General features: G+C 65.6%; 104 protein-coding genes, 5 tRNA genes and 1 pseudogene (2 of these 110 running past the window's edge). 50 read left to right on the top strand and 60 right to left on the bottom strand.

Annotation, left to right across the window (positions count from 1 at the left end):
• From ILT42_RS07300 to thpR, 8 genes are all read right to left on the bottom strand, one after another.
• On the bottom strand, positions 1–281 hold the start of the coding sequence (locus tag ILT42_RS07300) for an invasion associated locus B family protein (RefSeq protein WP_204214773.1). 397 nt of this gene lie to the left of the window's left edge; only the first 281 of its 678 coding nucleotides appear in the window; it begins with the start codon at positions 279–281; the stop codon falls past the left edge of the window.
• A gap of 170 nt (positions 282–451) precedes the next feature.
• Positions 452–1,198, bottom strand: a complete 747-nt coding sequence (locus tag ILT42_RS07295; RefSeq protein WP_204214772.1) for a calcium-binding protein — start codon at positions 1,196–1,198, stop codon at positions 452–454.
• A 234-nt stretch (positions 1,199–1,432) separates the two neighbouring features.
• A complete protein-coding gene (locus ILT42_RS07290; protein WP_204214771.1) occupies positions 1,433–2,032 on the bottom strand; it encodes a calcium-binding protein in 600 nt (199 codons plus the stop codon).
• 207 nt (positions 2,033–2,239) lie between these two features.
• Positions 2,240–2,689: a YkvA family protein gene (locus ILT42_RS07285; RefSeq protein WP_204214770.1), complete on the bottom strand. Its 450-nt coding sequence runs from the start codon at positions 2,687–2,689 to the stop codon at positions 2,240–2,242.
• Between the two features lie 113 nt (positions 2,690–2,802).
• Positions 2,803–3,216, bottom strand: a complete 414-nt coding sequence (locus ILT42_RS07280) for a GFA family protein (RefSeq protein WP_204214769.1) — start codon at positions 3,214–3,216, stop codon at positions 2,803–2,805.
• On the bottom strand, positions 3,213–3,515 hold the full coding sequence (locus ILT42_RS07275; protein ID WP_204214768.1) for a 4a-hydroxytetrahydrobiopterin dehydratase: 303 nt from the start codon (positions 3,513–3,515) through the stop codon (positions 3,213–3,215). The genes ILT42_RS07280 and ILT42_RS07275 overlap by 4 nt, the downstream gene beginning before the upstream one ends.
• Positions 3,516–3,582: 67 nt before the next feature.
• On the bottom strand, positions 3,583–4,185 hold the full coding sequence (locus ILT42_RS07270) for a histidine phosphatase family protein (protein ID WP_204214767.1): 603 nt from the start codon (positions 4,183–4,185) through the stop codon (positions 3,583–3,585).
• A 74-nt stretch (positions 4,186–4,259) separates the two neighbouring features.
• Positions 4,260–4,811, bottom strand: coding sequence for an RNA 2',3'-cyclic phosphodiesterase (gene thpR / locus ILT42_RS07265; protein ID WP_204214766.1), 552 nt, complete (start codon positions 4,809–4,811; stop codon positions 4,260–4,262).
• 248 nt (positions 4,812–5,059) lie between these two features.
• Here thpR and ILT42_RS07260 point away from each other — a divergent pair, with 248 nt between their 5' ends.
• Both ILT42_RS07260 and ILT42_RS07255 read left to right on the top strand, forming a co-directional pair.
• Positions 5,060–5,329, top strand: a complete 270-nt coding sequence (locus ILT42_RS07260; RefSeq protein WP_204214765.1) for a DUF6356 family protein — start codon at positions 5,060–5,062, stop codon at positions 5,327–5,329.
• A 105-nt stretch (positions 5,330–5,434) separates the two neighbouring features.
• Entirely contained in the window at positions 5,435–5,962 is a 528-nt protein-coding gene (locus tag ILT42_RS07255; RefSeq protein WP_204214764.1) for a L,D-transpeptidase, read from the top strand.
• A gap of 167 nt (positions 5,963–6,129) precedes the next feature.
• On the opposite strand, the gene ILT42_RS07250 is transcribed toward ILT42_RS07255, so the two are convergent.
• The 3 genes from ILT42_RS07250 to ILT42_RS07240 form a co-directional block, all read right to left on the bottom strand.
• On the bottom strand, positions 6,130–7,434 hold the full coding sequence (locus ILT42_RS07250; protein ID WP_204214763.1) for a class I SAM-dependent methyltransferase: 1,305 nt from the start codon (positions 7,432–7,434) through the stop codon (positions 6,130–6,132).
• Between the two features lie 68 nt (positions 7,435–7,502).
• Positions 7,503–8,387, bottom strand: coding sequence for a sigma-70 family RNA polymerase sigma factor (locus tag ILT42_RS07245; protein WP_204214762.1), 885 nt, complete (start codon positions 8,385–8,387; stop codon positions 7,503–7,505).
• A complete protein-coding gene (locus tag ILT42_RS07240) occupies positions 8,374–8,835 on the bottom strand; it encodes a carboxymuconolactone decarboxylase family protein (RefSeq protein WP_204214761.1) in 462 nt (153 codons plus the stop codon). Before ILT42_RS07240 ends, ILT42_RS07245 begins: the two co-directional genes overlap by 14 nt.
• Before the next feature lie 131 nt (positions 8,836–8,966).
• Here ILT42_RS07240 and ILT42_RS07235 point away from each other — a divergent pair, with 131 nt between their 5' ends.
• Positions 8,967–9,563, top strand: a complete 597-nt coding sequence (locus tag ILT42_RS07235; RefSeq protein ID WP_229428518.1) for a class I SAM-dependent methyltransferase — start codon at positions 8,967–8,969, stop codon at positions 9,561–9,563.
• 4 nt (positions 9,564–9,567) lie between these two features.
• On the opposite strand, the gene ILT42_RS07230 is transcribed toward ILT42_RS07235, so the two are convergent.
• On the bottom strand, positions 9,568–9,780 hold the full coding sequence (locus tag ILT42_RS07230; RefSeq protein WP_204215123.1) for a DUF1674 domain-containing protein: 213 nt from the start codon (positions 9,778–9,780) through the stop codon (positions 9,568–9,570).
• Between the two features lie 178 nt (positions 9,781–9,958).
• On the opposite strand from ILT42_RS07230, the gene ILT42_RS07225 reads away from it, so the two are divergent.
• The 6 genes from ILT42_RS07225 (at position 9,959) to ILT42_RS07200 (ending at position 17,544) form a co-directional block, all read left to right on the top strand.
• On the top strand, positions 9,959–10,972 hold the full coding sequence (locus ILT42_RS07225) for a GGDEF domain-containing protein (RefSeq protein ID WP_324617721.1): 1,014 nt from the start codon (positions 9,959–9,961) through the stop codon (positions 10,970–10,972).
• Between the two features lie 110 nt (positions 10,973–11,082).
• A complete protein-coding gene (gene htpX, locus ILT42_RS07220; RefSeq protein ID WP_204214758.1) occupies positions 11,083–12,036 on the top strand; it encodes a zinc metalloprotease HtpX in 954 nt (317 codons plus the stop codon).
• Between the two features lie 16 nt (positions 12,037–12,052).
• Entirely contained in the window at positions 12,053–13,372 is a 1,320-nt protein-coding gene (locus tag ILT42_RS07215; RefSeq protein WP_204214757.1) for an RsmB/NOP family class I SAM-dependent RNA methyltransferase, read from the top strand.
• An 86-nt stretch (positions 13,373–13,458) separates the two neighbouring features.
• Positions 13,459–15,216, top strand: coding sequence for a heparinase II/III family protein (locus ILT42_RS07210; protein ID WP_407664503.1), 1,758 nt, complete (start codon positions 13,459–13,461; stop codon positions 15,214–15,216).
• Positions 15,217–15,402: 186 nt separating this feature from the next.
• Entirely contained in the window at positions 15,403–16,995 is a 1,593-nt protein-coding gene (purH, locus tag ILT42_RS07205; protein WP_204214755.1) for a bifunctional phosphoribosylaminoimidazolecarboxamide formyltransferase/IMP cyclohydrolase, read from the top strand.
• Positions 16,996–17,223: 228 nt separating this feature from the next.
• Positions 17,224–17,544, top strand: coding sequence for a heavy metal-binding domain-containing protein (locus ILT42_RS07200; protein WP_204214754.1), 321 nt, complete (start codon positions 17,224–17,226; stop codon positions 17,542–17,544).
• Here ILT42_RS07200 and ILT42_RS07195 read toward each other — a convergent pair whose 3' ends face one another.
• The 3 genes from ILT42_RS07195 to ILT42_RS07185 all read right to left on the bottom strand — a co-directional run bounded on the left by ILT42_RS07195 (position 17,545) and on the right by ILT42_RS07185 (position 24,388).
• On the bottom strand, positions 17,545–18,939 hold the full coding sequence (locus tag ILT42_RS07195; protein ID WP_204214753.1) for an MFS transporter: 1,395 nt from the start codon (positions 18,937–18,939) through the stop codon (positions 17,545–17,547).
• 84 nt (positions 18,940–19,023) lie between these two features.
• Positions 19,024–23,835 carry an NAD-glutamate dehydrogenase gene (locus tag ILT42_RS07190; RefSeq protein WP_204214752.1) on the bottom strand — a complete coding sequence of 1,604 codons (4,812 nt, stop codon included), beginning with the start codon at positions 23,833–23,835 and terminating at the stop codon, positions 19,024–19,026.
• A 184-nt stretch (positions 23,836–24,019) separates the two neighbouring features.
• Positions 24,020–24,388, bottom strand: a complete 369-nt coding sequence (locus ILT42_RS07185; protein WP_204214751.1) for a winged helix-turn-helix transcriptional regulator — start codon at positions 24,386–24,388, stop codon at positions 24,020–24,022.
• Between the two features lie 156 nt (positions 24,389–24,544).
• Between ILT42_RS07185 and ILT42_RS07180 the strand changes: the two genes are divergently transcribed.
• The 4 genes from ILT42_RS07180 (at position 24,545) to ILT42_RS07165 (ending at position 26,892) form a co-directional block, all read left to right on the top strand.
• Complete coding sequence (locus tag ILT42_RS07180) at positions 24,545–25,558, top strand: zinc-binding alcohol dehydrogenase family protein (protein ID WP_204214750.1); 1,014 nt, start codon at positions 24,545–24,547, stop codon at positions 25,556–25,558.
• Positions 25,559–25,888: 330 nt separating this feature from the next.
• The gene (locus ILT42_RS07175; protein ID WP_204214749.1) at positions 25,889–26,269 is read left to right on the top strand and encodes a DUF2794 domain-containing protein; all 381 of its coding nucleotides are present in this window, start codon (positions 25,889–25,891) and stop codon (positions 26,267–26,269) included.
• A gap of 84 nt (positions 26,270–26,353) precedes the next feature.
• Positions 26,354–26,572: an antitoxin MazE family protein gene (locus ILT42_RS07170; RefSeq protein WP_204214748.1), complete on the top strand. Its 219-nt coding sequence runs from the start codon at positions 26,354–26,356 to the stop codon at positions 26,570–26,572.
• Positions 26,569–26,892, top strand: a complete 324-nt coding sequence (locus ILT42_RS07165; protein WP_204214747.1) for a type II toxin-antitoxin system PemK/MazF family toxin — start codon at positions 26,569–26,571, stop codon at positions 26,890–26,892. Before ILT42_RS07170 ends, ILT42_RS07165 begins: the two co-directional genes overlap by 4 nt.
• A 3-nt stretch (positions 26,893–26,895) precedes the next feature.
• Here the strand turns inward: ILT42_RS07165 and ILT42_RS07160 are convergent, their stop codons facing one another.
• From ILT42_RS07160 to ILT42_RS07140, 5 genes are all read right to left on the bottom strand, one after another.
• On the bottom strand, positions 26,896–28,137 hold the full coding sequence (locus ILT42_RS07160) for an MFS transporter (RefSeq protein ID WP_204214746.1): 1,242 nt from the start codon (positions 28,135–28,137) through the stop codon (positions 26,896–26,898).
• A 10-nt stretch (positions 28,138–28,147) separates the two neighbouring features.
• On the bottom strand, positions 28,148–28,684 hold the full coding sequence (locus tag ILT42_RS07155) for a GNAT family N-acetyltransferase (RefSeq protein WP_204214745.1): 537 nt from the start codon (positions 28,682–28,684) through the stop codon (positions 28,148–28,150).
• Positions 28,685–28,781: 97 nt separating this feature from the next.
• Positions 28,782–29,564 (bottom strand): Bax inhibitor-1/YccA family protein, encoded by a 783-nt coding sequence (locus tag ILT42_RS07150; RefSeq protein ID WP_204214744.1) that lies wholly within the window; start codon positions 29,562–29,564, stop codon positions 28,782–28,784.
• Between the two features lie 216 nt (positions 29,565–29,780).
• Positions 29,781–32,366 (bottom strand): ABC transporter permease, encoded by a 2,586-nt coding sequence (locus tag ILT42_RS07145; RefSeq protein WP_204214743.1) that lies wholly within the window; start codon positions 32,364–32,366, stop codon positions 29,781–29,783.
• A gap of 9 nt (positions 32,367–32,375) precedes the next feature.
• On the bottom strand, positions 32,376–33,065 hold the full coding sequence (locus ILT42_RS07140; protein ID WP_204214742.1) for an ABC transporter ATP-binding protein: 690 nt from the start codon (positions 33,063–33,065) through the stop codon (positions 32,376–32,378).
• 77 nt (positions 33,066–33,142) lie between these two features.
• Here ILT42_RS07140 and ILT42_RS07135 point away from each other — a divergent pair, with 77 nt between their 5' ends.
• Both ILT42_RS07135 and ILT42_RS07130 read left to right on the top strand, forming a co-directional pair.
• Complete coding sequence (locus ILT42_RS07135; protein WP_229428358.1) at positions 33,143–33,802, top strand: arylesterase; 660 nt, start codon at positions 33,143–33,145, stop codon at positions 33,800–33,802.
• Between the two features lie 64 nt (positions 33,803–33,866).
• On the top strand, positions 33,867–34,910 hold the full coding sequence (locus ILT42_RS07130) for an aldo/keto reductase (protein ID WP_204214740.1): 1,044 nt from the start codon (positions 33,867–33,869) through the stop codon (positions 34,908–34,910).
• Positions 34,911–34,962: 52 nt separating this feature from the next.
• Here ILT42_RS07130 and acs read toward each other — a convergent pair whose 3' ends face one another.
• From acs to tsaD, 4 genes are all read right to left on the bottom strand, one after another.
• Positions 34,963–36,915: an acetate--CoA ligase gene (acs, locus tag ILT42_RS07125; protein ID WP_204214739.1), complete on the bottom strand. Its 1,953-nt coding sequence runs from the start codon at positions 36,913–36,915 to the stop codon at positions 34,963–34,965.
• Between the two features lie 269 nt (positions 36,916–37,184).
• Complete coding sequence (locus tag ILT42_RS07120) at positions 37,185–37,598, bottom strand: EVE domain-containing protein (protein WP_204214738.1); 414 nt, start codon at positions 37,596–37,598, stop codon at positions 37,185–37,187.
• A gap of 7 nt (positions 37,599–37,605) precedes the next feature.
• Entirely contained in the window at positions 37,606–38,595 is a 990-nt protein-coding gene (locus ILT42_RS07115) for an NAD(P)H-dependent glycerol-3-phosphate dehydrogenase (RefSeq protein ID WP_204214737.1), read from the bottom strand.
• Complete coding sequence (gene tsaD / locus ILT42_RS07110) at positions 38,592–39,647, bottom strand: tRNA (adenosine(37)-N6)-threonylcarbamoyltransferase complex transferase subunit TsaD (protein ID WP_204214736.1); 1,056 nt, start codon at positions 39,645–39,647, stop codon at positions 38,592–38,594. Before tsaD ends, ILT42_RS07115 begins: the two co-directional genes overlap by 4 nt.
• A 139-nt stretch (positions 39,648–39,786) precedes the next feature.
• Here tsaD and hemC point away from each other — a divergent pair, with 139 nt between their 5' ends.
• The 8 genes from hemC (at position 39,787) to ILT42_RS07070 (ending at position 46,383) form a co-directional block, all read left to right on the top strand.
• Positions 39,787–40,713, top strand: coding sequence for a hydroxymethylbilane synthase (hemC, locus tag ILT42_RS07105; RefSeq protein WP_204214735.1), 927 nt, complete (start codon positions 39,787–39,789; stop codon positions 40,711–40,713).
• Positions 40,713–41,417, top strand: coding sequence for a uroporphyrinogen-III synthase (locus tag ILT42_RS07100; protein WP_204214734.1), 705 nt, complete (start codon positions 40,713–40,715; stop codon positions 41,415–41,417). Before hemC ends, ILT42_RS07100 begins: the two co-directional genes overlap by 1 nt.
• A gap of 79 nt (positions 41,418–41,496) precedes the next feature.
• Positions 41,497–43,287, top strand: a complete 1,791-nt coding sequence (locus ILT42_RS07095; protein WP_204214733.1) for a COG4223 family protein — start codon at positions 41,497–41,499, stop codon at positions 43,285–43,287.
• 18 nt (positions 43,288–43,305) lie between these two features.
• A complete protein-coding gene (locus tag ILT42_RS07090; RefSeq protein WP_204214732.1) occupies positions 43,306–45,051 on the top strand; it encodes a heme biosynthesis protein HemY in 1,746 nt (581 codons plus the stop codon).
• A gap of 138 nt (positions 45,052–45,189) precedes the next feature.
• Positions 45,190–45,265 (top strand) — tRNA-Thr (locus ILT42_RS07085).
• A 105-nt stretch (positions 45,266–45,370) separates the two neighbouring features.
• A tRNA-Ala gene (locus ILT42_RS07080) sits at positions 45,371–45,446 on the top strand.
• Positions 45,447–45,460: 14 nt separating this feature from the next.
• Positions 45,461–45,535: transfer RNA gene (locus ILT42_RS07075), tRNA-Gly, on the top strand.
• 422 nt (positions 45,536–45,957) lie between these two features.
• A complete protein-coding gene (locus tag ILT42_RS07070; protein WP_204214731.1) occupies positions 45,958–46,383 on the top strand; it encodes a DUF6894 family protein in 426 nt (141 codons plus the stop codon).
• Positions 46,384–46,587: 204 nt separating this feature from the next.
• Here ILT42_RS07070 and ILT42_RS07065 read toward each other — a convergent pair whose 3' ends face one another.
• Positions 46,588–47,763, bottom strand: coding sequence for a GAF domain-containing sensor histidine kinase (locus ILT42_RS07065; protein ID WP_204214730.1), 1,176 nt, complete (start codon positions 47,761–47,763; stop codon positions 46,588–46,590).
• Positions 47,764–48,984: 1,221 nt separating this feature from the next.
• Here ILT42_RS07065 and ILT42_RS07060 point away from each other — a divergent pair.
• A complete protein-coding gene (locus ILT42_RS07060; protein ID WP_204214729.1) occupies positions 48,985–50,454 on the top strand; it encodes a PAS domain S-box protein in 1,470 nt (489 codons plus the stop codon).
• Positions 50,455–50,722: 268 nt separating this feature from the next.
• Positions 50,723–51,478, top strand: a complete 756-nt coding sequence (locus ILT42_RS07055) for an SDR family oxidoreductase (RefSeq protein WP_204214728.1) — start codon at positions 50,723–50,725, stop codon at positions 51,476–51,478.
• A gap of 281 nt (positions 51,479–51,759) precedes the next feature.
• On the opposite strand, the gene ILT42_RS07050 is transcribed toward ILT42_RS07055, so the two are convergent.
• Positions 51,760–52,323: a hypothetical protein gene (locus ILT42_RS07050; RefSeq protein WP_204214727.1), complete on the bottom strand. Its 564-nt coding sequence runs from the start codon at positions 52,321–52,323 to the stop codon at positions 51,760–51,762.
• Between the two features lie 170 nt (positions 52,324–52,493).
• Between ILT42_RS07050 and ILT42_RS07045 the strand changes: the two genes are divergently transcribed.
• A complete protein-coding gene (locus ILT42_RS07045) occupies positions 52,494–52,898 on the top strand; it encodes a VOC family protein (RefSeq protein WP_204214726.1) in 405 nt (134 codons plus the stop codon).
• 17 nt (positions 52,899–52,915) lie between these two features.
• Here ILT42_RS07045 and ILT42_RS07040 read toward each other — a convergent pair whose 3' ends face one another.
• The 4 genes from ILT42_RS07040 to ILT42_RS07025 all read right to left on the bottom strand — a co-directional run bounded on the left by ILT42_RS07040 (position 52,916) and on the right by ILT42_RS07025 (position 54,201).
• On the bottom strand, positions 52,916–53,245 hold the full coding sequence (locus ILT42_RS07040; protein ID WP_204214725.1) for a hypothetical protein: 330 nt from the start codon (positions 53,243–53,245) through the stop codon (positions 52,916–52,918).
• Between the two features lie 66 nt (positions 53,246–53,311).
• On the bottom strand, positions 53,312–53,767 hold the full coding sequence (locus tag ILT42_RS07035; protein WP_204214724.1) for a BLUF domain-containing protein: 456 nt from the start codon (positions 53,765–53,767) through the stop codon (positions 53,312–53,314).
• 60 nt (positions 53,768–53,827) lie between these two features.
• Positions 53,828–54,046, bottom strand: a complete 219-nt coding sequence (locus ILT42_RS07030; protein WP_204214723.1) for a hypothetical protein — start codon at positions 54,044–54,046, stop codon at positions 53,828–53,830.
• Complete coding sequence (locus ILT42_RS07025) at positions 54,043–54,201, bottom strand: ATP-binding protein (RefSeq protein WP_204214722.1); 159 nt, start codon at positions 54,199–54,201, stop codon at positions 54,043–54,045. Before ILT42_RS07025 ends, ILT42_RS07030 begins: the two co-directional genes overlap by 4 nt.
• On the opposite strand from ILT42_RS07025, the gene ILT42_RS07020 reads away from it, so the two are divergent.
• The 6 genes from ILT42_RS07020 to ILT42_RS06995 all read left to right on the top strand — a co-directional run bounded on the left by ILT42_RS07020 (position 54,200) and on the right by ILT42_RS06995 (position 57,036).
• Entirely contained in the window at positions 54,200–55,126 is a 927-nt protein-coding gene (locus tag ILT42_RS07020; RefSeq protein ID WP_204214721.1) for a DUF927 domain-containing protein, read from the top strand. The genes ILT42_RS07025 and ILT42_RS07020 overlap by 2 nt on opposite strands.
• On the top strand, positions 55,123–55,287 hold the full coding sequence (locus ILT42_RS07015; RefSeq protein WP_204214720.1) for a hypothetical protein: 165 nt from the start codon (positions 55,123–55,125) through the stop codon (positions 55,285–55,287). Before ILT42_RS07020 ends, ILT42_RS07015 begins: the two co-directional genes overlap by 4 nt.
• Positions 55,288–55,298: 11 nt before the next feature.
• Positions 55,299–55,565, top strand: coding sequence for a hypothetical protein (locus ILT42_RS07010; RefSeq protein WP_204214719.1), 267 nt, complete (start codon positions 55,299–55,301; stop codon positions 55,563–55,565).
• A gap of 211 nt (positions 55,566–55,776) precedes the next feature.
• Positions 55,777–55,971: a hypothetical protein gene (locus tag ILT42_RS07005; RefSeq protein WP_204214718.1), complete on the top strand. Its 195-nt coding sequence runs from the start codon at positions 55,777–55,779 to the stop codon at positions 55,969–55,971.
• Positions 55,968–56,198 (top strand): hypothetical protein, encoded by a 231-nt coding sequence (locus tag ILT42_RS07000; protein WP_204214717.1) that lies wholly within the window; start codon positions 55,968–55,970, stop codon positions 56,196–56,198. The genes ILT42_RS07005 and ILT42_RS07000 overlap by 4 nt, the downstream gene beginning before the upstream one ends.
• 688 nt (positions 56,199–56,886) lie before the next feature.
• Complete coding sequence (locus ILT42_RS06995) at positions 56,887–57,036, top strand: hypothetical protein (RefSeq protein ID WP_204214716.1); 150 nt, start codon at positions 56,887–56,889, stop codon at positions 57,034–57,036.
• 307 nt (positions 57,037–57,343) lie between these two features.
• Here ILT42_RS06995 and ILT42_RS06990 read toward each other — a convergent pair whose 3' ends face one another.
• Positions 57,344–57,496, bottom strand: a complete 153-nt coding sequence (locus ILT42_RS06990) for a hypothetical protein (RefSeq protein WP_204214715.1) — start codon at positions 57,494–57,496, stop codon at positions 57,344–57,346.
• A gap of 208 nt (positions 57,497–57,704) precedes the next feature.
• Here ILT42_RS06990 and ILT42_RS06985 point away from each other — a divergent pair, with 208 nt between their 5' ends.
• The gene (locus ILT42_RS06985; RefSeq protein WP_204214714.1) at positions 57,705–58,139 is read left to right on the top strand and encodes a helix-turn-helix domain-containing protein; all 435 of its coding nucleotides are present in this window, start codon (positions 57,705–57,707) and stop codon (positions 58,137–58,139) included.
• A 260-nt stretch (positions 58,140–58,399) separates the two neighbouring features.
• The gene (locus tag ILT42_RS06980; protein ID WP_204214713.1) at positions 58,400–59,131 is read left to right on the top strand and encodes a LuxR C-terminal-related transcriptional regulator; all 732 of its coding nucleotides are present in this window, start codon (positions 58,400–58,402) and stop codon (positions 59,129–59,131) included.
• Positions 59,132–59,300: 169 nt separating this feature from the next.
• On the opposite strand, the gene ILT42_RS06975 is transcribed toward ILT42_RS06980, so the two are convergent.
• Positions 59,301–59,774 carry an SRPBCC domain-containing protein gene (locus ILT42_RS06975; protein ID WP_204214712.1) on the bottom strand — a complete coding sequence of 158 codons (474 nt, stop codon included), beginning with the start codon at positions 59,772–59,774 and terminating at the stop codon, positions 59,301–59,303.
• 876 nt (positions 59,775–60,650) lie between these two features.
• On the opposite strand from ILT42_RS06975, the gene ILT42_RS06970 reads away from it, so the two are divergent.
• Complete coding sequence (locus tag ILT42_RS06970) at positions 60,651–60,842, top strand: hypothetical protein (RefSeq protein WP_204214711.1); 192 nt, start codon at positions 60,651–60,653, stop codon at positions 60,840–60,842.
• 29 nt (positions 60,843–60,871) lie between these two features.
• Here the strand turns inward: ILT42_RS06970 and ILT42_RS06965 are convergent, their stop codons facing one another.
• The gene (locus ILT42_RS06965) at positions 60,872–61,117 is read right to left on the bottom strand and encodes a ParB N-terminal domain-containing protein (RefSeq protein WP_229428515.1); all 246 of its coding nucleotides are present in this window, start codon (positions 61,115–61,117) and stop codon (positions 60,872–60,874) included.
• 67 nt (positions 61,118–61,184) lie between these two features.
• Positions 61,185–61,373 carry a NepR family anti-sigma factor gene (locus ILT42_RS23265; RefSeq protein ID WP_407664541.1) on the bottom strand — a complete coding sequence of 63 codons (189 nt, stop codon included), beginning with the start codon at positions 61,371–61,373 and terminating at the stop codon, positions 61,185–61,187.
• A 407-nt stretch (positions 61,374–61,780) separates the two neighbouring features.
• Between ILT42_RS23265 and ILT42_RS06955 the strand changes: the two genes are divergently transcribed.
• Positions 61,781–62,482 carry a sigma-70 family RNA polymerase sigma factor gene (locus ILT42_RS06955; RefSeq protein WP_204214708.1) on the top strand — a complete coding sequence of 234 codons (702 nt, stop codon included), beginning with the start codon at positions 61,781–61,783 and terminating at the stop codon, positions 62,480–62,482.
• A gap of 8 nt (positions 62,483–62,490) precedes the next feature.
• Here ILT42_RS06955 and ILT42_RS06950 read toward each other — a convergent pair whose 3' ends face one another.
• The 3 genes from ILT42_RS06950 to ILT42_RS06940 all read right to left on the bottom strand — a co-directional run bounded on the left by ILT42_RS06950 (position 62,491) and on the right by ILT42_RS06940 (position 66,184).
• Positions 62,491–62,694, bottom strand: coding sequence for a hypothetical protein (locus ILT42_RS06950; RefSeq protein WP_204214707.1), 204 nt, complete (start codon positions 62,692–62,694; stop codon positions 62,491–62,493).
• A gap of 296 nt (positions 62,695–62,990) precedes the next feature.
• Positions 62,991–63,641 (bottom strand): hypothetical protein, encoded by a 651-nt coding sequence (locus ILT42_RS06945; protein ID WP_204214706.1) that lies wholly within the window; start codon positions 63,639–63,641, stop codon positions 62,991–62,993.
• A gap of 2,336 nt (positions 63,642–65,977) precedes the next feature.
• Positions 65,978–66,184, bottom strand: coding sequence for a YegP family protein (locus ILT42_RS06940; RefSeq protein WP_407664540.1), 207 nt, complete (start codon positions 66,182–66,184; stop codon positions 65,978–65,980).
• A 219-nt stretch (positions 66,185–66,403) separates the two neighbouring features.
• On the opposite strand from ILT42_RS06940, the pseudogene ILT42_RS22805 reads away from it, so the two are divergent.
• Positions 66,404–66,613 (top strand): annotated as a pseudogene (locus tag ILT42_RS22805) (SOS response-associated peptidase family protein); the annotation flags it as partial.
• A 229-nt stretch (positions 66,614–66,842) separates the two neighbouring features.
• On the opposite strand, the gene ILT42_RS06930 reads toward ILT42_RS22805, so the two are convergent.
• Complete coding sequence (locus ILT42_RS06930; RefSeq protein WP_204214703.1) at positions 66,843–68,156, bottom strand: tyrosine-type recombinase/integrase; 1,314 nt, start codon at positions 68,154–68,156, stop codon at positions 66,843–66,845.
• Between the two features lie 291 nt (positions 68,157–68,447).
• On the opposite strand from ILT42_RS06930, the gene ILT42_RS06925 reads away from it, so the two are divergent.
• From ILT42_RS06925 to ILT42_RS06915, 3 genes are all read left to right on the top strand, one after another.
• Positions 68,448–68,523 (top strand) — tRNA-Ala (locus tag ILT42_RS06925).
• A gap of 14 nt (positions 68,524–68,537) precedes the next feature.
• Positions 68,538–68,612 (top strand) — tRNA-Gly (locus ILT42_RS06920).
• A 176-nt stretch (positions 68,613–68,788) separates the two neighbouring features.
• The gene (locus ILT42_RS06915) at positions 68,789–70,450 is read left to right on the top strand and encodes a sulfatase-like hydrolase/transferase (RefSeq protein ID WP_204214702.1); all 1,662 of its coding nucleotides are present in this window, start codon (positions 68,789–68,791) and stop codon (positions 70,448–70,450) included.
• Between the two features lie 48 nt (positions 70,451–70,498).
• Here the strand turns inward: ILT42_RS06915 and ILT42_RS06910 are convergent, their stop codons facing one another.
• On the bottom strand, positions 70,499–72,019 hold the full coding sequence (locus ILT42_RS06910; protein WP_204214701.1) for a phosphomannomutase/phosphoglucomutase: 1,521 nt from the start codon (positions 72,017–72,019) through the stop codon (positions 70,499–70,501).
• A gap of 286 nt (positions 72,020–72,305) precedes the next feature.
• On the opposite strand from ILT42_RS06910, the gene ILT42_RS06905 reads away from it, so the two are divergent.
• From ILT42_RS06905 to ILT42_RS06890, 4 genes are all read left to right on the top strand, one after another.
• Entirely contained in the window at positions 72,306–72,518 is a 213-nt protein-coding gene (locus tag ILT42_RS06905) for a hypothetical protein (RefSeq protein WP_204214700.1), read from the top strand.
• A 12-nt stretch (positions 72,519–72,530) separates the two neighbouring features.
• Positions 72,531–73,931, top strand: coding sequence for a methyltransferase domain-containing protein (locus ILT42_RS06900; protein WP_204214699.1), 1,401 nt, complete (start codon positions 72,531–72,533; stop codon positions 73,929–73,931).
• 104 nt (positions 73,932–74,035) lie between these two features.
• Complete coding sequence (locus ILT42_RS06895; RefSeq protein ID WP_204214698.1) at positions 74,036–76,561, top strand: sulfatase-like hydrolase/transferase; 2,526 nt, start codon at positions 74,036–74,038, stop codon at positions 76,559–76,561.
• 101 nt (positions 76,562–76,662) lie between these two features.
• A complete protein-coding gene (locus tag ILT42_RS06890) occupies positions 76,663–78,744 on the top strand; it encodes a sulfatase-like hydrolase/transferase (protein WP_204214697.1) in 2,082 nt (693 codons plus the stop codon).
• Positions 78,745–78,756: 12 nt separating this feature from the next.
• Here ILT42_RS06890 and ILT42_RS06885 read toward each other — a convergent pair whose 3' ends face one another.
• The 6 genes from ILT42_RS06885 to gmd form a co-directional block, all read right to left on the bottom strand.
• Complete coding sequence (locus ILT42_RS06885; protein WP_204214696.1) at positions 78,757–79,617, bottom strand: glycosyltransferase family 2 protein; 861 nt, start codon at positions 79,615–79,617, stop codon at positions 78,757–78,759.
• 5 nt (positions 79,618–79,622) lie between these two features.
• Complete coding sequence (fcl, locus tag ILT42_RS06880; protein WP_324617701.1) at positions 79,623–80,570, bottom strand: GDP-L-fucose synthase; 948 nt, start codon at positions 80,568–80,570, stop codon at positions 79,623–79,625.
• A 38-nt stretch (positions 80,571–80,608) separates the two neighbouring features.
• Positions 80,609–81,478, bottom strand: a complete 870-nt coding sequence (locus ILT42_RS06875) for a glycosyltransferase family 2 protein (RefSeq protein ID WP_204214695.1) — start codon at positions 81,476–81,478, stop codon at positions 80,609–80,611.
• Between the two features lie 3 nt (positions 81,479–81,481).
• Entirely contained in the window at positions 81,482–82,453 is a 972-nt protein-coding gene (locus tag ILT42_RS06870; protein WP_204214694.1) for a glycosyltransferase family 2 protein, read from the bottom strand.
• Between the two features lie 130 nt (positions 82,454–82,583).
• Positions 82,584–85,001, bottom strand: a complete 2,418-nt coding sequence (locus tag ILT42_RS06865) for a glycosyltransferase (RefSeq protein ID WP_204214693.1) — start codon at positions 84,999–85,001, stop codon at positions 82,584–82,586.
• Positions 85,002–85,228: 227 nt separating this feature from the next.
• Entirely contained in the window at positions 85,229–86,329 is a 1,101-nt protein-coding gene (gmd, locus tag ILT42_RS06860; protein ID WP_204214692.1) for a GDP-mannose 4,6-dehydratase, read from the bottom strand.
• Positions 86,330–86,588: 259 nt separating this feature from the next.
• Here gmd and ILT42_RS06855 point away from each other — a divergent pair, with 259 nt between their 5' ends.
• Entirely contained in the window at positions 86,589–88,007 is a 1,419-nt protein-coding gene (locus ILT42_RS06855; protein ID WP_204214691.1) for a mannose-1-phosphate guanylyltransferase/mannose-6-phosphate isomerase, read from the top strand.
• A gap of 216 nt (positions 88,008–88,223) precedes the next feature.
• Here the strand turns inward: ILT42_RS06855 and ILT42_RS06850 are convergent, their stop codons facing one another.
• The 6 genes from ILT42_RS06850 to ILT42_RS06825 form a co-directional block, all read right to left on the bottom strand.
• On the bottom strand, positions 88,224–89,132 hold the full coding sequence (locus tag ILT42_RS06850) for a glycosyltransferase family 2 protein (RefSeq protein ID WP_204214690.1): 909 nt from the start codon (positions 89,130–89,132) through the stop codon (positions 88,224–88,226).
• A gap of 82 nt (positions 89,133–89,214) precedes the next feature.
• Positions 89,215–89,556, bottom strand: a complete 342-nt coding sequence (locus tag ILT42_RS06845) for an antibiotic biosynthesis monooxygenase family protein (protein ID WP_204214689.1) — start codon at positions 89,554–89,556, stop codon at positions 89,215–89,217.
• 81 nt (positions 89,557–89,637) lie between these two features.
• Complete coding sequence (locus ILT42_RS06840; RefSeq protein ID WP_204214688.1) at positions 89,638–90,525, bottom strand: cation diffusion facilitator family transporter; 888 nt, start codon at positions 90,523–90,525, stop codon at positions 89,638–89,640.
• A 167-nt stretch (positions 90,526–90,692) separates the two neighbouring features.
• The gene (locus ILT42_RS06835; protein ID WP_204214687.1) at positions 90,693–92,690 is read right to left on the bottom strand and encodes a CHASE2 domain-containing protein; all 1,998 of its coding nucleotides are present in this window, start codon (positions 92,688–92,690) and stop codon (positions 90,693–90,695) included.
• A 114-nt stretch (positions 92,691–92,804) separates the two neighbouring features.
• On the bottom strand, positions 92,805–96,440 hold the full coding sequence (locus ILT42_RS23050) for a FecR domain-containing protein (RefSeq protein ID WP_204214686.1): 3,636 nt from the start codon (positions 96,438–96,440) through the stop codon (positions 92,805–92,807).
• Between the two features lie 169 nt (positions 96,441–96,609).
• Complete coding sequence (locus ILT42_RS06825) at positions 96,610–96,990, bottom strand: response regulator (protein ID WP_204214685.1); 381 nt, start codon at positions 96,988–96,990, stop codon at positions 96,610–96,612.
• 266 nt (positions 96,991–97,256) lie between these two features.
• Between ILT42_RS06825 and ILT42_RS06820 the strand changes: the two genes are divergently transcribed.
• From ILT42_RS06820 to ILT42_RS06810, 3 genes are all read left to right on the top strand, one after another.
• Complete coding sequence (locus ILT42_RS06820; RefSeq protein ID WP_204214684.1) at positions 97,257–98,210, top strand: glycine betaine ABC transporter substrate-binding protein; 954 nt, start codon at positions 97,257–97,259, stop codon at positions 98,208–98,210.
• Positions 98,211–98,345: 135 nt separating this feature from the next.
• On the top strand, positions 98,346–98,819 hold the full coding sequence (locus ILT42_RS06815; protein WP_204214683.1) for a tellurite resistance TerB family protein: 474 nt from the start codon (positions 98,346–98,348) through the stop codon (positions 98,817–98,819).
• Entirely contained in the window at positions 98,812–99,591 is a 780-nt protein-coding gene (locus tag ILT42_RS06810) for a glutamine amidotransferase (RefSeq protein ID WP_204214682.1), read from the top strand. Before ILT42_RS06815 ends, ILT42_RS06810 begins: the two co-directional genes overlap by 8 nt.
• Positions 99,592–99,603: 12 nt before the next feature.
• Here ILT42_RS06810 and ILT42_RS06805 read toward each other — a convergent pair whose 3' ends face one another.
• On the bottom strand, positions 99,604–101,040 hold the full coding sequence (locus tag ILT42_RS06805) for a helix-turn-helix domain-containing protein (RefSeq protein ID WP_204214681.1): 1,437 nt from the start codon (positions 101,038–101,040) through the stop codon (positions 99,604–99,606).
• Between the two features lie 185 nt (positions 101,041–101,225).
• Here ILT42_RS06805 and aceA point away from each other — a divergent pair, with 185 nt between their 5' ends.
• Both aceA and ILT42_RS06795 read left to right on the top strand, forming a co-directional pair.
• On the top strand, positions 101,226–102,542 hold the full coding sequence (aceA, locus tag ILT42_RS06800; RefSeq protein WP_204214680.1) for an isocitrate lyase: 1,317 nt from the start codon (positions 101,226–101,228) through the stop codon (positions 102,540–102,542).
• Positions 102,543–102,566: 24 nt separating this feature from the next.
• Positions 102,567–102,770, top strand: coding sequence for a DUF4170 domain-containing protein (locus ILT42_RS06795; RefSeq protein ID WP_204214679.1), 204 nt, complete (start codon positions 102,567–102,569; stop codon positions 102,768–102,770).
• Positions 102,771–102,840: 70 nt separating this feature from the next.
• Here the strand turns inward: ILT42_RS06795 and ILT42_RS06790 are convergent, their stop codons facing one another.
• The 8 genes from ILT42_RS06790 to hutI all read right to left on the bottom strand — a co-directional run.
• The gene (locus tag ILT42_RS06790; protein ID WP_204214678.1) at positions 102,841–104,574 is read right to left on the bottom strand and encodes a cadherin-like domain-containing protein; all 1,734 of its coding nucleotides are present in this window, start codon (positions 104,572–104,574) and stop codon (positions 102,841–102,843) included.
• Positions 104,575–104,799: 225 nt separating this feature from the next.
• Entirely contained in the window at positions 104,800–105,588 is a 789-nt protein-coding gene (locus ILT42_RS06785) for an ABC transporter ATP-binding protein (RefSeq protein WP_204214677.1), read from the bottom strand.
• A complete protein-coding gene (locus tag ILT42_RS06780) occupies positions 105,585–106,361 on the bottom strand; it encodes an ABC transporter permease (protein ID WP_204214676.1) in 777 nt (258 codons plus the stop codon). Before ILT42_RS06780 ends, ILT42_RS06785 begins: the two co-directional genes overlap by 4 nt.
• Before the next feature lie 70 nt (positions 106,362–106,431).
• Positions 106,432–107,373, bottom strand: a complete 942-nt coding sequence (locus tag ILT42_RS06775) for an ABC transporter substrate-binding protein (RefSeq protein WP_204214675.1) — start codon at positions 107,371–107,373, stop codon at positions 106,432–106,434.
• Between the two features lie 150 nt (positions 107,374–107,523).
• Positions 107,524–108,099 (bottom strand): HutD/Ves family protein, encoded by a 576-nt coding sequence (locus tag ILT42_RS06770; RefSeq protein WP_204214674.1) that lies wholly within the window; start codon positions 108,097–108,099, stop codon positions 107,524–107,526.
• 2 nt (positions 108,100–108,101) lie between these two features.
• The gene (gene hutU, locus ILT42_RS06765) at positions 108,102–109,766 is read right to left on the bottom strand and encodes a urocanate hydratase (RefSeq protein WP_204214673.1); all 1,665 of its coding nucleotides are present in this window, start codon (positions 109,764–109,766) and stop codon (positions 108,102–108,104) included.
• An 11-nt stretch (positions 109,767–109,777) separates the two neighbouring features.
• Complete coding sequence (gene hutH, locus ILT42_RS06760) at positions 109,778–111,313, bottom strand: histidine ammonia-lyase (protein ID WP_324617720.1); 1,536 nt, start codon at positions 111,311–111,313, stop codon at positions 109,778–109,780.
• Positions 111,313–111,398, bottom strand: the 3' portion of a protein-coding gene (gene hutI / locus ILT42_RS06755; protein WP_204214671.1) for an imidazolonepropionase. Its footprint extends 1,126 nt past the window's final position; the window shows 86 of its 1,212 coding nt (coding positions 1,127–1,212); its start codon lies beyond the right edge, outside the window; the stop codon is at positions 111,313–111,315. The genes hutH and hutI overlap by 1 nt, the downstream gene beginning before the upstream one ends.

Genomic DNA, 111,398 nt, shown 5'->3' with positions numbered 1-111,398 from the left:
TAGACGCCCCAATCCCCGAAGGAGGCCACCAGCGACGATCCGCCGGGACCCGCCGCCGGGGCCGCCGTGGCGGCTGCCGCTCCTGCGGCCGCGCCGGCCGCCGCCGGGCGAGCCGCCGAGGGCTTGGCGGGGGCGGCCCTTGCGGGTGCCGGCTTGGCGTTGGTCCGCTGGTTCGACGACTGCGCCATGCCGGGCGCGCCCGTGGCGAACACGAAGGCGGCGGAGAGGAGGCCTGCGGCCAGGCCGCGCGGGAGGGATGCGAGAGGCGATGCGAGAATCATGGGACGGGACTTTAGACCGGGATGGTTAAGAACTCTTCACCTCTCCCGTTAAGCGCAGACCGCCGCTTTGGGGATGCGGTGGGGTGCCTCGCCCCCGGGAACCGGTGGCCCGTCAAGGAAAAGGGCCGCGCAGGCGGCCCTTCTGGGATCGGTTCACAAGACGGTGAGCCCTAGATGTAGAAGTCCTTGTACGACAGGTTCGCCAGGCTCTTGGTCTTGGCCAGGGTGGCGAAGTGCTCCGCCTTCTGGCCGCCGGCGCCGTCCGCGTCGTAATAGAGTTTGCCGCTCTTGGTGTCGAAGACGATGCGGTCGTCCTTGTCCCGGCCTTCCTTGGCGCCCACGCCCTTGTAGAAATTGCTCTCCTTCAGCACGCCCTTGGTGCCGACGGCCTTCTTGAACACGGCCTTGGACAGGAGGATCTTGTCCTGCTTCACGGTGAAGTCCGTGATCGTGGCGGTGTGGGCGCCCTTCATGGGTTTGCCGATGAAGGCGAAATAATCGGCGCCCTTGCCGCCCGTGAAGACGTCCTTGCCGAAATCGTGGACCAGGAAGTCGATGCCGTCGCCGCCGTCCAGGGTGTCATTGCCCTCGCCGCCGAACAGGACGTCGTTGCCCGCGCCCCCGGAGAGCCTGTCGTTGCCGCCCGAGGCGACGAAGAAGTTGGCGTTGGCGTTGCCCGTGACGACGTCGTTGCCGTTGCCGGTGAACACCGTCGAAACGGTGGGCGCGAAGGTGTCGAAGCCGAAGCCCGTGTTCTGGGGCAGGAGGTTCGACAGGTCGATGTTGACCGGAATGCTTTCCATGTAGAGGGCGACCGCCCCCGAGATGACGTCGTCGCCGGGGCTGTTGACGGCCTTCATGATCTCGTCGGGATTGGTCGGGAAAGCCGGTGTCACCGGGATGTTGATCTTGGCCATGCTGGTTCTGCCCCTGGGTCGAAGTCTGGCGATGGAATAACGTGCGCCGGGTAGCCGGATCTTGCCGTAAGGGCAAGTCTTTTCGAAACGTTATATGCCAGACTTAGCAGGATTTTCCTGCCAGGGCGTGTTGCGGCGCACAGCTTGGCGGTATGGCCGGGTGCGGCCGGACAGGCAGGGCCACGAAAAAAGGCCGCCGGAGGCGGCCTTGTGAACTCATCGGACCCGTCGGTTTTACAGGATCAGGAAGTCCTTGTGGGTCAGCTTCGTATTGGGGTTCAGCTGGGCGAACTGCACCGCCGCTTTGGCGCCGCTCCCGTCCGGATCGTAGGACAGGGCACCGGTGGTCGGGTCGTAGACGATGCGGTCGTGCTTATCGAGGGCCTGGGGGCCTGTCACGAAGGCGTTCTTGGCCAGGTCGCCGAGCCCAGCGATCTTGCCGAAGATGGCGTGAGACAACAGGATCGTGTCGTCCTTGGCGTTGAAATCCGTGATCACGTCAACATTCGCGGGCCCCAACTTGGACTCGAAGGCGAACACGTCCTGGCCCCGTCCGCCGGTCAGGATGTCCTGACCGCGGCCACCCACCAGGATGTCATTGCCGGCGCCGCCGACGATCAGGTCGTTGCCCCGGCCGCCGTCTATGATGTCGTTGCCGGCGCCGCCATAGATCGTGTCGTGGCCCCTGTTGCCGCCGAGCAGGTCGTCGCCGCGACCGCCCGTGATGCTGTCGTTGCCGCCTCCGCCGTCGATGGCGTTGGGGCGGCCGTTGCCGTTGATGACATTGGCCTTGCCGTCGCCGGCGTAATTGTCGCCGCTTCTCCGAACGCCCATCGCATGAAACCTCGTGCTAAAGACCCTGGCGACAGACGAAATCTATCGCGCGGAAGGATTGTCATTCCGTACCGAAGCTTTGCTAGTCTTGCAATTACATTTGGAATAGCAATCCTGCGTCGCTTTAGTCGAAGCGTCAGGTTTGATCTGTGAGTTTTCTCACAGACGGCGGTTGCGTTGCTATAGTGTAACCAAGTTTCCTTTAGGTTAAGCGCGGCTGTCCTGGGGCGCATCCTGCAGCAGCGCCTCGCGCGCCTTGGCGCGGTGCGTCTCCGTGATTGAGCCCGCCACCTGGGTGACGGCGGTGGCGAGCACCGCCGCGTCGTCGGCGAAGCCCAGGAGAGGCAGGAAATCCGCCACCGCATCGGTGGGGAGCACGAAATACGCGATGGCGCCCATGAGGATGAAGCGGACCCGGTTGGGGGTGGCCGGGTCGGTGGCGCAGTAGAAGGCCGCCACGAGATCCTCCGCGAAGGGGATGCGCCCGCCCACCCGTCGGAGCTTGGCCCAGAAACTGCGCTTGATCGCGGCCTCGTCCCCGATGGTCTCGGGTCCCGTCCGGTCCCGCCCGGACGTCCCGTCCGCCGGACCGCCGCCTTCCCGGCGCATGGCGTCCATCTCGGCCTTGGTGAAGGGTTTCGTGAAACCGTCGCTCATCTGGTCCTGCTCGTTGCGTCCGTGCCTGGGCACCCGGTTCAACGGCCGGGACGCCCTTTCGTGCCCGTTACCAAACGGCGCAAGCGCGACGAATCTGTGGCATGGCCCCAGTCTCACGCCTCCCGGTTCTCGGGAAAGCTCCTCAGGTCATGGAGCTCGAGCCAGGTCTCCCGCCGCCGGGTCCAGCACTCGTAGGTGGGCGCGAACAGGTTCGGGGCGTCGAAGGCGCCCAGCAGGAGCTCGACCTCGTCCGCCGCGTCCCGGTCGAAGACCGGCGAGCCGCAGACCACGCAGGAGAAGCGTTCCGTGGCGGGCGTGTCGGACCAGCCCCGCCGCTCGCCGCTGATCGCCACCCGGTCGGCCGGATAGATCACATAGGCATTGAACGCGCTGCCGCTGATCTTTCGGCAGGTCATGCAATGGCACAGGCCCACGCGCTTCGGCTCGCCTCGGGCCTCGAAGGTGAGCTGGCCGCAGGCGCAGCCGCCCGTTCGGACGGCCCCGCTCCCCGTGCCTTGGCCGCTCATGACTTGGTGAGGCCCGCCGCGAACCCATCCATGCGCTGGGCGAGCTCGATGTCCCGGCGGGTCAGCCCATGGGCGTCGTGGGTCGACAGCGTCACGTCCACGGTCCGGTAGACGTTGGACCATTCGGGATGGTGGTTCATCTTCTCGGCCACGAGAGCCACGCGGGTCATCCACCCGAAGGCGGCGGTGAAGTCGGAGAAGACGTAGGTTTTGCGGATCGCGTCGCGGTCCGGAAGCAGCGCCCAGCCGTCCAGGGCGGGCAGAAGCTCGGCGCGTTCGGTTTCGTTCAGGGGTCTCATGACAGGGTCTCGTACGGCCACCGGACAGGTGGCGAATGCCTTGAGTCTGACGCCCGCGGGGGCGGTTTCAAGGGTTTACCCCGGGCCCGAGTCCCTGCTCCACCGTGCGCCACGGGGCCAGCAGCGCCAGCGTGTCCCGATCGAGGACGATGTGGCAGCCTCCGCCCGGATGGCTCGGCCGGTCCTCCCGGCCGATGGGGACGCCCTGGAGGTGGGCGGTCAGCAGGCAGCCCACGCCGCCATGGGACACGATCAGGATGTCGCCCCCCGTCGGCTCCTCCCGGGCGACGCGGCCCACCGCCGCCACGATCCTGGCCTGCGCGTCCACGGCGCGCTCCCAGCCCCGGACGCTCTCGTGCGGCCGCCCGAAGAACTCCTTCACGACCGCCCAGAATTCCGGGGGCGCGATATAGCCCGTGGCGGAGCGGTCGTTCTCGCCGAGGTCATGCTCGGCCCGTAAGGCTAAGCCGAGATGCCCGGCCACGATCTCGGCCCCGTCGAGGGCCTTGCGCTCCCGGCTGGCATGGACCGCCGTGACGCCGGACCCTTCGAGGGTTCGGGCGAACGCTTCCATGCGCCGCAATCCGGTCTCGCTGAGAGGCCAATCGGGCACGGGCACGGCCGGGTCGATGACGACCTCCGGATGGGTGAGGAAGATGATGCGGGCCATGATTAACCCCCGAGGCTTCCTGTCTGGAAGAGATCCCCGCCCCTAAGCCCCGGCCCGCCGGAACTCAAGCGATCTCAGGCCCAGGCGCGCTGGGCCTCCAGCGGGTAGGCGGCCTCTACCACGTAAGGCCCCCCGCCCACCGAATCGCGCGAGGAGAACAGCACAAAGCGGCTGGCCGTGAACGACAGGCGGGGGAAGTGGCCCCGCGCGGCGAAATAATCCGCCACGTCGATGGGCGAGGAATCCCGCAGGCGGGCCAGGGTGACGTGGGGGGTGAACTTGCGCTTCTCGGGCGGGATGCCCACCCGGCGCACCGCCCGTTCCTGCTCGGCCTGCAGGTCGAGGATGGCGTTGGACGCGGCCCGCGCCAGCACCACCCGGGGCCGACCGCCCCCGAAGGCGTCGAGGCCGTCGAAGGTGACCGTGATCGGCCCGCGCCGGCGCCCGTCGCCGAGCACCGCATCGACGTCCGAGGCGGTGGCGTAGTCCACGTCGCCGATGAAGCGCAGGGTGATGTGGTAGTTTTCCGGGTCGATCCAGCGGGCCCCGGGCAGGCCGCCGCGATAGGTCGAGAGCTTCAGGCCGATCTCGGCCGGGATCTCGATGCCGGTGAACAGGCGTGGCATGGGCAACCCCCTGGACAGGCTGGACTGTCTGATCGTGGAGCCGGACGGGCCACCTCCGCAACCATGTGGAGCATACGATCAACAGGTGAATTTTGTTCCGGGTTCCGGGCTGCCCAAGGCCTTCATCCACTAGACTTAAATCCGCCCAAGGTTAACGGAGCCTCCCGCCCACGGGCCCGATGGCGGCGCCCGGCTTGAGACCGGCCGGGTTTCGGCCTAACCTCCCGGCTTTCGCCCAGGAGGTTGTCATGTCCCTGAAACAGCTGTTCACGGAGCATCCCGAATCGGTCGGCGAATCCTATTTCGATCACATGCGGGTGGCCTTGAGCTTCGCGGGTCCCCTGGCCCTGGCGGCCCTTGCGGCCTTGGTCCACGCCTTCCTGCCGTTCCTGTTCGTCACCACGGCCAGCGCCACGGTGAAGCGGCTCTACGCCCGCATGGCGAACCGCGTGCCGCACCATCGCGCCACCGGACCCGTGCCGGAAAACGGCATGCCGGCCTGGGATCCGGTGATCTGACGCGCCGGACGGTCTCCCGCCAGGATCCTGTCGAGATCCGCCTGGAACCTTGAGCATAGCCACGGCGTCTCACTTCGACGGCATTCCCGACGGAGGGTTCGAGGCATGGCAGGCGGGACGGGACGGGACATCGTTCGATACGGGTTGGCGTTCGGCCTTCTCCTGGCCGCGGGCGCGTCGGTCGCGGACGCCCAGGCGCGGGAGCGCGTGCCGTTTTCGGCTGGCGTTTCACCCGGCACGGTCGTGATCCGCACGGCGGAGCGGCGGCTCTATCTCGTTGGCCCCGACGGCACGGCCCTGCGCTACCGGGTGGCGGTGGGCAAGCCCGGCAAGCAATGGCTCGGCGAGGCCCGCATCGACGGCAAATACGTCCAGCCCGCCTGGGCGCCGCCCGACGAGGTCCGCCGTGACAACCCCCGCCTGCCGGACGTGATCCCCGGCGGCTCGCCGGCCAACCCCATGGGCGTGCGGGCGCTGACGCTGGACCGGGACGAATACGCCATCCACGGCACCAACCGCCCGGGCTCCATCGGCACCTTCGCGTCCTATGGCTGCATCCGGATGCTCAACGAGGACATCGTGGATTTATACGAGCGCGTGGGCGTGGGCACGCGGGTGGTGGTGGAGCGGTAGCAAATAGCAAATGATCGACAGGCGCAGCCATTCGTTCCGAAGCCTCATCCTGAGGGAGCCGTAAGGCTCGTCTCGAAGGATGGCCCAGTTTGCACTGGAAACACTCCGCTGAAGCCCTCCGTCGAGACGCGGCTACGCCGCTCCTCAGGATGAGGGCGGAGCCGAGTTCACCGATACAGGTCCGCCCGCGACGGCGGCAGCCCAGCCGGGCCGCGGGTGCGCTTGGAGGCCAGCGTCTGGTTCACGCCCACGGCGCCGCGCTCGAAGGCGAGCGAGCAGCCCGCCAGATACAGCAGCCACAGGCGCGTCTTTTCCGGCCCCACCTCCGCCTCGGCTTCGGCGCGGCGGGCGTTGAGGTTCTCCCACCACAGGCGCGTGGTGCGCTGATAATGCTCGCGCCACGCCTCGACGTCGTGGACCTCGAACCCGAACCGTTCGAGGTTGGACACCGACATGCCCAGATGATCGAGCTCCCCGCCGGGGAAGATGTAGCGCGTGATGGCCTTGTATTCGGGCTTGAGCTTGCGGAAGGCCCGCTCGGTGCGCTTGGCGCGCCGCGCGATGGTGTGATGAAGATAGAGCCCGCGCGGCTTCAGGAGCCGATGCACGGCGCGAAAATAGGTCGGATGGTTGGCGATGCCCACATGCTCGAACATGCCGATGGACGAGATCTTGTCGAACGCGCCCTCCATCTGGGTGAAATCCTTGACCAGGACGTCGACGCGGTCCCCCAAGCCCCGCGCCGCGATCTTCTCGCGCGCCAGGGCGGCCTGCTCCTCGGCGAGCGTCACGCCGGTCGCATGCACGCCGTAATGCTCGGCCGCGTGGCAGATGAGAGCGCCCCAGCCGCAGCCGATATCGAGCAGCCGGTCGCCGGGTTTCAGGCGCAACTTGCGACAGATCATGTCGAGCTTGTCGCGTTGCGCCCGCGCGAGGTCGTCATGCCATTCGGGCTGAAAATACGCGCAGGTATAGACCATCTCCGGATCGAGAAAGAGCCGGTAGAACGCGTTCGACACGTCGTAATGGTAGGCGATGTTGCGCTTGTTGGTCTGGGGCTGCCCGTCCCGGGCGTCGGGAGCGTCCTGGACGGCATCGAGAGGGCGCGGCATGGTGGCGGGCGCGCGCAGGAATCGCAGCGCCGCCTTAGCGGCCTTGATCTTGCTCAGGCCCCGCAATTGGCGGCCCACCTTGCCCTGCGGGCGCTGGGCCGCCAGGTCGAAGATCGTGCCGTTCTTCAAATCGAGCAGGCCCGCCACATGGGCGTTGACGGCGGTGTCGAGATTGGGCCGCCGCAACAGGCTCGCGACCACGCTCTCCTGGGCGATCACGAGCCGCATGGCCTCCGTCGCGAGGTCGCGCGGGACCGTCGATCCGTCCCAGAGCTCGAACCCGAAGGTCAGGGACAGCGCCCGGTGGGCATCCCCCAACAGGTCTCGAAACGCTTCCAGGCGTGCTGCTGCCCCGGCCATCCTTCACCTCGTCTTGCGGCCGCAAAGTAGCGGCAGGGCAGGGCCGGAACAATCCCCGTCGGGCGGCCTTACGGCATCTCGGTCAGCAGGTTGGACAGATGGCGCAGCTTCTCGGGGTTGCGCACGATGTAGACCGCCACGATCCGCCCGTCCTGGATGTCGAGGGCCGTGGATTGGAGGATCCCGTCGGCCTCGCGCGTCACGAAGCCCGGCAGGCCGTTGATGGGGCCGCGATAGAGCACCGGCGGCCGGGCATGGCCGGTCTTGCGGGCGACGCTCACGAGCAGGCGCGCGACCTTGTCGAAGCCCAGGATGGGGTTGAGGGCCGCGGAGGCGAGGCCGCCGCCGTCGGAGCGCACCACCACGGAATCGGCCAGGAGCGCCCGCAGGCCACCCAAATCGCCGCTGCGCGAGGCCGCGAAGAAGGCCTCGGCGATCCGCGCCCCGGTCTCCCGGTCGACGGCGTAGCGGGGCTTGGACGCGCGCACGTTGGCGCGGGCCCGCGCGGCGAGCTGGCGGCAGGCGGCGGGCTCCCGGTCGAGGGTCGCGGCGATCTCGTCGAAGCCCATCCCGAACACGTCGTGGAGCAGGAAGGCGGCGCGCTCCAGGGGCGAAAGGCGCTCGAGCGCCATCATCAGGGTGAGCGACACGTCCTCGTCGAGGCTGTCCGAGGCCGGCTCGGCCACCGGTTCGGGCAGCCAGGGGCCGATATAGGTTTCCCGTCGCATCCGGGCGGATTTCAGGACGTCGAGGCAGAGCCGGGTCACGGTCCGGGACAGATAGGCGGCGGGCGCGCGCACCGCCGCCCGGTCCGCCTGGTGCCAGCGCAGGAAGGCGTCCTGCACCACGTCCTCCGCCTCGCTCATGGAGCCGAGCATCCGATAGGCGAGGCGGATGAGCCGGGGCCGTTGGGCCTCGAACGGGTCCGCGAGGGCGTCGTCAGGCGGCCGCACGGCTTCTCCCTGCGGGGTGGATCGACCGGAACCCGACCGAGAACCGGTTCCAGGTGTTGATCGTGCCGATCAGAAGGGTCAGCTTCACCTGCTCCTCCGGGGTGAAATGCACCGCCAGGGCCTCGTAATCGGCGTCCGGCGCGCGGGTTTCGGCGACACGGGTCAGGGCTTCGGTCCAGCCCAAAGCCGCGCGCTCGCGATCGCTATAGAGCGGTGATTCGCGCCAGCCGTCGAGAAGGTAGATCCGCTCCTCGGTCTCGCCCTTGGCCCGGGCCTCGTGGGTGTGCATGTGCAGGCAGAAGGCGCAGCCGTTGATCTGCGAGGCGCGGATCTTCACCAGCTCCTGCAGGCTCTCCTCCAGGCCGCTTTTCGCGACCGCCATGGACAGGTCGATCATGGGCTTGAGCACGTCGGGCGCGACGGCGAGGGGGTTCAGGCGGGCTTGCATGGTTCATCTCCTGTGCATGACGGGTGCGTCGACGGCAAAGACGAGACGAGCCCTGCCGGATGTGACATGGGGCGTCGAAAAATTTTCAAAAAAACCGCAAGGCCCCTATGACGTCTCTCACGGAGGCGCCCATGTCGGCCCAGGACAAGACGACCATCGATTTTTACGCGAGCGACGCGGAGGCCTATGCGAATCGCGACCGGGAGGTCGATCACGACCGGCTCGGGCGCTTTCTGGAGTCGCTTCCGAAGGGCGCCGCGATCCTCGAACTCGGCTGCGGCGGCGGGCAGGACAGCGAGGCCATGCTGGCCCGGGGCTTCGACGTGACGCCCACCGACGGCACGCCTGAGATCGCCGCCCAGGCCGAGACGCGCCTCGGGCGGCCCGTTCGCGTGCTGCTGTTCGGGGACCTGGACGAGGCCGAGCGCTATGATGGCGTCTGGGCCAATGCCTGCCTGCTTCACGTGCCGCGGGACGAGCTCGGCGGCATCGTCGGGCGCATCCACCGGGCCTTGAGAAGCGGCGGGGAGTTTCACGCCAGCTTCAAGGCCGGGGAAGCGGAGGGGCGCGACCGCTTCGAGCGCTATTTCAACTATCCGACGGCGGACTGGCTGCGGGAGGTCTATGATCCCGACCGCTGGGCGTCCCTCAACATCGAGGGCATGACCGGGTCGGGCTATGACGGCGTGCCGACGGAGTGGCTCATGGTCCGGGCCCGGAAGGCGTAAGGGCCTAAAAGTCGCTCGCCAGGCCTTTGATCTCCCAATCCTCGTAGCGGACGGGCTCCAGGCCGCCCCGGCCCTGGTGCTCCTTGTTCCGGGCGAGGTCCGCCGCGCGGCGGTCGATGGCCTCCCGGCGTTGGGCCGCCTCTTCCAGGGCGCGGCGGGCGGCGGGCGAGAGGGTTTTGGCGGGGGCTGCGCCCTCCGGGAGATCCTTCGTGCTCATGGCGTTCATATATCGCTCCGGACCGGGGTGCGCACCCCTCCAGGTCGAGATTTTCCGGCCGGGACGTCGGCTTGCCGTCACGCCCCGGGAAACACATTTGATGTTTTTGGTTTGACCCATATCCCGCCCCGGCCAATATCCGGGGCAGTCATCGTGTAAGGAGATGCCGTTGTTCCAGGTGCCTGCGCCCCCCGCCAACGAGGCCCGGCGCCTTGAATTTCTCTATGCCTGCGGAATCCTCGACACGCCCCAGGACGAGCGCTTCGATCGCGTGACGCGGCTCGCCTCGGCCTTTTACGAGGCCGACGTGTCCTATATCGGCTTCGTGGACGACCGCTATCAGTGGATGAAATCGGTCACCGGCGAGCGCATCGTTCCCTGGATCGAGCGGGACAAGAGCGTCTGCCAGATCGTCATCGCGTCCGGCCAGCCCCTGGTGGTGGGCGACATGAGGACGGATCCCCGCCTGGACGGCCTCGAACTCGTCACCCAGATCCCGTTCCGGTTCTATGCGGGCGTCCCCCTGGTGACGGAGGACGGCGAGGCCGTGGCGTCCCTCTGCATCCTGAAGCGGGAAGCCCAGGACGCAGACCGTTTCAACCTGACGCCCTTGTCCGATCTCGGCTCCATCGCCATGGACGAGGTCGAGTTGTGGCAGCGCAACCTCGACCTGGCGCGGCTCGCCGAAACCGACGGCCTGACCGGCGTCGCCAACCGGCTCGCCTTCGATTCCGCCCTCGACCGGGCCATCCGGCGCGCCCGCCGGACCCTGACGCCGCTGTCCCTGCTCCTGATGGACCTGGATCACTTCAAGCTCCTGAACGATTCGCTCGGGCATCCGGCCGGGGACGAGGTGCTCAGGCGCTTCGGCGCCATCCTGGCCGCCGCCGCGCGCAGGCCCGACGATGTCGCGGCCCGCTACGGCGGCGAGGAATTCGCCCTGATCCTGCCGGACACGAACGCCGCCGGGGCCGCCGAGGTGGCCCGGCACGTGAGCGGAATGCTCGCGGCTGCGGGCATTCCCCATCCTCGCGGCCTCGAGGGACTGGTCACGGTGAGCATCGGCATCGCGACAGCATTGCCGGATGCCCTGCCCGAGCCGTCCGCCCTGGTGGCGCAGGCGGACGCGGCGCTCTACGGGGCCAAGCGCGCCGGCCGGAACCGGTTCGCGATCCACGGCGAGGCCGCCTAAGGCTTCCTCGTTCTGACGATCCCGTCAGGCGGCTTGGGCGGATGCGGGGGCATGCCTACATGAGAGGTGATTGATCCGGCGGGCCGCGCCGGACCGATGGGGAGACGCGGATGAACACCATGAAGACCGCCATGCTGATGGCAGCCCTCACCGCCCTGTTCGGCGGGGTGGGCTATCTCCTGGGCGGTGGCACCGGCATGCTGCTGGCCCTCGGGTTCGGCGTCGTCACCAACGTCTTCGCCTACTGGAATTCCGACCGGCTGGCCCTGGCAGCCCACCATGCCGTGGAGGTCGACGACAGGACCGCGCCGGAACTGGTCGGCATGGTGCGCGACCTCGCGGCCCGGGCCGGCCTGCCCATGCCCCGGGTCTATCTCATCGACAACCCGCAGCCCAACGCCTTCGCGACCGGCCGCAACCCCCAGAACGCCGCGGTGGCGGCCACCACGGGCATCCTGCGGATCCTCACCTATGACGAGCTCGCCGGCGTGATGGCCCACGAACTCGCCCATGTGAAGAATCGCGACACCCTCATCATGACGATCAGCGCCACGGTGGCGGGCGCCATCGCGAGCCTGGCGCAGTTCGGCTTCCTGTTCGGCGGACGCGGCTCCGAGCGGCCCAACCCAATCGTCATGATCGGCACGGCCCTCATCGCGCCCCTCGCGGCGGGCGTGATTCAGATGGCCATCAGCCGCTCGCGGGAGTACGAAGCGGATCGAATCGGCGCGGAGATCTGCGGCCAGCCCCTCGCGCTGGCCTCGGCGCTCGCCAAGATCGCGGGCGGCGTGTCGCATATTCCCAACGAGGACGCGGAGCGCCATCCGGCGACCGCGCCGCTCTTCATCATCAACCCGTTGTCGGGCCGGGGCGTGGACAACCTGTTCTCGACCCACCCGGCGACGGAGAACCGCATCGCGGCCCTGCAGGCCCTGGCGCAGCAAATGGGCGCCGGTGCGCCCGTCAATGGTCACGCAGGCCGGGGATCGTTCACATCCCAGGCCACAACGAGCCCCTGGAACAAGCCCCGTCAGGGGGAGTCCCGTCAGGGACCATGGGGCTAGGATCGGACAAAAAGAATTGGCTCAAGCAGATACCCGGCCGGACGTCGACGGCGTCGCCCCCCGCCGCCTGGCCTGGAATGCCGTCCTGGAAACCCTGAAGCGGCGCGTGCCCCTGGACGACGTCCTGGACGAACTCTCCCGCGCGGCGCCGCTGCCGGACCGGGACGAGGCCCTGGCGCGGGCCATCGCGATCGTGACGTTCCGGCGCTTCGGCACCATCCGGCGCGCCATCGAGGAACGGGTCGAGAAGGGCGTTCGCGATCCCAACCTCGCCTATCTGCTGGCGATCGGGGCCGCCCAGATCCTGTTCCTGGATATTCCCGACCATGCCACCGTCGACACGGCGATCCGCCTCGCCCACGAGAACCCGCGCATGCGTCACACGGGCGGCCTCATCAACGCGATCCTGCGCCGGATCGCGCGGGAGCGCGACGCGATCCTGAGCATCGAGGACCCGCTGGCCGATGTGCCGGACTGGCTGAAGGAGCGCTGGATCGCGCAATACGGCGAAGCCGAGGCGGGCCGGATCGCCAAGGCCCACCGGGTCCCGGCCTCCCTCGACCTGACCGTGAAAGGCGACCCGGCCGAGTGGGCCGAGCGACTGGGGGCTGTCCTGCTGCCGACGGGCAGCCTTCGCGTGATTGAGCGGACGGCGGTGCGGGATCTGGCCGGATACGAGGATGGGGAATGGTGGGTGCAGGATGCCGCCGCCGCCCTTCCGGCCCGTCTCGTCAACCCGCAACCGGGCGAGCGCATCGCCGATCTGTGCGCCGCGCCCGGCGGCAAGACCGCCCAGCTCGCGGCGGCCGGGGCCGAGGTCCTGGCCGTGGACCGCTCCGCGCGGCGGCTGGTGCGCCTGAGCGAGAACCTCGAACGCTTGCAACTTACGGCCGAGACCCAGGCCATCAATGCCGAAAAGCTCGACGTGGCGCCCTTCGACGCGATCCTGCTCGATGCACCGTGCTCCGCCACCGGCACCCTGCGCCGCCACCCGGACGTCGCCTGGACCAAGGACGACGAGGATGTCCGCAAGCTGTCAGGCTTGCAGACCCGCCTTCTCGATAAGGCCGCCACCCTCCTCAAGCCCGGCGGCCGCCTCGTGTTCTGCACCTGCTCCCTGGAGGCCGAGGAAGGCGAGCGCCAGGCCGAAGCCTTCCTGGCCCGGCACCCGGATTTCGAGCGCAAGGCCATCGCCCCCGAGGAAGTCGGCGGCCTCGCCGATCTCATCTCGCCCCTGGGCGACCTGCGCTCCCTGCCGTTTCACCTGACGGTGGAGGAGGGACGGGGCGGCATGGACGGCTTCTTCGCGGCGCGGTTCGTCAGAAAGGCGCCATGACCGGCGTCCGCGCTTACCGCTTGTTAACCATTCGCACAGAACTCCTCGCCTAAGCTTGAGCTGACAAGACGAGGGGATTCGCCGAGGTGGAGTGGGGGCCGGAACGCTGGCGGTTGTACGGGCTTGGCTTCAGCGAAGCCGGTCGCGCCATGGGCGGATCGATCCGCCGGGGCCTTGCCGGCCTTACCCCCGGCACCCCGTCTCCCGGCCGCCTGCTCTTCGCCCCCCAGGACCTGCGCACCGCCGATCCGACCATCGCCACCGACATCTATTCGGGCTTCTTCGCCTTCGCGGGCCGCTCCGTCACCACGTCGGGCCGCTCGCCCTTCGAATTCGACCCGCCGAGCCGGGCCTGGGGCGAGGCGCTCTACGGCTTCGGCTGGCTGCGCCATCTGCGGGCGGCCGGCACGGCGCTCGCCCAGGCCAACGCCCGGGCGCTGGTGGACGAGTTCGTCACCTCGCGGCATGGCGACCGGCGCATCGCCGGCGAAACCCAGGTCATCGCCCGGCGGCTGATCTCGTTCATCAGCCAGTCGCCCCTGATCCTGGAAGGGGCCGACCATGCCTTCTACCAGCGGTTCCTGAAGATCGTCGGCCGCCACATGCGCGACCTGGAGCGCGACCTGCGCGGCCGCGCCACCCCCTACCGAAGGCTCATGGCCGCCATCGCGCTCTGCTATGCAGGCCTGTGCTGCGAGGGGCTGGAGCGCCACCTGCGCCGGGCCACGCGGCTTCTGGTGCGGGAGCTCGACCGGCAGATCCTCGCCGATGGCGGGCATGCCAGCCGCAATCCCCGCGTGGTGGTGGACCTGCTCTTCGACCTCCTGCCCCTGCGCCAGATGTATGCCAGCCGCGAGGTCGACACGCCGGAGCCGCTCCTCAACGCCATCGACCGGATGCTGCCCATGGTTCGCATGTTCCGGCACGGGGACGGCACGCTCTCGCATTTCAACGGCATGGGTGTCACGGCAGCCGACCATCTGGCGACGCTGCTCACCTATGACGACATGCGCAGCCAGCCCATCCTTCACGCGCCCTATTCGGGGTACGAGCGCTTGGAGGCGGGACGCTCGCTCGTGGTGGCCGACGTGGGTAAGCTGCCGCCGACGCGGCTCTCGTCGGAAGCCGGGGCCGGAACCCTGTCCTTCGAATTTTCCAGCGGCCCGCAGCGGATCGTGGTCAATTGCGGCACGCCCCGCATCGCGGGCGACACGATCCTGCAGGCCTCCCGGTCCTCGGCGGCCCATTCCACCGTGTCCGTCAATGAGGTCTCGTCGAGCCTGTTCGTGGCCGAGAAGGGGTTCTGGTTCGAGCGGATGATGGCCCGCTGGATCCTGCGCCGCATCGGCCCGGTGGCGATCCATGCGCCCGAGACGGTCCAGACCGAGCGCAACGAACGCGACCACGTCCAAAGCCTCAGCGCCAGCCACGACGCCTACAGGAAGCGCTTCGGGGTCGTGCACGAGCGCCGCTGGCAGCTCTCCGCGGACGGGCACAAGCTCGAGGGCGAGGACACCTTCCGGGGCGATGCGCCGATCTCAGGCCAAACCGAGGCGCTGATCCGCTTCCACCTCGCGCCCGGCATCCGGGCGAGCCGCGCACAGGGCGGGCGAGTCGTCATGCTGGTGTTGCCCAACCGCGAGGCCTGGCAGTTCGAGGTCAGTCCCGGCGAGGCCTTCGTGGAGGACAGCATCTTTCTCGCCACCTCCGACGGCATGCGCCGCACGGAGCAGATCGTCATCGCGGTGCGCCCCACCGAGCATTCCAGCGTGCGCTGGCGCTTCGAGCGCCTGACCCGCGCCCCGCAGGCCCGGGCCGCCGAGCCGGGGCCGGAATTGCTCTAGAGCTGTTTCCATTTGAATGGAAACAGCTCCTGTCTTAACTGTGCCGCATCTTTGACGCTGAACCGGATCCACTTCACCGAAAGATGCTCTAGCGACAGGCCGGGATTGCGCCGCGACGCGGTTTCCATCCCGGTCCCCCCATGCTATCGCGCCCGCAGATTCCTTTCGTTTCGAGGAGCGGCCGTCATGCCGAGTGCTCTGAGGCGCGTCACGCGCGCTCTTCTGTCCGTGTCCGACAAGGCCGGGCTCGTGGATTTCGCCCGCGCGCTCAGCGCTCATGGAGTGGAGCTGGTGTCCACGGGTGGGACCCACAAAGCCTTGCGGGAGGCGGGGCTCGACGTGCGCGACGTGAGCGACCTGACGGGTTTCCCCGAGATGATGGACGGGCGGGTCAAGACGCTGCATCCGGGCGTGCATGGCGGGCTGCTCGGCGTGCGCGCCAATCCGGAGCACCAGGCCGCCATGCTGGCGCACGGCATCGTGCCGGTGGATCTCCTGGTGGTGAACCTCTACCCGTTCGAGGCCACGGTGGCGGCGAACAGGCCCTATGACGACTGCATCGAGAACATCGATATCGGCGGCCCGGCCATGATCCGCGCGGCGGCCAAGAACCACGGCGACGTGGCTGTCGTGGTGGATTCCACGGATTACGCTTCCGTGCTCGACGAGTTGTCCGCCCATGACGGATCGGTGTCGCTCGAATTGCGCAAGCGCTTGGCCCAGAAGGCCTATGCACGCACGGCGGCTTACGACGCGGCGATCTCCAACTGGTTCGCCCGCGAGCTGGCCGAGGACACGCCGCCTTTCCGGGCGCTCGGCGGCACGCTCGCCGAGGTGATGCGCTACGGTGAGAACCCCCATCAGGCGGCCGCGTTCTACCGCACGCCCGACCTGCGGGTGGGCGTCGCCACCGCCCGTCAGGTACAGGGCAAGCAGCTCTCCTACAACAACATCAACGACACCGATGCGGCCTATGAGGCCGTCGCCGAGTTCGTCCCCGAGCGCTCCGCCGCCGTTGTCATCGTCAAGCACGCCAATCCGTGCGGCGTGGCGGAGGGTACCTCCTTGCGCGATGCCTACGAAAAGGCGCTGGCTTGCGATCCCGTCTCGGCCTTCGGCGGCATCGTGGCCATGAACCGGCCCCTGGATGCCGAGGCCGCTCGCGCCATCACGGAAATCTTTACCGAGGTGATCATCGCGCCCGACGCGAGCGAGGAGGCGATCGCCATCGTGGCGGCCAAGAAGAACCTGCGCCTGCTGCTGGCCGGTGGGTTGCCGGATCCCCGCGCCGAGGGCCTCACCCTGCGCACGGTGGCGGGCGGATTCCTGGCGCAGAACCGCGACAACGCGGTTGTAGAGGCCATGGACCTCAAGGTGGTGACGAAGCGCGCGCCCTCCGACCGCGAGCTCGACGACCTGCGCTTCGCCTTCCGGGTCGCCAAGCACGTGAAGTCGAACGCCATCGTGTATGCCCGGGACGGCGCCACGGTGGGCATCGGGGCGGGCCAGATGAGCCGGGTCGATTCCTCCCGCATCGCCGCCTGGAAGGCCGCCGAGGCCGCCAAGGCGGCAGGGCTGTCCGAGACCCTGGCCAAGGGCTCCGTGGTCGCCTCGGACGCGTTCTTCCCCTTCGCGGACGGCCTGCTGGCCGCCGCGGAAGCGGGCGCCACGGCGGTGATCCAGCCCGGCGGCTCCATGCGGGACGACGAGGTCATCCGCGCCGCCGACGAGGCGGGTCTCGCCATGGTGTTCACGGGCTACCGGCATTTCAGGCACTAGCACCGCCCGCCAGGGCTCCGGCCACGCAGCCTCATCCTGAGGGAATGGCGCAGCCATTCGTCTCGAAGGATGGTCCAGTTTGCACCGGATACGCTCCGCTGGAGCCCTCCTTCGAGACGCCGCTGACGCGGCCCTCAGGATGAGGGGAGTGGGGCGGCCGAGCTGGCCGATCTTCCAACCCCCGTCCCGGCGACCTACATCAGGGTCTTCCGCAACCGGGAGACCCCCATGATCGTCACCACCACGCCCACCGTCGAAGGCCGCCGCATCACCGCCTATCATGGCGTCGTGTCAGGCGAGGCCATCTTCGGCGCCAACGTGTTTCGCGATTTCTTCGCCTCGATCCGCGACGTGGTCGGCGGCCGTTCGGGCTCCTACGAGCGCGTGCTGCGCGACGGGCGCGACACGGCCCTGCAGGAGATGATGGACGAGGCGCAGCGCCTGGGCGCCAACGCGGTGGTGGGCGTGCAGCTCGATTACGGCTCGATGGGCGAGAACCAGGGCATGATGATGGTCACGGCCAACGGCACGGCGGTGACGATCGAGTAGCTACACCCGCTTCACGCCCGACAGCAGCCAGCCCCCGGTGGCGAAGAACAGGATCAGCACCGCCGGTCCGGCCGCCTGGGTCTGGAAGAGCGCGGTCGCGATGGCCACCATGAGGGGCGCCAGGAACGACGTCACCTTGCCCGAGAGCGCCAGCAGCCCGAAATAGCGCCCCGCTTCCGCGGGTGGGACCAGGCGGGCCAGCAGCGAGCGCGACGAGGCCTGGAGCGGTCCCGCCACCGCGCCGATCACGAGGCCGAGCGCCACGAAGGCCTTCTCCGGCGCCGAGTCGTACAAGCCCGCGCCGGGCAGGCTCGGCGCGGTGGGGACCGCGAAGAGGACGTGGTCCGGCCCGAGGGACAGGATCCCGAAGCAGACGACGCTCAGCACCGAGATAGCACCGAGGATCACCGGCTTAGCGCCGAACCGGTCGTCCAGCCGCCCGCCGATGAGGGCCCCGACCGTTCCCGTGACCGTGAGCAGGATGCCGAAGATCCCGAGCTCCGTGGCCCGCCAGCCGAAGACACCCGCGCCATAGATGCCCCCGAAGGCGAAAAGCGCCACGAGGGCGTCCTGATAGACCATGTTGGCGATCAGGAAGCGACCCACGCTCTCGTGGCGGCGCGCATCCGCGATGGTGGTCCGCACCTGGGCGAGGCCCCGGCGCACCGCCTCGCCGAGGCGAAGCTGCGAGCGGGCGATGTCGGGCGTGAAGGCGAAGAGCGGCAGGATGAAAACCAGGAACCAGACCGCCGAGAACGGGCCGGTGATGCGGTCGCCTTCCCGCGTGGCCGGATCCAATCCGAACAGCGGCGTGAAGCCCAGGATCGTGCGGCCCGTCTCGCCGTTGGCGGCCAGGAACCCCAGCACGATCAGCAGCGACACCAGCCCGCCGAGATAGCCGACGGCCCAGCCGGTGCCGGACAGACGCCCGTAGCGCTCCGGCGGCACGAGATGCGGGATCATGGCGTTGTTGAACACGCCCGCCACCTCGACCGCGATGGTGCCGAGAATGAAGCCCAGAAGCGCGATGGCGATCGCGCCGGGCTGGCCCGGAGCCGCGTACCACAGCGCGAAGGAAGCCCCGAACAGCACGAGGCCGCAGGCGGCGATCCACGGCTTTTTCGGTCCCGTGGCGTCCGCGATCGATCCCAGGACGGGCGACAGGACGGCCAGGATCAGGCCCGCCGTCGCGGTCGCATAACCCCACAGGCTCTGGCCCGCCACCGGGTTGGGTGCCAGCCCGGAGGCGAAATAGGGCGCGAACACGAAGGTGGTGATGAGGGTGAAGAAGGGCTGGCAGGCCCAGTCGAAGAACAGCCAGCCGACAATCGCCCGTCGCGATGCCCCTTGGACCGGACCGGACCGGAGGGCCGAGGTGTGATTGTCAAAGCTCAAACGCGCATTCCTCGGTTCCGTAGCGGGCAAAGGGTTTTGCCGCTACGGAACTACCAGGGGCCCTTCTGCCGCGCCACCCGTGAATTATCCCTTGACGAGATCGCCCAGCAGGCTGGACGCCACGGTGACTTTCGACAGGGTCAGCCCCGACGACACGATACTGTCGATGGCGCCCTTGATGCGGGCGATGTCGGCACCGCGCTTCCCGCTCCAGGCCTCCAGGGCGGCCTCCCCGGATGCGTCCTGGGAGGCGACCTCGGCCGTGAGGTTGCGGTGGGCCGTCGCGATGCCGTCGACGGCCCGGTCGAGGGCAAGGCCGTCGAAGTAGTCGTTCACGTTGATCTCGCGGGCGGCCCCGATCAGGGCGCCGAGATGGAAGGCCTGCTCCAGGGCGAAATGCGTGCGGGCGATCTCGAGGACGGGCTTGCCGGTGCGCCGGGCCGTCAGGACGATGTCGGGAGCCGCCACGAGGTCCGGCAGGGCCGCCAGGCGCCGGGCCAAGTCCTCCGGCGTTCCGTTCTCCATCAGCGTTGCGGCGCGGGCGTCCCAGGTCGCGATGGCTTCGGCCGAGAGCGTGTCGCGCAGGTGGCGCTCCACCTCGGAGATCCCTTCCGCGTAGGTGCCGATGATGTCGTCGAGGGGCGTATTGGCGAAGTCCACGTTGCGGATGAACCAGACGATGCGGCTCATGAGCAGGTCCTGCAAGCCGCCATAGAGGCGAAGCTGCAGGGGGCCCGGCACGATTCCGTCGAGGGCGTCGATGGCGGCGTTCAGGTCGCCAAGGCCGAACGAATCGCGGGTGGCCGCATAGGCCGCCGCGATGGTGGGCGCGTCCGTGCCGGTCTGGTCCACGAGGCGCGCCACCATGGTGGGACCGCCCCGGTTGATGATGGCATTGGCAAGCTGCGTGGCGATGATTTCCCGGCGCAGGCGATGGGTCGCGATGGCGTCGGGGAAGCGCTCGCGCATCTCGGCCGGGAAGTACCGCTCCAGCTCGCGGCCCAGATAGGGATCGTCCGGCACGGCGCTGTCGAGCAATTCGTCGTGCAGGGCAAGCTTGGCGTAAGCCAGCAGCACCGCGAGCTCCGGTCGCGTCATTGCCTCGCCCTTGCGGGCGCGCTCGGTGAGCGTGGCATCGTCGGGCAGGTATTCCACGGTGCGGTTGAGGCGCCCGTCATGCTCCAGCATGTGCATGAGCCGCTGCGCGAAGCCCAGATCGGCGATCCCCTTGCGCTCCGAGAGCGAGAGCGCCAGGGTCTGGAGGTAGTTGTTGCGCAGGACGAGGCGCGCGACCTCGTCGGTCATGTCGACCAGGAGAGCGTTGCGGTCGTCCTGGGACAGGCGTCCGTCGCGCTCCGGCGTGGTGAGGGCGATCTTGATGTTCACCTCCACGTCGGAGGTGTTCACGCCCGCCGAATTGTCGATGGCGTCCGTGTTGAGATGCACGCCCGCGCGCGCCGCCTCGATGCGCCCGCGCTGCGTGGCGCCCAGATTGGCGCCCTCGCCGATCACCTTGGCGCGAATCTCCTGGCCGGTGACCCGGATGGCATCGTTGGCGCGGTCGCCCACCTCGTCGTCGGTCTCGGTGGAGGCGCGGATATAGGTGCCGATGCCCCCGAACCAGAGCAGGCCCACGTCGGCGCGCAGGATCGCGCTCATCACCTCGTTCGGGGCGGCCTCCGCCTTGTCGATGCCCAGCACCGCGCGCACCTCCGGCGAGAGCGGAATCGACTTCGCGGAGCGCGGGTAGATCCCGCCGCCCTTGGACAGGAGGGCCTTGTCGTAATCCTGCCAGCTCGAGCGGGGCAGGCCGAACAGGCGCTCGCGCTCCTGGAACGAGGCCTCCGGGTCGGGGTCGGGATCGAGGAAGACGTCCCGGTGGTCGAAGGCCGCCACGAGCTTGAGGGCGCGCGACAGGAGCATGCCGTTGCCGAACACGTCCCCCGACATGTCGCCCACGCCCGCCACGGTGACGGGCTCCTTCTGGATGTCGATGTCCATCTCGCGGAAGTGCCGCTTCACGGCCTCCCAGGCGCCCCGGGCCGTGATGCCCATCTTCTTGTGGTCGTAGCCCTGGCTGCCGCCGGACGCGAAGGCGTCGCCGAGCCAGTGATGCTTCTCGGCCGAGAGTTCGTTGGCGGTGTCCGAGAAGGTCGCGGTGCCCTTGTCGGCGGCCACGACGAGATAAGGATCGTCGCCGTCATGGCGCACGGTGTCCGGCGGCGGGACGATCTGGTCGCCTTCGATGTTATCGGTGAGCTGCAGGAGCGTGCGCACGAAGATGCGGTAGCTCTCCGTCCCCTCGGCCAGCCAGGCTTGGCGGTCGCTTGCCGGCGGCAGGTGCTTGGGCACGAAGCCGCCTTTCGCACCGACAGGCACGATCACGGCGTTCTTGACCTGCTGGGCCTTCACGAGGCCGAGCACCTCCGTGCGGAAATCCTGCGGCCGGTCGGACCAGCGCAGGCCGCCGCGCGCGACGCGGCCGAAGCGCAGGTGCACGCCCTCGACCCGGGGCGAGTAGACGAAGATCTCGTAGAGTGGGCGGGGCAGGGGCATGCCCTCGACCCGGGCGCATTCGAACTTGAGCGCGATGGTCTGGCGTGGCAGGCCGTTGCTCTCGAGCTGGAAGAAATTGGTGCGGATCGCGGCCTCGATCAGGTTGACGAAGCGGCGCAGGATCCGGTCGTCGTCGAGGCTCGTGACGGCGCGCAGCGATTCCTCGATCTCGGCCCGGATGCCGGCCTCCGAGGCCGAGCGCTCGCCCGCGTCCTCGATGCGCGGGTCGAAGCGCGCATAGAACAGCCGGACGAGATTGACCGCGATCGCGCCGTGCCGGGCGAGCGTTTCGGCGAGATAATCCTGGGCGTAAGGAATACGAACCTGGCGGAGATATCGTCCGAGCGCCCGCACCATGGCGACGTCGCGCCAGCCGAGGCCCGCTTCGAGCACGAGGCGGTTGAAGGCGTCCGACTCGGCCAGGTTCCGGAACAGGGCGAGCAGGGCGGCCTCGATCAGCTCCTGAATCTCGTCGATCTCGATCTCGCCCCCGGCCGCCCGCTGCAGGGTCATGTCGTGGAGCCACACCCGCTCGGCGCCGGACAGGACCCGGTAGGTTCTCTCGTTGACGACCCGGAAGCCGAGATTCTCCAGAAGCGGCACCCGCTCGGACAGGGGCAGGGCTTGGCCGCGCGAAAACACCTTCAGGTGCACGCGGGTCTTGTCGTCGCCGTCGCGGCGGTAGAGATCCACGGCGCGGGGGCGCGCGTCGGAGAGCTGCTCCAGCAGGGCGATGTCGGCGATGGCCTGCCCGGCGTCGAAGGCCTCGCGGTAGGCGGCGCTGAACGCGTGGGCGTAACGGGCCGCGAGCGAGCGGGCGCGGGGGCCGCCCACCGTTTCGGCGAACTGGTCCCGCAGGGCGTCGCTCCAGGTGCGCACGATGGCGGCGATACCCTTCTCCAGGGTCTCGCGGGACACCTGCGGGGTGTGGCCCTCGTCGCGGCCGATGATGAAATGCGTGCGCGAGAGCGGGCCTTCCGGGTAGCTCGGATAGGCCGCCGACATGCGGCCCTCGAACACGCCCGCCAGGAACTCGCCGATGCGCCGGCGCGCATCGGTGTCGTAACGGTCCTTGGGCACGAAGACGAGCACCGACACGAAGCGGTCGAACTCGTCCGGCCGCGCCAGCACGCGAACCCGCGGGCGCTCGGACAGGTTCATGATGTCGATGGCGAAGCGGTAGAGGGTGTCCTCGTCGATCTGGAACAGCTCGTCGCGGGGATAGTTCTCGAGCACGTTGAGCAGGCCCCGGCCCGCATAGCTCGCCGGGTCGAAGCCCGCGCGGGCCACCACCCGGGCGGCCTTCAGGCGCAGATACGGCACCTCGCTGGTGGTGCTCGTATAGGCGCTCGACGTGAACAGCCCGACGATGCGCAGCTCGCCTTCGAGCCGCCCGTCGTCGTCGAAGAGCTTCACGCCCACGTAGTCGAGATGCGCCCGGCGATGCACCCGGGATTTCACGTTGGCCTTGGTGATGATGAGCGCCTGCGGACGCGCCAGGAAGGCGCGGATCTCCGGCGACATGGTGACGAGCTCGCGCCCGCGCCGGAGCACCCGCACGGACGGGTCGCGCATGAGGCCGAGCCCCGTGCCCTGCACCGGATCGGCCGCGGTGTCGCCCGCCGGGAAGCGGTATTCGCGAAGCCCCAGGAAGGTGAAGTTGTCCTGCGCCATCCAGTCCAGGAACGCGACGGCCTCGCGCACGTCGGCCTCGGGCAGGGGTGGGGGATTGATGCGATAGTTCTGGACGGTCTCGGTGACGCGGGCCCGGATCGCGGGCCAGTCGCGCACGGACACGGCCACGTCCGCATAGACCTGGCGCAGGGACGCGATCAGGTGCTCCCGGGCGGCCTCGTCGTCGAGGCGCGGCAGATGGATGTGGATGAAGCTCTCGCGCTTGACGCCCACCCGGCCCGACGCCGTGGCCTCGCCCACGAGACGAACCAGAGCCCCGGAGGGATCGCGTTCCACCGCCAGGATGGGGTGCGCGACCAGAAGGGGCTCGTAGCCTTCGTCCACGATTTCGGCCAGGGTCGAGTCGAGGAGGAACGGCATGTTGTCGTTGACGACTTCCAGGACCGTGACGTCCTTGCGCCGTCCCTCGTGCTCCACCTCGAGATCCACGAGGCGGATGTCGGCCCCCCCGGAGCGGGGCGCCTTGAGGTGCTCGTAGGCGGCCGACGCGAGGCCCGCGAGGGTGCCGGGGGTATAGGGCGCGAGATCCTCGGACGGCACGCGTCCGAACAGGTCCTGAACGAAGGTGTCCGGAACGTCGGAATCCTTCAGGGCCGCGATGGTTTCCTGGGCCAGCCTGTTGCCGGTCGGCGTCTCCACGTTCATGCGCGGGTCCTCACGTTATCGTCCTTTTGGCAGGAGCGTTGGCACAGTCGCGAGGGACTCGCAACAGCGCCGGCGAAGCGGCCAAGGGGCATCGAAATCCACTTTTGAGCCCTTTGGAAGGCGCGTTCGGCTGCTTTTGCGCCAATTTTCCGACCGAATGGGCCTCTTGGACGCGAAAATTCCCTCAGGCGGCCCTCGCCTGCGCTTGTGCACCGAAATTTGCATCGCCCCAGGCCTTCAGGGCCAGAAGAACCGGCTCCAGGCTGCGGCCCTTGGCGGACAGGCTGTACTCCACCCGGGGCGGAACCTCCGGATAGACGGTGCGGATCACGAGGCCGTCCGCTTCGAGCTCCCGCAGCTGGTTGGTGAGCATGCGCTGCGTCACCGCCGGGATCTGGCGGCGGATTTCGTTGAAGCGCAGGGTGCCGCGCAGGAGCTTGTAGAGGATGACGATCTTCCACTTGCCGTCGATGAGGCTGAGCGTGTCTTCCACGGAGCAGCCCGTGGGGCAGCCACCGGTCTTTCGGCGCGAGGCTGGCGATGGGGACGGCATGGGGAACTCCTCCTGACAGTATCCTTTTCGATACTATGTGCCCAAATTGTGCGTTCTTGCCTCCCTTGAGCATATGCACCACGTTCATCCCACTTCAACCGGGCCGGCCGCTCTTTCGATGCAGGTTTGGGCCCGAACCCCACAGGAGTGAGACCCATGCGTGCCGTCGGCTACCGCGAATCCCTGCCCATCTCGGATGAGGCGTCCCTCATCGACGTGGAGCTGCCGAAGCCTGAACCGGCGGGACGGGATCTGCTGGTGGAGGTGAAGGCCGTCTCGGTAAATCCGGTCGACACCAAGGTACGCAAGCGGGCTAAGCCCGAGGCGGGCGACGTGAAGGTCCTGGGCTACGACGCCGCCGGGATCGTGTCCGCCGTCGGACCGGACGTGACGCTGTTCCGGCCCGGCGACGCGGTGTTCTATGCCGGCAGCATCGTGCGCTCGGGCACCAATGCGGAGTATCATCTGGTCGATGAGCGGATCGTGGGCCGGAAGCCGTCGTCCCTGAGCTTTCCGGAAGCCGCGGCCCTGCCGCTCACCGCCATCACGGCCTGGGAGATGCTGTTCGACCGGCTCGAAATCCGCCGTCCGGTGGAGGGGGCCGCCAACGCGATCCTCATCATCGGCGGCGCTGGCGGCGTGGGCTCCGTGGCGATCCAGCTCGCCCGCCAGCTCACGGACGTGACGGTGATCGCCACGGCGTCGCGGCCCGAGACGCAGGCCTGGGTCAAGGCGCTCGGCGCGCATCACGTGGTCGACCATTCCAGGCCCCTGGCGCCGCAGGTCGCGGGCCTCGGGATCGGGGCGCCCGCCTTCGTGTTCTCGATCACCGAGAGCGACGCGCATCTGGCCGACGCCGTGGAGCTGATCGCCCCCCAGGGGCGCTACGGGCTGATCGACGATCCGGCGACCTTCGACGCCCTCAAGTTCAAGGGCAAGAGCGTGTCGATCCGCTGGGAATCCATGTTCACCCGCTCGGTGTTCCAGACCGCCGACATGCAGGCGCAGCACGACCTGCTGAACGAGGTCTCGCGCCTCGTGGACGGCGGCACCCTGCGCACCACGCTGGCCGATACGTTCGGAACCATCAGCGCCGCCAATCTCAGGCGTGCCCACGGGTTCATCGAGAGCGGCAAGGCACGGGGCAAGATCGTGCTGGAGGGATTCTGAGCGCGGTCCATCGCCCAAAGGAAAAGGCAGAGCCCAAAAGAAAAGGCCGCCCGGGGAGGCGGCCTCATGTCTCGACGGGGTCGTAGGCCCGGGCCCGACAACCCGGAGGGGCTGGGGGGCTGACGTGTCCGGAGAAGTCATGGCACCGGGCCGTCGAGGCAACGATGACGTTATCGTCGGACACTGGGGCTTGGGCACGGCACCAATATGGCAACAGCAAGGCTGCGTTGACGAAGCCGTGAGCCGGGGGGTGTGACAAGACGGGCGGCGGGGTTGAACCGGCTAACCTTCCGGCCCATCATGAGGAAGATGGATCGTTCAGGAGGGATTATGAACGAAGGTGACATCGCGGAGCAGCCCTACGGCGGCTCGGCACAGGGGACGGCCCGCATCCTCCCCTTTCCGGGTACGCCGAGGCAGGTTTCCTTCGACCGTCGGGAGCTTCAAACCATCCTCAATCTCTATGGACGGAAAGTATCGGACGGCGAGTGGCGCGACTACGCCATCGACTTCACCCCCGACAAGGCCGTCTTCTCCATCTACCGGCGCACCTCCGAGGTTCCGCTCTACCGCATCGAGAAGGACCCCAGGCTTGCCCGCAAGCAGGGTGCCTATGCGGTAGTGGCGGCCGCCGGCATGATCCTCAAGCGCGGCACCGAGCTCGACCGGGTCTTGCGGGTTCTCGACAAGCCGAAAGTGGTACCGGCTTGAGGTGATAGGGCCTCACACGAACGAGTTCAGGCTTGATCGACTCCGCTCGTACGTTACATGTAACGTACGAGATCGGAGCAAGCTATGCCGACGCCAATCAATCAGAGGGTCCGAAAGCGTCGTGATGCCCTGCGCGCTGCGGGCCTGCGGCCCGTGCAGATCTGGATTCCGGATGCCCGCCGTCCGGGCTTTGCCGAAGAATGCCGTCGTCAAGCCCGTGTAACAGCTTCAACGGACGCGAGTGACCGCGACCTGTCGGCCTTCATGGATGCCGCTCTCTCGGATCTGGATGATGACGCGTGAAGCGCGGTGATCTTGTGACGGTCGCCGTGCCCGGCGATTTTGGCAAGCCTCGTCCCGCTTTGATCATCCAATCGGACCTGTTCGAGGAGACCAGCACGGTTACGGTTCTGTTGATATCGGGCACGATGGTGGATGCTCCCCTGATCCGCGTGCCGGTTCAACCGTCGCCCAGCAATGGCCTGCAAAAGCCGTCGCAGGTGATGATCGACAAAGCGATGACCATGAAGCGAGAGCGGATGGGAGAGGCGTTTGGCCGTCTCGACGACGAATCCATGCTCTCGGTCACCCGATCGCTCGCGGTCTTTCTCGGCTTGGCGTGATCCCTACCCGTGGATCCGGCGCGGGAGCAGCAGGAGCCACAGGCTCGACGCCAGGGCGCCGAGGATGCCGAACCACAGCACCGGGCGGATGCCGAAGGCGTCGGCCAGGACGCCCGACAAAAGGGCCGCGACCAGGCCGAGGCCGCCGGTGAGGAGATGCAAGGTGCCGCCCTCCCGGCCGCGCAAGGAATCCGGTGTGACTTTCTGCCGGAGCGTGACCGCGTTGGTGTAGAACGCGATGTACAGCCCGTCGCAGAGAAGCTGAGAAATGCCCAGGAACGTCACCGCCATCCAGAACGAGCCCCCGGCCATCGGGATGAAGGACAGGCCTGCCGCGTAGACGATCAGCGTGACGAACAGGAGCGTGCGCGGCGGCAGCGCGAGGGCGAGGCGGCCGGCCAGGGTGGCGCCCGTCAGGGCGCTCAAGCCGCCGAGCGCCACGATCAGCCCCAGCACGCCGGGCTGGATCCCGAGGTCGCGCACGGCGAAGAGCACGTAGAGCGGCGCGAAGAAGCTCAAGAAAAACGCCAGGGACGAGAGGCAGAGCGTCATCGGGCGCAGGACCGGATGGCCGAACACGAAACGCAGGCCCTCCGCCGTCTCGCGCCAGATGTCCGGCGCGTGCTCGCCCGTCACGAGAGGCTTCTCGGGCCGCTTGATCCGGGCCAGCAGAAGCGCCGACCACAGATAGGACAAGGCGTCGACGATGATCGCGAAGGGAGCGGTCAGAACCTGGATCGTGATGCCCGCGAGCGCCGGACCGGCGATCTCGGCCGCCGCGTCGGTGGTGGCCATCTTGGCGTTGCCGTCCAGGATGTGCTCGGGCCCGACGACGGTGGGCAGGTAGGCGTTGTCGGCGGTCTGGAACAGCATGGAGAAGAACGCCACGACCGTGGCGACGCCGATCACCTGCCCGATGGTGATCGCCTCCCACCACGCCATGACGGGCAGGGTCAGGAGCGCGGCGGCGCGGGCGAGGTCGGCCAGGATCAGCACCCGGCGGCGGCGCGTCCGGTCGATCCAGGCGCCCGCGAGAGGGCTGAGGATCACGCCCGGCAGGGCGCTCAGCGCCACGAGGAAACCCAGCTCCGTGGCGGAGGCGCCCAGCAGCAGGGCCGCGATCATGGGCAGGCCCTCGCGGGTGAAGCGCGAGCCCACGGCCGAGAGGCTTTGCGCCGCCCAGAGCTTCAGGAAATCGGGATTGTGCCACAGCGCGCCGCCGGGCCTTCGGATCCAACCGGCCATGATGCGCCCGTCAGGGAATCGGCCGGGTCGGCGGCGTGGCGAGGCCCGGTCCCAGCGCGCGCTGCATCAGCACCGTGGAGAGCCAGCGCCCATGCTTGTAGCCGACACCCTTGAACACGCCCGCCGGCTCGAAACCTAAGCTGGCATGGAGCCCGATGGAGCCGTGGGAGGCCTCGTCGCCGATCACCGCCACCATCAGCCGGAAATCCTGCCGCTCCGCTTCCGCGATGAGGGCCGTCAGGAGCGCGCGTCCGACCCCCTGCCGGTGCGCGTCGGGCGCGATGTAGATCGAATCCTCGACGGTGGACCGGTAGGCGGGCCGCGCCCGGTAGGGACCCGCATAGGCGTAACCCAACAGGTGTCCGTCCCGCTCGGCCGCGATGTAGGGAAAGCCGCCGTCCAGGAGCGCCGCGCGGCGGCGGGCCATCTCGGCCTCGTCGGGCGGCGACAGCTCGAACGAGGACGTGCCGTTTTCCACCGCGTGGGCGTAGATCGCCGTGATGGCGGGCAGGTCGGCATCGCGGGAGGGGCGGACGAGGACGGACATGGGCCTTCCCTACCCACCCGCCTCGGTGGTGGCAAGAGACATGAAAAAGCCCCGGCTTTCAGGCCGGGGCTCGATCTCGTCCGAGAAGACTATCCGCTTAGTTGTTGCGGTTGCCCACGAGGGCCAGCAGGAACTGGAACATGTTGATGAAGTCCAGGTAGAGCTGGAGCGCACCCATGATCGAGACCTTGGCGGCGGCCTCGCCGTCGAAGTTCCCGTAGAGGTACATCTCCTTGAGCTTCTGCGTGTCGTAGGCGGTCAGGCCCGCGAAGATCAGCACGCCGAGCACCGAGATGCCGAACTGCAGGGCGCTGGAGCCCACGAACATGTTCACCAGCGAGGCCAGCAGCAGGCCGACGACGCCCATGATCAGGAACGAGCCCATGCCCGACAGGCTGCGGTTCGTGGTGTAACCCCACAGGGACAGCGCGCCGAAGGCGGCCGCCGTGATGAAGAACACCTGCACGACGCTGGCGCCCGTGTAGCGGATCAGAAGCGTCGAGAGCGACGCACCCATCACGGCCGCGAAGGCGAAGAACATGGTGCGGGCGGATGCCGCCGACATGCGGTCGATGCGGAACGAGAACAGGAAGATGAAGGCCAGCGGTGCGAGCGCTATCACCCACATCAGGGGCGTGCCGTACAGGAGACGGCCGAACTCGGTCAGGTAGACGCCGCCCATCTGGGCCGCGGCGGCGGATTGGTCGCCCGTCACGGCGGCCATATTGATGCCAAGCGCGACCAGGGCCGAGATCGCCAGGCCCACGATCATGTTGTTGTAGACGCCCAGCATGAAGCTGCGCAGGCCTTGGTCGACCTGCACCGACGACCGGGCAAAGCCCGAGCCGTAGGCGGTCTGGTTCTGGTCATACGGTTGCATCGGAGTCCTCTCGCGGTGTCCCGTTGTTGATTCCCTCTATGGAGGCCGGATGGCTCCAAGACGCCGATTGGTCGGCGATAGGCCAAATATGAGCGGTCGCCTCCGGTTCCGCAAGAGGCATGGTCACGCTTCAAACCTTCGTGAAAGGTCTTCCAAGCTTAGGCTTGAGAGCGCCGCCGAAAAACGCCCCGACTGCACTTTCCGGCGGGCGCGGCCTCAAAGACTTCTCAAGTACTGCGCGGGCTTTTGACTGAGGATCCGCCACGTTCCGGCCAGCCCTAAGCCTACTGTCACCAGGACCGCCAGCCCCGAGGCCAGAAGAGCGCCCGAGAGATCGAGGCGGAAATCGAGGTTCATCACGTCGGTCAGGATGAAATAGGCCGCGACCGACCCCGCCAGGAGGCCGAAGAGCGCGGTGGCCAGGCCCAGGAACCCGTATTCGAGCGCATAGGCCCCGAGCAGCTTGGCCCGCGTGGCCCCCAGCGTCTTCAGCACCACGGCGTCGTAGAGCCGGGCCCGCTGGCCCGCCGCGAGCGCGCCCGCCAGCACCAGAAGGCTCGCGATCAGCGCGATGGAGCTGGCGCCGCGGATCGCCATCACGAGCTGGGAGACCACGTCGTTGACGGCCTCCAGCGCATCCTTCACGCGCACGCTGGTCACGTTCGGGTAGGTGAGCGCCGACTGGCGCAGGATCCGGGCCTCGGCGGCCGGGTCCGGGCCGCCCGGCAGGGACAGGGTCGCCAGATGTGTGTGGGGCGCGCCCGCGAAGCTGTTGGGTGAGAACACCATCACGAAATTGATGCCCATGGACCGCCATTCCACCTCGCGCAGGTTGGCGATGGTGGCCGTGATGTTGCGGCCGAGCACGTTCACGGTGATGTCGTCGCCTACCTTGAGGCCGAGACCGTTCGCGAGCCTGCGGTCGAAGGACACGAGGGGGCGGCCCCGGTAGTCGGCGGGCCACCAGGACCCCTCCACGAGCTTCGAGCCCGCAGGCGGCGTCGCCGCGTAGGTAATGCCCCGGTCGCCGTCGAGCACCCAGGCGGCCTCCTGGTCGGCGCGGATCTGGGCCACGGGCACGCCCTTCAGGGAGACCAGGCGTCCGCGCATCATCGGCACCCGCTCGATCTGCGAGCCCGGCGCCTGGTCGGTCAGGAATTTTTCGAACGTGTCGGCCTGGGCGTTGGGAATGTCGAGGAAGAAGAAGCTCGGGGCCCGTTCCGGCAGCGTCTGCTGGAGCTGGCGGCTGAGATTGGTGTCGATGAGCGCGAGGGTCACCAAGAGCGTGATGCCGAGGCCGAGCGACAGGGTGAGCGACGGGGTCAGCGCGCCGGGCCGGAAGATGTTGGCGAGGGCCAGGCGCGGCGCGGTGCTCTTCGGGCGCGGCGTCCTCTTGGCCAGGGCCATGATGCCCGTCGCCACGAGGCGCAGAAGCCCGAAGGACAGGGCGGAGGCCGCCACGAACATGAGGGCGATCTTGCGGTCGTAGGCCGCGATCAGCGCCAGTCCCACGAGGGCCACGGCGGAGATCGCCAGGGCCGCGACGTAGCGCTTGCGCGGCCAGCGCCGCTCGGGATCGACCTGGTCGCGAAAGAGGCCGGAGACCGGTACGTCATGCGCCCGGCCCAGCGGCGAGATGGCAAAGACGAGCGCGGTCAGGAGGCCGTAGAGCAACGCGATGCCGAGCTCGCTCCAGGCCAGCGTCGGCTGGATGGGGATCGGCAGGAGATGGCCGAACAGACCCGTGACCACGAAAGGCAGGGCGGCCCCGAAGGCGAGCCCGATGGCGACGCCCGCGAGCGCGATGATCATCACCTGCAGCAGGTAGAGCTGCACCACCTGCCCGCCGGGCGCGCCCAGGCTTTTCAGGGTCGCGATGGAGGCGCGCTTGCGGTCCACGAAGCCCCGGACCGCGTTGGCGACGCCGACCCCGCCCACCAGCAGGGCGGTGAGACCGACGAGCGTCAGGAACTGGGTGAAGCGTTCGATGTTGCGGGCAAAGCGCGGGTCCGCGTTGGCCCGGGTGCGGATGTCCCATCCGGCCTCCGGCAGGGCCGTCTTGGCCTCGGCCTCGATCCGCTCGAGCGTCGCGTCGTCGGAGGGGCCGGACAGGATCACCCGGTAGGTCCAGCGCACGATGCTGCCGGGCTGGATCAGCCCCGTGGCCCTCAGGGCCTCCTGCGAGACCAGGAGGCGGGGTCCGAAGCCGATGCCGCTGGCGATCTTGTCGGGCTCGGACACGAGGCTTGCCCGGATCTGGAGGGGGGCCCCGCCCACGGTGATCCGGTCGCCGACCTTGAGGTCGAGCCGGGCGAGCAGCGCCGGATCCGCCACGGCCCCGAACGCGCCCTCGCGCTCGGCCAGGAGATCGGCGGGCGCGAGCTGCGGGTCGGTGTCCAGGGTCCCGATGGCGGGATATTGCCCGTCCACGGCCTTCAGCTCCACGAGGCCGGAGCCCTTCTCGCCCGCCACCGCCATGGCCCGTAGGGTGGTGACCGACGCGACCTGTCCCCTCCCGGTCAGGAAGGCCAGTTCCGGCGGCGCGATCTCGCGCTGGGTCAGCGAGAACGCCATGTCGGCGCCCAAGATGCGCCGCCCCTCGCGGGTGATGCCCTCCGTGAGCGAGCGCGACAGGGAGCCCACGCTGGCGATGGCGGCGACGCCCAGCGCGATGCAGGCGAGAAAGATGCCGAAACCGCGAAGCCCGCCGCGCATCTCGCGCAGGGCCAGTCGCAGGATCAGCGGCAGGGACGAATGAGGCCGGGGCTGGCGACCGGCGGGCGGGGTGATGGTGCCGTGCATGGAAAGGCCTCAGACCCGCGCCGCCGCGTCGGTGTCGATCAGTCCCGAGCGCAGGCGCACCGTGCGGTCGCACAGGCGGGCGAGGTTCAGGTCGTGGGTCACGAGCACCAGGGTGGCGCCCCGGTCGCGCTTGAGGGCGAAGAGCAGGTCCACGATGGACTGGCCGGTTGTCTCGTCGAGGTTGCCGGTCGGCTCGTCCGCCACCAGGATCGCCGGGTTGGGCACGATGGCGCGGGCAATGGCCACGCGCTGCTGCTCGCCGCCGGAGAGCTGGGCCGGGTAATGGTGGAGCCGGTGGCTGAGGCCCACGGCCGTGAGCTCGGCCTCGGCCCGCTCGAAGGCCTCGTCCTCGCCCGCGAGTTCCAGGGGAAGGGCCACGTTCTCGATCGCCGTCATGGTGGGAACGAGGTGGAAGGACTGGAACACGATGCCGATGCGCCGCCCGCGGAACCGCGCCAGGCCATCCTCGTCGAGGCCCGCCAGATCGGTGCCGTCCACGATGATCTTGCCGGAATCCGGCCGTTCCAGGCCCGCCATGGTCATGAGCAGGGTTGACTTGCCGGAACCGGACGGTCCGACGAGCCCGACCGCCTCGCCCTTCGGAATGTCGAGGGAGACGCCTTTCAGGATGTGCACCCGCGCGGCCCCGCGTCCGAGACTCAAATCGACATCGTGCAGCGCAATGGCCTTGTCCTGCATAAACCTGAACCCGATCTTGGAAGGATGATCCCCGCCGGAAGCCCCGGCCCGTTCGACCTCATATGGGAAACATATCGATGAAGCGCCATTCCGGCCCATTCATGACGATCATTTTTGCGTGTGCGTCCATGATGGCCGCTTTTGCATTCACCCCCCAGGCTTTGGCCCAGAGCCGACCGATCCGCCTCGTGGCCCTCGGCGACAGCCTGACGGCGGGCTACAACCTGCCGGCCGAGGCCGCCTTTCCGGCGGTTCTCGAAAAAGCCTTGCGGGCCAAGGGCCATAACGTGGAGATCGTCAATGCGGGCGTGTCGGGCGATACCTCCACGGGCGGGCTCGACCGGCTCGACTGGTCCGTGCCGGACGGCACCGACGGCGTGATCGTGGAGCTCGGCGCCAACGACATGCTGCGCGGTCTCGACCCGGCCATTCCCCGCAAGGCCATCGGCGAGATCGTGACCGGCCTGAAGGCCCGGGGCATTCCGGTGATGCTCGCGGGCATGTACGCCACCCGCAATCTCGGGCCCGATTACGTGCAGAAATTCGACAGCCTCTATCCCGATATTGCAAAGCAGCACGGCCTCGTGCTCTATCCCTTCTTCCTGGACGGGATCGCCGGGGACCGGAATCTCAATCTGCCCGACGGCCTCCATCCCACGGCCAAGGGCGTCGAGGTGATCGTCGAGCGCATCCTGCCCAGCGTGGAGACATTTCTCGCGACCCTTCCCAAGCGCTGACATCCGCCGGCGCCCTTTCCCGATTTATGACCGCGATGGTCCGTCCGTCGCGAGGAGCCTTGCCATGAAGTACCGTCCTCTCGGCCGCACGGGCCTCGACGTGAGCCTGATCTGCCTCGGCACCATGACGTGGGGTCAGCAGAACACGGAGGAGGAGGGCCACGCCCAGATGGACTACGCCGTCGACCAGGGGGTCACCTTCTTCGACACGGCCGAACTCTATTCGATCCCGCCCAAGCCCGACACCCAGGGCTCCACGGAGCGGATCATCGGCTCCTGGTTCAAGGCGCGGCGGAACCGCGACAAGATCGTCCTGGCCACCAAGATCGTGGGGCGCTCGACCAATACCTGGTTCCGGGACGACGGCTCGCCGGCCGAACTCTCCCGCGTCCAGATCGAAGAGGCAGTGAACAAGAGCCTCAAGCGCCTCGGTACCGATTACATCGACCTCTACCAGATCCACTGGCCCGACCGCCCCATGACCTGGGGCTCCAACTCGACCGTCTACAAGCACCTGGAAGGGGATTCGCACCCCATCGCCGAAACCCTGGATATCATGGGCGGCCTCGTGAAGGCCGGGAAGATCCGCCATCTCGGCCTCTCCAACGAGAGCGCCTGGGGCACCATGACGTTCCTGAAGGAGGCCGAAGGGACGGACCGGCCCCGTGTCCAGTCCGTGCAGAACGCCTACAACCTGCTCAACCGCACCTACGAGGTTGGGCTTGCCGAGGTGAGCGTGCGCGAGGATGTGGGCCTACTCGCCTATTCGCCCCTGGCGCAAGGCTATCTCGTGGGCAAGTACCTCGACGGCGCGCGCCCGGCCGGCGCCCGCACCACCCTGTTCGACCGGGGCCAGCGCTACGAGACGCCCGGCGCCGAGCCGGCGATCCGCAAGTATGTGGCGCTCGCCCGCGAATTCGGGCTCGACCCGGCCCAGATGGCGCTGGCCTTCGTGAACTCGCGCCGTTTCGTGCACGCCAACATCATCGGGGCGACCACGATGGAGCAGCTCAAGACCGACATCGCGTCGGTGGACGTGGAGATCACGCCGGAGCTGGAGGCCAGGATCGACGCGATCCACCTCGAGCACTGCAACCCGTGCCCGTAGGCTGAAACAGCTCATCCCGGACGGCTGCGCCGTCCGGGATGATGCTTGAGCCCTATGCCGCCTGCGTGCGCTTGTTCTGGCGGTTGGTCACCAGATCGTCCACCACCGCCGGATCGGCCAGCGTCGAGGTGTCGCCGAGATTGCCGGACTCGTCCTCGGCGATCTTGCGCAGGATGCGGCGCATGATCTTGCCCGAGCGGGTCTTGGGCAGGCCCGGCGCGAACTGGATCAAGTCCGGCGACGCGATGGGGCCGATCTCCTTTCGCACCCAGCCGACCAGTTCCTTGCGCAACTCCTCGGAGGGCTCCTCGCCCGCCATCAGGGTCACGTAGGCGTAGATGCCCTGGCCCTTGATGTCGTGCGGATAGCCCACGACGGCGGCCTCCGACACCTTCGGGTGCGCCACGAGGGCGGATTCGACCTCCGCCGTGCCCATGCGGTGGCCCGACACGTTGATGACGTCGTCGACGCGGCCGGTGATCCAGTAATAGCCGTCGGCGTCGCGGCGGCAGCCGTCGCCGGTGAAGTACTTGCCCGGATAGGTCGAGAAGTACGTTTGCACGAAGCGCTCGTGGTCGCCGTAGACCGTGCGCATCTGGCCGGGCCAGGAATCCGCGATCACGAGATTACCCTCCGTCGCACCCTCCAAGACCTTTCCGTCCGCGTCGACCACCTGCGGCTTCACGCCGAAGAAGGGCCGCGTGGCCGAGCCGGGCTTGAGCTTCGTGGCGCCCGGCAGCGGCGTGATCAGGATGCCGCCGGTCTCGGTCTGCCACCAGGTATCCACGATGGGGCAGCGCCCATCGCCCACCACGCGATAGTACCACTCCCAGGCTTCCGGATTGATGGGTTCGCCGACCGAGCCCAGAAGCCGCAGGGATTGGCGCGAGGTCTTCTTCACCGGCTCCTCGCCCGCCTGCATCAGGGAGCGGATCGCGGTCGGGGCAGTGTAGAGGATCGAGACCTTGTGCTTGTCCACCACCTCCCAGAAGCGGGAGATCGACGGATAGGTGGGCACGCCCTCGAACATCAGCGTGGTGGCGCCATTCGCCAGCGGCCCGTAGAGCAGGTAGGAGTGTCCCGTCACCCAGCCCACATCGGCGGTGCACCAGTAGACGTCGCCGTCATGATAATCGAACACGTATTGGTGCGTCATCGCGGTATAGACCAGATAGCCGCCCGTGGTGTGGAGCACGCCCTTGGGCTTCCCGGTCGAGCCAGAGGTGTAGAGGATGAACAGCGGATCCTCCGCGTTCATCTCCTCGGCGGGGCAGTCGTCGGTCACGAAGGCCGCGGCCTCGTCGTAATAGACGTCGCGGCCCGGCTCCATATTCACGGCGGCGCCGGTGTGACGCACCACCAGCACGTGGTCGACGCCGCCGACCCGGTCGATGGCCGCATCCACGTTCACTTTCAGCGCCACCTTGCGGCCGCCCCGCAGGCCCTCGTCGGCCGTGATGACGAATTTCGACTGCGCGTCCTCGATGCGGCCCGCGAGCGAGTCCGGCGAGAAGCCGCCGAACACCACGGAATGCACCGCGCCGACGCGGGCGCAGGCCAACATGGCGTAGGCCGCTTCCGGGATCATCGGCATGTAGATCGTGACCCGGTCGCCCTTCTCGACGCCCCGGTTGCGCATGACATTGGCCATGCGGCACACCTCCGCGTGAAGCTCCCGGTAGGTGATATGCTTCGACTGGGACGGGTCGTCGCCCTCCCAGATGATGGCGGTCTGGTCGCCCCGGGTAGCGAGGTGCCGGTCGGTGCAGTTGTAGGACACGTTGGTGGTGCCGTCCTCGAACCAGCGGATCGACACGTCGCCGGGGCCGAAACTCGTGTTCTTGATCCGGGTCGGCTCCTGGAACCAGTGGATGCGCTTGGCTTCTTCAGCCCAGAAGGCGTCCGGATCGGCGACGGAGGCCTGGTATTTCGCCTGATAGGCGGCATCGTCCAGATAGGCGCGACGGGTCCATTCGGACGGCACATCGTAAATCTTGTCGGTCATGGCGCTTCTCCCAGACGGATGGAACTAGGTGGCATTAGGTTTACGGAAAGAGCGTGGCGGCGGGCAAGGTTGAGGGGGCTCGCACTTTGGTTAAACCTCCGCCTCATCGAACCCCCCACCTCATCCAGCTCGACCTCATCCTGAGGAGGCCGTCAGGCCGTCTCGAAGGAGGGCACCAGCAGAGTGCTTCCGGTGCAGACTGGACCATCCTTCGAGACGAACTGCTCCGCAGTTCCCTCAGGATGAGGCTTCGGGCGTGATTTTCGGCCCTACAGCCCGCCCATGCGGCACACGATGGCCCACTCCTCATCCGTCACGGGCTGCACGGACAGGCGCGAATTGTTGACGAGGATCATGCTCTCAAGCCCCGGCTCGGCCTTGATGGCCTCCAGCGTCACGGGCCTCGGCAGCGCCTTGACGGCCTTGATGTCCACCATGCCGAACCTGCCCGACTCGTCGGTGTGGTCCGGGTAGTATTCGCGGATCACCTCCACGATGCCCACCACGGCCTTGCCCTCGTTGGAATGGTAGAAGAAGCCCTGCTCGCCCGTCTTCATGGCCATGAGGTTCTGCTTGGCCACGTGGTTGCGGACCCCGTTCCAGAACGTGCCCTGGGGGCCTGCTTCAGCCTGCCGGTCCCAGGACCAGACGGAGGGTTCGGACTTGTAGAGCCAATGGGCCATGAAGGTCTCACTGTTCGGAGCGGAGGGGACGGTTCATGAGGGCGTCGACGGCCTGGTCGAGGGTGAGGTGCCCGTCGAGCACGCCTTCGACCGCTTCGGACACCGGCATCTCGATTCCCTTGGCGCGGGCGCGGGCGACGAGCGCCGAGGCGGTGGCGGCCCCCTCGGCGAGCTTGCCGCCGGAGGCCTCGGCCACGGTGGCGCCTCTCCCTAAGCGGAGCCCGAAGGAAAAGTTGCGGGATTGGGCCGTGGAGCAGGTGAGCACCAGATCCCCTAAGCCCGACAGGCCCATGAGGGTTTCGGCCTGAGCCCCGTAGGCGCGGGCAAAGCGCAGGAGTTCGGCGAAGCCCCGCGCGATCAGCGCCGCCTTGGCGCTCTCGCCCAGCCCTTTGCCGATCACGGCCCCGCACGCGATGGCGAGCACGTTCTTGGCCGCGCCGCCGATCTCGACGCCGCGCAGGTCGGTGCGGTGATAGACCCGGAAGGTGGGGCCGGAGAGCGCCGCCGCCATGGCGCCCGCCAGCGCCTCGCCCTCGCAGGCCAGGGTCACGGCGGTGGGCAGGCCCCGGGCGACATCGTCCGCGAAGCTCGGGCCGGACAGGACCGCCACCGGAGCGCCGGGCCGCACCTCTCGCACCACGTCGCTCAGGAAATGGCCGGAGGCGCGCTCGATGCCCTTGGCGCAGATCGTGAGCGGCACGGCCTCGGGCAGCACCCCCGCGAGGGCCCCGGCCACCTCCCGGGTGGTCTGGGCCGGGGTGACCAGGAGCACCATGCCGGCCTCCCGCAGGGCGGCCAGATCCGAGACGGGCCGGATGCGCTCGTGCAACGCGATGCCCGGCAGGAAGCGGTCGTTGGCGCGCGTGGCAGCGATCGCGCTGGCCTGGGCCGGGTCGCGGGTCCACAGGATCACGTCGCGACCGCCCGCCGCCGCCGCGTTGGCGAGCGCGGTGCCCCAGGCGCCGGCGCCGGCGATGCCGACGGCGTCTCGGCTCACGCCTTGGCTCCCGCCTCGTCGCGGCTCGAATCGAGGGGCCAGCGGGCGCGAGCCGGGGCCGTGATGTCGTCGACGAGGCCGAGCCGCAGGCGCTCCAGGCCGGCCCAGGCGATCATGGCGCCGTTGTCGCCGCAGAGCGACAGGGGCGGGGCCACCATCTTCAGGCCGGTTTCGACCGCCAGCCGCTGCAGGGCGCCGCGCAGGGCCTGGTTGGCCGCGACGCCTCCCGCCACAACGAGGGCCGAGGGGTGCCCGGCGATGTCCCGGAAGCCGCGAAGCGCCACGCGGGTGCGGTCCACCACCACGTCCACCACGGCGGCCTGGAAGCCCGCGCAGAGATCCGCCACGTCGCTCGCCGTCAGGGGCGCGATGCGCTCCGCCTCCAGCCGCACGGCGGTCTTGAGGCCGGAGAGCGAAAAGTTCGGTTCCGCGCGGCCCAGCATGGGGCGCGGCAGGTTGAAGCGCTCCGGGTTCCCCTTGAGGGCCTCGCGCTCCACCTGCGGGCCGCCCGGATAGCCCAGGCCCAGGAACTTGGCCACCTTGTCGAAGGCCTCGCCGATGGCGTCGTCGATGGTGGTGCCGATGCGCGTATAGTCGCCCACGCCCTTCACGGCCACGAGCTGGGTATGGCCGCCCGACGCCAGCAGCAGCAGGTACGGGAACGGGATGCCGTCGGTGAGGCGGGCCGTGAGCGCGTGGGCTTCCAGATGGTTCACGGCCATCAGGGGTTTGCGGGTCACCAGCGACAGGGCCTTGGCGGTGGTGAGCCCGATCATGACGCCGCCGATGAGGCCGGGCCCGGCGGCCGCCGCGATGCCGTCGAGGTCGCCCACGGTGCAGTTCGCGTTCTTGAGGGCGCGGGCGACGAGCCGGTCGATCACCTCCACGTGGGCGCGGGCCGCGATCTCCGGCACCACGCCCCCATAGGCGGCATGCTCGGCGATCTGGCTCAGGACCTCGTTGGACAGGATCTCGCCGCGCCCGTCGAAGCCGATGCCCACCACGGAGGCGGCGGTTTCGTCGCAGGTCGTCTCAATGCCGAGAATGCGCATGGGGGATCCGAGGGGTTCTGGGAGGCGGGCGAAAGAGTTCCGGTTTCGGGCTTCACGGCCCAGGTCTCCTCCCCCTATAGTCCGCCGCGCCGCACAAGATCAAACGCGATCACGCGAACAAGGACGACGAATCTCGAGAATGGCCGAACGAGCGAACCTGGTGATTGGAACCCGAGGCAGCCCCCTGGCGCTGGCCCAAGCCCACGAGACGCAGGCCCGCCTGTCGGTGGCCCATGGCTGGCCCGTGGAGGGCCTGCCGCTGAGCGTCATCAAGACCACGGGCGACGCCATCCAGGACCGGCCGCTCTCGGAGGCGGGCGGCAAGGGGCTGTTCACCAAGGAACTCGACATTGCGCTGCTCGACGGCTCCATCGACCTCGCGGTGCATTCGGCCAAGGACCTGCCCACGCACCTGCCGGACGGCATCGTCATCGCGGGCTACCTGCCCCGGGAGGACGTGCGGGACGCCTTCATCTGCCTCCAGGCCGGATCCTTGCGCGAGCTCAAGCCCGGCGCCGTGGTGGGCTCCGCCTCCCTGCGGCGCCAGGCCCAGATCCGCCGCCTGCGGCCGGACCTCAGGGTCACGCTCCTGCGCGGCAACGTGCAGACGCGCCTCGGCAAGCTGGAGCACGGCGCCGTGGACGCCACCCTGCTCGCCATGGCGGGCCTGCGGCGCCTGGGCATGACCGACCACGCCACCGAGGTACTGGACACGAACGATTTCCTGCCCGCCGTGGGGCAGGGCGCGATCGCGGTCGCGATCCGGGCGGGCGATCCGCGGGTGGGGGACGCCGTGGCCCCCATTCTCGACATGGAGACCGGCCATGCCCTCGCGGCCGAGCGCGCCTTCCTGGCGGTGCTCGACGGCTCCTGCCGGACGCCCATCGCGGGCCATGCGCGGGTGACCGGGGACACCATCGAGATGCGCGGGCAGGTGCTGCGGCCGGACGGCTCGGAGAGCCTGGAGGTCGCGCGGCGCGGCCCGGTCACGGAGGCGGAGCGCCTTGGCCGGGAGGCCGGGCAGGACCTGCGCGCCCGCATGCCCGACGGTTTCCTGAAGGCCTGATGCGGGTTCTGGTCACACGGGCGCCCGAGGCCGCCGCCCGCACGGCGGCGCGGCTCGCGCAGCAGGGACACGAGGCCGTTCTGGCCCCGGTTCTCACCGTCGTGCCCACGGGCGAGAGACCGCCCGAGGGGCCGTTCGACGCCTGTCTCCTCACGAGCGCCCACGCGGTTCCGGCGCTCGCGGCGGAGGCGGCTGGCGGTCCGGTCTTCGCCGTCGGGTCCCGCACGGCCGCCGCCGCCCGGGCGGCGGGCCTCGGACCGGTCCACGAGGCGGAGGGCGATGCCCGGTCCCTCACGGGCCTCGTGCGGGGCAGCCTCCCGGCGCCGGCGCGCCTGCTCCATGCCACGGGACGCCATCGCAAGCCCGAACCGGAGGCTGCCCTGCGGGCTCTCGGCTACGGGATCGTGATCTGGGAAACCTACGACGCGCAGCCCGTCGCGCGCCTGCCGGACAACGCCATCGCGGCCCTGCGCACTGGCAATGTCGGCGCGGCGCTCCATTATTCGAGACGGAGCGCGGATCTGTTTCGTCAGCTGGTGGAGGAAGCGGGCCTGGCCGCAGGGGCCCGGGACCTCTCTCATCTCTGCCTCTCGGCGGATGTGGCCCGGCCGCTCGCGGCGGCGGGGTTTCGCACCGCCGTGGCGGCGGGACCGAACGAGGATGCGCTCCTGGCCCTGCTCGGCGGAGACGGGGCGCCGCCGTGACCGCCTGCCTTGCTTTCGGCCATGCCCGGAACGAAATGCTGCGCTTAAGCTTGCCTTATTTGCATCTCATGAGTGACCCGTGACTGATTCATCCGACCCCACAGCCCCGAAGTCCTCCCGCAAGAAACATGCGCGGCAGCCCGCCACCATCGACGTGAAGCCCACGGTCGTGGACGACGGCAAGCGGCCGGCGGGCACGGCCCCGCCCGCCGAGCGCGCGACGCCGTCCGCGGGGAACACGCCGCCCGCCCCGGTGCCGCCCTCGGCCGACACCCTCGCGGGAACGGATTCGGTCACGCTGCCCGGCGCGGCGTCCTCCGATGGCCTCGAGGCCGCCGACGCGACCCGGCGCGACCCCCTCTCGGACGATGTCCCCGGCGAGACCCTGACCGGCAGCGGCGCCGCGTCCGACAAGACCCTTATCGATACCACCCTCGCCGGCGCGACCTCCGCCGACGCGGTCCCGTCCGACACGACCCTCTCGGACACGACCCTGGCCGACACCACCCTGTCGGAGAACACGACCCTCGACGGGTCATCCGGTCCGGCCTCGGTCGATGCCGCCACGGGCGTGGATTCGATCGCGTCCGACACATCCTTCGGAACGGTTCCGCCGGCCGGGCCGACGGCCGAGGCTCCGCAATCCGGCGGCCGGTTCGGCCAACTCGTGGCGGCCGGCCTCGTGGGCGGCCTCCTCGGCGGCGGCATCGTGCTCGGCGTGCAGGCCCTGGTGCCTTTCGCCCACGAGGATCGGCGCATCGACGCGCTGGAGCAGCGCATCAGCGGCCTGCCGGCGGACGGGTCCGGGGCCCTCGCCGGGCGGGTCACGGCCCTGGAGCGCGGTCGCATGGAACAGCGGGACCTGCTCCGGGAGCTGCGAACCGGCTTGACGGAGGCCCAGACAACCCTGCAGGAGGTTCGCAACCGCCCCGCCCCGTCCGACGCGGCCCCCCAGGACAGCCAGGCCCTCACCGACCTGACCACCCGCCTCGCGGCCCTGGAAAGCGGGCTTCAGGGCAGCGCGCAGGCAGCCCGGGAGGCTTCCCAAACCGCCTCGCAAGCCGCCTCCCAGGCCGCGTCCCAAGCCCTCGATGCCGCCCAGGCCGTCGACCGGAAGCTCACCGAGCAGTCGGGACAGCTCGCCGGGCGCCTGGAGGCGCAAGGCCAGCAGATCGGCGCCCTCGACCAGCGCCTGAACCAGCAATTCTCTCAGTGGGACGGGCGCCTCAGCGGCTTCGACCAGCGCCTGGGCCAGCAGGACGCGCGAATCGGCGGGTTCGAGCAGCGCATCGGCCAGCAGGACGGGCGCCTGGCCGACCTCGCCCGCCAGGCGCAGGAGGGGGCATCCAACGCCACCCGGGCGGGCGTGGCCGTGACGCTGTCCGAGCGCCTGGGCGACGCCCTGCGGTCGGGCACCCCCTACGGCGATCTCCTGGAGGCGCTGCGCAAGGTGGGAACCGACGGGTCGCGGCTGGCCCCGCTGGAACCCTTCGCGACCACGGGCGCGCCCACGGCCGCCAAGCTCGCCGAGGGCTTCAAGCCCGTGGGCGAGACGATCATCCGCGATTCGCGGAGCGGCGCCGAGGGCTGGAACGACCGGCTCCTGCGCATGGTCGACCGGGTCGTGACCGTGCGTCCGGTGGATCAGCCCGGCGACACGGGCGCGCCTAGCATCGTGGCCCGGATCGGCGAGGCCCTGGAGCGCGGCGACGTGAAGGCCGCCCTGGCGGCCTGGGAGACCCTGCCCGAGCCCGCGCGCCGCCTCTCGGAGGATTGGGCCCGGGGGGCTCGCGCCCGGGTCGCGGCCGACAACGCCGCCGACGCCATCGCGTCCGATGCCCTCGCGGCTCTCAACCGTACGGTCCAGTAAGGAAGGATCTGCCCAGCTATGTGGCGCGCACTCGTTTTCATCGGCCTTCTTTGCGTCGCGGCGTTCGGAGCGGTCTGGCTGGCTGACCGGCCCGGCACGGTCCTGGTCACCTTCGGGGGCTACGAGGTCCAGACCTCCGTGTCCGTGGCCGCCATCGCGCTCATCGGCGTGGCCATCGCGCTCGCGCTCCTGTGGGCGGTGGTGTCCGGCCTGCTGAACCTGCCGTCCCGCCTCACCTTCGCGTCCCGGGCACGGCGGCGCTCGCGGGGTTATCAGGCCGTGTCGCGGGGCATGGTGGCCGTGGGGGCGGGCGACCCGGTCTCGGCCCGGCGCTACGCCAACGAGGCCCAGCGCCTGCTGGGCTCGGAGCCCCTGACCCTGCTGCTGCGGGCCCAGGCCGCCCAGATTTCCGGCAACCGCCAGGCCGCCGAGGACGCCTTCACCCAGATGATGGAGGAAGACGAAACCCGGGTGCTGGGCCTGCGGGGCCTCTTCGTCGAGGCGCGCCGCCGGGGCGACGCCATCGCGGCCCGCGAATATGCCGGCGAGGCGGCCCGCCTCGCGCCCGCCGCCGCCTGGGCCGGCGAGGCGGTGCTGGAGGCCCTGTGCGCCGAACGCGACTGGCGCGGGGCCCTCTCGGCCGTGGAGCGCCGGGCCTCCCTCGGCCTCCTCGACAAGCCCACGGCCAAGCGCCACCGGGCCGTGCTGCTCGCCGCCGATGCCCTCGACCGGGTGGAGCGCGACCGGGCCGGCGCCCTCGCGAGCGCGCAGGACGCCGTCAAGCTCGCCCCCGGCCTCGTGCCGGCAGCGGGGCTGGCGGGCAAGCTCCTGTCCGACCGGGGCGACCTGCGCCGGGCCGCGAAGATCCTGGAGGCGGCCTGGCGATCCCAGCCCCATCCGGAGCTCGCCGAGGTCTACGTGAACCTGCGGCCGGGCGATTCCGCCCTGGACCGCCTAAAGCGGGCCGAGACCCTGCTCCGGCTCTCGGACGGCCCCGAGGGGCGTCTCGCGGTCGCCCGCTCGGCCCTCGAGGCGCGGGAGTTCGGCCGGGCCCGGTCGGTCCTGGAGCCGCTGCTGGCCGAGCGCCCGTCCATGCGGGTGTGCCTGCTGATGTCCGACCTGGAACAGGCGGAGCACGGCGCCACCGGCCGGGGCCGCGAGTGGCTCGCCCGGGCGACTCGCGCGCCCCGCGATCCGGCCTGGATCGCCGACGGCATTGTGTCCGACCAATGGGCGCCGATCTCGCCCGTGACGGGCCGCATCGACGCCTTCGCGTGGGAGGCCCCGCCCGACGTGCTCGTGGCGCCGGAACTCGCCATGAGCGACGATGTGACGGCGGATCTCGACGACGAGCCCCGCTCCCTGCCGGTGATTGTCGCGGAGCAGGATGCGGTGCCCCCGAAGGGGCGAGTGGAGCCCGTCGCGCCGCCGCCGCTTTCGCCGGACGCTCCCGTCGTCCAGGCCTCGCCGCCTCGGGATGCGACCGCCCAAGGTCTGAACGCGCCGAGCCCGGTCACTCAAGGATCGCTCACGTCCATCCCCCCCACCCCGGAGGCCTACGACGCCCGCCAGGACATCGTCCGCGATGCCATGGCCGAGCCGGTCGAGGTGGCGGCCGAGGGCCCGCCGGCGGCGGGCGAATCGATCCCGTCCGACCCGGGGGGCAGGCCGTCCGGTCGGCCCGACGCGGTGGTCTTTCCGCTGGGCCAGCCCGACGATCCGGGACCCGACAAGCGGCCGGCCGACCGCAGCCGCTTCTGGTAGCGGCGCGGGCTCCGGCCAGGGGCCGGCGGGGCGCTTTCGCGGAAGTCCCGCGGGACCTTGCGATCCGTGCCGATCTGCCCTTGCCAAGCGCCGGGGCAGAGGGTATGAGGTCGCCCTCTTCGATCGAAGGATCGTGACGCCGCAATAGCTCAGCTGGTAGAGCACCTCATTCGTAATGAGGGGGTCGGGGGTTCGAATCCCTCTTGCGGCACCATCCCTTTCCCTTGTTTTGCAAGGGTTTGAGATACGATTAGATCTGAGTCGGAGAACTATCGTAAGTTCCGGTGACCACCGGGTGACCACGGTAGATGAAATTGATGGGGCCATAGCTCAGCTGGGAGAGCGCTTGCATGGCATGCAAGAGGTCGGCGGTTCGATCCCGCCTGGCTCCACCAATTCCAAACGGAGCGCGGGTGTAGCTCAGGGGTAGAGCACAACCTTGCCAAGGTTGGGGTCGAGGGTTCGAATCCCTTCGCCCGCTCCAGTTTTTTGGATGATGTAGCCTAGTGGTAGAGCCCCCCTGGTAAGGGGAGGTCGAGAATTCTATCCTCTCTGTCAGAACCATCGCCAAACTGAAAGCCGAGGATCCGAAAGAATCTGTTTTGGAAGGCGCCTCTGGCCCGTTGCTGGGGCAGGATGGACACTTAGGTAGAATCCCAGCTCAAGAAGTATGTCGAGTCTCGATGGTCAGCCTAATGCTGGCGAAACAGATAGGAGGATCGTCACGGCAACTCATTGCCCGCGTGAGGAGGCCGCAATGAGCATGCGTCTGCCCCAAGCCCAATCGAGGATACAGCTCAGCAGTTGCTTCCATTAAAATCTATACCCTGACGAGAATTACTTGTGCATCCAGCTTCTAGAAAGGGATATGTCCTCCATATCATAACGCCCTTGAGGAGCATGCTCATGCCACGTTTCTACTTTGATGTTCGTGAGAGCACACGCTTCGTCCCTGACCGGGAAGGGATCGACTTTCATACCCTCGATCAAGCCGAACATGAGGCCGCCAGACGCGCCGCAGAGATTGGGCGCGACCGTCTGCCTAAAAGCGACGCCCGTGAAGTTGTCATCGACGTAAGAGATCAAAACCATCAGCGCGTGCTGGTGATCAAAATTTCGATGGAGGTTCGTCGATTGCCCCTTGAGCCGACGCCGAGCAAACCGAGCGAGTACCGCGACAGAGCCCGCAGTGTTCGCGAGGTGGCAAAATGGGTTTCAAGCGAAGCGGATCGCATCGACCTTTTAAACAGAGCAACGTTTTTGGAGGATCAGGCTAGCATCGAAGAGCAAAAACTGGTCGATCAAGAGCCACCCAAGCCGCACAGCGTCTAGTATGCAATCAGCCAATGCCTCATGAGCCACCGCGGCCTCGAGTCGTTCTCGGCATAAGATCCAGTCTCGTTTGTTAGATGAATTTGGTGAACTTGGAAAATCGAGTCGTTCTGGGACAATGCGAACGCGCTCCTGTCTTAATCCTCAGTATCTGGCAGTAGGTCGTGTCCATACATTGAAGGGACTGAGGCTGGGGATAATCCCTTAAATAAGCGGCATACGAAAGGTGAAGCGCGTTTCGCATGAAGTTGAGACAGCCTTAAGCGACCCGCTGTGAGACTTTGCAATTTCGTTCGATATGTAAAGGCCCAGACCCAATCCCTGCTGACCGGGCCGAGCCGCTACCCTGAAAAACGGTTGAAACAGCCGCTCAATCATAGCCGGCGGAATGGGTTGCCCTTTGTTAATAACTGACATCTCGAAGATCCGACCCTGAGTGGATGCTTCAACCCGGATTACTTCATCGGTGGCTCCGTGGGTCAGAGCATTCCCAACAAGGTTTGATAAAAGCTGAGCAATGCGAGCCCGGTCGCAACTGACGGGCTTGGTTACGGCAAATTCTGTTGCGATCAAACGGTCGGGCCAAGCGGCTCTCAACTCATCGACAACCTGTTCCAAGACAGAGCCGAGTTGTACCTGTGCCGTGCGCTCTAGCGACAGGCCACCACCCAAGCGGCCTCTTGCCAGATCGAGAACATTGTCAATCAACTCAGACATACGCCCAACGCTGCTTTGTATCAAACTGACAAAGGTGGCACCTTTTGCAGTGATGGGTTCCTTGTTCAACATCCGCGCGCTGGCATCAATCGAAGCTAGAGGATTGCGCAGGTCGTGGCCCAGCACAGCCAAGAACTGCTCTCGCAACTCCGAAGTCTTTCTCTCGTCCAGAAGATCGGCTTCGCTTGCAGCTAAGCGGTCGCTGGCATTGAGATGAAACCCAATGAGTTCAGCAAACAGTTTGAACATACCAATCGTCTCGGGGTTCTTCAGTCGCGCCGGACGAGGGTCAATGGCGCACAGTGTCCCAAAAAATGTCCCGTCCGCGAGCATGATCGGCATGGAGATGTAACTCTGAAACCCATATAAGGCTGGTGTATGATGGCTACTATACTTCTCGTCTTCAGCGACATGGTCAATTATGACCGCGTCGAGCGTCTGTCGGATTTCGTTGCAGATGGTCGTCTCAACTTTGAGTTCACCACCTGGCTGAATGCCAAACTGAATATTGTCCTGCACAGCGCAAGCGGTCCAGCGGTCTTCAGTGACCTTGGCGATGGCCGAGAAGCCCATTCCGGTGGTTCGGCAAACAACTTCGAGAATCAGAGGGACAGCCTGAATGCCTCGCACCGTCGCAACATGCACTTCAACATTTTCCGTCATTGTCAGGTCACCCTTCGCGGATGCCAGTCTTAACAGCTAAGTGCTTAGAAGCCGAGGGAATAGCGCCAGCACAACATGTGCTGTGGTCAAGCATCACGTGTGACCTTTTATCGAGACGATAGCTGAGTTCGCTGCAGGGTTTGTGTCGAGACAAATGTAGGTAAGTGACCAGGCCTATGCGGTCGTGGGGCCAGTTTTGCTCTCAGATTCAGTTTTGTTAGAGGGCCAAAGCTTTACACCTTTTCGCCAAAGCTCGATTGCGCGATGACTTGATACCTTGACCGCTTCTGCAACAGCGGCTTCATCGGTTGAGCTTTGAAAGGACCAAATATCCAGGCAGCGTCCGTCAGGCCCAAGGAACAGAACGCGATAAGTGTTGCCGGTGCCGTCGCCCAAGGGCATGCCGCTTCCTCGAAGCCTCGAAAGCTTTCGAGCGCGGTCTTGCGCCAAAAAGGGAAACGGCCGACCAAGGAACCGCTGGTATGAAGATAACTGTTGCTGGCCGAAAGGTTCCATGACGCGCTACTTTGTTCAGTGCCTACACTGACACTCCTCTCTATCCAGGCTCACCCCACTTAAATCGCTCGACAGTAGGTGAGGGCTGCCGAGACTTTCGACTGCATCCTGCAGCCAAATCTCTTTCCACAAGCCGACAATGGACAAGCCGGTCTTATAGATGTCTCGGTGTGATCTCGCCTTCGGGCCTAGTCCTGTGGCACAAGGGTTCGCCTCGATCATTATAAGGTGTGGCCGGATCGAGGAACGTGACAAGCTCTGGGGCGATCCGCGCAAGCCGCTTCCTCAACCGCAAAGACCTGGCGACGGGCCACCAATCTCTACGCTCAATATTGAAATGATACAGCGGCGACCTGACCGATGCTCTGTCCAATCACCAAACCAGAACCAGTGTATTCAATGGTTTAGTTTTAAATTCTCAGTTTGAAGTCGTCTCGCCCACCTTCCCTACAATTCAATACTGTGATTTAAAACCTAACGGTAATGAGAGAAGTAGTATACGATAAGCAGGAATATTGAATTTCTGTTCTATCACCATTGAATAATACTCTCTGATTGTTGTCTGGCGTTGAGTGGCAATGGTTCTAAGCTAGACAGGGTAACAGCGTGATGAGAGCGCTGCCGATAAGACTCTTGCTACGTACTTATCCTAAGTCATAGATTACTCCTCTGCATGTTAACTTAGGGCCTGGCGAGAGAGTGATCATGCCTGAGGACCAATCAAGACAGATCCCGCTTAGGCCGAACTCAGAACCGCGCAAACAGAGCGAAGTGGCCGAGGCTCAGCACCAGAGCGAGGAGCAGCATCGGCTCATCCTAGAGGGCGCCTTGGATTACGCCATCTTCACCATCGATCAGCAAGGGCAGATCCGGACCTGGTCGCCAGGCGCCGAGGCCGTGTTCGGATGGAGCGCCAAGGAGGCTGTCGGCCAAAAATTCGCGATGACGTTCACGCCAGAGGACCGAGCTGAAGGCGTGCCGGAGAAGGAGTTGGCTGAGGCCGAGAAGACCGGGCAGGCCCCTGATGTGCGCTGGCACCTTCGTAAAGATGGCAGCCGTGCCTTTCTCGATGGGTGGACACGGCTTCTGCGGCGTATCGGAACCGAACCGCCGACCTTTCTCAAAGTCGGTCAAGATATGACTGATCGTCGGGAGGCCGAAGCTCGTCTGCGGGAAAGCGAGGAGCGGCTTCGGCAATTTGCGACTCACTCGACCCACCTCCTGTGGACGCTCGACCTGAAAACGCGGGCCGTCACCCAATTGGGAGCAAACCCAGATCCACGACGGAGCCCTTTCATCAAGGCGCCAGCGACCCAGGACGAGTGGTTGGACGCTATTCATCCCGAGGACCGCGAGCGGATCCAAAAGTCCATTGACGAAGTCAGTTTGGGCGAGGTTCGGTCGGAAGAGTATCGCATCATTCGGCCGAACCACCAGATCCGATGGCTGCGCGATACCTTCTTTCCCATTCTCGATGAGCAGGGTCGGGTGCGGCAACTCGGCGGCATTCTGCAGGACGTCACCAAGGTCTCCGGATCCTTAGTCTATGTCATTGGCAACGAGACCTCATCGGATGACCTCGCGGAGATCCTGCGTGATGCAGGCTACAATGTGCGCGGGTTTGCTTCCAGTGACAGCTTCCTGGAGGCGGCGGCCGTCCTAGCCCCAGGCTGTGTTGTATGTGACATCCGTCTCGCAGGTTCGAGTGGCCTGACGATCCCACACGAGATCAAGTCCCAGCGAAGAGATCTGCCGGTCATTGTCGTGGGGGAGATGGAACGTGATCCCATGATAGGTGTCAAAGCCATGAAAGCGGGTGCCGCCGACTTCGTGACTGTCCCCTATGAGGCCAAGGACATTCTCCTGGCAGTGGCGAGCGTAGCTGGTCAGATGAGGGATGCGGATGCGAAGGATCAGGAGGAAGAGATGGCGAAGGCTCAAGTTCGGGCCTTGCCCGAGCGCGAGCTTGCGGTGCTCAAAGGCCTGCTCGCAGGGGGCACCAACAAGAGCATTGGTCAGGAGCTGAACCTAAGTCCACGGACAGTGGAGATCTACCGGTCAAGGGTGATGCATCGGCTTAACGTCAACAGCCTGCCCGAACTGGTGCTGGTCGCCGCCAAGGGCGGATTGAGCGCTACTGCGAGCAAGGCCAGGAGTGACGGATGGGAGGATTGAACGTGACTGCTGCCGGCTTCCTCAAGAGACGTATCTACCCACCCCAATCGACGTCAGCATGAAGCTAAAAAGCCCCGCCCGGGGTAGATCCGGGCGAGGCCTCTTCAGGCTTGATACGCAACACAGCCTGCTGCGCTTCTAGCAGCCGATGATGAACAGAAGGTTCTCCAGGGTCGGCAACGAATTTCAGTTCAACCGCATGAAACGGATCGCTGCCCTCCGTGTGGATCAGTAAATCCAGCCATCCCAAACATTAGGATGGCATTGGATGGAACTGAGCAACAAAACAATCATCGTGACGGGAGCGAGCAGTGGTATTGGAGCTGCTGCCGCTGCCCTGTTTGCCGCAGAGGGAGCGAACGTGGTCTTAGGGGCGCGTCGAGCAAGCGAACTTGAGACACTTGTTGCGCGTATCGGCCAAAGCGGTGGGCGGGCTGTATGCCTTCCCGGAGACGTCAGAGACAAAGGGTATGCCGGCGCTCTCGTTGATCTTGCTCTCAAAGAGTTTGGAGGCCTCGACGGAGCTTTCAACAATGCCGGCATAGTCGGAGAGCTGAGGCCCGTTGCAGAGATGACGTTCGAGGCCTGGAACGAGGTCATCTCAGTCAACCTCACAAGCGCGTTCCTGGCGGCCAAAGCCCAGATCCCGATGATGAAGCAGAGGGGCGGCTCCATCGTGTTTACCTCATCGTTCGTTGGCTTCAGCAATGGCGGCATGCCGGGGATGGGAGCCTATGCGGCATCAAAGGCTGGGATGGTCGGTCTCATGCAGTCGCTTGCGTCCGACCATGCAGCCGAGGGCATTCGAGTCAACGCGGTGCTACCAGGCGGCACCATCACTCCTGCGGGAGGGGAGGGCAATCCATCAGTTCTTGAATTCATTGCGAACCTGCATCCGATGAAGCGGATGGCAGCGGCCGATGAAATTGCTCAAGCGGCCCTGTTTCTTCTCTCCGACCGATCGAGCTTCATGACGGGCAGCCCGATGCTTGTGGATGGGGGCATCTCAGTCCGCCTAGCGTAGACTTTTTACGAAGACCTACAACCTGGTGTAGCTGGCCATGTAAACAGGAGGTCAACATCACCTCTACATCAGGTCAACAGGTCGGACGCAAAAGCCCATATTTCCAAGGGACCCGCTGTTGACCCTAAACAGGCGGACGCAGGTGCTTGCCCTCGACGGGGCCAATCCTCTGGGACGGGATTCCAATGGGTTAGAGCCCGAAATGTTGACTAATGTTGACTTCGAAGGGCGCCAGAATGCGCCGCTGGACGCCAAGTTCAACCCAAAGGACGTATCGAGCCTCAGTCATCCCAGGGGTTCGACACTTTCTTAAACGCCTTTCGCTTCGTGGCCTTCCTCTGTGGGCTGGTCGCAGGTGGGTTGTGATAAGCCTGCATCTTCTCCTTGGCCTGCTCAAGCTCCCGCACGCCACTCAGGATTTGCTTCTTGCCTTGGGAGGCCTGAGCGGTCTGATCCAGTAGCATCGATGCTACCAACTGAAGCCCGCCATCCCGCATCACGCCGACGGCGTCACCGAAGTCAGTTTCGCCCGTTTCTCGCCACCGCACTTCATCCGGGTCGTTATAAGGTCTGTCTGTCCAAGGCCGGTACTCTTTCTGTGCCGCGTCTGGACTGAGCCAAGCCCGCATGTCCTGAAGAGATGGGTAGTGGCCATAGGCCTCGAAATACTGATCGAACGCCTCGATTAGGGCCACGTTCTGGCGCCCGATTTCCATGGAGCCCCCGCCACGGGAGATCCGCATGATGTTGGCGGCGAGCTGCCTGAGGCAGTACTTGACCTCCCGCTCGGCCTCTTTCCTTCGGATGTCGCGTTCGCTGTTCTCGCTGACGACTTCGAGGCCCATAGCTTCCCCCGCGGCGATTGGCTGGGGGATACTGATTCAGGCGAGTCCGGCCCGCAAGACGACAAAAGGGGCTAAAAAGTCGGCGCCTACCGATTTGCAATGCCTCGACTGCCTTCGGATGGGTTACACTGTCCCATGAGGCGGGTGATATCCTCCAGGAGGCGCGGCAGATGCTTGTTCGGGCTGTTCATCATGTTGCTATCGCGACGCAAGACCTAGAGCGGTCCTTGGCCTCTTACAGCGGCATCCTCGGCTTGAAGCCCGCGCCCCGGCCTAGCTTCCCGGTGGACGGCGCTTGGCTTGATATGGGTTCCACTCAGGTTCATCTCGCGGTTCATCCTGAAGCTACCTTCCGAACTAAGGCGAGCATCGACAACAACGACTGTCACTTCGCTCTGCGGGTCGAGAACTTCGATGCCGCGCTCGATCACTTGATTAGACACGGCTATGCTGAGAATGCCCCTGATGGAAGCGGGAGGAAGCTTTTGGTCAAGCGCCATAGTCCCGCAGGCTACCCTCAGGTCTATGTCCTAGACCCGGACGGGCATGTCGTGGAGATCAACGCGAGCAGCTGATAAGAGCCCTGAGCCGACTATGGGCGGCCCTTGGTCATTCCAGCCAATATCAAGCCGCCGAGCCCACCGAGCAGCACCACGGCATCAAGCCAGCCCCGCCGTGAGACCCGTCGCGATACTCTGTAGGCCAGATAGGCTGACCCCAGCAGGCCAGACCCGACGAGGAGGAAGAACAACCACTCCCGCACGACCGTCACGCCGTAATAGAGTCCTGCCACGGCTATAGACAGGATGCCATTGGCCAGAAGGGGCTTGCGCTCGAAGAGGAAGGCCATAAGCCGTGCCAGCATAGGACCTGAGCTGGGCGCGTCCTGCGGTGTCAGCAGGAGCGACAATAGACGTTCCATGGAGTTTGCCCCTTGGTTGTGAGGCGGCCCCTCTCGCTCGCTCTCAGCTTCCTTTTGTCTACCGACCTAGTGGTTGCGTTGTTCTCGAAGAAGAGACATGAGCAGTTTCAGCACATCTTCCGCCTTCTCCCCGTCCGTCCGCTGAAAATCCTCCGGATGGGCCAGAGCAGCCTCATCGTTCGTACGAGCAAAGCCCATGGACCATGTGTCGAAATGGCGGCTCGCAACAGGGCCATGGTGAAGAAGCGTAATATGCCTATGCCGACTGTCGCAGGCGATATGACCGTATAGGTTTTTGACCGCCTCTGGAGGGCCTTCTAACACCTGCGCAAAGCGATGCAGGTCGAACAGCAACGCTCCTGAAATTCCAGCCCGATGATTCCATTCTCGTGACCAAGTCAGAATACGCCTGATCTCCTCCGCGACCTCACGGGGGGAACCCTCAATGGTCATCTGGCTACGGTAGATGAGCCGGTAAACTTGAGGCGTAGCTTTTTGGTCTTCGGGGAAGTGGAGATGCATTAGATGTTCTACGTGATTGAGTTGGGCTGCTGATATCAGGTTAAGAGGATGCAACACAACTCATGCGGCAGTCAGGGTTTCAGTCTGCTCCCAGTCATCGTCGGATCCTGCACACCAGATGTTCTGACTGTCGCCGCCAACGGGGGAGGCAAGGGAGGGTTCTAGATCCCACCCATCCTCTAGGTCCACGTCCCCGTCGAGCTGGTCGAGGATGTCGATGGCCTGTTGGATGAGGCTCTCGGCATAGAACCGCCACTTCTGATATTGCGCCCGGGTCATGCGCGACCCTCCGCTTCGAGGATGTCACGAACTAGGGAAAGACCGAGCTGCTGGCCATCCATGCAGTTCGCAATGTCGCCCACCGCGCCAATGTCAGCCCCGCCTTGGCCCTCGCCATCGCTGAACTGTCGGGCCTGCTGCGGGATGTGCGTCATGGCTGATCTTACCATCATCACCCCGAAGCTCTCGAAGCTCATTCCGATGCTCTCGACGGATCATGACGGCGAGGTCGTTGCCACCGTCCGGGCCATCGATCGCACGCTGAAGGGCGCCGGTCTCGACTTCCACGCCCTCGTGGAAGCTCTTCAGCCTGCAAGCCCTCCCACCTACTCGCCTCCGCCTAGGCCAGAGCCCAAAGCCGAGACGATGACCATGCGGGAAATGGCCTTGTGGTGTCGGGGCAAGGATGCCGGCGACCTGACGGAAAAGGAACGCAAGTTCGTATGGGATATCCTCGATGAGCTGGGTGAGCTTGATGCGAAGGAAGCCGGCGCGACGGCCTACCTGCTGGTGAATGGGCAGGGCAAGGGCAGGGCGACTCGTGACGCTGAGGTGAAGACACGCTCGGAATGGCGCATCATGCTGTTGTCGTCCGGCGAGATCGGCCTGGGCGACAAGATTGCCGAGACCGGCAAGCGGGCCAAGGCTGGGCAGCTCATTCGCCTCGTGGATGTCCCTGCTGATGCCGGGAAGGGGTTAGGCCTCTTCGAAGACACCAAGGGCTTTGCACCTGCAGATTTTTCCAAGGTAGCGAAGACGGCCTCCCAGAATTTTTACGGAGCAGCAGGTCGGCACTTCATTGAAGCTCTGGCGAAGGACGTTGACGCCTCGACCGAGACGGCCCGCACCTGGGTGAGCCGTGTGCAGCAGGATCTTCTCGCAGGGATAGGTGAGACGGGAGGCCAGGCCTACCGTGTGGCGCATAGGTTCGCTCTGATTGCCGTGGCCGGTGAGATGGCCAGAACCGCTTTGGATCTCCCTTGGGTATTCGGCTCTGCATGGACCGGATTGTGCCCGCTCGGAAGGATCGGCCCATTCAATTCGCTATGCCGAAGATGGAGACGGCTGCTGACGCAGTGAAAGCCAGCTCCGCCCTCGTGGATGCGGTCGCCTCAGGCACCATTACTCCGACAGAGGCGGGTGAGCTGTCCAAGCTGGTCGACGGCTTCACCAAGGCGGTGGAGCTTCATGAAATCCAACAACGACTCGACAAACTGGAGGCCGCACAGGGGGCGAAATGAGCAGAGCATCAATGAAACGTGTTGAGCGGTTAGAGGCTGCAAGCGGTGTCCATTCTCTCGGCTATTACCACCTCATCTATGCCAGTGATGCGGCCGACTATCAGGTGCAAAGGTCAGCCCTCATCGCGTCGGGAAAGGCCAAGGCATCGGACTTCATGTTCGATGAGAACGAAGGTCTTCCCGTGGAGCAGCGCCAGGCCGAAGGGCCCCAGACCATTCCATGGTCGATGAGCCATGACGATTGGGTCTTGCAAATGGATGAGGAGCATTCGCGATGAACACTCGAACCTTGCGGCGATTGGAAGCGCTAGAGCAGGCTGCACCCCGCGACGTCGGGAGCTGGCATCGGATCATCCTTCGGGACGGCGAGGACGGTGACGCTCGTATGGCCGACATCGTGGCATCCGGTGAGGCAAAGGGCGGAGACCACTTCATTCATCGGGTGATTGTCCCCACGCTGACCAGAGGGGCTGAGTGATGAGCCGGACCATGTTGAAGCGGATTGCCAGCCTGGAACTGAGGACCAATCGGGACAAGGGGCCGGATCATGTCCTCTTGGGAACTGCCGAAACCTTGCCGGGGCAGGTCGACGCTCTGAAGGCCTCCTCGAAGTGGAAGGAGGGCGACGAGATTTTCATGATTGAGCTGGTGGGCGAGGATTTTAAAGAGGAGAGCGTAGGATGAGCCGTGCGATGCTGAAGAGGCTTGAGAGCCTGGAGCAGAGGAACACCCGCCACGATGGGAAGTATCATCTCGTGTTTGGTCATAGTGCTGAGGATCTGGAGCACAGGGAGATTGCCTTAAGGGCGTCGTCCGAATGGCATAAGGGTGACCGCGTTCTCAGCATTCGTTGGATGGAGCCCAGCGAGATGTCAAAGGGCGATGTCGCCGTGCAGGGGGTGACAGTCTGAAGGGTCAATCAACCCCGATTTGGGCAGGCAGGAGCTTGCTGTCCTTTTCCTGTCAGACAAGCCCTGGATACTAAGGGATCAGCAGGGGGTGCTCTGTCAGCTTGTTTCATGCCCTGGAAGAGGAGTGAAAAGAAGATTGGATCGAAGTGTGGCAGGCCTAAAAACCGCACTGAACGCAAAAAAGCTTGGCAGGAGCGAAACCTTTTAGATTAGAACTTGTTTAAACTCCCGGTTGAACTGGGGTTGATCTCGATGTTGGAGAACGATGGAGCCGCTTCCCTCGCTTTTGAGATGGGCATTGTGATTATGGCCGTCGCTGGTTTTGCCGCGGCATTCTATGCTGCCTTGTGTTGTGTGGGCTGTTAAACGTCGTTCAACGTCAACTGCCTTGACCTGATTATTTGCAAGGAAGCAGTAAAAACTCGCTAAATGCCTCAATAGTCAGGCCAACATCAAGTCGCTCGTGACAATGATAATGCTCAGGGCGAGTGCTCGAAACGAACATCGTAATAAATAATCCTATCCGATGCTGAAATCTGCCTTTGTCCTTCTTCGCGATCGAAAGTGATTGCGGAATAAAACTGAGGGCGAAGACGTTCTCTACCGTCGGCTTAACTGCTGCGCGTTGGGAATGATGTCGAACAAAGCTCTGCGGTTGGCAGCCCTTGCGATTGAGGACGAGGCTACGATGGACGAGATGCTGGAGTTGGCCAAAGAGCTTCGCGCTCAAGATCCAAACAGCGAAATCGCAGCTTTGCTCGAACAGCGGGTCGCGACTGAGAAGCGCCTGCGTGAACTGGTCGCCCGCATCAAACATAAGATGATGCATGATGTCTGATGCTGACAACATAGAGGATCTTCGTGCTGAGATCCGCGGGCTAGAGGCCCTTGTCCATGGGCTCGTCCTAAGCTTGATACAGCGGCGGTTGTTTACCCCTGAGATGGTTATCCGGGAGGCCAAGCACACTGAGGCGCAGCTTCAGATGATGCAGGCACCCAAAGGCACCCTCGCAACCGTCCAGAGGCTGCGACTGTCTCTGGAAGATGTTGCTAATGCCGATCCAGGACGGTGACCTGCCTGGCCAAAGAAAAGGCCTCGCTGGAGTAACGAGGCCGCTGTCCGTGCCCTGGTGACGGCTTTTGCATTAAACCGTTTGAAGAGTCGCGAATATAGCGGTGGCAAGGCCCGCCAGCACAATGCCCAAGCCCACGACGCGCAAGGCGAAAGGCAGCTCCTGTCGGACGGTTTGGCTCTCATCGACGCGGAGGGCGGGGTCGTACTCAAGAGGCTTGGCCATATCAAAACTCCAAAATTCGTGAGATGACTCTTAAAGGTGTGGTTGTGTTCCCCAAATTTGCTCGGAAGCAGCCCCAGCGTAATTCAGCTACTAATCCCATCGCGTTAGCTCCTCGTAAGGTGATGGAATTTCAACTTCCTGGACGTTATTTAGCTATGGTTGGCTCGCCTTCTCGTTGTTGGCAGCATGTCTGAGCCGGAGTCGTTCTATGCGCAGTGTCAAAAGCCCCTCTGAGCTTGATGGGCTCATCGGTGAGAGGATCAGAGAAGCCCGGAAGGCCAAAGGACTCAGTCAGGAAATTCTAGCCAAACGGCTAGGGCTGACCTTCCAGCAACTGCAGAAGTACGAGAAGGGGACAAACCGCATCACGGCCGGCCGTCTCGAGGAAATATCGCGTGCCCTGGGGTGCCCGCTCCTGTGGCTCTACGGCAAGGACGAGGATGTCGGGATCCTGCCGACCCCCAACCAGATCTTGGCCGAGCGGATCGGGTTGCTGAGCCCGATGCAGCAAAAGGCTCTCAAGCAGATGGCGGACGCAATGCTGGAGACCATTTCCTTATCTGGTGCATCCGTCATCACGGCTGGGGCTTCCAAAAGGGGCCGTCCGCGCAGCAAGGTACGAGCTGATTCTGTTGGTCAATGACAATATATCAAATGATAGGAACTTCTCGCATAGGACACAGTTGATAAAGCGAAGGTTGTTCTCCCCTTCGCCTTCTACCTACCCTAGCGAAAGCTGGGGTTTTTCTTTGGCTGAACTCCTTACAACGAAGCTTGACCATTAAAGTTCCTACCCCTCCAGTTTAGTATCAATCCGGCAAAGCTTCGATCTATAACCTTTGGCACATTTCGCCCCTGGAAGCCTGACCATTTGGGCTGCTTCGATGCAGCGGAGATCGACCATTGTCCGTCCAACTGAACCTTGTGCCTGATCTGAGAGCCGCCGCTCGCAAGAGCGTCGCTCTGGTGCTGAAAACAGCGCTTATCCGAGCAGGGCTTGAGCATATCATTTCAAGCCAGGGCTTTGACGTTGTCTCATCCCAGCAGGATCTGCGGATCGCACAGCCATCACTCATCGTTATCGAAGGGGAGGCCTCGGCCTCTCAGACGGCAGAACTCATTGATCGAATCAAAGCAGAAAGTCCCGCGGCAGCTGTGGTCGTCCTATCTGACGCTTTCGACCTCGATAGCCTGTTTCAGCTGCAAAGCGCAGGTGCCAACGGTTTTTGTCTCACCACGATGCAACCTGATGTGTTGGTCAAGGCGCTGGAGCTCGTTGCTCTCGGCCACACGTTCGTGCCAGGTAACATAATCGACATGTTGGCGAAGGAGGGGGTATCAAGATCTGCTTCTCCGCAGCAGATTATTGAAATGCCAGTTCCAAGCTGGAGCGAGCACCCTTCGCTGCACAAATTGTCTCAACGAGAGGCGCATATTCTGCGCATGCTGATGCGTGGCGACGCCAACAAGGTCATCGCCAACAAGCTCGATATCGCTGAGGCGACCGTGAAGGTTCACGTGAAGGCCATTCTCCGTAAGATCCAAGTCTCCAACCGGACTCAAGCGGCCATCTGGGCGAGCGAGCATCTGGCCCAGGGTGCAATTAGCGATCCAGGGAGCGACCGATCCCGCTGAGCAATGTCGACTGATTTTCTCTCCTCATCGGCAACTTTGGCAAGAGGTTTGCAGAGACCCTGTCTAAGAGGTGTCTGATTCCAAGAAATGTCAGGGCCTTGGAGACCACACCCCGCCCAGCGTCAGCATGGGGCGGGCGTGTGGGAGCGGATCAGAACCTGCATAGCCTTTAGCTTGCTGACACCCAGCCTGAGACATGTGCACTAGGGTGGCGGTCCTCGATAAGGGTTGGACGGATACCATGCTCAAGCCAAAACTTGGCTGCAGCGAGCACCAGCGCAAACCCACCTGCGCTCTCAATAGCATTCGCAACTTGGTCCGAACTTGAAGCAAAGCCCCTATTCACGACATCCACAAATGTGCCGTCAGCATGGGGCTGGAAAATCCACTCAACCTCGGTTGGTGACGAGTCGACATCCCACTCCATAAGGATGCGTCGATTGGGTTCGAACTCCTTGACCCTGACGTCAGTGGTGGCGCCATACATTGCCCAAGTCCACCTAACTTCGGCCTCTGGTGCGAGCCATCCGGTTGAATGAGTGAACCAGAAACGTGTTGTGACGGCTGGATCGACGAAGGCGTTAAATACTTCGGGGACTGGGCAGCGGATCAGCATTCCTGCAGTAGCGGTCGGCGACGTCATGGGGCTTTCGGCTCCTTGATGAGACTGCTGGTTCTCTTTCACCCTAGCCTAGCAGGTATTAGACCGACCAGTTGGCGATGAGCCAACCCCTATCTAGGTGACCGAGCTGCTTGAATCGAAGGAACGGTTTACCGAGGTAGTACCGGACGAGGGTGGCGATCTCTTGGGATATTGGCCTCTTTTCCAACTGACCAGTCTCTTGGTAACATCAACGGTGATACTCCGGCTTGGATGACCACCCCTCATCGGAGACATCAGACGACGTGGAGCGATCCAAAATCACACCGATCACACTAATCAAAATATGAGTGTGATCCCGTAAGTCATTGATACTGTTAGAGATCACACTAATCACACCGATCACACCTCAAAAACGGCCAGCTTGCGGAAGGCATTGGGAAGGGTTGGCCATGAGGCTCCCGCCAACTCACAAGGTCATAAGGTCCCATTCCCGGTTTACTTTCCGCTTAAGCCGCCTCGCAATGAACAGGCATATGCGGACCTTAGCCATTTGGTGCAGGGGAGTGGAGCAGACGATGACGGCTATCTTGACACCCGAGTTAAATCCAAAGCTCCGAATACGTCCTCTGAAGGCTCAGCGCAATCAATGCTGTTTCATCATCTCGGATGGACTTCAAAATGCTGTCTGCTGCGGGGCTTATGTCTCAGGGGCCTCAAGCTGGCGCGAATGGCACCGAGCTGTTGTCTATATCCAGCCTTCAGCGAGCTCCGTACAGGAACGAGACTTTCGGCCTGATCGCTTCCTAGCCCTGTGAAAGGTGGAACAACCTTTCGATAGGGAGCGTTCGGTCTTTGTAGCCCAGCTTGGTTGCGAGGTGACCTGTCTTGCTGAGGCTCTTCAACGGAGGCCTCCTCATGCACCAACTCGCAGCATTCTTTAGCTTTCTTATTCTATTCGCCTCCTCGGCATTTGCCCAAACGCCTGCTCCGGGAGCGGCCCCAGCGACCACGACAGGTGGGATCACTGGCTATTGGTGGATCATCCTACTCATCGTGATCATCGCTGCTGCCATCTGGTTCCTCAGAGGCCGCAATCGCTCGATGTGACGCCTAGCTGGGCGGCCGTCTTGGCAGTCTCAATGCTGCCGAGCCTGGACGAGGTAGACATCAATGTTCGTCTCGCCGAGGGCACGACACGCTTCGAGCCGATGAAGACCCTCGACCAAGACGTATCGGTTGCCATCGGGCCGCACGAGGATGGGTGAAGTCTGACCAGCGGCCAAGATGTCTTGGGCCAAGCTATCAACCTTTTGCTGATCAAGTGTCTGCCGGCGCTTCACCGGCACGTAGACATCAGTGATTGTGAGGACTTTCTTTTTCATCATCTCAGGCACCGCCTCTTGGTCGAGTGGTCACAGCTCTTCGAACTTTGCTGGCTCGATGATGGCCTTAGTCCTCGTGACTAGCAGGGCCTTGCTGCTCCAGCTTCCTCAGAACAGCAAGAATGGTCTCAGGGAGAGGTTGTATCTTGAGATCCTCATACATGTACCGCAGTTGGTCCCCGATACGAGCCTGTGCGGCGGGAGAAACGGAGGGCTGCCTTAGGGGACCCTGCAATCTGCTTTGATCAGCCGACATTCCTGAACTCATTTTTAACTCGATATCGCAATTTTCTGAGCCCAATTTTTGATCCTGATGTTGGACGCCAAACCCTCACAGAAGGATGGAGGTAAGGTAATCTGGTGGGTTGAGAACAGGTTTAAGGCCAGAGACGGGAACGGCCCCACCAGCAGAATGGAAGGATGCACTGATCAATGTCTAGGCCAAATGACGCAAATCGCGCCAGTGCCAGAGGCCAATGAGGCTTGCGGAGCGTTCAGCCCTGAACTAGTTTTTGCAGTGCAGCAAGGTCTCGTGGCGAGCCCGCGCTGCATGCCCTTCTTGGGCGTTTCCTCCCTAAACTTCGGGCCGCTGGCAACAGCGGCCTTTTTTCTGGGTTGGGGCTCACAGGTTGTTTTAAGCCAAGCTTGGCCTAGGTCATTCCTATGCCCGATACGAATTCAGAACCGCCCTTGTCGCCGCAGGCCGCTCTTGATGAAGCGGTCCAAGCCCATCTCGGTGCGCAGTTGCGCGCTTTGTATGCTGATCCAGCTGGGGACAAGTTGCCCCGTAGCCTTCAGCAACTGGCCGTCCGGGTATCGCAGGTCATCCGGGCTCACAACGAGCCGGTCAACCAGTCCTTCACTGACGGGATCATGGCATCGCTTCCAAACCTCAGAGCCTTCGCCATCTCGCTGACCAAGGACAGCACCAAGGCTGAGGACCTCGTTCAGGATACTGTTCTCAAGGCTATCGGCTACTCGGACCGGTTTGAGGAAGGCACGAACCTCCAGGCCTGGCTTTTTACCATCCTGCGCAACCAGTTCTTCTCAAGTCACCGCAAGGCCGGCCGTGAGGTTGAGGACGCAGATGGCTCACTCGCTGCCAGTATGATTTCTATCCCGGAACAAGAGGACAGGATCGCTCACAAGGAGCTTGAGACGGCTCTGGCCCAATTATCCCAGGATCAGCGGGAGGCCATTTTACTGGTTGGCATGGAAGGGATGCAGTACGAGGAGGCGGCAATCGCCTTAGGCTGTGCTATCGGCACCGTCAAAAGCCGGGTCTTTCGCGCCCGAAGCCGTCTGGCTGAGCTCATGCACTTGGATGCCAGCGACCTTGGCGGCAACAGGACATCAGGTGCCTAAGCGTGGGCTTAGCTTTCATGCGGATCCAGCGGCGCTCGCGGCACTGCCTCCAACTCGTCTAACCATCTCTGGATCTCCGGCGATACCGGGCTGACGAACGTGTCTGTGTAATTGTTGCGAAGCGTCATACCGACGAACTCAATCAGCGAGTTGCAGAGCTTGGGTGCTTCGCTCTTTCTCATGTTCTCGAAGTAGTCGTCATCAGTCAGCATAGCGAAATCCTATCGCTTGCCGCACGTCCCTGTGTTGAGGCGTCAACACGTGCGAAATAATAAAGTTGCAAATGAGCTAGCCCAAGAATTTGAGACAAACCAAAGAAAAGACCTCGCCAGGGGGAGCGAGGTCTTTTATTCCTGCTTGGCGATAGAGCATCTTGCCCGGTCGAGGGTGATCAGTCCTGCCTTTGAACACCTAGCTACTAGCTAAAGTCGAGAACAGCAATCAAAGTTCCCCAAACTAGCTTGTCCTGATAATACAGGCCCAATTACAGGATTGGACTGTATCTAGATCAAGTCTCTGCCACTTCTTTCTCAGGCTCGGCTTCCCATTCCAAAGAGGCTAGCACTTCAGCCTCGACCGACACGCCATCGTCAAACCTGTGAGCGTTCTCAGCAAGGAGCCGTCGAGCAGTCTCAATGGCCGCTGCCTTGTTCTTGCAACGAACCGCAATCGTATCGACTTCGCGCACTTCATACTTATCGACCTCCTTCCATAGGCGAAGGACGGCAACAAACGGGCCTTTCCCAGTGCGGTGCTGTGTCTGGATGTCCTTGTACTTCTGGGCCTCGGTGGTGATGGCCTGCCAGAAGGGCCTTCCTTCCGCGTAGGCAGCGGCCAAGTGATCCGCTTCGTAGACCAATCCTTTGAGAGCTGCCTCTGACAACCCTTGAAGGCAGTTCGTCATGTTGGCCACAGCGGAGTGCAGCTTGTCGACAGCTTCGCGGCCTTCACGGGTGAGGGGAGGGATCTTCCTGAGGCTACCCTTGACCGTCCGGACCTCGTTAGCTTTTGCCAGCCCAGGCCATAGGTCAGCGGCGATGCGGTCTAAGTGCTCGGCTGTCACGTCCCAGCGGTACGGCTCCAGCAATTGCTTCCGCTTCACATCAGGGCGTAGATCGACAACCTTGCCAGGCTTTTTCTTCTCCTGGGCGTTCGCCATCAGGACGGCTCGCAGGCTCTTATGAAGGCTGTCGACGATGCTGCCGTTTTTGTCGAAGTGCCAGATTGAGCCCGTGGCATCCAAAATTCTGACGGGCTTGCCATCTCGTTCTCGACAACGACCTGAACCACCTTCTGGGCTGTGCCGGCGTACTCGGGGATCGTGTCCTCTCCGAAGGGCAGACGGTCTGCAACATGCCTGGGGATCCGCTTGAGGCACCCGTTCTCTTCAAAGACGTAGAACCGAAACCTGATAGCCATGTCTGCTTTCCCTCGTTCTCCGAGAGTCTAAGACACGCGGAATCCTTAGGGCTAGGGAACGGACCCTGTCTCAGTGGATTCATAGGTAGCAACCCGACAGGATGATGACATGTCCGATATGCCCGACGTTCCTTCGCCGCCGCAGCCGGACATCCCGGCGCCGGGACCTGAGCCTGTACTACCTCCCGCTGGCCCTGAGGGCCTTCCAGGCAATCAGGAGCCGGTGGGTGTGCCTCCTACAGGACCAAGTGAGCTACCGGGGCAGGGTGAGCCTCTAGGCGTTCCTCCATCGACGCCTCTTGAAGTCCCTTCGACGCCAACGCCTGGGCAAACGACAGCGTGATAGCTGATTGTAGGCTGTTTTCAGTCTACACGAAGCAACAGTCGGCGATTTCCGGCGATCTAGCCACACACCCCACACACCTCTCACCAAGCAGGTGTGTGGGGCTAAGCTGCTGAATTTATTGAGCCTCACACCTCACACACCCCACACACCTGAAAAACAGGTAGCTTGAGGATCTGTGCCGCTTGGCTGTTGTGAGGATCAACTGGCGGCACGTCGCTCTGCTGTCAAACTTAGATGCTTACAGGCGAAGCTCAAATAATGGTCAATGACCAGCGCACCATCTAAGAAATGGCATCGCACGATCGCGACGGCGCCATCATGATTGGAACTCGTCTCAGGGTCTGTATCGAGAAGAGTGTGGTAGGGACGCAGGAGTTTTCGGAAGAGGGGTCAGGTCAACCAAAAGACGGCGGCCCAAAGCCCCAATCCTACAGCAGCGAGCGCTGGAACTCTGTAAAGGCCCCAGCGCATGAGCTGTCCTCTGGCTTCACGATTGGTCGGGGAGTTTTCAAGGCGCATGGCGCTTTAAGCTTTCAAGATCTGCTTTAAGGAAGGCCTCAGCCAGTCGCAGGCCTTATCTTCAAGCAAGCTCACGAGATGTCAGGGGCAACAGTCGATTGGCAGACATGTATCGGGTCATCGCAGTGACTCAGAGCATAAGGGCTGCCATGACCAGAAACCCAAAGGCTCCCACGGATATGATTCCGACAATAAGCAATTGCGACTTTAGACCCGGCGGCGGTAGGTCGCCAAACATAGAGGTCAGTTTCCTACTGTTGGAGCAAAGCCTCAACCGCACTTGGGCTGTTGACATAAGAAGGCGACTTTAGGCCGAAGTTGACAACCCAGAAGCAAAGACCAATCCCAATAACAACGGCAAGCCAGTTTAATGATGTGCCCAGGTTTCGATTGAGAGCTACTTCGGCTGAAGTATTAGTTTTCCGATCTGGCGGGAGATTTGTTGGCATGAATGCCTCCATCACTGATTGGCTGACATTTGGCTAAAGTCAAATTAAGCCCCAACTGATCGCCCAAAGGCAGAAGCAGAGGCTTAACGTGATCAAAAGCCAGTTTACGGGGCCATTCCGCCACCAGAGCAGATTGGTTCTGAGGCTTCGATGATCTATAAGTTGGTAAGAGAGCATGGCAACCTCCAAAGCCGGGGACGCTTTGGGGCGCGGAGTCACGCCGAAAAGATCAAAAGCTGACTGTGGAGCTTCTGACTGAGACAGTTAGCCATGGGATCGCGGCTTTTACGAGGCCAGCCGTATCAAGTATCCGAGACTTCAAGCCGTTCAAGCATCGCTGGGTCCTCCTGCTAGAGGAAATGACCCTATGATTCTGTCACCTTGCGACAACTCGACGAGGCGATACAAGGCAAGATGTTGAGCCATCAGGATGGCCTCACGGTCATCTAGACAAGGGAATGTAGTTTCTGTCGCTCTCCCAGTCACGCGGTCAACGAGCTGTGCCCGATAGGTAGACTCACCATTTTTGAGTTCGGCCATAGATCACCTCAAAGCCATGTGTGCTTCGAGGCGCGCGATTGCGCCGAAAAGATCAGGAGCCGACTGAGGGGCTGCTAACGGGGCTATAAGCATCAAACATTGTGTTGTAAGCGAGGCGCGGAGGTTGCACATGCCCAAAGAGCCTTGGCTGCGCCCATTTTGAGAGTGGTACAGGCGAGCACAAGCGGCAGAGCATTATTCCTTATACCGCTGTTTACACCTCTACCACCTCTCGGAGTTCTCAAGCTCGGGCTCAGCGTATTGGGTGGTCATATCGACGACCGGGGTTGTCCCAGGCAAGGACGTGATGATCATGATCCCATGCCGACAGTCGACTGCTTTCCTATAGCCTTCGCCTGAGTCAGCGATGACATTGCCGTTCTCGTGCTTCAGGCGCCATCGGTATTCTCCAACAGTGTCACGGTACATCTCAAAGCGCATTAGATCTCTTCCCCTGGCCGGAAAGACCAGAGCCTTTATATGGCCGTGAAGCAAAGAATTAACACCGTCGCCAGCGTCCGCCTTGCTAATATCTTTGCGGGCATCAGGAAAATGACCCCGCGCAAATACCCTATTTTCTCAAACGTTAGTGTGACAGATCTTGGAGCGCGTGACACCAAGAACCACCTAGTTGAGGGCGGACATCATCTCTTCAGCTTCCTGACAACGGAACCCAATGCCGAGGTAAAGCCGATCCACCCCAAGGCTATGCCGGTCATTCTCACAACGGACGAAGAGTACGAGGCATGGCTGACGGCACCCCTGGAGGAGGCTCTCAAACTCCAGCGCCCGCTCCCGGACGGCACGCTTGAAATCGTCGCGAGGGGAGAACGAGCGGATCCCTCAGAGGCAGCCTAGAGAGCCTGCCAATCTGCAAAAGCCTTACGGCCGGTCTCACTCAGTTCGCACAGGACCCTGCCGTCTTGATAGCCGAACAATCGGCTGACTGAGCAAAGTCCCCGTGCCTCCAAGTCTAGGCAGATCGAAATCAAATGCCTGTTTCTGCTGGATGGGATCAGCCACAGCGCGCCGTCCATGAGGCTCATCGCATAGCGGTCGATGAGATCCAATTTGGCTGTAGTTCTGCTCAATCACTCTCCCCTAACTGCTTCGTCTTTCCTTCAATTGGCATGGCAGGGCCATTGGGCCTACCTTCGAGAGCAGCGGCTATCGCCCCGCCAATCTTGTTAGAGGCCCGGCGCAAAGGGTCTGCGTCTAAGTGAGCGTAGCGGGCAGTTGTAGCTGATTGAGTGTGACCCAGTAGCTTGCCGATGATCGGAAGCCCCATTCCGGAGCCGGCTCCAAAGCTGGCATGGGTGTGCCGGAGGTCGTGAAGCCGGACGCCTTTTAAACCAGACCGCGTCGAGACGGCCGCCCAGGGGCGTTTGAGGTCTGATCGAGGCTTGCCGGGTTTGTCCCCGGGAATGACGTAATCCGACACGCGCTCCAGACCCTCAAGGATGAGCAAGGCGGGGGCATTCAAGATGATAGTCTTGCGACCTGTTTTAGAGTCCGGAAGCAGAAGTAGCCCACGCTCTGAGTCCACATAGTCCCAACGCAGATGCAATATTTCCCGGAGCCTGGCGCCCGTCAGAAGGAGCAGGCGGATAGCCGCCACGGTCTCCTTGCCGAATTTTACGCGTCGGTTTTCGCTTTTCGGAGAGTGCTTGGCCCTCGACTGCGGCTTGTCAGGATCTGGCTCCCAAGGCAGCCCAATAGTTTCGGCCTCTCTCAAAGCTTCTCCAATCCGTTCGATCTCGTCGGTCGAGAGGAAGCGTTCCCTACGCCTCTCATCATATCGTTCAATCTTGGAGGCTGGATTGAAGCCCTCAGGCACAAAGCTGTGCCGTGAGCCCCATGAGAACATCGAACTGGCTACTGCGATTATCTGGTTGGCGATAGCAGGTTTGTCGGACAAATCCCCGTGGAGCCTAGACAGATCAAGCCTTGCGACCAACTTGGCCTTTTTCCGACCGAGGTTGGGTAGAATGTAATTGTTTATCGCATTCTCATAGTTCTCAACCGTCTTGGCCTTCCGCTTCTTCCTGACGTGGCTTGCAAGAAATGCTTCAGCCAACTCTGAGAGGCTGGCCGCGGCCCGCTCTTTCGCTTTTGCATCGGCAGGGTCCTCGCCGCGTGCTGCGGCGCCAAGAACTTCCTTGGCTTTCCGCCGAGCATCATCTGGTGTCAGGGCGCCGTACCGCCCCAGGGTTACGAATCGCTTCGGGGCCGTCCTTCCGCCAGCCCCTGCTCGATAACGAGCAATGAATGTTTTTATACCCGTTGGTTCAACGCGGAGGCCAAAGCCTTTGAGGTCCGTATCCCACAACTCATAACGAGCACTCTCAGGCTCTGCAGCGTCAACAGACCTCTTGGTTATCTTGATCGCTGCCTTTGCCATGCGTGGTCACTCAGATTAACGGTGACCACCGGGTGACCACCATTTATGGAAACTGGCGGAAACACCAGGACACACTGCAGCATATAAGTAGCTGTTTCATAAGGGAATAGACCAACGTAGGGAAACGTGAGGAAACGCTCGGAAATGATCGCCTTCTCATTCGTAATGAGGGGGTCGGGGGTTCGAATCCCTCTTGCGGCACCATCCCTTCGGGTTTCCCCTCAGCGGGTCGGGCGACCGGTTCGTCATCCGGGGTCGGAGAGCGCGGCAGACGATGCCGGTTGTTGGAATGGGGCCATAGCTCAGCTGGGAGAGCGCTTGCATGGCATGCAAGAGGTCGGCGGTTCGATCCCGCCTGGCTCCACCAATTCCAAACGGAGCGCGGGTGTAGCTCAGGGGTAGAGCACAACCTTGCCAAGGTTGGGGTCGAGGGTTCGAATCCCTTCGCCCGCTCCAGTTTTCCGATCAGAAATCGATCCTTTCAGTTGGCGCAGGTTCCAGCCGTCAGGCCGAGCGGGCAGGGCGTCATGCTTCCCGTCGCCGCACCCGGGCGGGCCGCGAGGGCAGGGATTGGCCAGATTGCCCAAATGCCTCCCCCGTCGTAGTCATCGGCTTTGCTCACTGGAAGCGCCATGATTTCTCGCTCGTCCGCCGTTCTCCTGGCCGCCGCCGCCGGCATCCTGGCCTGCGCGGTTTTCTTCGTCTCGATTCCCGCCGAAATTCACAGCGGCAATGCCGGCGAATTCGCCTGGCCGGTGAACAGTCTCGTGTGGCTCTACCGTTACGGCATGGCCGCCCTGATCGCCCTCACGCTCCTGCCCGCCCTCGTCCTGCCGGTGCGTGCGGCCGGCCTCTGGGCCTGCCTCATGGGTGCCCTCGCCGCCTATGCGTGGGCCTACGGCAACTTCGTCGTGTACGATTTCGGGCTCCTGGACGGGCAGAACTTTTCGCTCCAGGTCGCGCCCTGGAAGAAAGCGCTCGAAGGCGCGTTCATCCTGCTGTTCCTGGCGGGCGCGTTCGCCTTCGCCCGTGCGCGGCCCCGGATCCTGGCCGGGGGCCTGCTCGTGCTCACCCTCGGCAGCCTCGCCACCGCATGGCCCGCCCTGACCGCGCAAGCCCCCCGCTTCCCGAAGCAGGAGGACTTTTCGGCGTTCTATGAGTTCTCGCCCGAGAAGAACACGCTCGTGATCCTGATGGACGCGATGCAGAGCGACCTGTTCGAGGAATCTCTCAAGACCGCGCCCGAGGTCGAGGCGGCCCTGGACGGATTCACCTACTACCCCGATACGGCGGGCGTCGCCCCCACGACCTTCCTGTCGATCCCGGCGATCCATTCGGGCATCGAGTACGACAAGACGATCTCGATGCCCGAATATTACCGCGTCGCCGTGCAGGAGGGATCCGTCTTCAACCGGCTGGCCGAGCGCGGCTACCGCTCGACGGTTCTCAACCCCATCCGCCGGATCTGCCCGGCCAAGGCCCGTTGCGTGACCGACAGCAACCTGCTGCTCGGGGAGCGCTCGTCCTATGTGGAGAGCGGCGCGCAGCTCCTCGACCTGGGGCTGTTGAGGCTCGCGCCCCTCGCCGTGAAGGAGGCGGTCTACAACAAGGGCCAATGGCGCATCGCCCCGGCCGTGAGCGACGTCAACCTGTCCCAGCACGCCGCCCGGAGCAACGCCCTGCTGGCGGATCTGAGCCGGAAGGCCAAGCCCACGTCTCCGGCCCCGACCGCGAAGTTCCTGCACCTCTTCAACACCCACGGTCCCATCGTCATCGACGAGCGATGCGCCTATGTGGGCGAGACCATCGCCTATTCGCGCGCCAGCTACCGGACGCAGATCGTGTGCGGCCTCAAGGCCCTGAGCGGGTTCCTGGCGGCTCTCAAGCGCGAGGGCGTGTACGACGCGACGACCATCGTGCTCATCGCGGACCACGGCATCAACCGGATCCGAAACAGCCGCGCCGAAGGCCCGTTCGACGTGGCCACCCCGATCCTGATGGGCAAGGCCAATCCCACCTTCGCCTTCAAGCCCGCCGGCGCGAAAGGTCCGATGCAGCGGTCCGGCGAGCACAACAGCATCGCCAACGTGGCAGGCTTCATCTGCGCCGCCACGGGAGACTGTGCCATCCCGGCGTCCCGCAACAGGGCCTCGCGGATCTTCCACGACTATCGATGGAAGGCCGAGTACTGGTATCTGGACAAGGTCCCGGGCATCACCACCTACGACATCGGCGGGACCCTGTGGCAGGGAGCCAGCTGGCATGTCCTGGACGGGTCCAAGACGGTCAACTAGCACCGCCGCGTCGGCGATGCGGGGCTCCCCACCCCGGAGCCGAAGGGATCAGATCGTCTGGTTGTAGGCCCCGACCTCGGGATTCTCGCGCAGGACGGCATCCACGCCCTTGAACATGGCGTGCAGGCGCTCCTCCGACACGGGGCTCTCCACCACCACCACCAGCTCAGGCTTGTTGGAGGAGGCGCGCACCAGGCCCCAGGTGCCGTCCTGGGCCGTGACCCGGATGCCGTTGACGGTGTTGACGTCGACGATGGTCTGGCCCGCGATGGCCTCGCCGGCCTCCGCCATGGCGGTCAGGCGGGCGGTGACGCGCTCGACCACGTCGTACTTCACCTCGTCGGCGCAGTGGGGCGACATGGTGGGCGAGCCCCAGGTCTTGGGCAGCTCCGCATAGAGGTCCGCGACGCTCTTCTGCGGATTGCGGTCCATCATGTCGAGCACCGCGATCGCCGTCACGAGGCCGTCGTCGTAGCCCCGGCCCACGGGAGTGTTGAAGAAGAAGTGGCCGGACTTCTCGAAGCCCGCCAGGGCGTTCAGCTCCTTGACCCGGCGCTTGATGTAGGAATGACCGGTCTTGAAGTAATCGGTCTTCGCCCCGTGATTCTGCAGCACCGGATCGGTGGCGAACAGGCCTGTGGACTTCACGTCCACCACGAACTGCGCGCCCGGGTGCAGGCTCGACAGGTCGCGCGCCAGCATGACGCCGATCTTGTCGGCGAAGATCTCCTCGCCATGGTTGTCCACCACGCCGCAGCGGTCGCCGTCGCCGTCGAAGCCGAGGCCCACATCGGCCCCGTGCTCCTTCACGGCCGCCGCCATGGCGTGGAGCATCTCCATGTCTTCCGGGTTCGGGTTGTAGTTCGGAAAGGTGTGGTCGAGATCGGTGTTGAGGGGAATCACCTCGACGCCGAGCGCCTCCAGGATCCCCGGCGCGAAGGCGCCGGCGGTGCCGTTGCCGCAGGCCACCACGGCCTTGATCCGGCGGCGCAGGCGCGGCCGGTCCGTCAGGTCGCGGGCATAGGCGTCCGCGAAGTTCTCGACGAACCGGTAGGAGCCGCCCTCGCGGGCCTCGAAGGCGCCGGACAGGACGATCTCCTTCAGGCGGCCCATCTCCTCGGGCCCGAAGGTCACGGGGCGCTGGGCGCCCATCTTCACCCCGGTCCAGCCGTTGTCGTTATGGGAGGCCGTCACCATGGCGACCGCCGGAACGTCGAGGGCGAACTGGGCGAAATAGGCCATGGGCGAGAGCGCGAGGCCGATATCGTGCACGGCGCATCCCGCGCTCATCAGCCCCTGGGCGAGGGCGATCTTGATCGCCATGGAATAGCTCCGGAAGTCGTGGCCCACCACCACCTCGCGCTTGACGCCGAGCTGGCCGAGGAGGGTGCCTAAGCCCATGCCGAGCGCCTGGACGCCCATGAGGTTGAGCTCCGGCGCCTTGTCGGAGCTCGGGTGGCCGAACCACCAGCGCGCGTCGTACTCGCGAAAGCCCGTCGGCTTGACCAGGGGCGTGGTCTCGAAGGCGAGCGTGTTGACTTTCAGGTCGGGCGACGGTGTGACGAACATGGCTTCCTCGGACGGTGGAGCCCCTGCCTAAGCGACCCCGGCACGGCTTTCAAGCGCGGCCGCGGCCCTGGAGACGGCGCGTCGAATGGAAGCAGATCCGGGGGCCGGATCGGCCATATGACAGATTGTTTATGGTTGCGAGGTAATTTAGGAAAAGGAAATCATGTTGCCGATATGTCACGGTGTGTCGTGCTAAAGGACCGTGCCGCAGAGGTGACATAATTTCGGTTGCATAGGCTGCGGCGACAAAGTTTTTTGTCGGCAATCCATTGTTTGAGAGAATCACATGAAGCACCGTTCGATGATCTGGGGCCTGCTCGCCCTGGGCTTGCTGACCACTCCCGCCTACGCCTACCTGGATCCGGGCACCGGCAGCATCCTGCTCCAGGCCCTGATCGGCGGCATCGCGGCCAGCGTGACCGTTGTGTCCCTCTACTATCAGCGCGTGAAGGCCTTCTTCACCGGCCGGTCCGCCGCCAAGCAGATCGACGGGAAGTAATAGGCCTCTTCGATGACAGCTGCGCAACGTAACGCGGGATCCTACCGCGATCCCGCGGGACATGTTTATGAGGATGCCGGACGCATCTTCAGGACGATCAACGAGCGCGCACGCGCCGATTACGAGACGGTTCGCGACAAGGGCATTCTCTCAGCGGCGGCCCAGAAGGGCCTGCTGATCGAGAGCCGCGAGATCGAGAAGCCCGCGGGCCAGGAGGGCTTCGCGCGCGCCGCCTACGTGGTGGAGCACCCGCGGGTCCCGTTCATCTCGTATCCCTACGAGTGGTCCTTCGGGGCCCTGAAGGCGGCGGCGCTCCATCACCTGGACCTGCAGCTCGACCTTCTGGCGCAGGACGCCGTCCTGTCGGACGCGACGGCCTACAATGTCCAGTTCATCGGGTCGCAGCCCGTCTTCATCGATCTCCTGTCGGTCCGCCCCTATCGCAAAGGCGAGTTCTGGATCGGCCATCGGCAGTTCTGCGAGCAGTTCCTGAACCCGCTCCTGCTGCAATCGTCTCTCGGCATCGCCCACAACACCTGGTATCGCGGCAGCCTGGAGGGCATCCCCACGGCGGATCTGGCCCGGGCCCTGCCGTTCAGCAGCCGGTTGTCCTGGAACATGCTGAGCCAGGTCATCCTGCAGGCGAAGCTCCAGGCCAAGGCCACCAACGCGCCGGCCAAGGCCATCCAGGAGGCCAAGAACACCCGCACCCTGTCCCGCACGGCCTATGAGGGCATGCTGCGCCAGCTCCGCAATTGGATCGCCAAGCTCGAGCCGGCCCGCTCCGGCAAGACGGTCTGGGGCGATTATGCCAAGGACAACACCTACAGCAGCGCCGAGGCGCAGGAGAAGCGCCGCTTCGTCGCCGAGTTCGCCGCGAAGACGCGTCCGGGCATCATGATCGATATCGGCTGCAACACGGGCGACTATTCCGTGGCGGCCCTCGAGGGCGGCGCCTCCTACGTGGTGGGCTTCGACTTCGACCAACGCGCCCTGGACCTCGCCTTCTCGCGCTCGCAGACCGACAAGCTCAAGTTCCTGCCCCTGTGGCTCGACGCCTCCAATCCGAGCCCGGACCAGGGCTGGATGCAGGCGGAGCGGTCCGGCTTCGGCCACCGTGCCAAGGTCGACGGCATGGTCGCGCTCGCCTTCGAGCATCACCTCGCCATCGCCAAGAACGTGCCCCTGCCGCAAGTGGTGGACTGGCTCGTGGATCGGGCGCCCCTCGGGGTCATCGAGTTCGTGCCGAAGAACGACCAGACCGTGCAGACCATGCTGGCCCTGCGCGAGGACATCTTCGACGATTACAGCGTCGAGACCTTCGCGGGCCAACTGACCAAGCGGGCCCGGATCGTCGAGCAGAAGGTGGTCTCGGAGAGCGGACGCACGCTGTTCTTCTACGACCGGAGCTAAGTCCGGTCCGCATCGAACGGATAGGGCGGGTTCCGGTCCGCCCTCCGTCAAGGGTCAAGGCTTGCGCGGCTCTTGAAGACCGGACGGGCCCGCCGTGAGGTCCCATGCCATTCCTGATCGCGTTCGCGCTCGTCCTTCAAGTCGTGGTCCTCGGGCCGCTGTTCCTCGTCGCCCAAAGCGAGGAACTCGATCTGAGCCTCTCGGCCCTGCTGGCATGGCCATTGCTCGCCGCCCTGGCGGCGTCCCTTCTCTTGGGCGCCGGCCTGAAAGCCGCCGCCGCGAGGGGATATCTCCGTCCCGTGGCGCTCGTCGGAGCGGTTGCGACCTATCTCTACCTGCAATTTTACGTGTTCGTCTGGGATTTCGGGATCTTCGACGGGCGGATCATCGATTTCTCGTCCTTTCGGCTCAAGGGCGCGCTCGAGATCGGTGCGCTCCTGGTTCTCGTGGGGGCGGCGCTGGCCTGGCCCCGCAAGGCGGTTCCGGCCTATGGCCGGTTTCTGTCCCTGGTGCTCGTGGCGGGTGTCGGCTTCGGCGCCTGGCTGGTCCTGTCGGGGGGGACCAAACCGAAATTGAACGGCGGAGACGCGGTCGCCACGAGCTTCTTCAAGGACAAGAAACTGCTGCCGGGCATGACCAGCGTGTCGGCCGGCGGCCGGAACGTCATCGTGCTGCTCCTGGATACCCTCCAGGTCGACGTCTTCGAGCAGATCGTCGCGGGCGACCCCGACCTGCGCCGCAAGTTCAACGGATTCAGGCTCTACACCAATGCGACCGGCCAGTTCCCCTGGACGGCGCTCAGCATCCCGACGGTCCTGACGGGCAAGCCCTACGGGGCCGATCAGGAGACGATCCCGGCCTATTTCAACCGGGTCATGCCGACGCGGATCGAGACGGTGCTCGGCGCGCAAGGCACGCAGGCGTCCCGAATCCCGCTTCTGAACAGGCCCGACTTCCTCAACGCCGAGGCCGCCGCCTGCCGCCGCTACGGGTCGGCCTACGACGTGTTCGGGTTTCGCCAGCTCCCGGTGTTTCTCAAGGAGATCTTCTATGACCGGGGCCGGTTCCGGTTGGCCCGGCTGTGCGACAACACCCCGCCGACGAATTCGGAAATCGACCTCGCGGTCTTCGACAAGCTGATCCGCGACACGAAGGCGGATGCCGGCGGCCCGACCTTCAAGTTCCTGCATTTCTGGGGTGCCCATCTGCCCCCGGTCCTCGGCCAGGACTGCGCCGTCCGGGAGCAGGGCCAGGCGTTCAAGGAATTCCAGGGGCAGGCCCATTGCCTGTTGCGGCGCACCGGGGACTACATCGAGACGCTGCGGCGCCTGGGCGTCTTCAGGAACACGATGATGTTCGTGATCTCGGATCACGGATCGCTCTACGGATTCCTCAAGGGCGGGTCACGGTCGGGCGTGCCGCCCCACGTCATGTCGTCGGCCAATCCCACCCTCGCGTTCCACGATTTCGGCGACGAGGAGCCGTTCCGCACCAGCGACGCGCCGGTCTCCCTCATCGACATCTACCCGACGATCCTGAAGCCGTTCGGGATCGATCCCCAATCGCCCGGCATGGCCATCCACGACGTCACGAGCGCGACCGAGCGGGAGCGATCCTACGTGTTCTACCGCAATCCGGACGACGCGAAGCACCCCCATCTGCCGAAGGCCGAATCGTTCGTCATCCGCGGCCATGTGCGCGATCCCTCGTCCTGGTCCTCGGCGGACGGCGCCCGCAGCGTCGCGACCGACGAGGAGCTCGGCCTCCTGGATTTCGCGGATCCCCGCACGAGCCGGTTCCTGGGCTCCGGGTGGTCCGTGGAAGCGCCGGGCGTGCGGGCCTCCTGGGCCATCGCCAATCCGGCCTCCATCTCGGGACGATTGCCGGCGGGCGGGCGCCTGCGCCTTGCCGTCAGGCTCCTGAACCCTCATCCCGACCAGGTCGTTCGCGCCAGACTGAACGGACGCGAACTGGCCCGATGGGACATCCAGCCATCGCCGCACTGGACCGAGGCGTCCGTGATCTTCGAGCCGCTCCCGGAGGAGACCGGCAAGCCCGTGCGGATCGATCTCGATGTTGCCAAGTTCAGCGCCCTCGACCAGCGCGGCACCAGCGACCAGGGAATCGCCGTGAGATCGATCCGGGTCCAGGCCGTCGCTGACGCGGATGTCGCCCGGTACGCGGATCCGACCTTCCTGGCGCGGCAGCCGTTCAACGAGGCGCCCCTGGGACATGTCCGATTCGACGACCCCAACGCGCGGGAGTTCGTGAACGAGAAATGGTCCATCGAGGGGCCGGGGGTGCCCGCTTCCTGGATTTTGGGCCACGACGCCGTCCTGTCCGGTACATTGCCCGATGCGCCCGCGGTCACCATGACCCTCCGCTTCATGAATCCGCACAAGAACCAGACGCTGGCCGTCAAGCTGAACGGTCGCGAGGTGGCGCGATGGACGATGGCCGAGCCCACCACCTGGAGTGACCGGACGATCAGCCTTCCGCTGCGGCCCGAGGAGCGTGGGCGGCCCGCGCGCATCGAGATCGATCCGAGCCGGATCGAGCCGATCGGGGAAGCGGTCGGCCGCAAGCTCGGGATCGCGGTCGAGTCCGTGCGGTTCGAATCCGGCGCTTAGAGCCGAGGCCATATGTCCCGCGCACCCGGGGCGGCATCGCTTGATGAGGCGCGACCCCTCCTATAGAGCTTTGTGATATTTGCTTTCACTTGGAAATCGCGATGCGTTCCCAATCCGCTCTTCTCGGCCTCGCCGCCGGAATTCTCATTTCCGTTATCCTGTTCGTTGCGCTCCCGGCCGGCATTTTCGCCGGCAATACGTCCGAATTCTCATTCTCGATCCAGAACATGATCGGGGTCTACGCCAAGTTCATGGCGATCCCGGTTGCGATCGGACTCGTGCCGGCGCTGCTGCTTCCCCGGCGCTATGCCCTGATCTGGGCCTCCCTGATGGGCGCGCTTGCCGTTTACGCTTGGTTCTACGGAAATTTCATCGTCTATCAGTTCGGATTGATCGACGGAAAGACATGGTCCCTCAACGTGCCTTTCTGGCAATCGGGGCTCGAGCTTCTGGCGATCCTGGTCGGCATGACCCTCGTGTTCTTGTTCGCGAAGGCGCGGCCCGCCATCCTGGCTCTCGGGCTCCTGCTGGTGGCCGGCGGCAACGCCTACTCGGCCTGGCCGGTGATCGCCGCCCATCCGATGTCCGACATGTCCGAGACCGACCTGTCGAAGCTCTATCGCTTCTCGAAGGACAAGAACGTTCTCGTCGTTCTCCTGGACTCCATGCAGAGCGACGTGTTCGAGGAGATCCTCAAGGAAGACCCGAAGATCGCGGCCGCGTTCAAGGGCTTTACGTACTATCCCGACACGGCCGGCGTTGCGCCGACGACATACCTGTCCGTTCCGGCGATTCATTCCGGCATCGAATACGACGGGACGATCCCCGTTCCGGACTATTATCAGAAGACGATCGCGAAGGGCTCCTTCCTGAACCAGCTGGCCGACAAGGGATACGACACGGCCCTGGTCAATCCCATCCTGGGCATCTGCCCCGAAAAGATTGCGATGTGTCCGGGCGATGCGTCGGTTCTCGGGGGACGCAAGTCCGCTCTCTCGCGGGATGCGGCCTACCTGCTGGACGTCTCCCTGCTGCGTCTGGCGCCGCTCGCACTCAAGGATGCCGTCTACAACAGGGGCGATTGGACCTTCGCGCCGTTCCTGCGCGATCCCCGGCTGATCCAGCACTCGGTCCGGGGCAACAACGTGCTGCTGCAGATGGCCGAGCGCCTCGATGACAGCGCGGGCCAGCCCACGGCCAAGTATCTCCACCTGTTCAGCACCCACCAGCCCTCCGTGATGGACGAGAGCTGCACCTATGTGGGCGAGTCGCGGCAAACCACGCGGCGGAGCTTCAAGACGCATGTCCATTGCGGCCTGAAGGCCCTGAGCGTCTTCTTCGGCGAGCTCGAGAAGAAAGGCCTCTACGACAAGACGGCCATCGCGGTCTTCGCCGATCACGGGATCGGTTTGGCCAACGCGCGAAGCGATCTGACGTCGGGGCTTCTGCCGTCCCTGATGGGCAGCGCCAACCCGACCTTCGCGTTCAAGCCCATCGGCGCCAAAGGGGACGTTCGGTTCTCCGACCAGCCGATCAGCCTTGCGGATGCGTCGAAGATCATCTGCGAGAGCGTGGGCGATTGCGCCATCGCGCGCCAGACGTCGCCGGACGGCCGGGTGTTCAACCATTATCAATGGCTGACGCAGTACTGGCGCACCAACAAGCTTCCGTCGATCACGCGCTATGTGGTGGGATCGCCGCTCTGGAACGAGGATTCCTGGCAGCATGCCGGAGCGCCCGCGCCCATCGGCGAGACGGTGAGCTTCAAGGAGGGCGGCAACAGCCAGCGATTCCGTTTCTATGGCTGGGGATCCGCCGAGGATTGGGGGAGCTGGACCAGCGGATCGGCCGCGGGCCTGTCCTTCCGGCTCCCGGCCGATGCCCAGCACCTCTCGCTGGACCTCGACACCCGCGGCTTCCTGTCGACCAAGGGCCGGCAGACCGTGCGGGTCTACGCCAACAAGGAACTTATCGGGACCCTGCAATATGCCGACGATACGCGCGAGCAGCGGGTGTCGTTCCCGATCCCCGACAACGCCCTGCGCAGCACGCCCGGCCGCCTGACGATCAAGTTCGAGATCGCCGAGCCGACCTCCGCCCAGGAGCTGGTTCCCACCTCTCCCGATACCCGGAAGCTCGGATTGGGCCTCCACTCGCTGTCCTTGCGGGCGACGGGCGCGTGAGCCTCCGGCGGCTCAGGACCACCAGGCTCTGAGCTGCACCCCCGTCCGGGGCACCAGGGCCAGGGAGCGCGCGAGCGCCGCCGCCATCCCAAACCACCGCCCGCCGTTGCGCAACGCCACCGCCCGCTCCACGTCGAGCCAGGCGCGAAGGTGGCGCAGGAGTTTGGGCGTGACGTTCGGGTCACGGCCGGCCGAGAATTTCTCTTCGATCAGGTCCGCGGCTTCGAAAACGGGGCCGGGCTGGGCGCGCCGGCCGATGGCGATGGTGCAGCCGATGACGGGCGCGACGCGCAACGCGCCGCCGGCCAGCGCGAAGCGCAGGAACCAGTCGAGGTCCTCGAGGCGGCGCAGGCGCGGATCGAAGGGACCGCAGACCGCGAAGGCGCGCTTCGGGATCACCACCGTGCAGCCGGGGCTGAACCAGCAGCCGCCCGCGAAATCGACGGGATCGGCGCTCGGAATCGGGATGCGCGTGATCGCCCGTCCGGTGGCTTCGTCCCTGGCCTCCCAGCCGCAGGAGACCGCCACGAGATCACCGGCCTCCTCCAGCAGCGGCAACTGCGCTTCGAGCTTGCCGGGCCAAAAGATGTCGTCCGAGTCCAGGAACGCCACGAGGTCGCTCCTCGCCGCCTCGACGCCCGCCATGCGGGCTCCGGCGGCGCCGCGATTGGGGCTGAGCCGCAGGATGCGGATGCGGGGATCGTCGACGCCGAGCGCCTCGGCCGTGACGGGCTCGGGCGAGGCGTCGTCCACGATGACGATCTCGTCCGGCGGCCGGGTCTGGTCGAGGGCCGATTGCACGGCCCGGCGCAGGCTGTCGATCCGGTCGTGGACCGGAACGACGACGCTGACCGTCCGCCGCGGGAGTGACATCGGTTTCAGTCGCGGAAGTCGGCCTGATGGGCCAGGAACCACTCGTAGTAGCCTTTAAGGCCGTCCTGGAGGGCGATCTTCGGCTTCCAGCCCAACCCGTTGATGCGGGTCGTGTCGAGGAGCTTGCGCGGCGTGCCGTCGGGCTTGCTCGTGTCGAAGACGAGCTCGCCCCCAAAGCCCACCGTATCCTTGATGAGGCCCGCCACCTCGCCGATGGAGATGTCCTCGCCCCAGCCCACGTTCAAGGGCACTTCGCCGCTGTAATGGCGCAGCAGGTACACGCAGGCATCCGCCATGTCGTCCACGTGCAGGAACTCCCGGCGCGGCGTACCCGTGCCCCACACGCTCATGCTCGCGGCGCCCGATTCCTTGGCCTCGTGCGCCTTGCGCAGGAGGGCGGGCAGCACGTGCGAGGTCGACAGGTTGAAGTTGTCGTTGGGGCCGTAGAGGTTGGTGGGCTGGCACGAGATGTAGTCGCGCCCGTGCTGCTTGCGATAGGCCTGGCACAGCTTGATGCCGGAGATCTTGGCAAGCGCGTACCATTCGTTGGTGGGCTCGAGCGGCCCGGTGAGCAGCGAATCCTCATTGATCGGCTGGGGCGCGAGGCGGGGATAGATGCACGACGAGCCCAGGAACAGCAGTTTCTGGACATCCGTGCGGTGGGCCGCCTCGATGAGATTCGAGGCGATCATCAGGTTCTCGTAGATGAAATCCGCCGGATACGTGTTGTTGGCATGGATGCCGCCCACTTTGGCGGCCGCGATCACCACCACGTCCGGACGCTCGCGCTCCATGAAGGCGCGCACGCCCGCCTGGTCGCGCAGGTCCACGTCCTTGCGGCCCGCGGTGAGCGATCCGATGCCGTCCTGCTCCAGGCGCCGCACGATGGCCGAGCCCACCATGCCGTTATGGCCGGTGACGAAGATCTTCTTGCCTTCCAGGGCGAGACTCATGGGCGGAATTCCATTGGTTGAGCGGATGCGCTCTTAGCTCAAAAGCGCGTCAGGCGCCATGTCTGGCCCTGGGTGTCGAATTCGCAGAACGGGGCGGCCCGGAACAGGCGCAACCGCGACGCGAGGGGGCGAAGCGAGCGGGGCAGGGAGCGGCGAAGGCCGACGGACAGGCTCTGCGCATGGCCGTTGCGCGGACGCGCGCCGGTCGCTTCCAGGGCCCGCTTGGCCTCGGCCAGATACTTGTCCCAGTGGATCGCGCTGAGCTGGTCCGCGTGGCGACGGAAGGCTCCCAAAGGCGCCGAGATGGACCACAGCTCGGCATGCCGGAAGAAGCGCGCCCACAACTCGAAATCCGCCGCGAGGCGGTAGGAGGTGTCGAGCCTCGCGCCGGCGCGCTCCCAGAGGGACCGGCGCCAGAAGGTCGATTCCTGTTGGATCAGGCTGAGCGAGCGCCCGCGCGAGAAGCCCGGCAGGTGCTCGCCGCGCAGGTAGCCGTCGCGGTCGATGCCCCAGTGCATGGCCTGCTCCACGAGGCGGCCCCGCTCGTCGAGAAAGCTGATGACGCGGCTCGTCACCCATTCGACCTCGGGATGAACGGTGAAAATCTCGTCGAGAATGCGCAGGCTGTCGGGAAACAGCGCGTCGCCCGCGTTGATCCAGCCCATGATCTCGCCGGTGCTGAGCGCGAAACCCTTGTTGAGGGCGTCATAGAGCCCCTCGTCGGGGGCGCTCACGGCCGCCTTCAGCCGGTTCCGCCGCGCCGCGATCACGTCCTGCGAGCCGTCCGTGGAGCCGCCATCCATGACGATGTATTCCAGATCGCCATGGTCGGCCGCCAGCACGCCGTCCATGGTGGGGCCCAGGAAGCTGCGACTGTTGAGGGCTGGCGTGACGATCGAGATGCGCATGTTCTAGCCGCCGGCCCGCGCGGCGCGTCTGCGGCGCAGGTAGGCCCTGACGCCGTTGGTCCAATCCCGGACCGTCATGGAGTCCCCCACCGCAGGGCCCGACTTGGCGAGCGTGTGGCGGAACAGGCCCCCCACGCAATAGCCCGGCGCCGTGGCGTTGAGCGCCACCCAGATCGCCTTGAACCAGACCCAGCGCAGCAGCAGGTGGCCGCTGTCGCCGAAGAACTGGGCGTGAAACTTGGTGTAGAGGTGATCGCTGATCGCCTGCACGAAATAGGGCGACACGCGGCCGAAGAGGCGCTTTTGGGTCGCCACCACCTCGGCATAGAGGTCGAAGATCTGGGCCGCGGTCTTGGTGGTCTCGTACCAGCGGTTGGCCGAGATGTCGGCCTCCACCCGGGCAAAGCGCGCGCCCGCCACGGCAAAGCGCGCCCAAAGCTCGTAATCCATGCAGAAATGAAGCGCGCGGTTGAGGCCGCCGACACGGTCGTAAAGTGCGCGGGTGTAGAAGATCGAGGGCTGGGCCACGTAGCCTTTCTCGAACATCTCCCGGCGCATGTCCACGTTCGGCCCCACGTCGACGGTGGGGTAGTCGCGCAGAAACGAGCCGTCCTCATGGGTGTAGTGCCCGCCGCCGATCACCACCTCGGCGTCCGGCTGCGCCTTGACGGCCTCGTTCACGCGCCAGAGCGCCCGGTCGCACTGGAAGTCGTCGGAATTGAGCCAGGTGATCCAGGGTTTCGAAGTTTGGGCGAACCCTTTCACGATGGCGTCGGACTGGCCCTCGTCCTTCTCGGAGATCCAGCGGATGCGGCTGCCATAGGCCTTGAGCCGCTCCACCGTGTCGTCCGTGGAGCCGCCGTCCATCACCAGGATTTCGAGGTCGGGATAATCCTGGTCGAGCAGGCTGCGGATCGTGTCGTCGATGAACCGGCCCTGGTTGTAGGACGGCACCACCACGCTGATCCCGATCACGCTTGGGGCTCCATTGGGGGCCCCGGGGCCATTCTCCTGCATGCCAGTTTGCGCTCCGCTCATCGGGTTCCTGTCAGGTCGGCCTGTTCCGTATCCGTCACAACGTGACGCCGCAAGACCAAACGATGCGTCACACCTCTTCCTCGGTGAAGCAGTTGGTGGACTTCACGTGGAAGGAGAGGTGACGGCCCGCCTTGTCGGGCGCGTAGGCGCTGAAATGGAACTCCATGGGCTTGTCGGAACCCGGGATCTCCACCCGCTCGATACCGTTGGCCTTGAGCGGATACTCGCCCACCACCTCGCGCCCCGCCTTCACCTTCAGGGTCATTTCCTTCGGTACGCGGCCCTCCAGCACCAAAATCTTGTTGCGGGCGGGGGAGGCGGAGAGCCGGATATAGGGCGAGAGCCAGTTGTCCTTGTAGACGCCCGCCACCCCGGAACTCAGCGGGACCAGGAAGGCCGAGCGCTTGATCGTGTTCATGATCCGGGCCCGGACGCTGCGGCCCGACCGGTAGGCCACGTGGCGCAAGGCCTTGAAGGGCGGATAATGGGTGTCGTCGAGGCGCGCCGCGTCGTATTCGACGAACACCTTCTCCAGCATGGGAACGCGCCGCGCCACCTTGGCGAACAGGTCCTCGCGCTCCCACAGGCGGTGGTTCCAGTAGCCCTGGACGTAGCTCTTGCTGATCCGGCCCGCATGCTTCTGCGAGATCTCGAAGATTTCCTTGTAGATCTTGCCCCGGGACGACATGGTCTTGGTCTCGGGATAGAGCCGCGAATTGGCGAGCAGCACCGGCAGGTGCATGATCCCGCCGCCGCCTTGGCCGATGCGCAGCCAGTAATCGTAATCCATGGTGAAATCGAGCTCGTCGTCGAAGAGCCCGAACTTGTCCACCACGGACGAGCGCCAGAACGCGGCGGGCTGGCACACGCAGCAATCCTGCACCAGCCGGTCCCAGGAATAGGGCGCCGTGAGGTAGCGGCCGGTGACGTTGTCTTCCGTGTCGATATAGTTCGCGTCGCCGTAGACGAGCTCGATCTCCGGGTGCTCGCGGAAGAACTTCACCACGGTCTCGACCGCGTCGAGCTCCAGGGTGTCGTCGGAGTTCAGATAGGCCAGGATCTGGCCCGAGCATTGGCGCAGACCCTTGTTGATGGCGTCCGTCTGGCCCTTGTCCTTCTCGGACACCCAGCGGAAGCGGTCGCCGTAGGATTTCAGGATCTCGACGGATTCGTCCGTCGAGCCGCCATCCATCACGATGTACTCGATGTTCGGATAGGTCTGGTTGAGCACGCTCTCGATGGTGCGCTTCAGGAAGCGGCCCTGGTTGTAGGACGGCGTCACGATGGAGACCTTGATCGAGGTGTCCTCGATCACGCGGGGACCGGCGGCGGGCTTTGTCCGCGCGCCGATCTTGCGGGCCGCGACCCGGATCATGGCCTGCTTCAGGGCCTCGGCGGAGGCTGCCCAGGAATAGGCGTCAAGGCGCGCGCGCCCGCGCTCCACCAAGTCCTTCGCCAGGGCGGGATCGCCCGCGATCCGCCCCATGGCGCCCGCGATGCTGGCGGGGTCGGTCGGGTCGCAGGTCAGCGCCGCCCCGCCCGTCACCTCCGGCAGGCTCGACGTGTTGGAGCAGATCACCGGGCAACCGGCCTCGAACGCCTCGAAGGCCGGCATGCCGAAGCCCTCGAACAGGGACATGAAGGCGAGCGCTGTTGCGTTCCGGTAGAGATGGACCAGCTCGTCCCGCGACACGAAGCCCAGATGGTGCACGCCCTCCGTCGGGTGCTGGGCCTGGAGCGCGTCCCAGCCCTTGGGATGGCCCGACAGAACGAGGCTGTAGGACGCCCCCTCCGGATGCTCGCTCCGGAAGCGGTGGAAGGCGTCGAGCAGGGCGGCGTGGTTCTTGTGGCGCCAGATATTGGCCGGGAAGAAGAAGTAGGGTTGAAATCCCTTGACCTTCGCGGCGAACGCATCCGACACCGCGGAGGCCTCCTGCATCCCGGCGGTCTGCGAGGCCGGCGGCATCAGGAAGATGTCGTCATGGGCGTTGCGGTAGCGCTCGCGGATGGTCCCTCGGGCATGGTCCGAATTGGTCGCCACCGCGCCCGCGCCCGTGATGAGCCGCGCGAAATGGGTGCGGCGTAAGGACAGCGTCTCGGCGTCGAAGAAATCCGGGAAGAACTCGTGCTGCAGGTCGGGGATGAACACGATCTGCTTCTCGAGCGGAAAGGCGAGCCCGTCCTCGTTGGGAAAGGGCCGGTAGAGGACGTCGATCCCCTCGGCGTCGAGGATCGCCTGCTGGGCCGCGTAATAGGTGTCCAGCGGCAGGGTGTAGTGGACGACGTTGGGCCCATCCACCGGAATCAGGTCCTGGTTGAACATCGTGCCGAACACGTGAAACTGCCACGCCGGCGCGGACGCGATCAGGGCCCGGAAGGTCTCCGTGATCTGGGGCGCGACGCCGCCGGACGCGCCGGTGGTGATGTAGCGCAGGTCGATGCCGATCTTCAGGGGGGAACCGGCAGGGGAGGGGATGCTCGACATCAGGGGGTCCGGGCCGCGCGAGGGGCGGGCGTTGAAGCGTCAAAGGCCTAAGGGTCGTGCGTCCGGCGGCTCCAGGCCCGGCCGTCTGCAACGACATCTCGTCTCTCATAATCATCCCGGCGGGCGATTTTCAACCTCCGCTGGGGAATGCCTGCACCGCGTGGCTCCGAGAACCCAAACGAAAACGGGGCCATTTCGGCCCCGCGTTCCGGTCCCTGAGAGGCCGTTCAGCCGACCATGCGGTTCTTGATCGACTCGGCTTCGCTGTTGCCCCGGTTGGTGCCCGCCTGGCGGAACAGGTCGAGATCGGCCTGAACCATCTCCTGCACCAGCTGGGCGAAGGTGGTCTTGTGCTCCCAGCCCAGCTTGGCCTTGGCCTTGGCGGGGTTGCCCAAGAGAAGCTCGACCTCGGTGGGGCGGAAATAACGCGGATCGACCTCCACCAGCACGGCGCCGGTGGTCTCGTCGACGCCCACTTCCTCGGCATCCTTGCCCTTCCAGGCGATGGTGCGGCCCACATGGGCGAAGGCGCGTTCGATGAACTCGCGCACCGTGTGGGTCTCGCCCGTGGCCAGCACATAATCGTCGGGCTCGTCCTGCTGCAGGATGCGCCACATGCCTTCCACGTATTCGCGGGCATGGCCCCAGTCGCGCTTGGCGTCCAGGTTGCCGATATAGAGCTTGTCCTGCAGGCCGAGCTCGATGGCCGCCACGGCGCGGCTGATCTTGCGGGTCACGAAGGTCTCGCCCCGGGTCGGGCCCTCATGGTTGAACAGGATGCCGTTGGAGGCGTGCATGCCGTAGGCCTCGCGGTAATTCACCGTGATCCAGTAGCCGTAGAGTTTGGCGGCCGCGTAGGGGCTGCGGGGATAGAACGGGGTGTTCTCGTCCTGGGGCACCGCCTGGACCTTGCCGTAGAGCTCCGAGGTCGAGGCCTGGTAGAACCGGGTCGCCTTCTCCAGCCCGAGGATGCGGATGGCCTCCAGCATGCGCAGGGTGCCGGTGGCGTCGGCGTTGGACGTGTATTCCGGGGTCTCGAAACTGACCTGCACGTGGCTCTGCGCCGCCAGATTGTAGATCTCGGTGGGCTGAACCTCGGCCATGATGCGGATGAGGTTCGTGGAATCGGTCATGTCGCCGTAGTGGAGGCGGAAGCGCACGTCGCGCTCGTGGACGTCCTGGTATAGGTGGTCGATGCGGCCCGAATTGAACGAGGACGAGCGGCGCTTGACGCCGTGGACGATGTAGCCCTTGGACAGCAGAAGCTCCGACAGGTAGCCGCCGTCCTGGCCCGTCACGCCCGTAATCAGGGCAACCTTCTTCGACATGTTAATTCCTATTACCTTTTGGACCGGCAGGCGTCGTGGTTTGGGGGGCCATCAAGACGTGCCGGTCGTTCAACGTGACCCTCCCGCGTCCGGCTCGAGATCGTCAGCCGGGGCCGCGGGCGCGCGTGGGTCTGAATCACTGATACAAGCCGCCGCACTTATCCCAAAGCCGCCCCCTTGTCGAGACGATCAAGCCGGCCTTGCCATCGGCCGGACCCTATGGCAGCACAGGCGGGAACCGTTCACAACGAGACTTTTCATGAGCCTGTCCCGGCACTTGGTGCCTCTCATCATCTGCGGCGGCGCGGGCACGCGCCTGTGGCCGGCCTCCCGCAAGGCGGCGCCCAAGCAGTTCATCAACCTGATGGGGGAGCGCTCCAGCTTCCAGGACACGGTGGTGCGGGTCACCGACCCGGATCTCTTCGCCGACCCGGTGATCATCACCAACGAGGAGTACCGGCATATCGCCGCAGACCAGCTCGACGCCCTCGGGATCAAGGCGCCGATCCTCCTCGAGCCCGCGCGGCGGGATTCCGGTCCGGCCATCGCGGCGGGCGCGGCCTTCATCGCGGAGCGCAATCCGGAGGCCATCGTGATCGCGCTGGCGGCCGATCACGTGGTCCAGGACGTGGCCGCCTTCAAGGCGGCGGTTCGCACCGCCGCAAGGGCCGCGGAGGACGGCACCATCGTGACCTTCGGCATCACGCCCGACCAGCCCGCCACGGGCTACGGCTACATCCGGCCGGGCAGCCCCCTCGCGGTGCCCGGCGTCAGCGAGGTCGCGGCCTTCGTGGAAAAGCCGAACGAGGAGACGGCCAAGCGCTACATCGCGGACGGCTATCTCTGGAACTCGGGCAACTTCATGTTCCGGGCCGACATGCTGCTCGCCGAGTACGAGCGCTTCGATCCCCAGACCGTCGAGGCCGTGACCCAAGCCGTGCGGCAGGGCCGCCAGGACCTGGGCTGGACCATCCTCGACCCGGAGGCCTTCGGGGCCGCCAACGCGGTGTCCATCGACTTCGCCGTCATGGAGAAGACCGACAAGGTCGCGGTGATTCCCGTCAGCATGGGCTGGTCGGACGTGGGCTCCTGGCATGCGGTGTGGGAGCTGACCGAGAAGGACGAGCACGGCAACGCCGCCATCGGCGATGCGGTGTTCCTCAAGGCCCGCAACAATTTCGTGTCGAGCCAGAGCCTCGTCTGCGTGGCCGGGCTCGACAATATCGCGGTCATCACCAGCGGGGACGCCACCCTGGTCTTCGACCGGGCCAACATGGACCTCATGAAGCCCCTGGTGAAGGAGCTGGAGGCTCAGGGAAGGCCCCAGATCGAGGAGCACATGGAGGTGTTCCGGCCCTGGGGGTCCTACCAGTCCCTGGACATCGGCACCCGCTTCCAGGTCAAGCGCATCGTGGTCAAGCCGGGCGGCCGCCTGTCCCTGCAGAAGCACTTCCACCGGGCCGAGCATTGGATCGTGGTGAGCGGCACGGCGCTGGTGACGGTGGGCGAGGAGCAGCGGATCGTGCGGGAGAATGAATCGACCTATATCCCCCTCGGAGCGGTCCATCGCCTGGAAAACCCGGGGCGGATCCCCCTGGAGTTGATCGAGGTCCAATCCGGCTCCTATCTCGGCGAGGACGACATCGTCCGCCTGGACGACGTGTACAACCGGATCTGAGGCCGCTTTCCGGCGACCTCGCCTTTCCCTCGGTCTCATCCTTGCCTCGACCTCATCCTGAGGAGCGGCGCAGCCGCGTCTCGAAGGAGGTCTCCAGCGGAGCGGTTCCGGTGCTGGCTGGACCATCCTTCGAGACGCCCGCTGCGCGGGCCCTCAGGATGAGGCTTCGAGACCATGGCGAACCCGTTCCCTCAGGATGAGGCTTTGGGCGTGACTTCACCCCCGCCGTGTCGAAAGCTTGTCCCAGATCCCCGCCGTCAGCGCCTGAACCGGCGCGGCCGACAGGTGTCCGTCGCGGGCCGCGAGGAGACGGAGCGCCGCTCCAGGCCCGTCCGACCGCAGGCGCGCCCGCGCCAAACTCACGAGGCACCGGCCTTCCAGGGCCCGTGCCTTGCGCTTCAAGGCAGGCGTCGCCCTCGGGTCGGCCTCGATAGCCCTTGCCAGGCGCAGCAATTCCCCCCGCAAGCCCTCTCCACGCTCCGCGCCGGCCGCGAAGGTGAGCGAACCGCCATGGCGGCGGTAGCGGCAGGTCAGGGCGTCGATGGGCGCGGTCTTGAGCCCGGCCATGAGGAAGCGGCTCAAAAAATCCCGGTCGGCCACGTGGGGATAGTCGAGCGAGAACCCGCCGATGCGCTCAAAAACCGTGCGGCGGAAGAAGCGCGCATTGGGAATGCAGGCGCCGATCAAGGCCGCATGGGCGTCGAGCCCGAGGTCGCGCGGGTCGTCGTAGCGGGCGAGCGTGCCGGTCTCGTCGAACAGTTCGGCCGCGCCGCAGACCGCGTCCGTTCCGGGCGAAGCCGCGAAGGCCCGCTCCACCGCCGAGAAGGTGCCGGCGGGATACAGGTCGTCGGAATTGAGCAGGCCGATCACGTCGCCGGAGGCGCGCTCGATCCCGAGATTGATGGCGTCGTAGAGGCCGCGCCTGCGGTCCGCCAGGACCGTCACGCCGGGGCGCCCGGCTAGCATCTCCAGGGTGCCGTCCGTGGATCCCCCGTCGACCACCAGATGCTCGACGCTCCCGTGCTCCTGGGCCGCGACGCTGTCGAGTGCCTGGGCGAGCATGTCCCGTCGGTTCAGGGTGGGCGTGACGATGGTGAAGCGCAACCGGAGGGCCTTTTGCTGCATGACGATGCCGGGCCTCGCGTGGGACCCGGCATAGGCTTCTAGCCTTTCAGGCCGGGCGATCAACCCGCCCCGGTTCGAAACCTCAGGCCGCGACGCTCTTGCCGTCCCGGGTGACGGTCTGGATCACCTCGAAGCCCTCGAACTGGGGATGCTCGATGTAGAGCGCCGCCCGTCCGCCGGGCGCCGCGTTCCGGTGCGCGGCCCGGAAGGCCTCGGACTTGGTCCAGCCCTCGAAGGCCTCACGGCTCGCCCAGACCGTGTGGGACGAATAGAGAACGTGATCGTCCTTTGAGGGACCGCGCAGGAGATGGAATTCGACGAAACCCGGCACCGTATGAAGGTGCACCTCCCGCGACATCCACATCTCCTCGAAGGCGGAAGCTTGATCGGGCGCGACCTTGAAGCGGTTCATGGCGATGAACATGGAAAGCTCTCCTTCGGGGCCAGCCTGGCGTGGCGGCCGGGGCCCTCTTATAGGGGCGGCTCGCGCCGAGATCGAGGCGCCTTACAGCACCACGATCCCGGCATGCTTGGCCTTGTTGTCGGGTTCCACGTGGATGGTGATGAGGGCATCCTCCACCTCCGCCTTCAGGGCCCGCTCCAGCCGGTCGCAGATGTCGTGAGCGTCCGTCACGCTCATTTGGCCCGGCACCACGAGATGGAAGTCGATGAAGGTCATCCGGCCCGCGTGACGGGTGCGCAGGTCGTGTGCCTCGATGGCGCCCTCCGCATTGGCCGAGATCGCCTCCCGGACGCGGACCAGGACGGATTCCGGCACCGCCTCGTCCATGAGGCCGCTCAGGCTCTCCTTCACGAGCCCCCAGCCGGACCACAGGATGTTGACCGCCACCAGGGCCGCCAGGATGGGATCGAGGATGGTGAGCCCCGTCGCGAGGGCGAGACCGATGCCGATGATCACCCCGATCGAGGTCACCACGTCGGCCAGGAGATGGCGTCCGTCCGCGATGAGGGCGGGGGACCGGAAGGCTCGGCCCTGGCGAATCAGGGTCCAGGACCAGGCCGCGTTGATGAGGCTCGCGGCGCCGTTGATGGCGAGGCCCAGCCCCGGTGCCTCCAGGGGTTTGGGCGCCAGGAAGCCGAAATAGGCCTCCCGCAGGATCGACAGGGCCGCCAGGATGATGAGCACGCCCTCCAGCACGGCGGAGAAGTACTCCGCCTTGTGGTGGCCGTAGGGGTGGTTTGCGTCGGGCGGCGCGGCGCTGACCCGGATCGCGAAGAAGGCCACCACCGCCGTGACCACGTTGATGATGCTCTCGAGCGCGTCCGAATAGAGCGCGATGCTGCCCGTGACGTGGAAGGCCGCATATTTCAGCGCCAGCACCAGCGCTCCGACGACGATGCTGCCGAGGGCGAGTTTCTGCAGCTTGTCCATCGGTTCAGGTCTTTCCGGCTTGAACGGTCTTCGGTGACGCGGCTCCGGCCGCGGGAACGGCCTTATAGTCCGGGTTCCGGTCCGCGCAAGCCCTTGTTTTGACTTGCAAATGACTTGCAGCTGCAGGCCTTGGCCGAAGCGCTTCGAGACTCTTGGACTTTGCCGTTTCAGGGGGCCGACAATTTTTCGCGCAGCCGGGCGTAGTATTTGGAAAGCGCGGGCGCGAGGGCTTCGCAGCGGGGGATCAGCGCCAGGGCCTCGGCGGTCTCGCCCGCCTGGACGTGGCCCGTCAGCCGCGCATGCAGGGCCTCGGCTTCGGCCACGGCCGCATCGGCCCGGCCCGAGGCCGGCGTCAGCACGGTGTAGATCGCCGATTGGGTGGTCCGCCCGCGCACGGCGATCCGGTCGAGCTCCACCAGCACGTAATCGTCGCGCACGGCCTCCGCCGTGCTGGGCCCCAGAATGACCGAGACGCCGTATTCCTTCGACAGGCCTTCCAGCCGCGAGGCGAGGTTCACCGTGTCGCCCAGTACGGAATAATCGTAGCGCCAGCGCGACCCCACATTGCCCACCACGCAGTCGCCGGTGTTGACGCCCACGCCCACGGCGAAGACCGGCGCGCTCTCGCCGCTCTCCCCCTTGAGCACGGCGTTCAGGTCCTTGACGGCCTCGATCATGCGAAGCGCCGCCTGCACGGCCCGGTGCGGGTGGTCGTGGGCCGGCAGGGGCGCGTTCCAGAACGCCATCACGCAGTCGCCCATGTACTTGTCGATGGTGCCGCCTTCCGCCATCACGGCCTCCGAGAGCGGGTCGAGCAGGCGGTTGATGAGGGTGGTGAGCTTCTCGGGCTCGTCCTTCAGGCGCTCGGACAGGCTCGTGAACCCCCGCACGTCGCAGAACAGGATCGACAGGGTGCGCCGCTCGCCGCCGAGCTTGAGGGCCGAGGGGTTGCGGGCGAGCTGCTTGACGAGATCCGGCGGCAGGTAGCGGGAGAACGCCGTGGAGACCGTGCGCCGCAGGTGGCGTTCCTGCATGTAGTCCAGCCCGAAGCGGGTGCCGAACACGCCGAGCATCGCGGCGGCGGGCAGCGCCGGCGGCGCCCAGAGCCGCCCATAGCGCAGGAGCAGCCAGGATCCGAGGATCAGGCCCGCGAGGGCCAGCACGGCCCGGATCACCGCCCGCCAGGACATGCCGGTGCCGCAAAGCAGCATCGCCAGGAAGGCGGCGGCGATCACCAGCCCGGCCATGGCGGGGCGCGCGACGGGCGTGATGAACAGCCCGTGGCGGAGGTTGTCCAGGATCGTGGCCTGGATCTCGACGCCTGCCGTCACGGTGTTGTCCGCAAGCGTGTAGGGCGTCGGAAAGGTATCGGCCGCGCCGCTGTCGGGCGTCGGGGCGGCCTTGAGGCTCAGCCCCACGAAGACGATGCGGTCCTTGAAGAAGCCCTTGGGCAGGAACCCGTCGGGATCGAGGGCCTGGTAGTAGGAGACCGTCGGATAGGTGCGCGGTCCGCCGAAATACTGGATCAACGCGCCCTCGGGCGCTTCCGTCACGGGCAGGCCCGCCCGGTGCAGGGCCTGGGCGGCGAAGCTGTCGGGGACGGACGGCATGCGGCGCAAGGAGGCGTCGCCGTCGAGATCGACGGAGGTCACGCCCGGCACGGCGCCCGCCTCGGTCAGGTCGTCGATGGGCCCCACCCGCGACACCTGGGTGCCCTGCTCCATCACGGTGGTCACGTCGTCGGCCGCCAGCACCACGTCCGGCCCCATGGCGGCCGCGAGCGCCGCGTCGGCCTGAGGCGTCGAGGGCTCGGAGAAGATGATGTCCACCCCCACCACCTTGGCGCCCGCCGCCCGCAGCTTCTCCACCACGGTCCCGTGCAGGCTCCGGGGCCACGGCCAACGCTGCCCGATCTCCGCGAAGGACGGCTCGTCGATGGCCACGATCGTCACGCTGGGCTGGGGCGGCGTGAGGGGCGCGATCGTGGAGAACACGTCGAAGAGCCGTGCCTCCACCAGCCGGAACGGCGCCGCGAAGAGGAGCGGGACCAAGAGGGCCGCGATGAGGGCCGCGAGCCCGAGATTGCGCCAGGGCGAAGCGGGCGCCCCCGCGAGGTCCTCGTCCGCCAGATGGGCGGGCCGGACCGGTCTTGGCGTGGAGGCCACGCCTAGAGCCTCGGACCCGAAAGGGGGCCCGCTTTTGGGATGTTTCCGATGCTCCACCCTCTTGGAAGCGCATCGTTCGGGGAGAAAACCGGGTCCACTTGTCCGCCCGCTGCGCTAGAACCGGGCCCGCACCGAAGCCGCCACGGTGCGGCCCGCCCCCGGAATCCCGGGGGCCAGCTCGTAATCGGCGTCGAGCAGGTTGAGGAGCGTGACGCCGAACAGGAGGCGGCGGTCGGCGGTCTCCCAGGTGATCGACGCGTCTGTGGTCCAGTAATCGTCGAGCTTGGCGCCGAACAGGCTGCCCTTCAGGTCGCCGTAATAGGTTTCCGCCACGGTCAGCTTCAGGCGGCTCGGATGCACGAAGGTCAGGCCGGCCCGGGCGAATCGGCCGGGGATGAACGGCACGTCGTTGCGCAGGCCGTCCCCCGCCGTGATCTCCGTATCCGTGAAGCCCACGGTGCCGAACAGGCCGATGCCGGAGCCGAGCCAGACATTCGCTGTGGCGGCGAGCCGGTCGACCCGCGCCTTGTCCACGGAGAGGCTGTCGAAGGTGTTCGAGACCGGAAGGCTCAAGGCGTCGACCCGCTGGCGCTGGTATTCCACCGCCGTGAAGACATGGGGCGACCATTCGGCGTCCCAGCGCAGGGCGAGGGTGTTGGTTTCGCCGCCCAGCGAGACCGGCAGCACGTTGGGCACGAGGCCCACCGTGGTGATGGGCGAGAGCGTGAAGGGCAGGGCGAGGCTGCCCTCCCGGCGATAGGCCGCGCGCAGCCACTGGCCCTCCACGGGCGACACGCCCACGCCCACCCGCGGCGAGACCGCGATGTCGTCGTTCTGGCCCTCGATGTCCAGGAAGGTGCGCTGCACCCCGGCCTGGGCCTCGAACCGGTCGGAGGGGCGCCAGAACAGGTCGGCGTAGAGCCGCCCGGCCCGGAAGGACGCCGAGGCGGAATCGTCCACGGGGATGATCTCCGTGGTTCCATCGGTAAAGTCGATGTACCCGTTGCGGCCCAGGCTCCTGGCGCGGGTCTCGCCGTTCTGGCTCTCGATGCCGTATCGCAGGGTCCAGTCGCCGAACCCGATGGAATGGTTGAGGGCCGCCACCACGCCCTCGATTTTGGTCCCCTGCCAGAGCTCGCTGGCCACGAAGATCGGGAAGGCCTCCAGGCTGCTTTGCTGGGAAAACCGCTTGTCGAGGCCCCGATAGGCATAGATTGCGGCGGTGAGCACGTTGCGGTCGGCGAAGCTGTGGCTCCAGCCTCCGCCGAGCTGGAGCGTCGTGGTGTCCTGCCGGCCCGCGAACGTGCGCAGGGTCTCGTTGATGGTGGCGAGGCCGGGCGCGTTTTTCGTCGCGGATCCGAAGACCAGGAAGCGGTCCGCCGCCGAGGGCGCGGCGCCGATGAAGAACGAGGCGTTGTCGAGGCTGTCGCGGTCGATGGCGTCCTTGGCGTCGAGGCGGGTGCGCCCGGCCGTCAGCGCCACCGAGGTGGGGATCGGGTCGTTGGAGAAGGCCTGAACCTGGGCCTCCGTCTCCCAGCCGATCCGCCCGCCCCGGAACAGCATGCTGCCGCCCATCTCCGCATCGAGGAACGGGCGGCGCAGGAGGTCGAGGCGGCCGATCCGGCCCGAGACCGCGAGCGGGTCGAAGAACAGGCCCTGCAGGATCAGGTTATAGGCCGTCAGGTCGGCGCTGAGGCCCTGCACGGCGTCCAGGGTCGGGCGGGCGACGAGAAGGCTGTCGCGCCGGGCCGCCGACTGGTCGAAATAGCTCGACCCGATGAAGGGGTCGAAGGTGCGATCGCCGTAGAAGCGGCCCCATTCGTCGAGGCTCAGGAAACGGTAGGCCTGGGCCGGGAAGGAGCCGCCCTGCTTGTTGACCGCGAGCCCCGCGAAGTCGCCGCCGCGCTGCCGGAAGCGGCGCACCGCCTCCCGGGCCGCCACCACGGCCTCGTCGGCCCGGTACTGGTCGATGGCGATGGCCGTGCGGGCGATGGACACGATGGGGTCGTTCGGGTCGAGCCGGTCCGCGTTGTCGAGGGCCTGCTGGGCCTCGGCCTCTTCGCCGTTCTGGTAATAGGCAATGGCCGCCGCGAGCAGCCCTTGCGAATAGGCCGGGTTGGCGGCCGAGCCGGCCAGGATCGCCTCCAGGCCGGCAGCCGCCTCGCCCTTCTGGAGCAGATAGCGGCCCCGGGCCACGTAGCCCACGTGGAAGGCCGGATCGAGGGCGAGCGCCTTGTCGATGAGGGCGCCGGCCTCGTCGACCCGGTTCTGGTCCAGGAGCAGGAAGGCCAGGTTGGCATAGGAGACGGGGCTTTCCGGATCCTCCGCGATGGCCCGCCGCAGGGCCTCTTCGGCGGCGAGCGGCCGGTCCCGATCCGACTCGAACAGCCCGATGGCGTTCCAGATGTTGGAGTTGCCCGGCGCGATGGCGGCCGCCCGGCGCAGGTCCGCCAGGGCGGCGTTGACCTCGCCGTCCACGTCGCCCCGGATCCCGCTATGGGCCGCGATCACGTTCGGGTCGTCGGGGTCGATGGCCGCCGCCCGGTTGATGGAAGCCCGCATCTCCTCGCGCCGGTTGAGCGCGAAGGCCACCTGGGCGGCCGCCACGGCGATGCGGGTGTCGTTGGGAAACCGCTTCTCCGCCGCCTTCAGGACCTCGGAGGCGGCGTTCAGGTCCTGCCGGAAGGCCACGATATAGGCGTGGGCGAGCGCGCCGAGCGGTTCGTTGCTGCCGATGCGCGGCTCGGGAAAGACCTTTTTCGGGTCGGCGAGCGACTGGGCGACGTAGCGCCCGTAGGCCGCGAGGACCCGCCGCTTTGGGTCGACGCCGCGCTCGGCGCGGGCAAACAGGGCGGCGGCCTCGGTCCAGCGCTGCTGCGAGCCCCGGATCACCGCCTCGGCCAGATCCGCCCGCGCGCGCTGGGACGCGCTCAAGGGTCGGCCCCGCGCCTCAGCCAGGGCCCGGATGGCGGCGGCGCGGCCGTCGAGATAGGGGGCGATCTCGGCCAGGCTCAGCCAGTCCTCCGCGCTGCGGGACCCCGGCGGCACCGCCTCGATCCGGGCGCGCTCCTGGCGCAGGGCCGGGCCTTCCAGGGAGGTGGTCGGCAGGGACGTGAAGGCGTCGCGCAGGGTCAGGTAGAACAGCATCTGCTCGCGGTCGTTGGAGTTCACGAGCACGAACTTGGTGGGGGCCTGACCGATGGACGCCACCGCGCCCTCGCCCTGCCGCACCGTGACGGAGCCTTGCGGGTTGCGCAGCTCCACCACGCCTTCCAGCACGATCAGCGAGGTCCGGCTGCCCTCCACGGACAGCGACCAGTCGGTGCCGCGAATCGCCGCCACGGCGGCGGGGGTGCGGACGTCGACCCCCGATCCGCCCCGGGAGGCGCGGGCCCAGACATTGCCGGACTGAAGGTCGAGCTGGGTGCTTCCGCCCGCACCGGCGGCCACGTCCCGCACAGTGAGGGTCGAGTTGCGGCCGACGCGGATCTGCGTCTGGTCGGCAAAGAGGATCGCCAGATTGCCGATGGCGTTGGTGCGCAAGGTATCGCCGTCGATGAGGCTCTGCCGGAGTTCCGCCGGCCGCCAGGCGCTCTCCTGGACGAATTTCAGCTCCTCGCCGCCTTTGGCGGCCACGATCGCGCCGGCGGCCGGATTCGCGCGCGGGACGGGCGTCTGGGCCGAGGCGGCGCCTGCCAGGAGGGCAAGCGTGCTGGTGGCTGCGACGAGCCGCAGGAGGCGACGGGACATGGAATTCGATCCGAAAGGCTATAGTCTAGCGAAGGTGGGCACCTTACCTATCGCGAGGCCTAGTTCAAAGCGGAATCCATTCCCTCATGGATGTGCCGGAGAGCACAACCCGCATGTCGTTCCATGGTTAAGGTCAGGCGGCCGGTTCACGGCCGCGGTGGCGGCCGGTTCAGGCCGCGGAGCCGTCCTGCCGGGCCATCAGCAGCTTCTGCTTCAGGTCGTTTTGGGCGAAGGGCTTCTGGAGCACGGGGCGGTTGCGGAACGCGTCCTTGATGCCAGCGCTGCCGTAGCCCGTGGAGAACACGAACGGGATCTTGCGCGCGTCGAGGGCCTCGGCGACGGGATAGATCGGCTCGCCCGCGACGTTCACGTCCAGGATGGCAAGATCCACCTTCTCCCGCGTCACCGCGTCCAGCGCCGCCGCGAGGCGGGCGGCCGGGCCGATCACCTCGCAGCCGAAATCGAGCAGCATGTCCTCCAGGAGGAGGGAAATCGCCGCTTCGTCCTCGACAACCAGAATACGGAGCCCCTGTAGATCGTCCGCGCTCATCAGGCCTTCAGTCACCAATTCTTCTTTCTTTTGCGATCGTATCCGGCTTTCGCGAGGCGTGCCCACAGGACTTCTCCTGTGGGATTCACCTATGGACGAAAGCGTCCCGGAATCAAATGATTTCTATCACTAGATAGAGCCCTCGGGGAAGATGGCCAAGCTCACGATCCGGTGCGGCGTTTGCGCTTGAACCACACCCTCGGCTGGGTCACATATGTTATCGTGCGTCGACCGCCAAAAGGGGCGGTCCCAGGCAGGGGGCCAATGTGAAACGGACGTGGGTTGCGGCTGTGAGCGCAGGCCTGGCCCTTCTGGCGTGGTCGACGCCTGTCCTGGCGCAGCCCAGGGCGCCCGCGCCGGGTTCCCAGGCGAAATCGCCCGTCGTCGTCGCGTCCAAGATGGATACGGAAGGCGCGCTTCTGGGCAGCATGATCGCCCTCGTCCTCGACCGGCAGGGAATTCCCGTCGAGACCCGCATCCCGTTCGGGCCCACCAAGGCCGTGCGGGAGGCCATCCTGTCCGGAGCCGTCGACATCTACCCGGAATATACCGGCAACGGCGCGTTCTTTCACGGTTCGGAGACGGACGGGGGCTGGCGCAGCGCCGCGTACGCCTTCGAAACCGCCAAGCGGCTGGACCTTGCCCGGCACGATCTGGTCTGGCTCGACCGGGCTCCCGCCAACAACACGTGGCTCATCGCGCTGCGGGGCGACGTAGCCCGGCGCCATGACCTGAGGACCATGGAGGACTTCGCCCGGGTGTCCCCCGGCCTCGATGCCGTCATCCTGGCGGCGTCCCAGGAATTCGTCGAAAGCCCGGCGGCCCTGCCCGCCTTCGAGGAAACCTACGGCTTCCGGTTCCCCCGCGAGCGCATCGTCCTGCTGCCGGGAGGCGACACGGCCGTGACCATGCGGGCGGCGGCGCAGAAAACCCAGGGTGTCACCGCCGCGATGGTCTACGGCACCGACGGCGCCATCGCGGCTTTCGACCTCGTGGTCATGGCCGATGTGCGGGGCGCCCAGATCGTCTATGAGCCCGCGCCCGTCGTGCGCGGCGAGGTCCTGCGATCCTATCCGGGGATCGGCAAGGCACTTGCGCCCGTCTTCTCGTCCCTCACCTTGAACCGCCTGCAATCCCTCAACGCGCAGATCGCCATCGAGGGGCTGTCGGCCCAAGAGGTGGCCAGGGGCTATCTCGAACAGAACGGCTTCCTGCGCTAATCCCGCGCCGGCCGCATCGCTCGGTCCCCGACCCCTTCTTCGGGCCGTTCGTGACATCCGTTCCTTGCGCGATGGCGGATCAGCCATGCGGCGGAGGGCCTTGCGGGATGGCGGACTTCTTGGAACAATCGGGCCATGTCCCTGATGGCAAACCTGCGCGAACTGTTCCACGATGCGCTCGGATTGGCCGAGACCGCGCCCGATCACGAGGAGCGCCTGACCGTTGCGGCTCTGCTGCTGCTCGTCGCCCATGCGGATGGGCGCATGCTCAAGGTCGAGGAGCGCAGCCTGCCGGTTCTGCTGCGGTCCTATTTCGGCGTCGACGAGGATGTGGCGGCCCGCCTGCTCGATCAGGCCGCCGACCTGAGCGCCGGCACCGACCCGGCGATTTCGCTTGCCGACCGGATCTCCCACGACGTTCCGGCCGCCGAGCGTCCCCGGCTCCTCGCCCTGGCCTATCGGGTGGCGGTGGTGGACGGACAGGTGCACGAGTTCGAGGACGACCTGATCTGGCGCATCGGACGGCTGCTCGGCCTGGACGACACCGCCATCGCGGCGATCAGGACGAACGCCATCCGCAACCTGGTGGCGGGTCCCTCCCGTGGCTGAGCCGGTCGCCAGGGACCCGGTCCTGAAGAGTCCGGTCCTGATCGTCCTGCACCAGGAGCACTCCACCCCGGGGCGCGTGGGCCGTCTTCTCCTGGAGCGCGGGCACCCGCTGGACATCCGCCGCCCGCGTTTCGGCGATCCCCTGCCCGAGACCCTGGCGGGCCACGCGGGCGCGGTCGTCTTCGGCGGGCCAATGAGCGCCAACGACCCGGACGACTTCATCCGGGCCGAGATCGATTGGATCGGCGTGGCGTTGAAGGAAGAGAAGCCGTTCCTCGGCCTGTGCCTCGGGGCCCAGATGCTCGCCCGCCACATGGGCGCTCCGGTCTGGACTCATCCGGGCGGGCGCGCCGAGATCGGCTATTATCCGCTCCTGCCCACGGAATCCGGCCGCTCCCTGAGCGAGGCCTGGGGGGTGCCGTGGCCGGGGCATGTCTATCACTGGCACCGGGAGGGGTTCGATTGCCCGGCGGGCGCCCAGACGCTCGCCACGGGCGATGATTTCCCAACCCAGGCCATCAGCGTGGGGCGCCGGGCCTTCGGGCTGCAGTTCCATCCCGAGGTCACCCACGCCATGATCTGCCGCTGGACCGTGAAAGCCTGGGAGCGCCTCGCCATTCCAGGCGCACAGGACCGCGCGCGCCAGATCGAGGGCCGCTTCCAGCACGATCCGCACGTGTCCCGCTGGCTCGACCGATTCCTCGATCATTGGCTCGAGGACACGATGCCGGCCGCCGACGCGGCGCAGCCGAGGGCGCTCAAGCGGGCCTGAGCGGCGCCTTCCTCACGACGCGTCGAAGGTGAAGGGCGAGACGCCGCGCGTCATCTCGTCCACGGTCAGCCTGTGCATGAGCGGCGGCGCGGCGCGCTGCGGGCAGGCGAGGCGTTCGCACAGGCGGCAGTTGATGCCGATGGGCGTCGGATCCGGCGCCGTCAGGTCGAGCCCGCGCGCATAGACGAGACGGTGGGCGTATTTCAGCTCGCATCCGAGCCCGACCGCGAATTGCGGATCGGGCACGCCCCATGGGTTGGAGGCCCGGCGCACCGCGCGCGCGATGGAGAACCAACGCGACGTATCGGGCAGCTCCACGATCTGCGTGACGATCTGGCCCGGCGTCTTGAAGGTGGCGTGCACGTTCCACAGCGGGCAGGTGCCGCCGTATTGCGAGAACGGGAAGCGCCCCGACGAGAAGCGCTTGGACACGTTGCCGGCGGAATCCACGCGCACGAGAAAGAACGGAATGCCCCGCGCGCCGGGCCGGGCCAGGGTGGTGAGCCGGTGCGCCACCTGCTCGAAGCTGGCGCCGAACCGCGCGCTCAGCACGTCCACGTCGTAGCCCATGGCCTCCGCGGCCGCATGGAACTTCGCGTAAGGCATCATCAGGGCGCCCGCGAAGTAGTTGCCCAGGGAGACTTTCAGCAGGCGCCGCGCGGGGCCGTCCTGCGCCTCGAGGCCCTGCGCCAGCGCGTCGATGGTCTCGCGCATCTCCGCGAAGGCGAGCTGGTACGCGGCCTGGAAGGTGCGGCCCGAGCCGTCCACGAGTTCGGAGATGAGAAGCTGGCGCCGGTGGTGATCATAGCGGCGCAGCGAATCCGACATGACGTCGATGGGCATCACGCGCACCCGGATGCCGTGCTTGGCGCGCAGGCGATCCGCGATGGCGTAGAACGGCTCGTGGCCCGTGAGCTGCAGGTCGGACGCGAGCGCTTCGGCGGCTTCGTCCAGTTCGGCGAAATGGTTCTTGGCCTCGTGGACGAGGTCGCGCACGCGCTCGACCGGGTTCTCCTGCGGGGCGTCCTCGGCCCGGTCGCGGTCGCGCAGGAACGGCGACGAGACCTCGCCGGCGCCGCGCATGGACACGTAGGCGCGGTAGAGACGGTTGATGGCCTCCGCGACGCTGGGCGCGTTCTCCACGGTCTCGCGCAGCTCCAGCCGCGACACGGGCGCGCTGCGGAACAGGGGATCGGCGAAGACCTCCTCCAGGTCCGAGATGCCGCGCTCGTGGTCGTCGGTGGCGAATTCGCGCGGGTCGAGCGAATAGGCATGGGACAGGCGGATGAGCACCTGCGCCGTGATGGGGCGCTGGTTGCGCTCCATGAGGTTGAGGTAGCTCGGCGAGAGGCCGAGCTCCTCGGCCATGCGGGCCTGGCTCAGGTTGCGCTCCCGCCGCAGCCGTTTGAGGCGCGGACCGACGAAAAGTTTTCGGGCGTCATCCAGCATTGTAAATTTCTTTACAGAATGACAGCGCTAAGCATGTCGTTGTGTGACAGCATGACTTCTCGTCTCCGTTTCGTCGTTGAAACCTGCGACCCCTCAGGCATTATTGCTTCAGTGAGCCGCGGGCCTCCCTGAGGATTGTGGACCAGCTCTGGCTCTTGTCAAGAAATGTAAAGGTACGAAGCGCCATGCAGCCCAACCGTCCGACCTCCTTCGACGATCTCGTTCCCGGTGCGCCCGAGGGCCGCTATGACGGCCTGCGCCGGCCCTATTCGCTGGACGACGTGCTCAAGCTGCGCGGCTCCGTGACTGTCGCCCATACGCTCGCCGAGCGTGGCGCCCGGCGCCTCTGGGAGCAACTGCGGACCCAACCCTACATCCACTCTCTCGGCGCCATGACGGGCAACCAAGCCATGCAGATGGCCCGCGCGGGCCTCCAGGCGATCTATCTGTCGGGCTGGCAGGTGGCGGCGGATTCGAACGTGGCGGGCGCCATGTATCCGGACCAGTCGCTCTACCCGGCCAATTCCGGTCCCGAGCTGTGCCGCCGCATCAACCGCACGCTCCAGCGCGCCGACCAGATCGAGCATGCGGAAGGCGGCGCCTCCCGCGACTGGTTCCTGCCGATCGTGGCGGATGCGGAGGCCGGCTTCGGCGGGCCCCTCAACGCCTTCGAGATCATGAAGGCCTATATCGAGGCGGGCGCGGCGGCGGTGCATTTCGAGGACCAGCTCGCCTCTGAGAAGAAATGCGGGCATCTCGGCGGGAAGGTGCTGATCCCGACCTCGGCCCATGAGCGCAATCTCACGGCGGCGCGGCTCGCCGCCGACGTGATGGGCACCTCGACCCTCGTCATGGCCCGCACCGATGCGGAATCGGCCCGGCTCATCACCTCCGACGTGGACGAGCGCGACCGACCCTTCATCGAGCCCGACAGCCGCACGCCGGAAGGTTTCTACCGGCTCAAGGAGGGCACCGGCCTCGACCATTGCATCGCCCGAGGCCTCGCCTATGCGGAGCTCGCCGATCTCCTGTGGTGGGAAACCTCGCATCCGGATCTCGACGATGCCCGCAAGTTCGCCGAGGCCGTGCACAAGAAGCACCCTGGCAAGCTCCTGGCCTATAATTGCTCGCCGTCCTTCAATTGGAAGAAGAAGCTCGACGAGGCGACCATCGCCAAGTTCCAGCGCGAGCTCGGCGCCATGGGCTACAAGTTCCAGTTCGTGACGCTGGCGGGTTTCCACCAGCTCAACTACGGCATGTTCGACCTGGCGGACGGCTACCGCGACCGCGGCATGGCGGCCTATTCGGAACTGCAGCAGGACGAGTTCGCGTCGGAGAGCCGGGGCTATACCGCCACCCGCCACCAGCGAGAGGTGGGGACGGGATATTTCGACCAGGTGGCGATCGCCATCACGGGCGGCAAGTCGTCCACCACCGCCATGGGCGAATCCACCGAGACCGCGCAGTTCCACGATACGCCGAAGCTTCAGGCGGCCGAGTAATCCATATCGACAGGGAGACACACCATGCAGATCTCACGCTTCTGGGTCGTTGGCGGCGAGTACACCTCCACCGATTTCGACACCCTCATCGACGGTACCGAGCGCGTCGTGGGCCCCTTCGAGTCCCGCAGCGACGCGGAGCGAACCTGGAAGGTCATGTCCGAGGACCACCGCCCTCAAGCGCAGGTGCGCTTCACCATCGCGCAGGAACCGCACCCCGTCGGCTGATCGCGGGTGAGCGTCATGAAAAAGGCCCGGCGGGAACGCCGGGCCTTTTTCGTTGCCGAGCTTGTCGATCTCAGGCGATCATGAAGTCGTGCGAGATGTAGTTGTGGGCCTTGGCCAGGAAGTCGGAGCCGCTCACGCCGACGCTGGCGCCATCCTGCACCGCGGCCTTCAGGATGCTGAGAAGCTGGCCGTCCGTGACGTTCGCGCTGCCGTTGGTGGTACCGAACGAGCCGTTGTCCCAGAAGAACCACTTCATCGTCACGGAGGATTGCGACGGGCCCGACCCGAAGGTCAGCGTCAGGTCGCCCGCATTCCCGCCCGTGCCGCGGCTGGCATTGACGAAGTCGGAAGCGACGAGGCTCGTCAGGTCGGCGTCGTTGTCCCAGAACCCGGCTTTTGGGTTGAACGCCACGAGCTGGTCGCCTTCAGCGATGCGGAAGCCGTTGATCGTGTCGTTGCCCCAACCGGCCGCGTTGCCGGCCCGGTCGTCGAGGAACAGCGCGTACTTGTCGGCATTGTTGCCGCCCGTGTACTGGTCGTTGCCGTCCGAGAGCGCGCCCGCGACGCCGCCGAGCTGGAACTTGTTCAGGCCCCCGTTGGCGAACACCACGTCGTCGCCCGTGCCCAAGATGATGGTGTCGTTGCCGTTGCCGGCCGTGACCGTATCGTTGCCCTCGCCCGCATCGACGCGGTTGTTGCCGCCGTTGACGTGGATCGTGTCGGCACAGCATCCGCCCCAGACCAGGTCGTTGCCTTCGCCGGCCGTGATCGTGTCGGAGCCGTTGCCGCCGAAGATGATGTTGTTGCCGCCGTTGCCGTGGATCTGGTCGGCATTGTCGCCGCCGTCGAGCAGGTCGTCGCCGTTGCCGCCGGTGAGCATGTCGTTCCCGCTGCCGCCGAAGAGCTTGTTGTTGCCCTCTCCGCCATGCATCTGGTCGTTGCCCTTGCCGCCGATCATCAGGTCGCAGCCGTTGCCGCCGGACATGTTGTCGGCCGCATCCGTGCCGCGCAGGAAGTCGTTGCCGTTGCCGCCCCAGTAGCCGCCATAGACGGGGGCCTTCTGGATCGTGTCAAAGCCGCCGTAGGGCGCCTTGAAGGTGCCGGTGACGCTCGACGTGCCGTCGCTGACGGAGAACTCGAAGCTGTCGTACAGGGACGAGCTCGAGATGTCGCCGCCGAGGATCTGCACGTAGCCGCCGTCGATGTCGGCCTGGGTGAAGGTCGAGCCCTTCTCGGCCGGCACGCCGTGAATGAGGATCACGCCGTCCGACATCTTGGTGATGGTGTAGGTGAGCGGATCGCCGTTCGCGTCCGTGACCAGAAGATCGTCCGATCCGATCTTGACGCCAAGCTGGCAGGCGCCCAGCGCCGGCACGAGCTTATTGTTGACGACCACGGGGGGCGCGTTCACGAGCCGAATGTCCGAGAACTTGTACTCGCCGATGCCGATGAAGGACGGGATGCTGCCGATGAAGGGAACGGGGATCTTGTCGAGCTTCGTGACGACGGCCTTCACCGTATGGGTCCCGGCGCCGAGCAGGTAGTCGTTCAGGATGCCCTTGAAATGGCCTTCATCCGTCGTGGCGGTGGACCAGCCCACCAGAACGTCGTCGACATAGAGAGCGAACTCGGCCCCTTTCAGCGGTCCGTCGTCCTTCAGCTCGATGTCCAAGGTGCTGGCGGCTGCCAGATTGATGGACCAGGTCTTTTCGAGCGTCAGGTTGATCGAGTCGATGGGCCCTGTTCCATCGACCCAATTGAACACGCCACTCCCTCCGGTGACCGGATTGATCGCAATCGCCATGAATGTTTCCTCCAAGATTGAAGACGCTCGGAGACAGACCCGCTCCGGCGCCGGACGGCCCTCGGCTCGGGCCGTTGGCGTGACACTACAACCTTGGCCTCTGGCGGCCTTAATAAATGAGAGAATCAGCCCGTGACTTTGCGGACTAATCCATGATGAAGGACCGCGCCGCTAGCCATTTCGTCCTACCGATTGGGTGTATCATCCCCTCGGGCGTGAAGCGGATCAATGCGCCTCGGCCTGCAGCGCCTCGGCGCGGATCTCTTCCGTCAGCTGCGCCTTGAGGCTTGAGAATTCCGGGCTCGTTTTCATGCGGTAGTGGCGCGGATGGGGCAGGTCGACCGGGATGTCGGCCTTGATGCGGCCGGGCCGGGCCGTCATGACGATCACGCGGGATGCCAGGAAGATCGATTCCTCGATGTCGTGCGTGACGAACAGCACCGTCTTGCGCTCGCGCTCCCAGATGCCGAGCAGGAGTTCCTGCATCAGCGAACGGGTCTGATTGTCCAGCGCCCCGAACGGTTCGTCGAGGAGCAGGATCGCCGGGTCGTTGGCGAGCGCGCGGGCGATGGCCGTGCGCTGTTGCATGCCGCCCGAGAGCTGTTTCGGGTAATGGTTCTCGAAGCCGCGCAGTCCCACCTTCTCGGTGTAGGACGCCACGATCTCGCTTCGCTGCGCCTTCGGCAGGCCCTTCTCGCGCAGCCCATAGGCGATGTTCTCGGCGATCGTGAGCCACGGAAACAGCGTATAGGACTGGAACACCATGCCCCGATCCGCGCCCGGTCCCTTGATCTCCCGGTCGTTGAGCAGCACGCGCCCCGCGCTCGGCCGGTCGAGGCCCGCTACAATGCGCAGGAGCGTGGACTTCCCGCAGCCCGAGGGGCCGAGGATCGTGATGAAGTCGTTCTCGGCCACGGTGAGGTTCGTGGGCTCGAGCGCCCGCACGGGTGCGCCGCCGCGCACGCCCGGGAAAACCCGCGAGACCGTGTCGACCTTGAGGATGGTGCGCGTCATGCCAGCCGCCACGGGAAGAGAACTCGGTTGAGGGCCTTGAACAGGAAGTCGGAGATCAGGCCGATGATCCCGATCACGATGATGCCGAAGATCATCTGGCCGGTGGCGAGCAGCGCCTGGCTGTCGATGATCATGTGACCGATGCCGGAGGATGAACCGATGAGCTCGGCCACGATCACGTAGGTCCAGGCCCAGCCGAGCACGAGACGCAGGATTTCGGCGATGTCGGGCGCATTGGCCGGAATGAGCACGCGCTTCACCACGCCGGTATCGCTCGATCCCAGTGTATAGGCGGCTTCCACGAGGTCGCGGCGGGTGTTGCCGACGGCCACCGCCACCATGAGGATGATCTGGAAGAACGACCCGATGAAGATCACGAGCAGCTTCTGCATCTCGCCGATGCCCGCCCACAGGATCAGGAGCGGCACGAAGGCGGAAGCGGGCAGGTAGCGGGCGAAGGACACGAAGGGCTCGAGGAAGGCCTCGATCGGCTTGTAGGCGCCCATCATCACGCCGATGGGCACGGCGAAGAGCGCCGCCAGCACGAATCCGCCGACCACGCGCCATACCGTGATGCCGATATCCGACAGGAAGCCGAAGCGGGTGAGCAGCAGCCAGCCGTCCTGCACCATGGTGATGGGATCGGCCAGGAAGGTCTTCGACACGAAGCCGCCCAGCGTCGCGACCGCCCAGGCGGCCACGAAGAGGACGAAGAACGAAATGCCGAGCACGACGCGCGTGCCTTGGCTGACCGGTTCGAGAGGACGGGGCATGGATGCTCAGTCGTGTGATGGAGAAAAAGCGATGGCCCGCGCGAGGGCGGGCCATCGGGTAGAGCAGGATTTACTGAATGAAGGACGTATCGGCCAGCGCGTTCATGTCCGGCTTCTGCTTGATGACGCCGATCTCCAGGAGCAGGTCGGCGGCCTCGGCCGAGAAGGTCTTGAACTCGTTGTCGAAGAACGTCTTGTTGGCGGCCTTGTCCTGCCAGCGCAGGAATTGGGCCGACTTGCCGAACGCCTCGCCGGTCTGCTTCACGTCCGCGCCCATGATGTCGTAGGACTTGGCCTGGTCCTTGGCGATCATCTCCAGCGCTTCGAAATAGCTGTCGGCCAGCGCCTTGGCGGCCTTCGGATTGTCAGTCAGGAACTTCGGCGTGCAGCCGAAGGTGTCCATCACCATCGGGTAGTCGAGGGTGGTGGCGATGATCTTGCCGGCCTGCGGCGCGGCGCGCACGGAGGACAGGTAGGGCTCGTAGGTCATGGCGGCGTCGTTCTGGCCGGCGATGAAGGCCTGGGCGGCAGGACCCGGCTCCATGTTGACGACGGTCACGTCCTTCACGGACAGGCCGTTCTTCTTCAGCATCCAGGCCAGCGCGAAATACGGCGAGGTGCCGGGCGCGGAGGCCGCCACGGTCTTGCCCTTAATGTCCTTGATCGTCGCGATGTCGTTCTTGGTCACCATGCCGTCGGCGCCATAGCTCTTGTCGAGCTGGAAGATCTGCTTGGTGGGCACGCCGTTGGCGTTCCACACGATCCAGGTCTCCACCGTGGTGGCGGCGCATTGGATGTCGCCGGACTGGATCGCGAGGTGACGGCTTGCCTGCGGCACCTTCTTGATCGTGACGTCGAGGCCGTTCTTCTTGAAGATCCCGGCTTCCTTTGCGAGCGTCAGGGGCGCGAAGCCCGTCCAGCCCGAGATGCCGACCGTGACGCTCGTATCCTGCGCGGCGGCGGACCCGCCTGCCAGCGCCAAAAGGGCCAAACCACCCAAAACTGCTTTCATCGCGGACTCCCCTGTCCCTCTGGTTGTATCGCCTCGCTGCCGCCCTTCTGCGGGCTTGTCCGGCAGCTCACACGGCGGCCAGAATGGCATTCCGCGCCCCTTTGTCAAATGTATAGACATGTCCCAGTGCCGCATGTTTGCGCAACGGGACTAAACTTCGGGCGCGATCTCGACCAGCACCGCATTCCCTGTCCCGGACACCTGAATGATGTCAGACGTCCCATCGAGCGCCAGCGTGTCGAGGCGCCCGAGGGCATGAAGCTGCGCGCCCAGGGTGACATCGAGCGTCCCTTGGAGCGGGATGACGAAGGCGGTCCGCGTGCCTTCGGCAAGCAGCACGACGCCTGCCTCGACGCGGCGAACGCGATGGGAGAATAGTCCGCGCCGGGTCATGACGTTGAGGTCCCGGATCGGGCCGGCCAGAAGCGTGCCGGCCGTGGCGTCCGCGCCATCGAAGGACAGCTTGGCGCCGATCCGATCCAGGCGCGTGGGCACGCCTTCCACGGAAAGTTCGATCCCGTCGCCCTCCGCGAGAATCAAGGTCCGGTCGATGCCCGGGAACGCCGAGAACGGTCCGTCGGCCGCCACATCTGCCATGGAGAGGCGCCAGCCGAAGCTGTCGAAGCCGGAGCCCTCGGGATAGGCCAGGACCTCGGCCGTGGTGCCGCCGCCGTTCTTCCAGGGCACCCGGACGAGATCGGCGGCGCGGATGACCCTGGCCGTCATGGTCAGTCGAGGCTCGGGAGGTTGAGGCCGTGTTCGCGGGCGCAATCGACCGCGATCTCGTAGCCCGCATCCGCGTGACGCATTACGCCCGTGGCGGGATCGTTCCACAGCACGCGCTCGATGCGCTTGGCGGCCTCCGGCGTGCCGTCGCAGACGATCACCATGCCGGAATGCTGCGAGAAGCCCATGCCGACGCCGCCGCCATGATGCAGCGACACCCATGTGGCGCCGGACGCGCAGTTGAGGAGCGCGTTGAGCAGCGGCCAGTCGGACACGGCGTCCGAGCCGTCCTTCATGGCTTCCGTCTCACGGTTGGGGCTCGCGACCGAGCCGGAATCGAGATGGTCGCGTCCGATCACGATGGGGGCCTTCAGTTCGCCCTTGGCCACCATCTCGTTGAAGGCGAGGCCGAGGCGGTGACGGTCGCCGAGGCCGACCCAGCAGATGCGCGCGGGCAGGCCCTGGAAGTGGATGCGCTCCCGTGCCATGTCGAGCCAGTTGTGCAGATGCTTGTTGTCCGGCAGCAGCTCCTTCACCTTGGCGTCGGTCTTGTAGATGTCCTCCGGGTCGCCGGAGAGCGCGGCCCAGCGGAACGGCCCGATGCCGCGGCAGAAGAGCGGGCGGATATAAGCCGGCACGAAGCCCGGGAAGTCGAAGGCGTCGTCGACGCCCTCTTCCTTCGCCATCTGGCGGATGTTGTTGCCGTAATCGAGGGTGGGCACGCCCGCCTTGTGGAAGTCCAGCATGGCGCGCACGTGCTCGGCCATGGATTCCTTGGCGGCGTGTTCCACCGCCTTTGGGTCGCTCTCGCGCTTGCGCTCCCATTCGTCCAGCGTCCAGCCCTTGGGCAGGTAGCCGTTGATCGGGTCGTGGGCGGAGGTCTGGTCCGTCACAGCGTCGGGGCGGATGCCGCGGCGGTAGATTTCGGGGAAGATCTCGGCGGCGTTGCCCAGGAGCCCGACCGAGACCGGCTTCTTGGTCATGCGGGCCTCGTCGATGATCGCCATGGCCTCGTCCAGCGTGTCGGCGCGGCGGTCCACGTAGCCCGTCTTCAGGCGCATCTCGATGCGGCTCGGCTGGCATTCCACCGCGAGGCAGGACGCGCCCGCCATGGTGGCGGCCAGCGGCTGCGCGCCGCCCATGCCGCCGAGGCCGCCCGTGAGGATCCAGCGGCCCGAGAGGTCGCCGTTATAATGCTGGCGCCCCACCTCCACGAAGGTCTCGTAGGTGCCCTGCACGATGCCTTGGCTGCCGATATAGATCCAGGACCCGGCCGTCATCTGGCCGTACATCATGAGGCCCTTGCGGTCGAGCTCGTGGAACTTGTCCCAGTTGGCCCAGTGCGGCACGAGGTTCGAGTTGGCGATCAGCACGCGCGGCGCATCGGCATGCGTGCGGAACACGCCGACGGGCTTGCCGGATTGCACCAGCAGCGTCTCGTCGTCGTTCAAACTCTTCAGCGACGCCACGATGCGGTCGAAGCTCTCCCAGTCGCGGGCCGCGCGGCCGATGCCGCCATAGACCACCAGTTCACCGGGCTTCTCGGCCACGCCGGGATCGAGGTTGTTCATGAGCATGCGAAGCGGCGCTTCCGTCAGCCAGGACTTGGCGGAGAGCTCGGTGCCGTGCGCGGCGCGGATGATGCGGGCGTTGTCGATGCGGGTCATGGTGAACCTGTTCAGGCGTCGATGCGAGGGAAGGACGAAAAGCCGGTGGAATCGGCCAGCGCGCCGGAGGTGACGAGCACTGTGGCGGCGGCCATTTCGGGCGACATGTGCCGGTCGTCCTCCAGATGAGGCACGGCGGCGCGCAGCGTGGCGCGGGCGCGCTCGAGGAACTCGCTCGAGCGCATGGGCGCATGGAAGTCGCAGCCTTGCGCGGAGGCCAGGAGTTCGATGCCGATCACGTTGGCGGTGTTCCGCGCCATGGCGAGAAGACGGCGGGCGCCGTGCGTCGCCATGGAGACGTGATCCTCCTGGTTGGCGGAGGTCGGGATCGAATCGACGCTGGCCGGATAGGCCCTCTGCTTGTTCTCGGAGACAAGAGCCGCCGCCGTCACCTGCGGAATCATGAAGCCGGAATTGAGACCCGGGCGCGGCGTCAGGAACGCGGGCAGGCCGGAGAGCGCCGGGTCCACCAGCATGGCGATGCGCCGCTCCGCGATGGAGCCGATCTCGCACAGCGCCAGCGCGATCATGTCGGCCGCGAAGGCCACGGGCTCGGCGTGGAAGTTTCCGCCGGAGATGATCTCGCCCGTATCGGAGAACACGAGCGGATTGTCGGACACGCCGTTCGCCTCCCGGTCGAGGGTCGTCGCGGCCTGGCGCATCAGGTCGAGGCAGGCGCCCATCACCTGGGGCTGGCAGCGCAGGCAATAGGGATCCTGCACGCGGTCGTCATTGGTGAGGTGCGAGGCCCGGATCGCGCTCCCGCTCATGAGGCCTCGTAGGGCTGCTGCCACTTCGATTTGGCCCGGATGGCGGCGCACTTTCTGGATGCGCGGATCGAAGGGGGCGTCCGATCCCTTGGCGGCGTCGGTGGACAGCGCTCCTGTGACTAGAGACGACTGGAACACCCGCTCGGCCTCGAAGAGACCTGCCAGCGCGAGCGCGGTCGAGACCTGAGTCCCGTTGAGCAAGGCAAGGCCTTCCTTGGGACCAAGGGCCAGGGGCTCCAAGCCGGCGCGGGCGAGAGCCCGCTCGGCGGGCATGCGCTCGCCCTCCGACACCATCTCGCCCACGCCCATGAGGGCCGCCGTCATGTGGGACAGCGGTGCGAGATCGCCGGAGGCACCCACCGATCCTTGAGACGGGATGACGGGGATCAGATTGCGCTGGAGGCAGCTTGCCAGATGCTCGACCGTTGCCCACCGCACCCCGGAGGCACCCTGCGCGAGGCTTGCGAGCTTGAGCGCCATCACAAGGCGCACTACAGGCACGGGCAAGGGTTCGCCCACGCCCGCGCAGTGCGACAGCACAATGTTGCGCTGGAGCTGAGCGAGATCCGCATCGGCGATGCGCACATTCGCGAGCTTTCCGAAGCCCGTATTGATGCCGTAAACCGGCTCCCCCTTGGCGATGATGGCGTCCACGGTGGCGGCGGCTGCCTCCACGGCGGGGCGGCAGGAAAGATCGAGGGTCGCGTCCGCGCCGCGATAGATCGCGCGCCAAGCGCCGAGAGGAACTTCGCCTGGAACGAGTGTAACGCTTTGTATCATTGGCCCCTCCAGATGCGGGCGTGAAGTGGATTGAATCCGATGCGGTAGACCAGCTCCGCCGGGCGCTCGATGTTCCAGATCG

This window comes from Microvirga pudoricolor, assembly GCF_016892705.1.
In the GTDB taxonomy this organism is placed as follows: domain Bacteria; phylum Pseudomonadota; class Alphaproteobacteria; order Rhizobiales; family Beijerinckiaceae; genus Microvirga; species Microvirga pudoricolor.
Note: the sequence above shows the minus strand (reverse complement) of the source record. Positions and strands in the feature narration are given on the sequence as shown.

Excerpts from the sequence above, each read along its gene's own strand:
- ILT42_RS07065 (WP_204214730.1), bottom strand. The coding sequence starts at position 47,763 with ATGACGGAAAATGTTGAAGTGCATGTTGCGACGGTGCGAGGCATTCAG.
- ILT42_RS07160 (WP_204214746.1), bottom strand. The coding sequence starts at position 28,137 with ATGGCCGGTTGGATCCGAAGGCCCGGCGGCGCGCTGTGGCACAATCCC.
- ILT42_RS07275 (WP_204214768.1), bottom strand. The coding sequence starts at position 3,515 with ATGAGACCCCTGAACGAAACCGAACGCGCCGAGCTTCTGCCCGCCCTG.
- ILT42_RS07185 (WP_204214751.1), bottom strand. The coding sequence starts at position 24,388 with ATGCCGTCCCCATCGCCAGCCTCGCGCCGAAAGACCGGTGGCTGCCCC.
- tsaD (WP_204214736.1), bottom strand. The coding sequence starts at position 39,647 with ATGCGCATTCTCGGCATTGAGACGACCTGCGACGAAACCGCCGCCTCC.
- aceA (WP_204214680.1), top strand. The coding sequence starts at position 101,226 with ATGCAGCCCAACCGTCCGACCTCCTTCGACGATCTCGTTCCCGGTGCG.
- ILT42_RS07135 (WP_229428358.1), top strand. The coding sequence starts at position 33,143 with ATGAAGCGCCATTCCGGCCCATTCATGACGATCATTTTTGCGTGTGCG.
- ILT42_RS06985 (WP_204214714.1), top strand. The coding sequence starts at position 57,705 with ATGCGCAGTGTCAAAAGCCCCTCTGAGCTTGATGGGCTCATCGGTGAG.
- ILT42_RS07255 (WP_204214764.1), top strand. The coding sequence starts at position 5,435 with ATGGCAGGCGGGACGGGACGGGACATCGTTCGATACGGGTTGGCGTTC.
- ILT42_RS07035 (WP_204214724.1), bottom strand. The coding sequence starts at position 53,767 with ATGCATCTCCACTTCCCCGAAGACCAAAAAGCTACGCCTCAAGTTTAC.
- ILT42_RS06850 (WP_204214690.1), bottom strand. The coding sequence starts at position 89,132 with ATGCAGCAAAAGGCCCTCCGGTTGCGCTTCACCATCGTCACGCCCACC.
- ILT42_RS06795 (WP_204214679.1), top strand. The coding sequence starts at position 102,567 with ATGCAGATCTCACGCTTCTGGGTCGTTGGCGGCGAGTACACCTCCACC.
- htpX (WP_204214758.1), top strand. The coding sequence starts at position 11,083 with ATGAACACCATGAAGACCGCCATGCTGATGGCAGCCCTCACCGCCCTG.
- ILT42_RS06825 (WP_204214685.1), bottom strand. The coding sequence starts at position 96,990 with ATGAGCGCGGACGATCTACAGGGGCTCCGTATTCTGGTTGTCGAGGAC.
- ILT42_RS07120 (WP_204214738.1), bottom strand. The coding sequence starts at position 37,598 with ATGGCCCATTGGCTCTACAAGTCCGAACCCTCCGTCTGGTCCTGGGAC.
- thpR (WP_204214766.1), bottom strand. The coding sequence starts at position 4,811 with ATGCCACGCCTGTTCACCGGCATCGAGATCCCGGCCGAGATCGGCCTG.
- ILT42_RS07155 (WP_204214745.1), bottom strand. The coding sequence starts at position 28,684 with ATGTCCGTCCTCGTCCGCCCCTCCCGCGATGCCGACCTGCCCGCCATC.
- ILT42_RS06805 (WP_204214681.1), bottom strand. The coding sequence starts at position 101,040 with ATGCTGGATGACGCCCGAAAACTTTTCGTCGGTCCGCGCCTCAAACGG.
- purH (WP_204214755.1), top strand. The coding sequence starts at position 15,403 with ATGCCGAGTGCTCTGAGGCGCGTCACGCGCGCTCTTCTGTCCGTGTCC.
- ILT42_RS07260 (WP_204214765.1), top strand. The coding sequence starts at position 5,060 with ATGTCCCTGAAACAGCTGTTCACGGAGCATCCCGAATCGGTCGGCGAA.
- ILT42_RS07285 (WP_204214770.1), bottom strand. The coding sequence starts at position 2,689 with ATGAGCGACGGTTTCACGAAACCCTTCACCAAGGCCGAGATGGACGCC.
- ILT42_RS07180 (WP_204214750.1), top strand. The coding sequence starts at position 24,545 with ATGCGTGCCGTCGGCTACCGCGAATCCCTGCCCATCTCGGATGAGGCG.
- ILT42_RS07010 (WP_204214719.1), top strand. The coding sequence starts at position 55,299 with ATGAAACGTGTTGAGCGGTTAGAGGCTGCAAGCGGTGTCCATTCTCTC.
- ILT42_RS07280 (WP_204214769.1), bottom strand. The coding sequence starts at position 3,216 with ATGAGCGGCCAAGGCACGGGGAGCGGGGCCGTCCGAACGGGCGGCTGC.
- ILT42_RS06965 (WP_229428515.1), bottom strand. The coding sequence starts at position 61,117 with ATGAAAAAGAAAGTCCTCACAATCACTGATGTCTACGTGCCGGTGAAG.
- ILT42_RS06890 (WP_204214697.1), top strand. The coding sequence starts at position 76,663 with ATGCGTTCCCAATCCGCTCTTCTCGGCCTCGCCGCCGGAATTCTCATT.
- ILT42_RS07200 (WP_204214754.1), top strand. The coding sequence starts at position 17,224 with ATGATCGTCACCACCACGCCCACCGTCGAAGGCCGCCGCATCACCGCC.
- ILT42_RS06780 (WP_204214676.1), bottom strand. The coding sequence starts at position 106,361 with ATGCCCCGTCCTCTCGAACCGGTCAGCCAAGGCACGCGCGTCGTGCTC.
- ILT42_RS07270 (WP_204214767.1), bottom strand. The coding sequence starts at position 4,185 with ATGGCCCGCATCATCTTCCTCACCCATCCGGAGGTCGTCATCGACCCG.
- ILT42_RS07070 (WP_204214731.1), top strand. The coding sequence starts at position 45,958 with ATGCCACGTTTCTACTTTGATGTTCGTGAGAGCACACGCTTCGTCCCT.
- ILT42_RS07005 (WP_204214718.1), top strand. The coding sequence starts at position 55,777 with ATGTTGAAGCGGATTGCCAGCCTGGAACTGAGGACCAATCGGGACAAG.
- ILT42_RS07000 (WP_204214717.1), top strand. The coding sequence starts at position 55,968 with ATGAGCCGTGCGATGCTGAAGAGGCTTGAGAGCCTGGAGCAGAGGAAC.
- ILT42_RS23050 (WP_204214686.1), bottom strand. The coding sequence starts at position 96,440 with ATGTCCCGTCGCCTCCTGCGGCTCGTCGCAGCCACCAGCACGCTTGCC.
- ILT42_RS07140 (WP_204214742.1), bottom strand. The coding sequence starts at position 33,065 with ATGCAGGACAAGGCCATTGCGCTGCACGATGTCGATTTGAGTCTCGGA.
- ILT42_RS07030 (WP_204214723.1), bottom strand. The coding sequence starts at position 54,046 with ATGACCCGGGCGCAATATCAGAAGTGGCGGTTCTATGCCGAGAGCCTC.
- ILT42_RS07235 (WP_229428518.1), top strand. The coding sequence starts at position 8,967 with ATGTCGGCCCAGGACAAGACGACCATCGATTTTTACGCGAGCGACGCG.
- ILT42_RS06955 (WP_204214708.1), top strand. The coding sequence starts at position 61,781 with ATGCCCGATACGAATTCAGAACCGCCCTTGTCGCCGCAGGCCGCTCTT.
- ILT42_RS06875 (WP_204214695.1), bottom strand. The coding sequence starts at position 81,478 with ATGCGCATCTCGATCGTCACGCCAGCCCTCAACAGTCGCAGCTTCCTG.
- ILT42_RS06895 (WP_204214698.1), top strand. The coding sequence starts at position 74,036 with ATGCCATTCCTGATCGCGTTCGCGCTCGTCCTTCAAGTCGTGGTCCTC.
- ILT42_RS06865 (WP_204214693.1), bottom strand. The coding sequence starts at position 85,001 with ATGTCGAGCATCCCCTCCCCTGCCGGTTCCCCCCTGAAGATCGGCATC.
- ILT42_RS07130 (WP_204214740.1), top strand. The coding sequence starts at position 33,867 with ATGAAGTACCGTCCTCTCGGCCGCACGGGCCTCGACGTGAGCCTGATC.
- ILT42_RS06840 (WP_204214688.1), bottom strand. The coding sequence starts at position 90,525 with ATGGACAAGCTGCAGAAACTCGCCCTCGGCAGCATCGTCGTCGGAGCG.
- ILT42_RS06845 (WP_204214689.1), bottom strand. The coding sequence starts at position 89,556 with ATGTTCATCGCCATGAACCGCTTCAAGGTCGCGCCCGATCAAGCTTCC.
- ILT42_RS07145 (WP_204214743.1), bottom strand. The coding sequence starts at position 32,366 with ATGCACGGCACCATCACCCCGCCCGCCGGTCGCCAGCCCCGGCCTCAT.
- ILT42_RS06885 (WP_204214696.1), bottom strand. The coding sequence starts at position 79,617 with ATGTCACTCCCGCGGCGGACGGTCAGCGTCGTCGTTCCGGTCCACGAC.
- ILT42_RS06940 (WP_407664540.1), bottom strand. The coding sequence starts at position 66,184 with ATGTACCGTGACACTGTTGGAGAATACCGATGGCGCCTGAAGCACGAG.
- ILT42_RS06900 (WP_204214699.1), top strand. The coding sequence starts at position 72,531 with ATGACAGCTGCGCAACGTAACGCGGGATCCTACCGCGATCCCGCGGGA.
- acs (WP_204214739.1), bottom strand. The coding sequence starts at position 36,915 with ATGACCGACAAGATTTACGATGTGCCGTCCGAATGGACCCGTCGCGCC.
- ILT42_RS06990 (WP_204214715.1), bottom strand. The coding sequence starts at position 57,496 with ATGGCCAAGCCTCTTGAGTACGACCCCGCCCTCCGCGTCGATGAGAGC.
- ILT42_RS06945 (WP_204214706.1), bottom strand. The coding sequence starts at position 63,641 with ATGGCGAACGCCCAGGAGAAGAAAAAGCCTGGCAAGGTTGTCGATCTA.
- ILT42_RS06975 (WP_204214712.1), bottom strand. The coding sequence starts at position 59,774 with ATGACGTCGCCGACCGCTACTGCAGGAATGCTGATCCGCTGCCCAGTC.
- ILT42_RS06785 (WP_204214677.1), bottom strand. The coding sequence starts at position 105,588 with ATGACGCGCACCATCCTCAAGGTCGACACGGTCTCGCGGGTTTTCCCG.
- ILT42_RS06995 (WP_204214716.1), top strand. The coding sequence starts at position 56,887 with ATGGACGAGATGCTGGAGTTGGCCAAAGAGCTTCGCGCTCAAGATCCA.
- ILT42_RS07100 (WP_204214734.1), top strand. The coding sequence starts at position 40,713 with ATGCGGGTTCTGGTCACACGGGCGCCCGAGGCCGCCGCCCGCACGGCG.
- ILT42_RS06775 (WP_204214675.1), bottom strand. The coding sequence starts at position 107,373 with ATGAAAGCAGTTTTGGGTGGTTTGGCCCTTTTGGCGCTGGCAGGCGGG.
- ILT42_RS06950 (WP_204214707.1), bottom strand. The coding sequence starts at position 62,694 with ATGCTGACTGATGACGACTACTTCGAGAACATGAGAAAGAGCGAAGCA.
- ILT42_RS06815 (WP_204214683.1), top strand. The coding sequence starts at position 98,346 with ATGTCCCTGATGGCAAACCTGCGCGAACTGTTCCACGATGCGCTCGGA.
- ILT42_RS07295 (WP_204214772.1), bottom strand. The coding sequence starts at position 1,198 with ATGGCCAAGATCAACATCCCGGTGACACCGGCTTTCCCGACCAATCCC.
- hemC (WP_204214735.1), top strand. The coding sequence starts at position 39,787 with ATGGCCGAACGAGCGAACCTGGTGATTGGAACCCGAGGCAGCCCCCTG.
- ILT42_RS07170 (WP_204214748.1), top strand. The coding sequence starts at position 26,354 with ATGCCGACGCCAATCAATCAGAGGGTCCGAAAGCGTCGTGATGCCCTG.
- ILT42_RS06790 (WP_204214678.1), bottom strand. The coding sequence starts at position 104,574 with ATGGCGATTGCGATCAATCCGGTCACCGGAGGGAGTGGCGTGTTCAAT.
- ILT42_RS07060 (WP_204214729.1), top strand. The coding sequence starts at position 48,985 with ATGCCTGAGGACCAATCAAGACAGATCCCGCTTAGGCCGAACTCAGAA.
- ILT42_RS06905 (WP_204214700.1), top strand. The coding sequence starts at position 72,306 with ATGAAGCACCGTTCGATGATCTGGGGCCTGCTCGCCCTGGGCTTGCTG.
- ILT42_RS07090 (WP_204214732.1), top strand. The coding sequence starts at position 43,306 with ATGTGGCGCGCACTCGTTTTCATCGGCCTTCTTTGCGTCGCGGCGTTC.
- ILT42_RS06930 (WP_204214703.1), bottom strand. The coding sequence starts at position 68,156 with ATGGCAAAGGCAGCGATCAAGATAACCAAGAGGTCTGTTGACGCTGCA.
- ILT42_RS06855 (WP_204214691.1), top strand. The coding sequence starts at position 86,589 with ATGAGCCTGTCCCGGCACTTGGTGCCTCTCATCATCTGCGGCGGCGCG.
- ILT42_RS07055 (WP_204214728.1), top strand. The coding sequence starts at position 50,723 with ATGGAACTGAGCAACAAAACAATCATCGTGACGGGAGCGAGCAGTGGT.
- ILT42_RS07020 (WP_204214721.1), top strand. The coding sequence starts at position 54,200 with ATGGCTGATCTTACCATCATCACCCCGAAGCTCTCGAAGCTCATTCCG.
- fcl (WP_324617701.1), bottom strand. The coding sequence starts at position 80,570 with ATGAGTCTCGCCCTGGAAGGCAAGAAGATCTTCGTCACCGGCCATAAC.
- ILT42_RS07040 (WP_204214725.1), bottom strand. The coding sequence starts at position 53,245 with ATGGAACGTCTATTGTCGCTCCTGCTGACACCGCAGGACGCGCCCAGC.
- ILT42_RS07290 (WP_204214771.1), bottom strand. The coding sequence starts at position 2,032 with ATGGGCGTTCGGAGAAGCGGCGACAATTACGCCGGCGACGGCAAGGCC.
- ILT42_RS07025 (WP_204214722.1), bottom strand. The coding sequence starts at position 54,201 with ATGACGCACATCCCGCAGCAGGCCCGACAGTTCAGCGATGGCGAGGGC.
- ILT42_RS06910 (WP_204214701.1), bottom strand. The coding sequence starts at position 72,019 with ATGTTCGTCACACCGTCGCCCGACCTGAAAGTCAACACGCTCGCCTTC.
- ILT42_RS07230 (WP_204215123.1), bottom strand. The coding sequence starts at position 9,780 with ATGAGCACGAAGGATCTCCCGGAGGGCGCAGCCCCCGCCAAAACCCTC.
- ILT42_RS07175 (WP_204214749.1), top strand. The coding sequence starts at position 25,889 with ATGAACGAAGGTGACATCGCGGAGCAGCCCTACGGCGGCTCGGCACAG.
- ILT42_RS07240 (WP_204214761.1), bottom strand. The coding sequence starts at position 8,835 with ATGCAAGCCCGCCTGAACCCCCTCGCCGTCGCGCCCGACGTGCTCAAG.
- gmd (WP_204214692.1), bottom strand. The coding sequence starts at position 86,329 with ATGTCGAAGAAGGTTGCCCTGATTACGGGCGTGACGGGCCAGGACGGC.
- ILT42_RS07050 (WP_204214727.1), bottom strand. The coding sequence starts at position 52,323 with ATGGGCCTCGAAGTCGTCAGCGAGAACAGCGAACGCGACATCCGAAGG.
- ILT42_RS06915 (WP_204214702.1), top strand. The coding sequence starts at position 68,789 with ATGATTTCTCGCTCGTCCGCCGTTCTCCTGGCCGCCGCCGCCGGCATC.
- ILT42_RS07150 (WP_204214744.1), bottom strand. The coding sequence starts at position 29,564 with ATGCAACCGTATGACCAGAACCAGACCGCCTACGGCTCGGGCTTTGCC.
- ILT42_RS06970 (WP_204214711.1), top strand. The coding sequence starts at position 60,651 with ATGCACCAACTCGCAGCATTCTTTAGCTTTCTTATTCTATTCGCCTCC.
- ILT42_RS06770 (WP_204214674.1), bottom strand. The coding sequence starts at position 108,099 with ATGACGGCCAGGGTCATCCGCGCCGCCGATCTCGTCCGGGTGCCCTGG.
- ILT42_RS07190 (WP_204214752.1), bottom strand. The coding sequence starts at position 23,835 with ATGAACGTGGAGACGCCGACCGGCAACAGGCTGGCCCAGGAAACCATC.
- hutU (WP_204214673.1), bottom strand. The coding sequence starts at position 109,766 with ATGACCCGCATCGACAACGCCCGCATCATCCGCGCCGCGCACGGCACC.
- ILT42_RS23265 (WP_407664541.1), bottom strand. The coding sequence starts at position 61,373 with ATGTCGGCTGATCAAAGCAGATTGCAGGGTCCCCTAAGGCAGCCCTCC.
- ILT42_RS07250 (WP_204214763.1), bottom strand. The coding sequence starts at position 7,434 with ATGGCCGGGGCAGCAGCACGCCTGGAAGCGTTTCGAGACCTGTTGGGG.
- ILT42_RS07045 (WP_204214726.1), top strand. The coding sequence starts at position 52,494 with ATGCTTGTTCGGGCTGTTCATCATGTTGCTATCGCGACGCAAGACCTA.